The following is a 113,074-nucleotide window of genomic DNA, read 5'->3' as shown; positions in this document are numbered from 1 at the left end:
TCGAGCGTGAAAAGGTGATCCGTGACGTACAGCTGCCCGAGGCCATTGTGGTGTCGGAGCTGGCCAACCGTATGGCCGAACGTGTGGCTGACGTCGTGAAATCGCTGATGAACATGGGCATGATGGTTACGCAGAACCAGACCATCGACGCCGATACAGCCGAACTGATCATCGAAGAATTTGGCCACAAGGTCACCCGCGTTTCGGACTCGGACGTCGAGGACGTCATCAAAGAGGTCGAAGACAAGGACGAAGATCTGGAATCGCGCCCCCCGGTCATCACGATCATGGGTCACGTCGACCACGGCAAAACCTCGATCCTGGACGCCATCCGCAACGCCCGCGTTGTGGCGGGCGAAGCCGGCGGTATCACCCAGCACATTGGTGCCTATCAGGTGAAAACCGAAAGCGGCGCGGTGCTGAGCTTCCTGGATACTCCGGGCCACGCGGCCTTTACCTCGATGCGCTCGCGTGGTGCTCAGGTGACGGACATCGTGGTTCTGGTTGTGGCGGCTGACGACTCGGTCATGCCGCAGACCATCGAAGCGATCAACCACGCTAAAGCGGCCGAAGTCCCGATGATCGTAGCGATCAACAAGTGCGACAAACCCGCTGCCGACCCCAACAAGGTCCGCGCCGAGTTGCTGCAACACGAAGTGATCGTGGAAGCCATGTCGGGTGAAGTGCAGGACGTCGAAGTGTCCGCGCACACCGGTCAGGGTCTGGATGAACTGCTTGAGGCCATTGCGCTGCAGGCTGAAATCCTGGAGCTCAAGGCCAACCCGGGACGCGCCGCTCAGGGCGCCGTTATCGAAGCACAGCTGGACGTGGGCCGCGGCCCCGTTGCCACTGTTCTCGTTCAGAACGGCACACTGCGCCAGGGCGACATCTTTGTTGTGGGTGAGCAGTACGGTAAGGTCCGCGCCCTGATCAACGACAAGGGCGAGCGCGTCAAAGAGGCCGGCCCCTCGGTTCCAGTCGAGGTTCTGGGCCTGAATGGCACACCCGAAGCAGGCGACGTTCTGAATGTGACCGAGACCGAAGCGCAGGCGCGCGAGATCGCCGAATATCGCGAACAAGCCGCCAAGGACAAACGCGCTGCTGCCGGTGCTGCGACCACGCTGGAACAGCTGATGCAGAAGGCCAAGGAAGACGAAAGCGTCTCTGAGCTTCCGATCCTGGTCAAAGCGGACGTACAAGGTTCTGCCGAAGCCATCGTTCAGGCGATGGAAAAGATCGGCAACAACGAGGTGCGCGTGCGCGTGCTGCACTCGGGCGTGGGTGCGATCACCGAGACCGACATCGGCCTGGCGGAAGCCTCTGGCGCACCGGTTATGGGCTTTAACGTTCGTGCCAACGCCTCGGCCCGGAACACCGCCAACCAGAAGGGCGTCGAGATCCGTTACTACTCGGTCATCTATGACCTTGTGGACGACGTTAAAGCCGCCGCATCGGGCCTGCTGAGCGCCGAGATCCGCGAGAACTTCATCGGTTACGCCGAAATTCGCGAAGTCTTCAAGGTCACCGGCGTGGGCAAAGTCGCCGGCTGTCTGGTCACCGAAGGTGTTGCCCGCCGCTCCGCAGGTGTTCGCCTGCTGCGCGACAACGTCGTGATCCACGAAGGCACGCTGAAGACGCTCAAGCGCTTCAAGGACGAAGTGCCCGAGGTTCAGTCGGGTCAGGAATGCGGTATGGCATTCGAAAACTACGACGATATCCGTGCAGGCGATGTGATCGAGATTTTCGAACGCGAAGAAGTTACTCGAACCCTCGACTGATCGCATATCAATCGAAATCGAAAACGGCGGCCCTCAATGGCCGCCGTTTTTCATTCTGACGTCAAAAACAAAAAGGGGACAGCAAACGCCATCCCTTTTTTGCAGTCAGTGTGAGTGGTGGTGCAAATTACATTCAAGCGACCGCGGTAATAGGCTTACCGACGTACACCTTGTCATCTACACGGACGGCAATGCGCCCGTTTGGCAAACTGCGGACAAATGTGCCCTGAATCGAGACACAGCTGCCGATTGTGATCGTACGAAGCAAGTCAAATCCTCCCCAAAGGAACAGACAAGTTCTTTATACCATAAAGGAGAGTAAAAATATACTTAAACTCTGCCTTTTATTTCTTGGGCTTAAGGGTAGGCCACCAAATATCGTCTATATCAAGGCTATTCAGCCTAGATATGCCCGAACGATCAAAAGCGGAAACACACCTTAAGCGCGAATCACGGAACCGCTACAACCAATCCCTTAGGATCGGAATCAACGGTACATCGGCGGCTGGCATAGGGTAGTCTCGCAACTCGTTTGCCTTGACCCACTTCAATGCCTGGCCTTCTTTCGATTGCGGGATTCCGTCCCATTTCCGGCAGGCAAAGAGCGGCATCAGCAGATGGAAATCGTCATAGCTGTGACTGGCAAAGGTCAGTGGTGCCAGGCAGGAAGCCCAAGTGTTGATCCCCAACTCCTCTTCCAGCTCTCGGATCAGGGCGACCTCGGGTGTTTCTCCGGCCTCGACCTTGCCGCCCGGAAACTCCCATAGACCAGCCATGGATTTGCCTTCGGGGCGCTGTGCCAACAGCACCCGTCCATCTACATCAATCAGCGCAACCGCCGACACCAAAACCGTTTTCATGAGCGATAGTCCGCGTTGATCTCGATATAGCCGTGTGTCAGGTCACAGGTCCAGACGGTCGACCGCCCGTCGCCCAGCCCCAGATCAACACCGATCACCAGCTCTTGGCCCTTCATATAAGCCGCGGCCTCATCTTCGCTGTAGGTCGGGCTGACCCATCCGTTTTCGGCAACCAGGATGTCACCGAACGAAATGCTCAGCTTGTCGCGGTCTGCAGCTGCGCCCGATTTGCCAATGGCCATGACCACCCGGCCCCAGTTGGGGTCCTCCCCCGCCACAGCGGTCTTGATCAACGGCGAGTTCGCAATCGCCAACCCGTGCACTTTGGCGTCCGCATCCGATGTCGCGCCGGTCACGCGGATTTCCACGAATTTGGTCGCCCCTTCGCCGTCGCGCACCACCTGATGCGCCAGATCAAGCATCACGCCGTTCAGCGCATCGGCAAAGGTGGTATTGCCGGTGGCATCCACGCCCGACGCGCCTGTCGCACAGAGCAGCAAACTGTCCGAGGTCGAGGTGTCGCTGTCGACAGTGATGCAGTTGAACGAAGTATCCGTCTGGCTGCTCAACATTGCCTGCAGCGCGCTCTGTTCAACCTTGGCGTCTGTGAAAATGTAGACCAGCATCGTCGCCATGTCCGGCGCAATCATGCCCGAGCCCTTGGCGATGCCAGCAATCGACACTGTCTGGCCATCGATCTCGACCTGCGCGCTTGCCCCTTTGGGGAACGTATCCGTGGTCATGATAGCACGCGCAGCGTCTTCGATCGCGTCCCCTGACAGCGCGCCATTCAGCGCGTCGAGCTGCGCCAGAATGCGGTCATGCGCCAAAGGCTCGCCGATCACCCCTGTGGACGAGGTGAACACCCGCTCGACCGCAACACCCGTCACATCCGCAACCGCCTGCGTCACCGCCGCGACCGAGGCCTGGCCATAGTGCCCGGTGAACGCGTTGGCATTGCCCGAGTTCACAAGGATCGCAGCGGGACCATCGCTGGCCCCGCCAATTTTCTCCTGACAATCCAAAACCGGAGCTGCCCGAGTGGCTGAGCGTGTGAATACGCCCGCCACCGATGTGCCCGGCTGCAAAACCGCCAGCATGACGTCGGTTCGGCCCTGATACCGCACACCCGCTTCGACGGTGGCGAATCGCACACCGTCAATGACCGGCAGCTTCGGAAACGCAGCAGGTGCCAAAGGCGAGACTTTGGTGATCGTGGCCATGGGTCTTACTCCTGAACCAGTTCGACGTCGCGCAGTACAGACGGCTCCAGACCTTCGACCTCGGGGCGCTCGATCTCGCCTGCTTTGGTCAGCTCGGCCACTTTGGCGTCCACCGCGTCCTGTTGGATCTTGGTCGCCAACTCACCGCGCACTTCGTCCAGTGTCGGCGCTTCGGCCTTGCGCTTGTCACTGAGCAGCACGACGTGCCAGCCAAACTGCGTTTTGACCGGGGCCGAAACCTCTCCGGGGCTCAGGTCGACAACGGCCGCTTCGAACTCGGGCACCATGGCACCCATGCCGAACCATCCAAGCGAGCCGCCGTTGGGACCGGAAGGGCCGGTCGACTTTTCCTTGGCCATCGCGGCGAAATCGGCGCCGTTGTCCAGATCGGCCTTGATTGCCTTGGCCTCTTCCTCAGTCTCGACCAAGATGTGCGAGGCTTGGAATTCGTCGCCACCGGTCCAATCCGAATACTGCGCGTCATAAGCCGCCTGCACCGCATCATCCGACATCGCACCGCTTGCGATGTCTTCCAGCACGTCTGCCGCCAGCAGCGAGCGCTGCTCGTTCTCCAGCGCCAACTCAACATGTTTGGGCACATCCGTGCCACGCGACTGTTTCAGCAGGTTCTGTTGGATCAGTTGATCCAGGATCGCCTGATACAGAACTTCATCCGGCAACTGCTGATACTGCTGCGGCAGGGCCGCACGTGCCAGGATCATGTGACCCAAAGTGATGTCTTCGCCGTTGACGCTGGCAACAACCGTATCGGCGGTCGGTTTGGTCTCGGCTGCCAACGGCAGGGCCATAACGACAGCCAACGCCAGCGATGGCAAAAAAGTGAGGCCTTTGGGCATTCAAATCATCCTATTCTCAGGCCGCGACGGGGCGCGGCGTTGACACTCTATGACCTGCCGCTTACATCGCTTGAAGCCTAGGACAGGACCGCCTTTCACCCCCCGTATCTATGGGTTGAGCGCAAGGCGGGCAAGCCTGTCGAAATGCACGATGCTGATAGATCCGTTGGAGTGAACATGCTGGGATTCGGAACGCTTGCCAAAAAGGTCTTCGGAACGCCGAACGACCGCAAGATCAAGGCGACCCGCCCGCTGATCGCCAAGATCAACGCACTGGAAGAAGAGTTCGAAAAACTGTCCGACGAGGGCCTGATCGAAAAGACCGCCGAGTTGCGCAAACGCGCGCTGGATGGCGAGAAGCTGGACGACTTGCTACCCGAAGCTTTTGCCAACTGCCGTGAAGGCGCCAAGCGCGCCCTGGGTTTGCGTGCCTTCGATACACAGCTGATGGGGGGCGTGTTTCTGCATCAGGGCAACATCTCGGAAATGAAGACGGGTGAGGGCAAGACCCTTGTCGCAACCTTCCCGGCCTATTTGAATGCTTTGACCGGCAAGGGCGTGCATGTGGTCACGGTCAACGAATACCTGGCCAAACGTGACTCGGAATGGATGGGCAAGGTGTTTGGCGCGCTCGGCATGACCACCGGCGTGGTCTATTCCAACCAGCCCGACCCCGAAAAGATGGCCGCGTATTCCAGCGATGTCACCTATTCGACCAACAACGAGTTGGGTTTTGACTATCTGCGCGACAACATGAAGTCCGAATTGGACCAGGTGTTCCAGAAGTATCACAACTTTGCCATCGTGGATGAGGTCGACTCGATCCTGATCGACGAGGCGCGGACACCGCTAATCATCTCCGGTCCCGCTCAGGACCGCTCGGATCTGTATGTAGCCATCGACGCGGTGATCCCCTCGCTGAGCGACGATCACTATGAGCTTGACGAAAAATCCCGCAACGTGACCTTTACCGACGAGGGCAACGAGTTCCTCGAAGAACAGCTCAAGGCCCGCGGCCTGCTGGATGCAGAGCAGTCACTCTATGACCCGGAAAGCACCACCGTAGTGCACCACGTCAACCAGGGCCTGCGCGCGCATAAGCTGTTTACCCGTGACAAGGACTACATCGTCCGCGATGGCGAGGTCGTTTTGATCGACGAATTCACCGGTCGAATGATGCCGGGCCGCCGCCTGTCGGACGGTCTGCACCAGGCGATCGAAGCCAAGGAAAACGCACAGATCCAGCCCGAGAACGTGACGCTCGCCAGCGTAACCTTCCAGAACTACTTCCGCCTTTATGACAAGCTTTCAGGCATGACCGGCACCGCCGCGACCGAGGCCGAAGAATTTGGCGAGATCTACAATCTGGGTGTGGTCGAGGTTCCGACCAACCGCCCCATCGCCCGGGTCGACGAAGACGACCAAGTCTATCGCACAGCGACAGAGAAATATGAGGCCATGATCCGCGAGATCAAGCAGGCCAACGAGAAGGGACAGCCGGTTCTGGCCGGCACGACCTCGATCGAGAAATCGGAAATGCTCAGCCAGATGCTGACGGCCGAGGGGATCAAACACAACGTCCTGAACGCCCGCCAACACGAGCAAGAAGCTCAGATCGTTGCCGACGCGGGCCATTTGGCCGCTGTGACCATCGCTACAAACATGGCTGGCCGCGGCACAGACATTCAGCTGGGCGGCAACGTCGAAATGAACGTGCTTGCCGCGATCGCGGCTGACCCCGAGGCCGACCCGGCCGAGCTGCGCGCCAAGGAAGAGGCGCGCCACGCGGAAGAAAAGCAAAAGGTGCTCGAAGCGGGTGGCCTGTTTGTTCTGGCGTCCGAACGTCACGAAAGTCGCCGCATCGACAACCAGCTGCGCGGCCGCTCCGGTCGTCAGGGTGACCCCGGTCGCACCGTGTTCTTCCTGAGCCTCGAAGACGACCTGATGCGCATCTTTGGCTCGGAGCGCCTGGACAAGGTACTGACGACCCTAGGCATGAAAGAAGGCGAAGCGATCATCCACCCTTGGGTGAACAAATCGCTGGAGCGCGCTCAAGCCAAGGTCGAAGGCCGCAACTTTGACATTCGTAAAAACGTTCTGAAGTTCGACGACGTGATGAACGACCAGCGTAAGGTGATCTTTAGCCAGCGCCGCGAAATCATGTCCGCCGATGACCTGAACGAAATCGTTTCGGACATGCGCGAGCAGGTGATCGACGATCTGATTGACCAGCACATGCCGCCCAAAACCTATGCCGACCAATGGGACACCGAAGGTCTGCATGCCTCGGTCATGGAAAAGCTGGGCATTGATGTACCCGTTGTCGAATGGGCCGCCGAAGAAGGCGTCGATGACGAAGAGATCCGCGAGCGTCTGGTCAAGGCCACGGACGAGCAGATGGCCAAAAAGGCCGTCGATTTCGGCCCCGAGAACATGCGCAACATCGAAAAGCAGGTGCTGCTGCAGACCATCGACAGCAAGTGGCGTGAACATTTGCTGACACTTGAACATCTGCGCTCGGTTGTGGGTTTCCGCGGCTATGCGCAGCGTGACCCGCTCAACGAATACAAGAACGAGAGCTTCCAGTTGTTCGAAGGCATGCTTGACGGTCTACGCGAAACCGTGACCCAGCAACTGGCCATGGTTCGTCCGCTGACCGAAGAAGAGCAGCGCGAGATGATGGCGCAGATGGCCGCTCAGCAAGCCCAGATGCAGCAGGCCGCCGCAGATGCCACCAACCAGGCCGAAGCAATTGCCGAGGCCGAAGCCTCGGGCGATGCTCTGCCTGGCTTTGACGAAAACGATCCCAGCACCTGGGGTAATCCGTCACGCAACGACAAATGCCCCTGCGGTTCGGGCAAGAAATTCAAACACTGTCACGGTCGGCTGGCGTAAGCCCTGCCTTATCTCTGACAAAATGAATCCCAAAGGCGGCCACACCATGGCCGTCTTTTTTAACGACACTGCCTCTGAGCCAATGTGTGATGAGGTGTGGAATGTTGCCTGCTCGACGTAGAATCCTGATGGCCACCGGTACGGTGGCTTGCGCGCTTGCGACCGGCTATTTGATGAAGCAAGACAGCCCGTATCGGAACCCCAACATTGCGACCAAACCGGCAATCGTGTCGGTGCAGCCCGCGTCAGTCGAGCAAATCGTAACCACAGAGGCGATGACCGACGACAAAGTTCTGGATAGCGTTCAGGACATCACGCTGACGTCTGCCTTGCCTGATTTGCCCGCGCCCCGACGCCTGCCCGACGCCCCGCTCGAAGGAGTGAATTCGGGACACGGCCTGCTGGACGGCGCCGTCCTGCCGGAAACACCCCAGGACCCCGAAGTGCCGCAATTGGGATGCGCCGTCACGGCAACTACAGCCCCGGCGCCGATGGCCAGTGTCACTCTGTCGGTTGAGGCACCTTGTTACGGCAACCAGCGGATCAGCGTGCATCACAGCGGGCTGATCTTCACAGAAATCACTGATGAACACGGCCAGCTGAGCGTTACCATTCCGGCCTTGTCCAAAAACGCGGTCTTTGTCGTGGACTTTGGCCATGGCAAGGGCGCAGTTGCAATGACGCAAGTGGCCGGTTTGGACCTGATCGACCGCGTCGCCGTACAATGGGCCGACCGCGCAGGCTTGCAAATCCATGCGCGCGAGTTTGGCGCCGGATATGGCGATACAGGCCATGTCTGGGCCGATGCCACTGATGCCGGTCAAGGAACCTTTGTCAGTTTGGGTCGTGATGACACGTTCCAACCGCAATTGGCCGAAGTATACAGCTTTCCCCGTGGAACCGCAGGCACCGCAGGTACCGTCGCCCTGAGCATTGAGGCCGAAGTGACCCAGGCCAATTGCGGACGCGAGATTTCGGCGCAATCACTGGAACGTCGCGACGGTAATGCTCTGCGAACACGTGACCTGACATTGTCAATCCCCGGATGTGACGCCGCAGGTGATTTTCTGGTGTTGAATAATCTTGTCGAAGACCTGAAAATCGCGGCCAAATGATCCGCAGGTAATTTCAGGTTTCTCATGGCTTGGTCTCGTGCGGCGGTTTTCGCCGCACTTTTTCTTTTGGTCGCCCCTTTGGCCGTGTTCGCGCAGGACATAACGCTGACGTCGCGCGACGGTAAAGTCGAAATCAACGGAACCCTGCTGGGTTTCGATGGCGAGTTCTATCGCGTCGACACTCAATTCGGCGAGCTGACAGTGGACGGATCAGGTGTAACCTGTGACGGCCCCGCCTGCCCCAGCCTTGTGGACTTTGTTGCAAAGATCACCCTTTCGGGATCTTCGACCATGGCCGAGGTTTTGCTGCCCGCCCTGATCGAAGGGTTCGCCCTGCGTAACGGGTATCAAGCACAGCGCAAGAACCTGAGCGGCGCACAGTTTTTGTACATCCTCGGCCAGGGACCAGGTACCTCGCCGATCGCCGAGTTTACATTTCGCGTGACTTCCACCGACGAGGGGTTTGCCGATCTCCTTGCAAATGAAGCCGACATCGTTATGGCGCTGCGCGAGATCAGACCCGACGAGCGCAAGCTCGCGCGCGAGGCCGGGATGGGTGACATGACGGGGGCCAACCGCTCACGTGTTCTGGCCCTGGATGCCATGGTGCCGGTCGTGGCGCCCGGCAATCCGGTGCACCGCATCTCGCTTCCACAATTGGCCGACGTCTATGCAGGTAACATAACCAACTGGCAGGATTTGGGCGGCCCGGATGCACCGATTTCGGTTCATCTGCCATCTGCGGGCTCTGGCTTGGCGCAAGCCGCCGAGGATCGTCTGTTGCGCCCTTTGAACGCATCGCTGGTTGCAGATGTCATCCGCCACAGACGCAGCAGCGATTTGGCGCGCGCGGTCACGACCGATCCTTTCGCCATTGGGATTGCCAGCTTTGCCGAAACCGGAACCGCACGGGCATTGACCCTCACCGGGTCCTGCGGCTTCTCCCTTTCTGCCAGCCGCCGCACCATCAAGACCGAGGATTACCCTCTTAACTCGCCGATGTTTCTCTACCTGCCTGCCCGGCGCCTGCCGGACCTGGCACGGCAATTCCTGTCCTACACCCGCGGGCCGGCGGCCCAGCTTGTGATCCGACGCGCGGGATTTGTCGATCAGACGCCCGAGCTGATTTCGATGAACGCCCAAGGCGACCGCCTGGCCAATGCCATTGCCGCTGCGGGGGAAGAGGTGCAACTGGACGTGCTGCAGCGCATGATCACGCGCCTGTCGCCCATGACGCGCCTGTCGACCTCGTTCCGATTTGAAACCGGGTCGACCCGCCCTGATGCGCAGTCACGCGCCAACATCGCTCAATTGGCTCGCGCCCTTGAAGCTGGTCAATACGATGCCCGCCAACTGGCCTTTGTTGGATTCAGCGACGGAGAAGGTCCCGCAGCAGGTAACGCCAGAATTGCTATGAAACGCGCCGAAGCTGTGCGTGATGCTGTCTTGAGCGCAGCTGAGACTGCAAACCCAGAACGGGTCGATATCACAGTCGACGCCTTTGGAGAGGCCATGCCCATGGCCTGCGACGACAGCGACTGGGGCCGTCAGGTCAACCGCAGGGTCGAGGTCTGGGTGCGCTAAGCCCCTTCGTTCTTTTGAAAATATTCCGGGGGAGTCGTAGCGACGGGGGCAGCGCCCCCTAGAGATACCCCTCAGCTCTAAAACTCAGCTCGGTCGATTTTCCGATGATCAGGTGATCATGCAACGTCAAACCAAGTGCAACGCAGGCGCTTTGGATCTGGTTGGTCATATCGACGTCCGACTGCGACGGTGTCGGGTCGCCCGATGGATGATTGTGCACCAAGATGAGCGCCGAGGCGTTCAGTTCCAGCGCCCGCTTTGCCACCTCGCGTGGATAGACCGGCACGTGATCTACTGTGCCGCGCGCCTGTTCCTCATCCGCAATGAGCACGTTCTTGCGGTCCAGAAAGAACACCCGGAATTGTTCCGTTTCGCGATGCGCCATGGTGGTGTGGCAGTAATCCAGCAACGCATCCCAACTGGAAATCACTTGCCGTTGCATCACCCGCGCCCGCGCCATGCGATGCGCAGACGCCTCGAGCACCTTGAGGTCCGTGATCACCGCGTCGCCCACGCCCTTGACCTCTTGCAGCCGCTCAACCGGGGCCGTCAGCACCCGGTTGAAATCGCCAAAGGTATCCAGCAGCAGCCGTGCCAAGGGTTTTACATCTTGCCTGGGGATCGAACGAAAAAGCACCAGCTCCAACAACTCATAATCCGGCATGGCTGCTGCCCCGCCCTCCATGAACCTTTCGCGCAGGCGCTTCCGGTGATCCTTGATGTAGGACGGCAACCGACCCGATGGCAGTGGGGCCTCGGGCGCCTCGTCCAGGTCAAACAACATTGGGGCTTCGGCAAAGGCATTTTGGGTCATATCCACAGCCTCTGCCCGAATCGGTTTCTGAAAGGTTAACCGCCCTCACCCGCCATCCGTGCGGTGGCCTTGCGCACGGCCAAATGCAGCAGGACCGAGAAGACACCAAGAGTGAGCATCGCGGCAAACATCAAATCGGTTTTGGCGCGCCCGTTGGCCAGAAGCATCAAGTAGCCCAACCCTTTGGACGCGCCCACCCACTCACCAATCACTGCCCCAATCGGCGCATAGACCGCCGCCAGTCGCAAACCAGACGCAAGGTTCGGCAGTGCCGCCGGAATACGGATGTACCAGAGCACTGCGCGCGGGTTGGCCTGCATTGTACGCGCCAGATCCAAGTAACCGGGCGGCGTTCGCATAAGCCCGTCAAAGAAGGATGCCGTTACCGGGAAATAGATGATCAGCACAGCCATCGCCACCTTGGACCACAGCCCATAGCCCAGCCACAACGTCAGGATCGGCGCCAAGGCAAAGACCGGCAGGGCTTGGGTGAACACCAGCATCGGTTGCACCAAAACCCGCGCCACGCGCGAGGTCGCTAGCTGGATCGCAGTCACGACCCCAAGCGCCGCGCCTAGCCCCAACCCAATCAGCACCTCGATCCCGGTGATCAGAGTGTGTTCAGCAATGATGGCCCGGTTCTTCCACCAAGTTTCCGCAACCAAAAGCGGTCCAGGCAGGATGAACTTCGGCAGATCAGTCAAAGAGACGATCACCTGCCAAACCGCCACGGCAAAGATGGTCGCTGCTAAGGCGGGAAGATAGCGCGTCATGCCGCCTCTCCCCGTAGCATTCGCAGCAGAGCCGCCTGTGCCGCCAGCGTGTCGAGGCCATCGACCTTGCGCGGTACATCTGCTGTTGGCGGTGGACAATGGGTCAGCCCCGATTGCTCCATGACCACGATAGAATGCCCAAGACGCGCGGCCTCTCCGGGATCATGAGTCACCAAGAGCACCGTGCGCCCGGCGAGCAGTTCGACCGCCAGGTCCTGCATGTCCGCCCTCGTCTGCGCATCCAGCGCCGAAAACGGCTCGTCCAGCAGGATGACCGGTTTATCCTCCATCAACGTACGTGCAAGCGCCACCCGCTGCCGTTGCCCACCCGACAGCTCGGCTGGTTTCTTGCTGGCGTGTTCAGTCAACCGCACTCGTCCCAACAACCGCTGCAGCCGCTCCTGATCGGGCCTTTCGCCGCGCAACCGCGCGCCAAGCGTAATATTCTGCGTCACCGTCGCCCAAGGCAGCAGCAGGTCGTCCTGTGCCATATAGGCTACGCGCGGCACCACCTCACCGCCATCTGATGCGGTGATGGAGCCGTCAAACACGGCCCCCGTCTGCAACCCGGCAATCAGCCTGAGCACAGTGGATTTCCCGACGCCCGAGCCGCCCAGAAGGCAGGTCCATTTTCCCGCTGCCAATGACAGCGACAACGGCGCAAATAGCTGCGCCGCGCCAATGGTGGCCTGCCCTTGAACGATGATCTCGGGCGCGGTCATTACGGGGTCATTCCCATCTGCCAGAACCCGACCTCAAGTTGGGTTGCCATGTTGAAAGTGCGGCACAGGCCATCCCAAGTCGGCAGTTGGTCATAGTTCTCGCTCAAGCGACGGGTCAGCGCACCATCCAGTAGCTCACCCACTGCGCGGACCGACCCTTGATATTCATCGCCCGCATAAGTGTTGATCCAGTCGCGATAGGTCTCGCTGGTCGCCTCGTCCGACAGACGCGCGCCAATTTCACCATAGCCCATGACGCAGGGTGCAAGCGCCGCCAGCAGGCTGAGCAGATCGCCGGAATACCCCGCCTCCAGTACAAAGCGAGTATAAGCCAAGTTTTCGGGCCGCTCAGGTGTTGCGAACAACTCATCTTGTGAGATCCCCGCCTCGGCACAGATGCCGATGTGCAGCTTCATCTCTTCGCTAATCAGGCCGTTCACTGTGGCTGAGGCCAGCAGCATTTCCTCGTGCGTTTCCGATTTCACCACTGCCAGCGCCCAAGCGCGGCTGAAGTGGATCAGGAACACATAGTCCTGCCGCAGGTAGTGCAAGAACGCCTCACGCGGGAGGGTGCCGTCCTTAAGCCCCTCGACAAACGCGTGGCGGGTATAATCCCGCCACACATCGCCCGAAGCCGCGCGCATCAGGCCAAAGGCGCGGCCATAATCCGGTGCCGTGCTCATTTTGCGGTCACGTCGATGGTGATGGCATCAACCGGGTTGATGCTGTCGATCATGCCGCTGTCCTTCAGGAATGCCTCGAACCGGGCATAGCGGCCATGGTCGAACCCGGCAGGGCGCAGGGCAAAGCGCGGCAGCGTGTCGACCCAGGCGCGCTTGTTCAGCTCATCCTGCAGCTCGGTCGAGGTGCCCGAGAAGATTTCCCAACTTTTGACCGGGTTGTTGACAATGTACTGCGTTGCCAGCTCGGTCGCGCGCAGAAAGCGAGCCACTTTTTCGGCATCCATCGTCTCGGGGTTGGCGACATAGATGAGCTCGTCATAAGACGGCACGCCCTCTTCCTCGATGTAGAAGCAGGTGCCAGGCTCTCCTTCGATGTCCATCTGGTTCAGCTCAAAGTTCCGGTAGGCACCGATCACCGCATCTACCTGACCCGACATCAGCGAGGGCGAGAGTGAGAAGTTGACATTGATCATCTCAACATCGCTGAGCGCCACGTCGTATTTGCCCAGAACTGCGCCCAGAACCGCCTCTTCCACGCCGGCGACCGAAAAGCCGATCTTCTTGCCCTTCAGATCGGCGGGCGATTTGATCGGGCCTTCTTCCAGAACCAGCAGGCAGTTCAGCGGGGTCGCAACCAATGTACCAACGCGCTTGAGCGGCAGGCCTTCGTGGATTTGCAGGTGCAGCTGCGGCTGATAGGACACGGCCAGATCAGCCTGACCGGCAGCAACCAGACGCGGCGGGGCAGACGGGTCTGCGGGCGCGACAATCTCGACCTCAAGGCCCTGATCGGCGAAATAGCCCTTTTCCTGCGCCACGATGATCGGGCCGTGATCGGGGTTGATGAACCAATCCAAGAGGACGGTCATCTTGTCGGCAGCCATCGCCGGGGTCGCGGCCAGCATGGCCAATGCGGTCAGCATTTTCTTCATGTTCGCGTTTCCTTATGCTTCATGAGGTTGAGGCCGCGACAAGGACAATCTCGCCGGGCCAAATTTGTTGAATGCGCTCAGCAGTGCGCCAGGCCCTGAGGCCGGTGGCACAACACAGCGCAATACGCCTGTCAGGGTCGGGCAGATGGTTCTGCACCTCCTCCGGTGCGATACGGGTCGCGGTGGAAAGGATCGGCACGGGGGCCTCCTCTGCGCCGCGCAATTCAATGATCATGTCCTGATCGGTGAGTTCGGTGGGGACAGCAAAGCGCAATGCTGCCTCGGGCTCGGGCGCGCCATCAAAGCGAAATGAGGTGCTGCGATAGTTTTGCGCATCGAACTGCACCATTTGCCCCAAGGGCGACGGTTCCAGCCCCATCAGCACGGCCAGCGCCATCTGCGCCTGAAGCGCGCCGATCATCCCCACGACCGGGCCCAGAACACCCGCCGTCGCGCAGCTCGCAGCGCTGTCCGGAGCCTCGGGGAAAATGGCGCGCAGCGACGGCACGCCACCGCAGAAGCCGCCGACATAGCCGCCCAATCCAAGGACCGACGCGCTGATCAATGGACTGCCTTGTTTCAGGCATTCATCACTCAACGTATAGCTCGCCGCATAGCTGTCGGCACAATCAAGGATCAGATCAAAATCTGCGACTAAATCAGCTACATTTGCCGGTGTTAGAGCCTGTTTTTGAGCTTCAACGATGATGTCGGAATTCAACGCTTGGCACCGTGCGGCAACCACGCCGGCCTTTGACGCACCACAATCCGCTTCCGTGAAAAGCGTCTGTCGGTGCAGGTTGGACAGATCCACGACATCCGGATCCAGCAAAGTCAGATGCCCGACACCCGCACCAGCCAACATAGGCAACACCGGGGCCGCCAACCCGCCACAGCCGACCACCAGCACGCGGGCGCGGGACAGGCGATCCTGTCCCTGCGCCCCGACCTGCGGTAGGATCATCTGGCGAGCGTAGCGGCTCATCGCGTTGCCTCAATCCACTGGCACACGCGGCTTTCGGGGTCAGCGTTCAGAGTGATGTCGGTCACAGCCGAAACGATGTCTGCGCCAGCCTCCAAAACGCCGGGCGCACGCTCGACACTCATCCCACCGATACCGACCAAAGGGATGTTGCCCACACGCTCTTTCCATTCGGTGACGCGGGGCAAGCCCTGCTGGTGCCACTTCATCTTTTTCAGGATTGTGGGATAGACGGGCCCAAGCGCGACATAGTCCGGGTTCATCTCCAAAACCCGCTCCAACTCGTCATCGTCATGGGTTGAAACGCCAAGTTTTAGACCCGCTTTTCGGATCCCGACCAGGTCTGCATCATCCAAATCTTCCTGGCCGAGGTGGATCCACTCGACTCCCAGATCAATCGCCGCCTCCCAATAATCGTTGATCACCAGAACACAGCCATATTCGGCACACAGGTCTCGCCCCTTGGCAATCTGTTCGCGCACCACGTCGTCAGGTTGATCCTTGATCCGCAGCTGCACGAGCTTGATGCCCAAGGGCAGCATCCGTTCCAGCCAGTCGGTGTGGTCGAAGATGGGGTAGAAACGATCCAGGCTCATGACAGAAACGCCTTTCCGATGACGGGGGTTGAAGCTTCGGCCATATCGCGCGCCTCGATCGGATCGGCCTCGTGCGCCAATCGCCCGGCCTCGACCGCCAGCGCCATGGCCTTGGCCATCAGCTGCGGTTCACCCGCGCGGGCGACAGCGGTGTTCAGCAAAACGGCGTCATAGCCCAGCTCCATCGCATGCGAGGCGTGCGACGGCAGGCCAATTCCTGCATCCACCACCAGCGGCACATCGGGAAACTCTGCTCGCATCGCACGCAGGGCGTATTCGTTGTTCAGCCCGCGGCCCGATCCAATCGGAGCGCCCCATGGCATCAATACCTCACACCCTGCTTCGAGCAACCGCTCGCCAACGATCAGGTCATCGGTGGTGTAGGGGAACACCTGAAACCCGTCCTCAGTCAGAATGCGCGCGGCCTCGACCAGTTGGAACACATCCGGTTGCAGGCTGTCGGTGTGGCCGATCAGTTCCAGCTTGATCCATTTGGTGTCAAACACCTCGCGCGCCATATGGGCGGTTGTGACGGCCTCTTTCACCGTGTGACAGCCGGCGGTATTGGGCAGGATCAGCACGCCAAGGTCCTGGATCATCTGCCAGAACGTCTGCCCTGCGCCACCCTCACGCCGCAGCGACACCGTGGCTACGCCTGCGCCGCTGTCGCGGAATGCCTGTTCCAAGATCGCCGGGCTGGGATATTGCGCCGTGCCCAGCATCAGAGGGTTGGACAGTTCAGTGCCATAAAACGTCCGCATCGCCTTAGCCCCCCTGCATCGGAGCGAGAACCTCGACCCGGTCGCCATCGTTCAATCGGTGACCCGCGCGCAGGGACGAGGGCACAAAATCCTCATTCACTGCCGTGGCAACCCGGCCTGAGAAACCGCATTCGTCGAGCAAAGCGGTCAAGGTTTCAGCGGCCACCTCACGGGGTTCGCCGTTAAGCACGATCTTCATCGACCATCTCCGAATGTTTGTTGTCCAGCACCAAGTCAGCAACACCGCGTGCCACCGCAGGCGCGAGCAGATACCCGTGCCGATAAAGGCCATTGGCATAGACCCGCCCGCCGATCCGGCGAATACGCGGCAAGTTGTCGGGAAATGCAGGTCGCAGATCGACGCCGATTTCCAGCACCTCGGCCTCGCCAAAGGCCGGGTTCAGGGCATAGGCAGAGCTCAGCAGTTCCAGCATCGAGCGTGCGGTGATCCGACCCGAATCCTCACTTTCGATCATCGTGGCGCCCAGCATGTAAACGCCATCTCCGCGCGGCACAATGTAAAGCGGCAGACGCGGGTGCAGCAGACGAACAGGTCGGGTTAGAGCCACATCTGGCGCGCGGATAACCAACATCTCACCCTTTACGCCGCGCAGATCAGTCAGAAAATCGCGCGCGGACAAGCCCCGGCAATCGATTGCCTTTCCCAATCCTTCTGGCGCCTCGGTTTGATGAAAGGTCACTCGCTTTTCGACCAACCCGGCATGCAGATCAGCCAGTGCCTTGCGTGGATCTAGATGGGCCTCTTTTTCGAAATAGAGCCCTTTGCCGAATGCAGCCAGATCAGGCTCTAATTGGGCGATCTCACCACGACCGACATCCGTGAACCCCTCGGTACGTCGTGAAAACCGGCGCAGATCTGGCAGATCGCGGGCATTGGCGACCACCAGCGTTCCGGCAAAGGTCACGTCCGTCTTGTCTGCCCACCAGCCGATGGCCTCTTGCCCCAGACGAAGCACAGGCTCTTCGGCATTCTCATATTCACACCAAGGCGCCAGCATGCCACCCGCCCACCAAGAACATCCATGCGGGCCCGGAGGGCCAGCGGGGTCATAAACATCCACCGTAGCACCACGCGCGACCAGTTCCGTCGCGACGGCCAGACCGGCAACGCCAGCCCCTATGACGGAAAAATCGCTCATGCCCAAACCTTGTGGAAATGGTGAACGGGCCCGTGGCCGTGACCGACACCCAACGTGTCCGCCCTGGCAATTGCGCCCTGCAGATAGCTATGCGCCTGCGCAACCGCCTCGGGCAGGTCCACCCCCTTGGCGAGGCCAGCCGCTATCGACGACGATAGAGTGCAGCCTGTGCCATGCGTGTTTTTGGTGTCCCGACGCGGAGCTGTGTAGTCACCCGCAACGCGTTCGTCAGACAGCAAGAGGTCATGGCAAACATCACCCTCGGCATGGCCACCCTTCATCAGCACCGCTTTGGCACCCAACGCACACAATGCCACCCCCTGCTCCACCATTTCTTTAGGTGTTTCGGCAACCATCCTGTCCAAAAGACACGCAGCCTCAGGCAAGTTTGGTGTTAGAACCGTGGCGCTCGGCAAGAGCACATCGCGCAGGGTTTGCACCGCTTCGCGCGCCAGCAGGGCGTCGCCGGATTTTGCGATCATCACAGGATCAAGCACAACGGGACCGTCGAAACCAGCAATCCCATCAGCAACGGTTTGAATGATCTCGGGCGTGGCCAACATGCCGATCTTGATCGCATCCACGTTCAAATCAGACAGCACGGCATCGATTTGCGCCGCAATCACATCCAGCGGAATGCCATGAACCGCTGTCACCGCTTTCGTATTCTGCGCCGTTACAGCCGTTATCACGCTCGCGCCGTAGACCCCCAGGGCTGACATCGCCTTGATGTCTGCCTGAATACCCGCGCCACCACCACTATCGGATCCGGCGATTGTAAGCGCAATTGGTGCCATCGGTTGCTCCATCATCTTGGTGGGCAATCGGGGCATGGAAGGTGAGCCTGTGACTAAGACCGTTTCCTACGCCGGAATTGCCCGGATCAGGTTCGATGGGTTGGTGTCAGACACCTCTCAGCCAATTCAGGCACCCCAACGGTTGACGCGAACATCTCAGGGGTTGGGCGGATTATCAATAGCCAAAAGCCTTGTTTTATGGGGCCAGACTGGACTTATTGACCTTTCCAGATACAAAAAAGGCCGCCCTTTTGACAGGGCGGCCTCTCGATTGGTTCAGATTCGGGATCAGCCCTTCATGCCATCCCAAAATGACTTGACGGAGGAGAAGAAGGTCTTGCCTTCTGGGTTGTTGTCCTCACTCAAGTCCACAAACTCGCGCAGCAGTTCCTTTTGGCGGCTGGTCAGGTTGACCGGCGTCTCAACCGCCAGTTCGATGAACATGTCACCGACACCGCCACCACGAAGGGCAGGCATGCCCTTGCCGCGCAGACGCATCTGACGGCCCGACTGGCTGCCCGCTGGGATCTGTACGCGACCACGTCCACCGTCGATTGTCGGCACTTCGATCGAACCACCTAGTGCAGCGTTCGCCATAGAAACCGGCACGCGGCAATAGAGGTTCACGCCGTCGCGCTCGAACAGTTCATGCTGGGCCACCTCAACAAAGATGTACAGATCACCCGGAGGGCCACCGCGCATCCCGGCTTCCCCCTCGCCAGCAAGGCGAATGCGGGTGCCTGTTTCAACACCGGCAGGGATGTTCACGGACAGAGCACGGTCCTTTTCAACACGGCCTGCACCCTGGCACACTTTACAGGGGTTCTTGATGATCTGACCCAGGCCCGAACACGTCGGACAGGTCCGTTCAACGGTAAAGAAACCTTGCTGCGCGCGGACCTTGCCCATGCCCGAACACGTCGGACAGGTGACGGGCTCAACCCCGCCCTCGGCACCGGTGCCGTCACAAGCTGAACAGCTGACCGCGGTGGGAACGTTGATCGTCTTTTGCATGCCGGCAAAAGCATCATCCAGCGACACCCGCAGGTTATACCGCAAATCCGAACCACGCGCGGCACGACGTCCACCGCCACCGCGTTGACCACCCATGAAGTCGCCAAAAAGGTCGTCGAACACATCCGAGAACGCCGACGAGAAATCGCCCGAGCCGAAGCCGGCACCGGGACGGCCGCCGCCACCCATGCCGTTTTCAAACGCAGCATGGCCAAAACGGTCATAGGCTGCCTTTTTCTCGGCGTCTTTCAGAACCTCATAGGCTTCGTTAGCCTCTTTGAACTGAGATTCTGCGTCTGGATTGTCCTTGTTGCGGTCAGGATGCAGTTCTTTGGCCTTCTTGCGAAAGCCCTTCTTGATCTCGTCCGCCGAAGCGCCCTTGGCCACGCCGAGCACGTCATAATAGTCACGTTTTGACATCCGTTATTCCTTCTGCCTCAACGAAAGAGGGCCGGTCCGTCGACCGGACCGGCCCCTTTAAGCCCGGTTAAGCGTTACTTGCGCTTGTCGTCATCCAGATCTTCGAACTCTGCGTCGACGATGTCATCGTCGACGGGGCCAGCGTCAGCCGCTGCCGGTTCCTCGTCCGCTTCGTCCTGGCTCGCCTTGTAGATCGCCTCGCCCAGTTTCATGGCCGCTTCGGTCACGTTCTGGATGCCCGATTTGATCTTCTCGGCGTTGTCGGTCTCGATCTCGTCCTTCAGAGCAGCAATTGCCAGCTCGATGGCTTCTACAGTGGTCGGGTCAACCTTGTCCGAATGCTCTTCCACCGACTTTTCGGTCGAATGGATAAGGCTCTCGGCCTGGTTTTTCGCCTCGATCAGCTCGCGGCGCTCCTTGTCCGCCTCGGCATTCTCTTCGGCGTCCTTGACCATTTTTTCGATGTCATCATCCGACAGGCCGCCCGAAGCTTGGATCGTGATCTTCTGCTCTTTGCCGGTGCCTTTGTCCGAGGCGCCAACCGACACGATGCCGTTGGCGTCGATATCAAAGGTCACTTCGATCTGCGGCATGCCGCGCGGTGCGGGCGGGATGTCTTCGAGGTTGAACTGGCCAAGGATCTTGTTGTCGGCCGCCATTTCACGCTCACCCTGGAACACGCGGATGGTCACGGCGTTCTGGTTGTCTTCGGCGGTCGAGAAGATCTGGCTCTTCTTCGTCGGAATGGTCGTGTTGCGATCGATCAGACGGGTGAACACGCCACCCAAGGTTTCGATGCCCAGAGACAAAGGCGTCACGTCCAACAGAACAACGTCTTTGACGTCACCCTGCAGAACACCGGCCTGAATGGCGGCGCCCATGGCAACAACTTCGTCCGGGTTCACACCCTTGTGCGGTTCTTTGCCAAAGAACTTGGTAACCTCTTCGATCACTTTCGGCATCCGGGTCATACCACCGACCAGAACAACCTCGTCCACGTCACCGGCCGACAGGCCTGCGTCTTTCAGAGCGGCCTGGCACGGCTTGATCGACGCCTTGATCAGATCACCCACCAGCTGCTCCAGCTTGGCGCGGGTCAGCTTGATGACCATGTGCAGCGGCGTGCCCGAGTTGGGATCCATTGAGATGAACGGCTGGTTGATGTCGGTCTGGTTGGCCGAGGACAGTTCGATCTTGGCTTTTTCAGCGGCTTCTTTCAGACGCTGCAGGGCCATCTTGTCCTTGGTCAGGTCGACATTGTGCTCTTTCTTGAACTGGTCGGCCAGGTAGTTGACGATGCGCATGTCAAAGTCTTCACCACCCAGAAAGGTGTCACCGTTGGTCGATTTCACTTCGAACAAACCATCGTCGATTTCCAGGATGGTCACGTCGAAGGTACCGCCACCAAGGTCATAGACCGCGATGGTTTGGGTTTCTTCCTTGTCCAGACCATAGGCCAGAGCAGCCGCCGTCGGCTCGTTGATGATACGCAGCACTTCGAGACCGGCAATCTTGCCTGCGTCCTTGGTGGCCTGACGCTGAGCGTCGTTGAAGTACGCCGGAACGGTGATAACCGCCTGGGTCACTTCTTCGCCAAGATAGCTCTCGGCGGTTTCTTTCATCTTGCCCAGGGTGAAGGCCGAGATTTGCGATGGCGAATACTTCTCGCCTTTTGCTTCAACCCATGCGTCACCGTTGCCACCGTTCACCACGTTGAACGGCAGGTTCTTCTTGTCCTTTGCCAGATGCTCGTCGTCGAACCGACGGCCGATCAGGCGCTTGACACCAAAGACGGTGTTGTCAGGGTTGGTGACCGCCTGGCGTTTTGCCGGCTGACCGACCAGACGCTCTTCATCGGTGAAGGCGACGATCGAGGGCGTGGTCCGCGCCCCTTCTGCGTTTTCGATAACCCGGGGTTGCGAACCATCCATGATGGCCACGCAGCTGTTTGTCGTACCCAGGTCGATCCCAATAACTTTGCTCATGTTCGATCCCTTTTCTCTTCAAGGCGATTACCCGAGGCCTGAACCCGTTGTGGCATCCCGACCTCGATCCGTTTGCGCGAATGGCTCTACACCATCGCGCGTCCCGGCGTATATAAGGTCGCGTGAACGGGCCTGCAAGCACTGTGAATCGCGGGTTTTCTGGATTCTTGGACCTTTTTTGACAAGGTTTTGCTAACGAATGGGGAATGGCGGGTGGCGCGGCTTTTGATACGGGGGTTTGAGGTTTGGAAATCCCATCTGGATTCCAAGGCCCAAGCCGCGCTAATCGACGCTCTGCGTCCGATCCTGAAGGCGGCACCACTGTTCAACCCGTCCACGGCGTCCGGCAAGAAAATGTCGGTACGCATGACCTCTGCGGGGTCTTGTGGCTGGATTTCCGACACATCTGGCTATCGTTATGAACCCGATCATCCGGCCGGACGCCCCTGGCCCGCGATCCCGGAATCAATTCTGTCGATCTGGCGCGACACCTCCGGTCTCGATCGTCTACCCGACAGCTGCTTGATCAACTACTACGGCGAAGACACCAAGATGGGCCTGCACCAAGACAAGGACGAGGCCGATTTCTCTTGGCCGGTGGTGTCTGTGTCCCTTGGGGATGACGCTTTGTTTCGGATGGGCAACCCGACACGGGGCGGCAAAACCGAATCCCTGTGGCTCAGCTCTGGCGATGTGGTGGTGATGGGTGGTGAAGCGCGACTGAGCTATCACGGGATCGACCGTATCCGGTTCAAATCATCCCGGCTATTGCCCAAAGGCGGACGGATCAACCTGACGCTGCGGGTCGTGACCTAATGAGCGACCAAGTTGCAACAGCCTGAATAAAGCACACCGTCCTGATGCAAATAGTCGACGTCCAGCCCATAGGCGCGATCCGACATCCCATCCGAACACTGTTGCGCCCGTACCATTGCAACGCCCGACAACCCGACCGTCAGAGAGAACCGGTCGGTACGCCCCCGCGCCTGCTGCAGTATATCGGCCGTCATGCTCACCGCTTGCAGACCCAGCCCGTCGAACCGAGCCTGATGCCCCTGCTCGATCTCAAGTGACCAGAATGGCTCGGTCCCGGAACACGACAGCGTGCGGCCAATGGGGACATCCGGGTTTTCGGCATGCGGCGCAAGATATCGCAACGAGACCCACCCCGATACCTCACCCGAATTCACAAGGCCCCATTTCCCGTCGGGCGAACGATCTACAACTTCGACATTGGTCGCATCATGGGCCAGTTCGGCAACCTTGTCCGAAGACGCGCCCGCCTCTTGGCGCACATTCAGAACATCATCTGACGCAACTCCGGTCACGTCGTGCAACTGCGGCAGGGTAACAGCCCAAATAGCGCCCGGCCAAAGGGCCAACAGAATGACCCAAAACCGCATCATCGGCGGGCGTACCAGCTGTTTGATACTTGGCGACGTGTGTAGAATTCTAGCATCAAACCAACCATGATCAGCGTAACACCAACCCAAAAAGCATACTCCCAATTGGAATTGCGTGGATAGTAGTTGCGGAACACAAAGCCACGACACTGATCAATGCAGTGAAACAGAGGGTTCCAGTCAAACATCTGCAGCATGAAGGGCGGCAGTGAGTTTGCCACAAACATCTTACCCGAGGCGATCATGTTCGCGCGCTGATAGACCGTGCTCAGGATACCGACGATCGTGGGCAACCAGGGCTTCATCGAAAAAAAGACGAGCCCAACGGCACAACCCGTGAACCACGAGAGCATAAGCATAGCAAAAGCGCCCCCGGGATTGTCGATGTAGACCGGTTTAAAGGCAACATGATACCCGAAGAGTATGATGAACAGGGTCAGCAACTGCGTGTAAAGCGCGCCAATTGCCGACGCCAGCAGCGAAATGATCGTATTCATCGGCGCATGTTTCATCATGGGACTGTTGGGACCTTCCGCCCCCATGATCGCCCCAACCGACTTGATATGCACCATGAACAGAAACACGCCAGACATGATGTACAGCAGGAAATCACCCCGGATCGCCGTACCGCGCAGGCCCAGCAACGAAAACATCATGTAAAAGATCAGAACAAACACAACGACCTGCATCATGTTCTTGCCGAGCGCGATGAAGGCATTGTTGTGACCCGATCGAATGGATCGAACCACCGCGTGAAAGATGATCTCTGCCATGGTGAACGCGCCACTTAGCAGGGATTTGTGCTGTCGGTATCCAAACACTAGAACTGTTTCCTATGTCGCTGCTCAACAATTTGGCACGGAATTCTTGCTGTTCCGTTGCCTGCAAAGCATAAGAACAGCAGGCCCAATAAGCAACAAAACACAAAATCGGAGCATTTTTGTGACCTACGACAACCTTATTCCCGTGATCCGCAGGCTGGCGCTCGAGGCGGGCGACAAGATCATGGAGATTTATAACTCGGATGATTTCGACGTGAAGGTCAAATCCGATGACAGCCCGGTGACCGAAGCGGACGAAGCGGCAGACGCCCTGATCTCGGCCGGGCTGCGCGCTGCTTTCCCGGATGTGTTGCTGGTAACCGAAGAGCAGGCCGCATCGCATTCGACCAAAGGCGACACCTTTCTGATCGTCGACCCACTGGATGGCACCAAGGAGTTCATCCACCGCCGCGGCGATTTCACAGTCAACATCGCGCTTGTCGAAAACGGCACGCCAACACGCGGTGTCGTCTATGCCCCGGCAAAAGGACGCATGTTCTTCACTCTGGCCGACGGTCAATCAGTCGAGGAAACCGGATCGTTGGACAAAGACGCCATGGGTGCGGTGCAGCCAATTTCTGTATCCAAAGCAAACAATGATGCGCTTCTGGTCGTCGCCTCAAAATCACACCGCGATCAGGCGACAGACGATTACATCAACAAATACAGTGTCAAAGACAGCAAGAGTGCGGGTTCGTCGCTGAAGTTCTGCCTGGTCGCCACCGGCGAGGCCGACATCTACCCCCGCGTGGGTCGCACGATGGAATGGGACACCGCAGCAGGCCACGCGGTTCTGGCCGGAGCTGGCGGCAAAGTCGTCCGCTTTGATGACCACACCCCGCTGCAATACGGCAAGGATGGCTATGCCAATCCGTTCTTCATTGCCTATGCGCCAGATGTTGAGCTGAAGGAGGCCTGATGTCCGTCCTGATCGCCATCCCCGCCCGCTATGCGTCCACCCGTTATCCCGGCAAGCCGTTGGTGCCCCTGACTGGCGCCTCGGGCAACAGCCAATCCCTGATCGAACGGTCCTGGCGCGCCGCGATGGCGGTTCAGGGCGTCGACCGGGTTGTTGTCGCCACTGACGACGACCGCATTCGTGACGCTTCCGAAGCCTTTGGAGCCGAGGTGGTGATGACTTCGGAAACCTGCGCCAACGGGACCGAACGCTGCGCCGAAGCGCATGAGGTTCTCGGCGGGGGGTTCGACATCGTGGTAAACCTGCAAGGCGACGCCCCCCTGACCCCACATTGGTTCATCGAAGATCTGGTCGCGGGTCTGCGAAACGCGCCGGATGCAGGGATCGCCACCCCGGTACTGCGGTGCGATGGCGATGCACTCAACAGCTTGCTCAACGACCGCAAACATGGCCGCGTGGGCGGCACAACGGCCGTCTTTGCCCGCGACAACAGCGCCATGTATTTCTCGAAAGAGGTGGTGCCGTTTACCGCCGAAACCTTTGGCGCATCCGATCCGACACCTGTATTCCACCATGTCGGCGTCTATGCCTATCGCAAGGATGCCCTTGCGGCCTATCCCACCTGGAACACTGGCCCGCTTGAGACCCTTGAGGGGCTGGAACAACTGCGGTTCATGGAAAACAACCACAAGGTTCTGTGCGTCGAGGTCGAAGCGCGTGGGCGCCAGTTCTGGGAACTCAACAACCCTTCAGACGTACCAAAGCTCGAAGAGATGATGGCCGCCATGGGTTTGGACTAAAGGCGCAGATGACAATCACTTCCACCGCAGATACGCGCAAACTGACATGGGCTGAGGCCTATCGTCTGCGTTGGAAACGGCGGCACCTGTTGTGGAAGTCATTTCGCAGTCGCCATCGGCTGAGGTCCGTTGCGGATCGCACAAGTGAGATCAAACCGGGTGACATTCTGATCGTGATGACGGTCAGAAATGAAATGAACCGCCTACCCTACTTTTTGCACTACTACCGGGATCTGGGTATCGGGCATTTCCTGGTGATCGACAACGACAGCACCGATGGCACCGACACCATGCTCGCCAAACAGTCGGACGTGTCGCTGTGGCAGACCAGCGACAGTTACCGCGCTTCACGATTTGGCCTGAACTGGATGACATGGCTGCAGCGCAGATATGCCCATGGCCATTGGACCTTGATGGTCGATGCGGACGAATTGCTGGTTTACGCCCACCATGACACGCGTCCCCTGCCCGACCTGACGGCCTGGTTGGATTCCCAAGGCTCTACGGCGTTCGGCGCCTTGATGCTGGACCTCTATCCCAAGGGCCCCTTGAACGCAGTCAGCTATACTCCCGGCACAGATCCAACCCAAGCGATCGACTGGTTCGACGCAGGTCCCTATCGCTCGCAACGGCAATTGCCCCTTGGCAATCTGTGGACCCAAGGCGGCATGCGCGAGCGGGTATTCTTTGCCGACGAGCCGCGACGGTCCCCCACCCTGAACAAGATCCCCCTGGTCAAGTGGCACCGTAGCTATGCTTATGTGAATTCCTGCCATTCGATCCTGCCGCCGACGCTGAACCGGGCCTATGATGGTCCAGGAGACAACCGTGCTTCGGGCGTGTTGTTGCACACCAAGTTCCTGCCCGAGATTGTTTCCAAATCGGCAATCGAAAAAGAGCGCGCGCAGCACTTTCACACGCCGCAAGACTTTGACAACTATTACGACAGCATCACCGCCGCGCCACAGATCTGGACCGAAACATCAACCCATTACCGCAACTGGCGACACCTTGAGGAACTTGGGTTGATGAACTCTGGTGGGTGGTAAAATCCACGAGCCAAAGCCACACCGTCGCATCTGAGCGACAAGGATTGCTTTTCCCCGTGTAACTGTTTCTAAATTCATTGATTCATAGAAGGAATTGATGACATATGACTATAGTTGGCTCGGTATTCTAGATGCGTAGGTTTCGCTCTATCCGGGTCATGCTCGCGTCATTGAATGGATTGGTTGACACGTGAGCCTGTGGGATTCTTATCGAATGAGAGTGCGGCGCCGGCGCCGCCTTTTGCGCTGCCTGCGGAAATCGAGCGAGCTCAAGGCCGTTCAGGATAACACTGGCGCAATCCGTCCAAACGACGTTTTGCTGATCAGCACCTTCCGAAATGAAAAGATTCGACTTCCCTATTTCCTGCAGTATTACCGCGAATTGGGCGTCAACCATTTCCTGTTCGTGGACAATGACAGCACTGACGGCGCGCTGGAATACCTGAAGGGTCAGCATGACATTTCGGTCTGGCACACCCAATCCAGCTACAGGCGTGCAACCTTTGGTGTCGACTGGATGAACTGGCTGGCGCGAACCTATGCGCACAATCACTGGACACTGACCGTCGACCCGGATGAATTCTTTGTCTACCCTTTCTGTGACACACGTCCCATTCAGGCGCTGACCGATTGGCTCGACAACTCGCTGATCCGCAGCTTCAGCGCCATGCTCGTGGACGTCTACCCAAAGGGCAAGCTGACAGACATCCCGTATCAAGAGGGGCAAAACCCGCTTGAAATCGCCAATTGGTTCGACAGCGGCAACTACACGATCAAAAAGAACCCCCTTTATGGCAACCTTTGGATTCAAGGTGGCCCTCGAGCCCGAGCGTTCTTTGCCGACACGCCCAAGAAGTCGCCGGCACTTAACAAGATCCCGCTGGTCAAATGGAACCGCCGCTACGCCTATGTCAGCTCGACCCATACCTTGCTGCCGCGCGGATTGAACCAGGTCTATGATGAATGGGGGGGCGAAAAGGCCAGCGGCGCCCTGATGCACACAAAATTCCTCGACACCCTTACCGCCAAGGCAGAAGAGGAGTTGACCCGCAAGCAGCACTATGCCGGTTCCGCCGAATACAGGGCCTACGCCGACAAGCTGAGCGCGCAGCCTGAACTCTGGTGCAAGTGGTCAGAGAAATACATCAACTGGCGCCAGCTTGAGATTTTGGGTTTGATGTCCAAGGGGAACTGGGCATGACGGTTGGGGTTGTCATGCTGGTCCACACCGCACTGGACCGGGCCGAGCAGGTGGCACGGCATTGGACCGCCTCGGGTTGTCCGGTCGTGCTGCATGTGGACAAGAATGTATCGCGCAAGACCTATAAGGATTTCGTCGCCGCCTGTTCCGACAATCCGCTGATCCTGTTTTCGCAGCGCCACCGCTGCGAATGGGGCACCTGGGGAATTGTTGCAGCGTCTCAGGCCGCGTCCGAGTTGATGCTAAGCGAATTTCCCGACGTACGTCATGTCTATCTGGCTTCGGGCTCTTGTCTGCCGTTGCGCCCGGTGCAGGAGCTGATCGACTATCTTGCCGCGCGCCCCAGAACCGATTTCATCGAAAGTGCGACCACGTCAGATGTCCCCTGGACGGTTGGCGGATTGGACCACGAACGTTTTACTCTGCGGTTCCCGTTCTCGTGGAAAAAACACCGCATCCTGTTCGACCGCTACGTGGCGCTGCAACGCCTGCTGCGTTTCAAACGCAAGATTCCATCCGGGCTGGTGCCGCACATGGGCAGCCAATGGTGGTGCCTGACGCGCCAGACCCTGTCCGCCATTCTCGAAGATCCCGAGCGTGACGCTTATGACCGCTATTTCCGGCGCGTCTGGATTCCGGACGAAAGCTATTACCAGACGCTCTCGCGGCTTTATTCCAGCAACATCGAAAGCCGGTCGCTGACGCTGTCAAAGTTCGACTTTCAGGGCAAGCCCCACATCTTCTATGACGATCATCTACAACTGCTGCGGCGATCCGATTGCTTTGTCGCGCGCAAGATCTGGCCACGGGCCGACAGGCTGTATCAGGCATTCCTGACCGATCAAGCGGGCGCGATGAAAAAGACAGAACCAAACCCCGGCAAGATCGACCGCATATTCGCCAAGGCGGTTGAGCGTCGGACACGCGGCCGGGATGGTCTGTACATGCAAAGCCGCTTTCCCCGCCACGGCAACGAAAACGGTCTGACCTCGAGCCCATATTCGATGTTCCAGGGCTTTACCGAGCTGTTTGAGAATTTCGAACCCTGGCTGACAAAAGCCACCGGAGCCCGCGTGCATGGCCACCTGTTTGGGCCTGATCGGGCCGAGCTTGCCGGCGGACAGAGCCTCATTAATGGTGCCCTCTGCGACAATGCAGAACTACGCGACTACGACGCCAACCGCTTTTTGACCAGCCTGATCTGGAACACTCGAGGCGAACGACAGTGTTTCCAGTTCGGTCCCGCCGACAATCAGGACATCAACTGGATGGTGGCCCGGGATCCAAACGCCCAGATTTCGGTCATCACCGGGTCTTGGGCTGTTCCATTGTTCAAGTCGAACCGCAACTTTGCCGATCTGCGCAAAGAGGCGGCGCTGTTGCAAAAAGTCGAAAGCGAGCATCTGAATATTTTGCGCTCGGTCTGGACCAAGGCGCGCGTGCGAATCTGGACCATGGCCGAGTTTGTCGAAGCTCCGATGGAACCGATTCAGACCATCATTGACGAGATCGGACCATCAAACCCCCGGCGCCTGAGCGAGGCGCCCAAAATGGTGGACTTGACCGGCTTTGGTCAGTTCCTCCAAAACCTGAAAAACCAGGGGATGCACCCGTACCTAATGGGCGACTTCCCCGTCGAGCAAGGACCAGCCAACATGAGCAAACCCAACCGCAAACCCTATTTGGTGCGATAACGCGGTATGACATCCAAGTTCGACTATTTCATCATCTTTGCCGAAATGCGGACAGGCTCCAACTTTCTGGAAACCAACTTGAACGCATTGTCGGATGTCACTTGCTTCGGCGAAGCGTTCAACCCGCATTTTATCGGTTACCCGAACAAAGTCGAAATCCTCGATATCTCGCAAGCGATGCGCGACGGCGACCCCGAGTGTTTGATCAATGCAATTCGTAGCACACCGGATGTGATGGGCGGTTTCCGCTTCTTTCACGACCACGATCAGCGGGTGCTTGACGCCGCTTTGCCCGATCCACGTTGCGCCAAGGTCATCCTGACGCGCAATCCACTAGACAGCTATGTGTCGTGGAAAATCGCACAGGAAACCGGTCAGTGGAAGCTGACCAACGTCAAGAAACGACGTGACGCTCAGGTTCGGTTCGACCCCGAGGAATTCTCGCGACATGTCGAGGCGCTACAGGATTTTCAGGTTTTTCTGCTCAACAGCCTGCAAGCCAGAGGCCAGACACCGTTCTACATCGACTACGAAGATCTGCAGAGTGTCGATGTGATGAACGGCCTGGCCGCCTGGTTGGGCGTCGAAGGGCGGCTGGATGGCCTGGACAAAAGCCTGAAACGGCAAAACCCCAGCCCGGTGACCTCGAAGGTGGTCAACGTTGACGAGATGACCGAGGCCCTGGGTGGACTTGATCGGTTCAACCTGACCCGCACGCCAAACTTTGAACCCCGCCGTGGGCCCGCTGTGCCCAGCTATGTCGCCGGCGTTGTCACGCCGCTGTTGTACCTGCCGATCCGGGGCGGGCCCGAAGATGAAGTGATGTCGTGGATGGCAGGATTGGACAGCGTGCCTCTCAGCTCACTCAATACCGGCATGAACCAGAAACAGATGCGACAATGGATGCGCAACAACCTCGGCCATCGCCGGTTCACGGTTTTGCGTCACCCGCTGGCACGACTGCATCAAGTTTTCTGCCGCAAGATTCTCAGCACAGGCCCAGGCAGCTACAAGAAGATACGTGAAACCCTTCGCCGCCAGTACAAGCTGCCGATCCCAAAGGATGAACCTGACGCGCGTTACTCACGGTCGGATCACCGCGCGGCCTTTGAGGCGTTCTTGGGCTTTATCCGCATGAACCTGGCGGGACAGACTGCGATCCGGGTTGATGGCGGTTGGTGCTCACAAGCACAGGCGTTGTCATCAATGTCGGATTTTGCTGTCCCCGATCATGTGTTTCGCGAGGATGAAATGACCGAGCTGCTGCCAAACCTGGCCGCGCGCTATGGCCATCAAGAGGCCGAAGCCCCGGATATCGCACAGCCCGACAGCCCGTTTTCGCTGGATGACATCTATGATGCCGACTTGGAAAAGGAAGCCGCCAATATCTATCAGCGCGACTATGTGATGTTTGGCTTTGGACCGTGGCGAAACAGCTGACCGTTAGGTCCGCAGCGCGATGACGGTACCATCGCGCACCATGGCGTAAATCTCTTCCATCTCATCGTTCTTCACGGCAATGCAACCCGCGGTCCAATCCTTGGTCCGCCGGGCCCTTTTGAGCTCTTTCAGCAGATTCGGCTGCCCATGGATAAAGATTTCGCCACCCGGCTTACGACCAAGCGCCTTGGCCTCGGCGATATCGCGCGAATTGGGATACGAAATCCCGATCGACAGGTGATAGCTGCTGTTGGGGTTGCGCCGGTCGATCAAATAGGTGCCTTCGGGGGTCTTGCCGTCCCCTTCGACCTTTTTGTCCCCGACAGGAGCAAAGCCCAGATCAACTTTGTATTCCTTCAGGATGTCCTGATTGTGCAGCAGGTACATACGACGCTCGCCTTTGTTGACCACGATCGACGTGACCTTGGGTCCATAGTATGAGCGGAATTTAGGATCTCTGCCGGTACCGCATGCCGTCAAACCGACCGCCGCCATTGCACCCAGTCCGAAAACTCGACGTTTCATTTGCTACACTGCCTCACGTTTTACATGGATCAAATACGATAGATTCGCGGCCAAGCAAAATCACATTTTTGTCTCGGAACGTTCCGCCAGCCGCTGTTCAATTGCCTCGAGCCGCGAAATCACCTCGTCCCGATAGGCATCCGTGCGCTCGTGGTCCTCTTCCTGATGGGCATCCTGCATCGAGTTGACGATAAGACCAACCAGCAGGTTTACCACTGCAAAGGTGGTGATCATGATGAAGGGCACAAAAAAGGCCCAAGCATACGGATACACCTTCATTACGGGGCGAACGATGCCCATCGACCAGCTTTCCAACGTCATGATCTGGAACAGCGTGTAAGCCGACAAACCCAGGTCGCCGAACCATGCCGGGAAAGATTGCGAGAACAGTTTCGTCGCAATCACGGCCCCAATGTAGAAGATGATCGTCATCAGCAAGAACACGCTTGCCATGCCAGGCAGCGCGGTGATGAACCCCTCGACCACACGGCGCAGGCGGGGCGCAACCGAGATGACGCGCAGCACCCGCAGGATACGCAATGCGCGCAGGACCGATAGACCCTGACCGCCCGGAACCAGCGCAATACCAACAATGATGAAATCAAACAGGTTCCAGCCGTTGGTAAAGAAACGCCGTCCTTGCGCCACCAGCTTGAGCGCGATCTCGACAATGAAGATCCCCAAACAGAGGGTATCCAGCGTTTTGATCACTCCACCAAAGTCCGCCATGATCCCGGGCGAGGTTTCAAGACCCAAGAGCACCGCATTGATGACGATGACACCGGTGATGAACTGCCCAAAGGACGGGTGGTCGATAAAGCTGCTCAAACGCTGCCGGAAATTCATTGCTGGCGGTCTCCTTGGGACATTAGCCGCTGATATGGGACAAGGTGAACGAGGCTGCAAGTTCCGTGTGTGCAGACCAGCGGAACTGATCCACAACCTGCACCCAGTTCAGGGTGTAACCTGCCGTCACAATCGCCTTGGCATCGCGGGCAAAGGTCACTGGGTTACATGAAACATAGGCGATCACGGGTACCTGAGCCTGCGCCAGTTCCGCCACCTGCGCTTCGGCACCTGCACGAGGCGGGTCCAGCACCACGGCATCCACCTTGCGCAATTCATCAGGCATCAAGGGTCGTCGGAACAAATCACGGGCTTCGGTCGTTATACGTTTCAAGCCTTGGGCCATACGCCATCCCTGATCCAGGGCTTGGGTCATTGTCGGCTCACCTTCGACAGCGTGCACTTCGGCATCTGCGGCCAACGGCAAGCTGAAGGTGCCGCAGCCCGCAAACAAGTCGACGATCTTTTTTGACCCGGCGACAATCTCTTGCACGGTGCTCAGCAAGGCAGCCTCGCCATCCTTGGTCGCCTGCAAGAAGGCCCCCGGTGGAGGGGCAACCTTGGCCGCACCGAACTGCTGATACGGCGGGTTACGCATCGCCAAAACCTCGCCATCCCAGGCCAGCCGTGCCAACCCTTGCTGTTCTGCGGCCTGCGCCAGCGACGCCTCAAGCGGGCCATCCAACGGTTTGCCACCCTGAACCGACACATCCAGACCAGCCGAGGACAGCGTCAACGTCACAGCCAAGATGCCCTTGCGACTGCCACCCAGAACGGCAAGCGCCTCGGCCACTGGGATCGCGGCCAGCAACTCTGGTGCCAGCAAATGGCAGTCAGGGATTTCGGTGATCACGTCTGATGCGCGCCCGTGGAACCCCGCGAGCGTCCCCTTCTTGGTGCGGCGCACCGCAATCGTTGCCCGGCGGCGTGAATGTGGAAGGGACGTATGGATCGGGCGCATCTCAGCCTCGATCCCTTGAGCGGCCAGTGCCGCGCGCACGATATCCACCTTCCAAGCGGCTACGAACGGGTCCGAAGCATGCTGCAACTGACATCCACCACAGGCCTTGTAATGGCGGCATGGCGGTTTCACGCGATCATCCGACGGCGTTTCGATCCGGATGTCAGTCAGCTGCTGTCCTTCGACGCCGCCGGTGACAACTTCACCTGGCAGGGTGCGGGGTGCAAAAATTGGGCCATCGGCGATCCCGTCGCCCTGATGGCCGAGCCTGGCTATGGTGTATTGCTGGGTCATGCCGCCTGATAGCGGTGGAATGCTCTCAGAGAAAGGGATTATTCCGCAGCTTCGGTTTGAATGAACCCGCCCGACTGCCGCTGCCAGAATTGCGCGTAAAGGCCACCCTGGGCCAGCAGCACCTCATGCGTGCCGCTTTCAACGATCCGTCCCTCGTCCATGACAACGATCCGATCCATCTCGCTCAGGGTTGAAAGGCGATGCGCGATGGCCAGAACGGTCTTGCCGTCCATCACCCGATGGAGCGCCGCCTGGATGGACGCCTCAACCTCGGAATCGAGCGCTGATGTCGCCTCGTCCAGCACCAGGATAGGCGCATCTTTTAGGATGGCCCGCGCCAGTGCGATCCGCTGCCGTTGCCCGCCCGACAGTTTGACGCCCCGCTCGCCCAGATGGGCGTCGTATCCCTTGCGCCCGCTACCGTCCTGTAGCCCTAGAATGAACTCATGTGCTTCGGCCTTTTGCGCAGCCGCGATCAGCTCTTCCTCGGAGGCATCGGGCCGCCCATAAAGGATGTTCTCGCGTGCCGAGCGATTGAACATCGCGGTTTCCTGCGTAACCATTCCAATGCTGCGCCGCAGGCTGGTCTGAGTGACCTTTGCCACATCCTGCCCGTCAATCGTGATCTGCCCCGCCTCACCGTCATAAAGCCGCAGCAGCAGAGACACGAGCGTTGACTTCCCTGCACCCGATGCGCCAACGATGCCTAGCTTTTCACCCGCTGCGATCCGCAGGTCGATCCCTTGAACACCGCCAACATCGCGACCATAAGCAAACGCCACACTTGAAAATTCGATCTCACCGCCCGGGACGGTCAGATCCGCAGCACCCGGCGCATCCTCGACCCGCACGCGTTGGGTCAAGGTTTTCATCCCGTTTTCGATCTCACCGATGCTGGCATACATCGACATCAGTGTGAAACTGACCCAGCCGGTCATCTGCGCGATGCGGATGGCCATGGCCCCAGCCGCTGCCACGTCGCCTGTGGTTGCGTTCCCACCTTGCCACAGCAGCAGGGTCGAGCCCATCAAAAGGACCGGCAACACCCCGGCCAAGGCAACCAGAAAGAACCGGAATGTGGCCGACAGCCGCCCGAAATCCAGCGCGCGTTCGCGCAGCTCGACCATCGCCTCGCGCGCGGCCTGATCCTCTTGCGTGGCATGGGCAAACAGCTTGACGGTTTTGATGTTGGTGATGGCATCCACAACCTGCCCCGACACCATCGCCCGCGCCCCGGCCCGCGCAGCCGAGCGTTTGCGGATGCGCGGCAGATACCAGCGGATCAGCGCAAAATAAGCAATCATCCAGACAAAAAATGGCAGCACGACCAGCGGATGGATTGCGCCGAGCAGCGCCATCGTGCCCAAAAGCGTGGAAAGTGCAAAGACCACCGCGTTGACCACATCCGTAACGACAGAGGCCAACGAGTTCGACGTCTGCATCTGTTTCTGCGCGATGCGACCCGCAAAATCATCGTCGAAATAGGTAACGGATTGTCCAAGCGTCCAGCGGTTCAACTTGGCCAGAACTAGGGGCGGGATGTTGGGTAGAACCACATAGTTGTTGGCAAAGGACGCAAGCCCTGCCACTAGCGGGCGCAGCACCATGAAGAACACCACGGCCCCAAGTATCAGACCCAAGTTGCGGACGTCAAAAAACCCTTCGGGACCGCTGGCGGTAGCCTGATCAATGACCTCACCCAGAAACCATGCCGTCGCCACCTCCAGAGCGCCGCCAATGGCCGAGAAACTGGCAGCGAGAAACAGCATCGGCCAGGCCCCGGACAAAGCCCAGCGCACAAACGCCCCCAAAGTCTGAGGGGGCGGTGTGTCCGTGTCACGGAACGGCTTGATCAGATCGGCAATTCTCATTCAGCGGCCTCCGGGTTCATGAAGCCGCCAGATTGCCGGGTCCAGAACTGGGCATAAAGCCCGTTCTGAGCAAGCAGTTCCGAATGGCTGCCCTGTTCGACAATCCGGCCCTGATCCATCACCAGGATGCGGTCCATCTGCGCGATGGTGGACAGGCGGTGCGCAATCGCGATCACCGTCTTGCCCTGCATCATGCCATAGAGCGTGTCCTGGATCGCCGCCTCGACCTCGGAATCGAGTGCCGATGTCGCCTCGTCCAACAGCAGGATCGGCGCGTCTTTCAGGTTCACCCGCGCCAGCGTGACTCGCTGACGTTGACCGCCGGACAGTTTCACGCCCCGCTCGCCGACATGCGCGTCATAGCCGGTGCGCCCCTGAGGGTCTTCGAGGTCAAGAATGAACTCATGCGCTTCGGCCTGTTTGGCGGCGGAAATGACCTGTTCTTCGGTCGCGGCGGGACGGCCATAAAGGATATTGTCGCGCACCGAACGATGCAGCAACGCGCTGTCCTGCTGGACCATGCCAATGTTGCTGCGCAGACTATCCTGGGTCACGGTGGCAATGTCCTGACCGTCGATCAGAATACGGCCCTTTTCAGCGTCATAGAACCGCAAAAGCAGCTTGACCAACGTCGATTTGCCCGCGCCCGAACGACCGATCAAACCGACCTTTTCACCGGCCCCGATGGTCAGATCCAAAGCATCCAACCCGCCAGTTTCGCGACCATAGTGGTGCGACAGCCCATCCAACTGAATGGCACCTCGGGTCAGAGCCAGCGGCTTGGCGTCTTGGTGATCCACAAGATCGATGGGTTGCGCGATGGTTTCCATACCTTCGGCCACAACTCCCAGTTGGCGGAAGAACGTGGTCAGCGCCCACATGATCCAGCCAGTCATCGCATTCAGGCGCAGCGTCAGCGCAGTCGCCGCAGCAACCACCCCGACAGAGGCTTCGCCCTGCATCCAAAGCGCCACGGCCCAGCCGACAACACCCACAATCAGCAGACCGTTCAGTGTCACCAAAACGGCATCCATGATGGTGAAAATCCGCATCTCGACCTGGAACGTCTTGCGGGTATGTTCGATCGCCTCCTTGGCATAGGCCAGTTCGTGATCGTTGTGCGCGAACATCTTGACCGAATGGATGTTGGTGTAGCTGTCGACCACCCGACCCGTGACCGTCGAACGCGCATCCGAGGCTGCCTGCGACGCAGGGCCGACCCGCTTGATGGTCCAGCGAACAAGAACGGCATAAAGCGCGAACCAGATCAGCAACGGGATCAGCAAGCGCACATCCGCCGCCATTAAAAGAATCGCTGCGCCGATCAGATAGGCCAGCGAGAACGAAATCGCGTCAAAGACCTGAAAGATCACCTCGCCAGCAGCGGGTGGGGTTTGCATGATCCGGTTGGCAATGCGCCCGGCAAAATCATTTTCGAACCAACCAACGGATTGACGCAGTACATGTTTGTGCGACCGCCAGCGGATCAATGTGCCAAAGTTCGGCAAGATCGTGTTGTTCAAGAGTACAACGTCCAACACATGCAGTGCGGGCCGCAGAAACAGAACAAACAGGGCCATCAGCACCAGCTCGGTGCCATAAGTTTCCCACACACGCTCGGGCGCGCCACTCAACAGGTCAACCACGCGACCCATGTAATAGATCAACCCGATCTCGACCCCGGCGACGATGATCGACAAGAGCGCGGTCCAGAAAAAGACCTTCATGAAGGGTTGGGAGTATTCCAACAGGAACGGCCATAAACGCGTGGGCGGCGTGTCCACTTCGTCATAGGCCGTATAGGGGTCAACAAGGTTTTCAAAAAAACGAAACATAACGGATGCTCCACATGAGCGAAATTTAGAACGTGCGAAATTAGGCGAGCCAAGGCATCACCCAAACGGGGCGTGACCTCAGCCGATGCTGAACCAGATCCCGTAATACATTCGCATTCCTCCGTTAGTTGATGCGGCAAACCTAAACGGAAAGGTTTACGCTTGTCACCCCGGAAAATGAAGTATCATATTGACGCTACATCGCAAGCAATTCTTCAAGAGTCAGTTCAAAGTCGGACGCAATCCAGGTGCGTTCGAGTTGGGACAATTTCTCACCCAGCTCTCGTCCTTTGAAATTGGGCAGCAGGTCTTTGGCGGACACAGGAAAAACAGCCCCGGATCCCTTTTCCGCATCACTGCGTACATCGGCAACAATTGGCGTCTCCAGCAGGGCAGATCGCAATATCATCGCCTTGATGGCCAGGCCCTTACCCAGGCGATACCCAAGCTCTGCCGCTCCCGCGGTTCCAGTTGCGGCCACACGCAGCGCCTCGACTGCCTTCAACTGAGCGTTGCTCAACCGCAAAGTCCCGGCCACAGCAGCATCACCCATTGAGGCCAGCCGCAAAACGGCATCTGGCACTTCGCCCAATTCACTTTCGACATGAACAACCGGGCCCAGCGCCCGATCGTCAGCGCCCGGCAAAACAGCGCCCAGAACGCCAGCGGTGCGCATGGCAGCAACCGAGGGCGCAGGATCGCTTGCCCCCAACAACTTCAACATCTCGGCCCCAACCCTTTCGCGCGACAGGCGTTCAAGACCCTCAAGGTTCGCAGCAATTGCGGCCAGTGCATCGGCGTCAAACCCTGCATCGGCGTCGCCATACCATGCGTGAAACCGGAAGAACCGCAGAGAGCGCAAGTAATCCTCGCGAATGCGGTGTTCTGCGGTCCCGATGAACCGAACCCGGCGCGCGATAAGATCCGGCATCCCGTTCAATGGGTCAATCACCGTGCCATCCGGCCGCGCGTAGATCGCATTCATGGTGAAATCGCGGCGCGCGGCATCCTCTTCGATGGTGTCAGCAAAAGCCACTACGGCGCGGCGACCATCGGTTTCGACGTCGCGGCGAAATGTAGTGATCTCAAACGGCTCGCCACCCTGCACCAAAGTGACGGTGCCATGTTCGATTCCGGTGGGCACAGCTTTGATACCGGCCGCCTTGGCCAGTTCCATCACCCGTTCGGGATGCACATTGGTCGAAATATCGATGTCCGACACTGGCGCACCCAGCAGTGCATTGCGCACACAACCGCCAACAAAAAGCGCCTGCGCCCCGCCGTCTGTAAGCGCCGCGCAGACCTTTTGCGTGGCGGGTGACGTCAGCCAATCCTCGGCGATCCGGGTCATGCCTGCATCCGCGCGGCCAACCCGCGCAGCATCCGCGCAGTCGCGCCCCAGATGTAATAGGGACCAAAGGGCACGGTGTAGTAATACCGCTGCTGACCCTGCCAGCGCCGTGATTCCACCACGTAGTTTTCCAACCGCATCAGGTGACGCAACGGGACCGAGAATACCTCGTCTACTTCGCCCGGTTCTGCAATCACCTCGAACAGGTCATCCAGGACCGCAATAACCGGAGTGACAGTGAACGACGTGACGGTTTCGTGAGATGGCAAATGGCCCACAATACGCGGCAGTGCGGGCGGCAAGCCGATCTCTTCCTGGGCTTCACGCAGGGCGGTTGCCGTCACATCGGCGTCGCCCTCGTCTTGCTTGCCGCCGGGAAAGGCGATCTGACCGGGGTGATGTTTCAACGCTGAAGAACGTTTTGTCAGGATGACTCGTGGTTCCGGATGCGCCAGGGACACCGGCACCAGAACCCCGGCGGGGCGCAATTTACGCCCCGGTGGCAGCACTGTGTCGGGGTTGAGGTCAAAATCGCTTGACCCGTCCCCCGCCCGGGCCATGGCAGCCCTCAGTTTTGCCTCGGCCTCATGCACCGCTTTGCTGTTCCGCCTCGAACCCTACGCTCTTTGGGTCCAAATCATAATGCGATCCGCAGAACTGGCAATCGGCGGTCACACGACCGTCTTCGGTCGTCATCTTTTCGATGTCCCGCGCCGAATAGATCGACAGGCTTTGACGCACACGCTCCTCGGAACAGGTGCAACCAAACCGCACTGATTGCGCATCATACACACGCGGCTGTTCTTCGTGAAACAGACGCACCAACAGGTCAGTCGGCGGCACGCTGGGGCCGATCAATTCCAGATCCTCGACCGTGTCGAGCAGGATGTTGACACGGTTCCAGTTGTCGCCGTCTTCGCCATCCACCAGATCAGCGGCGGTCAGGATATCACCCTCACCATCCTGCTTAGCGGCAAAGGGCGACGCCTTGGGCATACTTTGCAGCATGATGCCGCCCGCGCGCCAATGTTCGCCCACACCCGGCTCGGTCGATTTCCCAAAGCTGAGCGAGAAGCGTGTCGGCAACTGCTCGGACTGCGCAAAATAAGCCTCGGCACAGGCACTTAGCGATCCACCTGCAAGCGGTGTGATCCCCTGGTACGGCTGAGTGCCGTTGCCTTGGTCGATCATGATGGCGAAATACCCCTCGCCCACCTGATCAAACGGGGACCCGTCGGTCAGACGCTCGGCATCAAAGCTGGAATAAGCGCGGATCTGCGCCGCGCGTCCGCCCTCTTGCGGGGCATAGTAATCGGTTGCAATCATGCGCACCGCGCCTTTCGACTGCACTTGCAGCGAAAGCTTCCACCGCAGATCAATGGTCTGACCGATCAACGCCGTCAGCAGCGCCATTTCCGCCACCAGAGCCTCGACCTGGGTGGGGTAGTCATGTTGTTTCAGGATGCCGTCCAACACACCATCCAGACGGGCCACGCGACCGCGCATGTCCGATGCATCAAGTTGAAAGGGCAGGACTGTGTCGTCCCACGCGATTTTGGATCCGAGAGTCATGGGGTTTCCTTACACGCCACGGGTTGGCATACCGCGTCCATATAGGTGGAACAAGTCACGATGGAAGGGGTGCATACATGATCCGACGCGTTGGGGAAACCCCGGAACCCGGGCGACGCTATACCCGCCGTCCAGGGGCGTATGTTCTGTTGCCGCGTGAGCATCAGGTTCTGGTGACCTGGTATGACGACGGGCAAAACCCCGAGTTGCAACTGCCCGGCGGCGGTATCGATCCGGGCGAATCGCCCATCACCGCCCTGCACCGCGAGGTATTCGAGGAAACCGGTTGGTCCATCGCCAACCCTCGTCGGCTGGGGGCCTTTCGCCGGTTCACTTATATGCCGGAATACGATCTGTGGGCTGAAAAGGTCTGTACTGTCTTTTGCGCCCGCCCCGTGCAAAGCAAAGGCCCACCGACAGAAGAGTTTCACGAAGCCGTTTGGATGGACATCGATGTAGCAATCCAGGCTTTGGGAAATCCGGGTGACCGGTATTTTGCGGCGCGGCTTGCGCAGAAACTAATAAAATCTGAATTCGGGGCCTAAAGGCAGCCACGCAGCACCCTGTTTGCGGGCCTCACGACTTCAAAGCTACGGACCATTGAACTCAAAGAAGGTAGCAGAAACGTCGTCTTCCATACCGTATTCATCTGACATGACCTGCGTCAGACGCCAGAACAGATCGTCCAGGAATTCTTGACCACCTTGCTGCGGGTCACAGTCACGAACCAATTGCAACAGCCCCTCGGGCTCCAGCATCTCGCCGTTGGACAGTCGACACTCGGTAAACCCGTCAGAATACAAAAGCAGCCGATCCCCTGGGTTCAGCTGCGTTTCGAACTGCGTATAGGGAATATCCGGCAAAAGCCCGATTGGCACCCCGCCTTCGCCCACAAACTCGGCGCGTCCGTCCCGGCGCAAGACCAGAGGATGCGGGTGCCCGGCCTGCACCATTCTCAGCAACCCACTGCGCAGGTCGACGATGGCATAGACCATCGTAAAATACTCCTCGATCCCAGTGTCAGCAATCAGGCGAGAGTTGAGAGAGGCTGCAACCTCTTCGGGTTTGCGCAGGGCATAAAAGCGGTTGAACCGCTTTTCCATCGCCACGTTCTGCTCAAAGTAAGTGCTGGATAGGTAGCTACCCAAACGCGCGGTCATCATGGCTGATGTGATGCCGTGGCCAGAGACATCGATGCTGTAAAATCCAAGGCGATTGACACCCGGCGAGAACATCCCCACCAGGTCGCCCCCGATATGGCCACAGGGCTTCAACAACAAACTGACCCGTGAAGAGCCAAACTCTCGGGTCAATTCCGGAACCAGCGATTCCTGGATCTTGCGCGCCTGCATCAGGTCCTTGTCGATGGCGTCATGGGCCACCTTCAATTCGTCCAGCGCTTCTTCGATCATGCGGTTCTTTTTCGACAGCTCGCGCTGCATGCCCAGAATACGATCGCCCGCGGAAATCCGGGCACGCAGCTCGTCCGAGCTGACTGGTTTGATCAAGAAGTCGTCGGCGCCTGCATCCAGACCCTGAGCGATCTCGTTCTTTTCACTCTTCGACGTCAGCAGGATGAAATAGGAATAGGCATCATTGGGCAGCTCGCGCACGGCCTTACAGAATTCCAGCCCGCTCATCCCGGGCATGACCCAATCGCTTAGGATAAGGTCAGGCGGCGAGGTTTGGCAGATCTCCAAAGCTGCCTCGCCACAATCGGCTTCGATCACTTCAAAGCCCCATTTTTTAAGTGAGCTCACAAGGATACGGCGTTGCAGACGACTGTCGTCGACCACCAATACCTGCTGGATCGCACCGGATTCCTTTTCGGTTTCCGCCTGCACTTCTTTACCCTGCAACACCGAACTTCCTCACCTTCAGTCCCGAAACTGATGGACAGAGCCTAAGGCCGCGCGTCTTAACATCGCGTGAAGTCTGGAACTGAAAAAACCCCACCATTTCTTAACGCCATGTTTACGACCAAAGAGCTACCAAAGGGTAAAGTGCGGGGCGAAAACGTCAGAGGGTGAAAGATGATACATTGGTCACGCGTGAACGAGTTGCGAGATGAGGTTGGTGCCGAAGATTTTCGCGAGGTTGTAGAGCTGTTTTTGGAAGAAGTCGAAGAGGTGATCGACAGGTTGCGCAAGGATGGTCCGCGCGATGCGTTGGAGCAGGACCTGCATTTTCTAAAGGGCAGCGCTCTGAGTCTGGGGTTCGAAAGCTTTTCAACCCTTTGTCAGGATGGCGAGCGGCAGTCCGCTTCTGGCGATGCGGACACGGTCGACATCGACGCGATCATCAACAACTACGAGCAGTCAAAAACCGTTTTCCTGCACGAGCTGCCGCAGCACGGCTGATCAGATCACGAACTGCGCCAACGTCTCGTCATTGGTGATATCGGTGTAAGTAAATCCCGCCTCTTCAAGATGGGCAAACAAACGTACGAAATTCTCGGGCTTGCTGGTTTCGATCCCGATCAGGACCGAACCAAAATTGCGCGCGGACTTCTTCATGTATTCGAACCGGGCAATATCATCGTCCGGACCCAGAATGCCCAAGAACTCTTTCAACGCGCCGGGGCGCTGCGGCAAGCGCAGGATGAAGTATTTCTTGACGCCTGAATAGCGCTGCGCGCGCTCCTTGACCTCAGGCAGGCGTTCGAAATCGAAATTGCCACCAGATGTCACACACACCACGGTCCTGCCGCGCACAAAGCTCTGGATGTCTTCGACCGCTTCAACCGCCAAAGCGCCAGCTGGTTCCAAAACGATGCCTTCGATGTTGAGCATCTCGACCATTGTGGTGCAGATGCGATCCTCGGACAGCACATGCACGTCAGACAGGTGCACATTGCGCAACAAATCAAAGGTCTTTTCCCCGATCCGCCCCACTGCGGCCCCATCGACAAAGGTATCCACGTGATCCAGTGTCACCGGATGCCCCGCCGCCAACGCCGCCCGCAAACAGGCGCCACCCGCCGGTTCCACAAACAGACAATGGGTACGATCACCAAACCAGGTCACCACGCCCGAAGACATGCCGCCGCCGCCCACAGGCAATACCACATGATCCGGAACCCGGCCCAGTTGCTCCTCGATCTCGACCGCGAGAGAGGCCTGGCCTTCGATCACATCCTCATCATCAAAGGGCGACAGGAAATGGCCGCCTTTTTCAGCGCACCAGGCCTTGGCCGCCGCCAGACAGTCGTCGAAATAGTCCCCAATCAGGTGAATTTCGACCTGATCACCACCGAATGTCCGCGTCTTGTGGATTTTCTGTTGTGGCGTGGTCACCGGCATGAAAATCACGCCCTTGACCCCTAAATGTTTACACATGAACGCCACGCCCTGCGCGTGGTTGCCCGCGCTCGCGCATACGAACAAGTCCTGTTCCGGTTGCTTGCGCATGGCGTTGAACGCGCCGCGGATCTTGTAGGACCGCACCGGGCTCAGATCTTCGCGTTTGAGCCAGATGTCAGCGCCGAACCGCTCGGACAGATGTATGTTCCGCTGCAGCGGTGTGGCGGGAAAAACTTGGCGCATCGCCTCTTCGGCGGCGCGAGCACGGGTCATGAAATCAGTCATGATGGTTCACTGCCGCAAGGTTCAATCCAACGCAAGGAATACATCGGTATTCAGTCGATGGGACGCTCTTCGACAAAGTGCCCGTAAAGCGTTGTCAGGATACTGACATTGAGCATCGCCAGAAAGGCAGAGAAGAGCAACGGGACGGCAAAACCCAACACAGGCACAAACACCAGCTGAGTGCTGATCCAATCCGCCGCATATTGCAAACCGCCAACCAAAACGACAAGCAACAGAACTTGCCAGAAATCATCTATCGACGCTTCCCAAGCTTCGCCAAACGATATGGGTTTTTCCAATGCCGCTGCAGGTAAGGTCACCGCCATCTGAGTGAAAGCAGTCGCCAAAACCACGCCTGCCACGACGAAGAGCGCGATCCCGATCCACCCCAAGGCTGAGACTACGCCAAGCAACAAGAAACCAAGAGGGACACCCAAGGCCAGAAACGCCAGAACCAACAAGATCAGCCGCCAAATATACGTTCCGACCGCCGGGCGTTGGAACTTTGGAATCCACCCTTCAGGAGCCTCTTCGAGCAGGACATATCGGTGCCAAGCGACAACGCCCCAAATCGCCAAAAGGGCTGAGAACAGCCAAAACAGACCGAATTTCAGAAAAAGCCCTGCACTCAGCTCGCTGCCTGTTAACCGGACGCTCGGCCCCCAAAGTGTGCTAAAGGGAAGGCCAATCGAATAAAAAAACGCCCAGATAACTCCCCCAAAACAGAGCAGGGGGAACCAAGAAATCCTTATGATGACGAGAAGATTTCGAAAAATCATTGAAATGGAATACTTAAACAAACGCCAGCCCAACACGGCACGGTCCTCAATCTTAGTTAGAAAATTGGCTTTCCAACACAGGTAATAGTGGTACGTCGATCAAGACGCAATCCACCGAACCTGGTGCTGGATCTGCTGCAATCAGTCGATGGATCGCCCTTCGACGTAAACACCATACATTGTGGTCAAAATGCTCACGTTGATCAGCGGCAAGATCAAAATCGACGGAATCAAAACCAGCGCAAAGCCAATGACCGGAATGGCCATGAGCAAACCAAACACCACCTGCACAAGGAGTTGAAAAATAAAGCTAACTATGAGCAGCACGATCAACGTCCCAAAGGTACCTTCGGTTTTGGCCCAAGCCGTGCCAAGCGGAATGGGTTGCCCGATCGCCGAAGCCGGAAGCATAACGCTCAACCGATAAATACAAAGAACCACTGCGAGGAAATAGAAAACTCCAATAGTCAGGGCAAGGTTGACCGCAGAGTCACCTAGAACGGCAATGATGATGAAAAGCGGGACCAATGCAAAAAATGCGATCACGCCCAACATCAAAAGCAGACCGAAATAGGCCAGGATACGATCCGCTCGAAATGGCGGGAGCCATCCCTGTGGCATTTCCTCAAGCAGAACATACCGATGCCAAGACACAACAATCCAAAACGCAATCACCCATATGATGAGTAAGGAAGAGAGTCCAAAGGCCCCAAAATTGTCCAGTTCAGATACAGTGGGATCTGCATTTAAGTCAGACGCAAGACCCTGAAATCCATCCCAAGCACCGGTCACCATCGCCAAGCCGACAAGCAAGGCCATCCCGATCAGACCCGGGACCAACGCAATCTGCAAGGCTTGCTGAAAATTCCGCAGAACCATCTGCACCGAGTGTTTGAAAATGCGCCAGCCCATCATGGTGTGCCCTGCTCCTCAATCAATACTTGTATCACTTGCCTGTTGCTCATCTTTCTACACGCCTGCGACACAGCACACAACTTGCCCCCGCGCGGAAAAACCGTTAGGGGCGATCCGTCATACGTTTAAGGGGAAATGCCGATGTCCGCGCCCAAGAAAGTTGTCCTGGCCTATTCCGGTGGCCTTGATACCTCGATCATCCTGAAATGGCTGCAGACCGAGTACGGGTGTGAGGTCGTCACCTTCACCGCCGATCTGGGTCAGGGTGAGGAACTGGAACCTGCCCGCCAAAAGGCCGAACTGCTGGGCATCAAGCCCGAGAACATCTTTATCGAAGATGTCCGCGAGGAATTCGTGCGCGATTTCGTTTTCCCGATGTTCCGCGCCAACGCCGTGTACGAAGGGCTGTATCTGCTGGGTACCTCAATCGCACGTCCGCTGATTTCCAAGCGTCTGGTTGAGATTGCCGAGCAAACCGGTGCTGACGCCGTCGCACACGGCGCAACCGGCAAGGGCAACGACCAAGTTCGCTTTGAGCTGGCAGCCTATGCCCTGAACCCCGAAATCAAGGTGATCGCGCCCTGGCGTGAATGGGATCTGACCTCGCGTACCAAACTCCTGGAGTTTGCCGAACAGAACCAAATCCCCGTCGCCAAGGACAAACGCGGCGAAGCTCCGTTTTCGGTCGACGCCAACCTGCTGCACACCTCGTCCGAGGGTAAGGTTCTGGAAGACCCGGCCGTTGCTGCACCCGATTATGTCTATCAGCGCACCGTCCACCCTGAGGACGCGCCAAACGAACCCGAATTCATCGAGATTGGTTTCGAAAAAGGTGACGCGGTCAGCATCAATGGCGAGGCGATGAGCCCCGCGACCATCCTGACCAAGCTGAACGAATACGGCGGCAAGCACGGCATTGGCCGTCTTGACCTGGTCGAGGGCCGCTTTGTCGGCATGAAATCGCGCGGCATCTACGAAACCCCCGGCGGCACCGTCCTGCTTGAGGCACACCGCGGCATCGAATCCATCACGATGGACCGCGGCGCCATGCATCTGAAAGACGAGCTGATGCCGAAGTATGCCGAGCTGATCTACAACGGCTTCTGGTACAGCCCTGAGCGTGAAATGCTGCAGGCCGCCATCGACGCGTCGCAGACCCACGTGACCGGCACCGTGCGCATCAAGCTGTACAAGGGTTCGGCCACTTGCGTGGGCCGCTGGTCCGAGCATTCTCTGTATTCCGAAGCGCATGTGACCTTTGAGGAAGACGCAGGCGCCTATGATCAGACCGACGCAGCAGGTTTCATCCAGCTGAACGCGCTGCGTTTAAAGCTGCTGGCGGCACGGGACAAGCGGGTAAAGTAACCTCCTGCAACGTCACCGTTGCTGATTTTGAAATGCCCGCCTAGCCATAGGCGGGCATTTTCATTGGAGGGCACAGGATGCTGAAAGAGATCGCGGAGAAAATCCAACAGGGGTTGGGCGACAAGAGCTTTGACGGCTCGCTGAAATTCGACTGCGGCGACGATGGCGTGATCGTTCTGGCCGACAACACCGCCAGCACCCAAGACCGCGACACCGACTGCACCATCCGCATCAGTCAGGACAACTTGGTAAAATTGCTCACCGGCAAGCTGAACCCGATGACGGGCGTGGCCATGGGCAAGCTCAAGATTTCGGGTAACATGGGCGTTGCGATGAAGCTGGGGTCTCTGCTCGGCTAATCCGGTTTTCCCAGGAGCGGGAGGGCTCCCGCCCTCGCATCATGCCCTGACGGGCCCTTGCTCCGTTAGGCCGGGCGCCTCGCTTGTCGCTCGACGCTGAACCGCAGAACGTCAGGTCTGCGTCTTGGGACAAAGATGGTCAGTGATGTCATCTGGCCTCAAAAACGGATTTCAGATCTTCACCGCCTTCATCTGTTCATAGAATGGCAACGCCGCCTCTAGCACGGGCTGCAACTGCTCCGGCACCTCGGGCAAATCGCCTTCGGGGCCTGCGAACCCGGTGCTGCGCCATACGGCGCCATACCAGTGTGACGCCCATACCCCGTCCTGCGGGTGCCCACCCTGCGCCCAGCTGAGCATATTCGGGGAGAACGGCATTTCGATCGCGTCGCATAACGTCTCCAGCATTCCAGCTGGATCGTCGCGAATGTCGCGACTGTCGATCACAACCGGATCCCCGCCCCAGCCCCGAACCTCATCAAACAGCTCGGCCTGTTGCCGGAACCCGATGTCATCCAGCGTTGGGTTCTCGCGTTTGGCGCCATAGCTTGCAATCACACGCGCCGGATGGCGGATAAGGAACACATTGCGCACATCGCGCATCCAATCGCGCGGCACGCCCGGGATCATGTGCTGCGTCATATGTTTCTGGTACCAGAACGGGCGCGCCCCAGGCGTCGGGCCATTCAAACCATCGGCCACTTCGACGGGGTTTTGCGATTGCGACGCCAGGATCTCTTCGCGCATGGGGTGGTCAAGCCCGGTCATCCGCAGGTAAGCGGCATAAAACGGCTCGTCCACAACGGCGCAATCGGCGCGTGCACCAAAGCTGTACATCATGGCCGTCGAAAGGTTCCGCGGTCCCGACCACATCGCAATTCGCATTCTACCCTCAATTGATCAGTATTTGCCTGTTGCCGCACCAAACGCCGAATTCCCGCGCAATGCAATCGGAATGCTTGAGCGCCTTGACGGCCAACCTACTTGCATCCCAACTGCAAGGCGCAATCAAAGGGGAACGCCGACATGCATAGGGATTTCTGGATCGACCGATGGGAAGAAAACCGCCTGGGTTGGCATCAGGAAGATGCGCACCCTTTGCTCGTTAAGTTCATCGGCGCGCACCCTTTGCCAAAAGGCAGCCGGATCTTTGTTCCGCTGTGCGGCAAGACACGCGACATCGGCTGGTTGCTTTCGCAGGGCTATCGCGTGGTCGCCGCGGAATTGAGCGAGATCGCCATCCGCCAGTTGTTCGACGAATTGCAAACAGAGCCGGCTGTTCAGAAACAGGGTGCGTTGACGCATTTCTCGGCAACTGGCTTGGATGTCTACGTCGGCGACGTCTTTGACCTGACCAAAATACAGATCGGACCTGTCGACCTGATCCATGACCGAGCGGCCATGGTTGCCCTACCCGACGACATGCGCGCCAGATATGTATCGCACCTGGCAGAGATCACTGACGTGGCGCGCCAATTCGTGATTTCATTCAACTATGATCAGGAGCTGATTTCTGGTCCCCCGTTTTCAGTTCCGCAACCGCAGATAAAAGCCCTTTATGATGCCTTTTACCGATCCACCCTGCTTTTTGAGCGGGACATTGCAGGTGGACTGAAGGGTGTTGCACCAGCCAGCGAACAGGCATGGTTGGTGGAGTCCCGGTAACAATCCATCGAAAAAACTCACCCGCTCTCACCTCGTCGTGACATGACATGACAGTGACTTGCTGCGTGACAGATCGCCTGTCAGCCTATGCTCAAAGGAGATTTGCCATGACACTGACCCAAGATCTCAAATCCGACTTCAAGATGATCGCGCTGGTGGTTTTGATTGCCACCGCTTCATTACTGCGCGTTGGATCGGCCACTGCGGCGGGTACTGAAACGCTGACGGTTGCAGGTGGCTGTTTCTGGTGTGTGGAATCCGATTTTGAAAGTGTTCCGGGCGTGATCGAGGCCGTATCGGGCTATACCGGCGGCAGCGCCAAGGATCCCACGTACAAGCAAGTCACGGCGGGCGGCACCGGCCATTATGAGGCGGTTCAGATCACTTTTGATCCTGCCAAAGTCTCTCGTGAGCAGCTGCTGACCATGTTCTTCCGCTCAGTCGATCCGACGGATGCGGGCGGTCAGTTCTGCGACCGCGGTGACAGTTACCGAACCGCAATTTTCGTCTCTAACTCGGGCGAAAAAGACCTGGCAGACAGGATCAAAGCCGACGCGCAGAGCGCATTGGGCCAGCAGATCGTGACGCCCATCCTGTCGGAAAGCACATTCTATCCAGCCGAGGCGTATCATCAGGATTACTACAAGGGTTCGAAGCTGGTCTTCACCCGATTTGGCCCGAAACGCCAGGCCTCTGCATACAAGGCATATCGCAACGCCTGTGGCCGCGATCAGCGAGTGAAACAGCTTTGGGGCGATGATGCGCCCTTTGGTGGCAGCTAAAGAATGGCGTCCTGGACGTCTTTAAGGTCCGGGATCACATCTGCCGTGCCGTGCCGCGTGACCATGATGGCCGCGGCACGCATTGCTTGACCGATGGCCTGCGGCATGGGCAAGCCCCGATCCATCCCCGCAAGCACGTAACCGGTAAAAGTATCGCCTGCCCCGGTGGTATCCACAGCCTTGACCTTGAATGCCGGGAAATCCTGCCGTTCGCCTGTGTTAGTGTCGAAATATCGCGCACCTTTGGACCCCAGAGTGACAATAACTTGCGCCACGGGCAGGGCTTCGGGCGCCATTCCGGTGGCCTCTTGCAACTGCGCGGCTTCGACTTCGTTCAGGATCAGGAAGTCCAAGTACGGTAGTACCGCCTGAACCGCGTCCGCATCAAAGGGTGCTGCCGCATAACAGACCTTTAGCCCAAGTTCGCGACCCATCTTGACTGCTTCGACCTGAGCATTTGTTTCGTTTTGCAGAACCAGAATGTCCCCTGCCCCGGCCTGTGACAGCGCTTGCCCCAGCTGATCCCGCGTGATCGCGTGATTGGCCCCGGCAAACAGCAGGATCTGATTCTCGCCCGAAGCCTCCACCGCGATGATTGCATGGCCGATTGGAGCGGACACTTCGGCAATCTGTCGGGTATCCACGCCGTATTCGGTCAGCCGATCCACCGCCCAACGTCCATCCGTACCCACGGCACCGATATGGCACACATGAGCCCCAGCACGCGCCCCGGCGACCGACATGTTGGCCCCCTTACCGCCCAGAAACTGCGAAAACTCTGTCGCGGCCAAGGTTTCCCCCGGGCCAGGCAGATGCGGCACGGCATAGACCATGTCCGCATTGATCGAGCCCAGGTTCCAGATCGCCATGTCTTACCCGATGTCACAAGCAGCCAGGATGGCCATGTTCAGGATGTCGTTTGCCGTCGACCCGGTCGAGCAGATCTGAATCGGCTTGTCGACACCCGACAGGATCGGACCAATCACGGTTGCCCCACCCATTTCCTGCATCAGCTTCGTCGAAATGCTGGCCGAGTGGCGCGCGGGAACAATGAGAATGTTGGCCGGACCGGTCAGGCGCGAGAAAGGATAAGCCTCTTGCTGATTTTCATTCAGCGCCACGTCGACGGTCATCTCGCCTTCGTATTCGAAATCGACACCGCGTCTATCCAGAACTTCGGGGGCGATATGCATCTTTTCGGCGCGCTCTGACACCGGATACCCAAAGGTCGAGAAGCTGACAAAGGCCACGCGCGGTTCAAGTCCCATGTGACGGGCGACATTCGCAGCACGTTCCGCAATATCAGCCAGATTGTTCTCATCCGGCCATTCATGGACAAGCGTATCGCCAATAAGCACGATCCGGCCTTTGTGCAGCAACGCCGTGACACCCGCCGCCCCATGCGCGGCATCGGCATCAAACACATGGTTGATCCGGTCCAGAACATGCGCCGATTTGCGCGTCGCCCCCGTCACAACACCGTCGCCATGCCCGTGGGCCAACATCAATGCCGAGAAGACGTGCCGATCACGGGCCGCCAAACGGTGAATGTCCTTACCGTCAAAACCCTTACGTTGAAGGCGCTTGTAGAGAAAATTCTTGTAGGTATCGAGGTGCATGGTGTTGGCAGCATTCACAACCTCCAGCTCGCGCACGGCGTCGCCCAGGCCAGCAGCCTCAAGCTTTACTTTGACGTCATCCTGTCGACCAACAACCAGAGCCTTACCAAAACCCGAACGCTGATACATCACGGCCGCACGCAACACGCGAGGGTCGTCTCCCTCGGCAAAGATCATCCGGCTTTGGGCCTGACGCGCGCGGGCGTTCAGTCCGCGCAAGATGCTGGCCGTCGGATCCATCCGCGATTTCAGGCTCAGTTCATAGGCATCCATATCAATGATCGGTCTACGCGCAGCGCCTGTGTCCATACCTGCACGCGCAACCGCTGGCGGAATCCGATGGATGAGGCGCGGATCAAACGGAGTCGGGATGATATAGTCACGGCCAAAGGTCAACGATTTGCCATAGGCCATCGCCACCTCATCCGGCACATCCTCACGCGCGAGTTGGGCCAGAGCATGAGCACAGGCGATCTTCATCTCGTCGTTGATGGCGCGGGCGTGAATGTCCAGCGCTCCACGGAAGAGATAGGGAAAGCCCAGCACGTTGTTGACCTGGTTCGGATAGTCCGATCGCCCCGTCGCCACAATGGCGTCAACGCGAACGTCATGCGCCTCTTCTGGTGTAATCTCGGGATCAGGGTTCGCCATGGCAAAGATCACCGGGTTATCGGCCATGCTGGCAACCATGTCAGGCGTCACCGCTCCCTTGACCGACACACCAAGGAACACGTCGGCTCCATTCATCGCCTCTTCCAGGCTGCGCAGCTCAGTGGTGATGGCATGGGCCGATTTCCACTGGTTCATGCCCTCGGTTCGGCCCTGATAAATTACGCCCTTGGTGTCGCAGACGATGCAGTTTTCGTGTCGCGCGCCCATCGCTTTGAGCAGTTCGATACAAGCGATACCAGCAGCGCCCGCGCCGTTCAGAACGATTTTGACGTCTTCGATTTTCTTACCCGAAATGTGCAGAGCATTGATCAGGCCCGCCGCACAAATCACCGCCGTGCCATGCTGGTCATCGTGAAAGACGGGGATGTCCATCTCTTCTTTCAGACGCTGTTCGATGATGAAGCATTCGGGCGCTTTGATGTCTTCCAGGTTGATGCCACCGAATGTCGGCCCCATCAGCCTGACCGCGTTGATGAACGCATCAGTGTCCTCGGTGTCCAGCTCGATATCGATCGAGTTCACGTCAGCGAACCGTTTGAACAGGACCGATTTGCCCTCCATCACCGGTTTCGAGCCCAGCGCGCCGAGGTTTCCCAAACCCAGAACCGCCGTACCATTCGAAATCACCGCCACAAGGTTGCCCTTGTTGGTGTAATCATACGCTGTTTCCGGGTTCGCCGCGATTGCCTCGCAAGGAACGGCGACGCCAGGGGAATAGGCCAGCGACAGATCGCGCTGTGTTGTCATCGGAACCGTAGCCTGCACCTCCCACTTGCCGGGGGTGGGGTCCAGGTGAAAGGCCAGCGCCTCTTGGTCGGTAATTTTCGCTTTAGGCATCAGATCGGTCGTTCTTTTCACAGTTCGGGCTTTTCGCCTCATAGCGCAGGCAGCAGCCAGTCTCAACGACAATGCGTTTTCGGCTTTCACCAGACTGGACGGATTTGTAAGGTCCCGCTCGGTCCAGTCGGAGAAAGAACACGTGTCCACTGTCACACCCATGATGGCGCAATACCTCGAAATCAAAGAGGCCCACGCCGATGCCCTGCTGTTTTATCGCATGGGTGATTTCTATGAGATGTTCTTTGACGACGCCGTTGACGCTGCACAGGCGCTTGACATCGCTCTGACCAAACGTGGCAAACACAACGGCAATGACATCCCGATGTGTGGCGTGCCGGTACACGCGGCCGAAGGTTATTTGCTGACGCTGATCCGCAAAGGCTTCCGTGTTGCCGTCTGTGAACAGATGGAAAGCCCGGCTGAGGCCAAGAAAAGAGGCTCTAAGTCAGTGGTTCGGCGCGATGTTGTACGTCTTGTGACCCCAGGAACCCTGACCGAGGACGCCCTGCTTGAGGCGCGGCGTCACAACTTTCTGGTGGCCTACGCCGAGGTGCGCGACAGCGCGGCACTCGCCTGGGCCGACATCTCGACCGGCGCGTTTCACGTCATGACCGTTTCAAAGCAACGGCTTGGGCCAGAGCTTGCCCGCCTTGCTCCGTCTGAACTGTTGGTAGTGGACGAGCCTGTGTTTCAGACCATGCGTCCCTTGGCGGATGATTTCAAAATTCCGCTGACGCCGATGGGCAAAGCCAGTTTCGATAGCACGGGAGCGGAAAAACGCCTGCAAGAGCTCTTCAAGGTTGGCTCACTGGACGGGTTCGGCAAATTCTCGCGGCCTGAACTCTCGGCCATGGGCGCGTTGATCGACTATCTAGAGATCACTCAAAAGGGCAAACTGCCGCTGCTTCTGCCGCCCGAACAGGACAGCGAAGACCGGGTGATGCAGATAGACGCGGCCACACGCCGCAATCTGGAACTGACCCGTTCGCTGAGTGGTGACAAGTTCGGCTCGCTGCTATCCGTCATCGACCGCACGGTGACACCTGGCGGCGGGCGTCTGCTGGAACAGCGCATTTCCAGCCCGTCCCGCAAGCTCGACACTATTCACGCCCGCCTGGCCGCGCTGGACTTCTGCGTCGAACAATCCTCACTAGCGGAACACTTGCGCGACGCCCTGCGCAAAACCCCCGATCTGGACCGCGCCCTGTCCCGGCTGGCCCTGGACCGGGGCGGTCCAAGAGATCTGACCGCGATCCGCAACGGATTGATTCAGGCGGAACAGATTGCGGGGTCGACCGATGACATCGAACTACCGGATCTGATGGATCAAGCGACCGCCAACTTGCGTGGCTTTGATGATCTTCTTGGGTTGCTGGACGCCTCACTTGTGGCCGAACCCCCGCTGCTGGCTCGTGACGGCGGGTTCATCGCGCCTGGCTTTGACGCCGAGCTAGACGAGGCCCGCACCCTTCGGGACGAAGGTCGCTCGGTCATCGCCGGCTTTCAACAGAAGTACGCCGAACACACAGGCATCACCTCGCTGAAGATCAAGCATAACAACGTGCTGGGATACTTCATCGAAACCACGGCAACACATGCTGACAAAATGCTCAGCGCGCCGTTTTCCGAGACCTACATCCACCGCCAGACCACCGCCAATCAGGTCCGGTTCACCACGGTCGAGCTGAGTGAGATTGAAACGCGTATCCTGAACGCCGGGAATCTGGCGCTAGAGATCGAAAAGCGGCTCTATCAAAGGCTATCTGAGGGAATTCTAGCCCAAGCCGCCCTGCTCAACCAAGCCGCACGCGGGCTGGCGGAACTGGATTTGGCCACTTCTCTGGCTGATTTCGCGCGGGGCGAAAACTGGTGCCGCCCGACCGTCGATAATACCCGGTCATTTAACATAACCGGCGGCCGCCATCCGGTGGTTGAACGCGCCCTGCAACAGCAATCAGGCGACGCCTTCATCGCAAATGACTGTGACCTGACAGCAAATGGTGGGGCGGCTGTCTGGCTTTTGACTGGTCCAAACATGGCCGGTAAGTCGACTTTCCTGCGACAGAATGCCCTGATCGCCCTGCTCGCCCAGATGGGCAGTTATGTCCCCGCAGAACGCGCCGAGATTGGCTTGGTGAGTCAACTTTTCAGCCGCGTCGGGGCCTCGGATGATCTGGCACGCGGACGGTCGACCTTTATGGTCGAGATGGTGGAAACCGCCGCGATCCTGAACCAGGCGGACGAACGGGCGCTGGTGATTCTGGATGAGATCGGGCGTGGCACTGCGACCTATGATGGTCTGTCCATTGCCTGGGCAACATTGGAGCATCTGCACGCCACCAACAGTTGCCGCGCCCTATTTGCCACGCATTATCATGAACTTACGGCTCTCGCTGGCAGCCTGGAGGGCGTCGATAACGCCACCGTCGCAGTCAAGGAATGGGAAGGCGAGGTAATCTTCCTGCATGAGGTCCGCAAAGGTGCTGCGGACAGGTCATACGGTGTTCAGGTGGCCCAGCTCGCCGGCCTCCCCCCCTCTGTCGTGGAACGCGCCCGGGTGGTGTTGGAGCAATTGGAGCAAAACGAACGCGAAGGTGGCAAGCAGAAGGCGCTGATCGACGATTTGCCACTCTTCTCTGCCGCGCCGCCACCGCCCCCTGCCCCCAAGACATCGGCCTTGGATGGGATGCTGGTCGACGTCCATCCCGATGAACTCAGCCCGCGCGAAGCGCTCGATCTGATCTACAAACTGAAAGAAGCGGCCAAGTCCTGACCGCTTCTTCATCTTTTCTAGAATATTCTCGCCGAAGGCGAAACCTTAGCCAGCCGGCGTCGAGCTTACGCCAACTTGCGCCGGGCGCAGCAGGCGGTCGTGCAACATGAACCCCTCGGCGGAAACCTGAATGATGTCGCCGGCTCTGGTGCCCGGCACCGGTGCCTCAAACATCGCCTCGTGCATCTGCGGATCAAAGCGATCACCAACTTCGGGCGACACGATCCGAATGCCGTGCTTGCCGAATACATCCAGCAGCGCGCGCATGGTCAGCTCAACACCCTCGATCAAGGCAGCGGACACTTCGTGCTGCTCGTCGGTTGCTGCCTCAAGACCGCGCTTGAGGTTGTCGTAAACCGGCAGCATGTCCCGCGCCAGTTTCGAGCCACCATAATTCTCGGCATCGCGGCGGGCTTTATCGCCACGTTTGCGGGCGTTTTCCGCATCCGCCAGCGCGCGCATGAACTTGTCCTTCAGCGCGTCCCGCTCGGCACGCAGCTCGTCCAGTTCGGCTGCTTCGCCGCTGATTTCTGCCAATTCTTCGGCCAGCTCTTCGGCTTCGGCCGTTGCGATGTCATCCAGAAAATCTTCGTTCTTTGGCTCTGCCATCTTTCTACCTCTAACTCCGGTCCGATACGAGCTTGCCGACCAACTGCGCGGTATAGTCGACGATAGGCACGATCCGTCCGTAATTCAGGCGCGTCGGGCCAATCACCCCAACCGCACCAATGATCTTACGATCAGCGTTCATATATGGAGACACCACCAAAGAGGAACCCGAAAGTGAAAAAAGTTTGTTCTCAGAGCCGATAAAAATGCGCACACCGTCGCCGTCCTCGGTCAGTTCCAGAAATTCGGCAATGTCCCGCTTGCGTTCCAGGTCATCAAACAGGGTTCTGATCCGCTCCAGCTCTTCCTCTTGCCCCGTATCCGCCAAAAGATTCGCCCGCCCCCGAACGATCAAGCGCGCCGAATCCTGCCCTTCGCCGTCCCAAACCGCCAAGCCGCCCTCGACCATCTCACGGGCCAGCACGTCGATCTCTTGTTGGCGCGTAGTGATCTGAGATTGGATAACCGTGCTCACTTCGCTGAGCGTTCTCCCCTCGATCAGGGAATTCAGGAAATTCGCCGCTTCGCGCATCGAGCTGGGCGTCTGTCCTGGCGGTGGAGTGAACAGGCGGTTTTCCACGTGCCCATCCGAAAACACCAAAACCACCAACGCGCGATCATGGGCCAGCGACACAAACTCGATATGCTTGATCTCAGCCTCGTGCTTGGGGGTCAGCACCAAGGAAGCGCCCTGTGTCACCCCTGACAACACCGAGCCAACGCGATCCAGCAACCCGCTGACATCGGCCGAGTTACTGTCCACCGTTGCGTCAATTTTTTTTCGATCTGCCGCGTTCAGGTCACCGACCTCGAGCAACCCATCAACAAACATCCGCAACCCCATCTGCGTCGGCACGCGGCCGGCGCTGACATGGGGACTGTCGAGCAGGCCAAGAAACTCCAGATCCTGCATCACATTGCGGATCGTCGCGGCGCTGACCTTTTCGCTGAGCGTACGGGTCAACGTCCGGCTACCCACCGGTTCGCCACTGTCCAAGTACCCTTCGACAATCAACCGGAACACCTCGCGCGAGCGGTCGTTCATCTCATCCAGAATTTTGCTCGCGTCACTCATTGGGCTTCTCCGGCTTTGACGTCATTAAATCCCACTTGCGGCAAAGGTCAATCGGGGTTGCCCCCTGCGCTGACCAGAGTTATCCCCAAGCCAGCAAACAAAGGATTTCCAATGCGACCCTCTGGACGTGATCTGAACCAAATGCGCGCCGTTTCCATCGAGACCGGCTTTACCAAACATGCCGAAGGCTCTTGCCTGATCAAGATGGGTGACACGCATGTGCTGTGCACCGCCACAATCGAAGACCGCGTTCCGCCCTTTATCAAAGGGTCCGGCCTGGGTTGGGTTACTGCAGAATATGGGATGCTTCCGCGCGCAACCAACACCCGGATGCGTCGAGAGGCGGCCAGCGGCAAGCAAGGTGGCCGTACTGTTGAGATTCAGCGCTTGATCGGCCGAGCCCTGCGCGCAGGCGTTGACCGCGTTGCTTTGGGCGAGCGTCAGATCACCGTCGACTGTGACGTGATTCAGGCCGACGGCGGAACCCGCTGTGCCTCGATCACCGGCGGTTGGGTTGCGCTGCGTCTGGCGGTTAACAAGCTGATGAAAGCTGGCGATGTGATTTCCGATCCGCTGGTCGATCCGGTCGCGGCCGTGTCCTGTGGCATCTACGCCGGCCAGCCGGTGCTGGATCTGGACTACCCCGAGGACTCTGAGGCCGGCGTTGACGGCAACTTTATCATGACCGGATCCGGTAAACTGATCGAAGTGCAGATGAGCGCCGAGGGTTCGGTATTCAGCCGCGCTCAGATGGATCAGCTGATGGATCTGGCTGAAAAGGGTGTCGGTGAACTGGCCGCCGCACAAAAGGCCGCCACCGCATGACCCGCACATTCGATGGGGATACGCTGGTCTTTGCCACCCACAACAAGGGCAAATTGGAGGAGATGGAACATCTCCTCACGCCTTTTGGGGTCAAGGTTGTAGGCGCCGCAGATATGGATTTGCCCGAACCGGAAGAGACCGAGGATACCTTCGTCGGCAATGCCCGGATCAAGGCGCACGCCGCGGCCACGGCCACCGGTCTGCCTTGTCTTTCGGATGACAGCGGAATCACCATCGATGCTTTGAATGGCGCCCCCGGTGTCTATACCGCCGATTGGGCCGAAACCGGCAATGGCCGCGACTTTGTCATGGCCATGACCCGAGCGCATAATGAGCTGGAGGCGATCAATGCGCCCCACCCACGTCTGGCACAATTCCGCAGCACCTTGGTGGTGGCTTGGCCCGACGGACATGACGAGGTGTTCGAAGGTGTCGCGCCCGGTCATCTGACGTGGCCGATGCGCGGCGATCAGGGTTTTGGCTATGATCCGATGTTTGTCCCCGAAGGACATGACATCACCTTTGCCGAGATGGATCGTTGGGAAAAGAACAAGATCAGCCACCGCGCGCTTGCAGTGCAAAAGTTCGTAAAGGGCTGTTTTGGCGGATGATTGGCAAAACGGGGGCTTTGGCCTGTACGTCCACTGGCCATTTTGCGAGGCCAAATGCCCCTATTGCGACTTCAACAGCCACGTCAGTCGGCAAATAGACCAATCCGCCTGGGTTGATGCCTATCTGCTAGAGCTAGAACGTTACGCTGTCCAAACCCCCGGACGTGTTTTAAACACGATCTTCTTTGGCGGCGGCACCCCATCTTTGATGGCCCCTGAAACAGTCGACGCAGTCATACAGGCCGCGCGCGGACATTGGCACGCTGCGAATGATATGGAGATCACGCTTGAGGCCAATCCAGGATCGGTCGAGGCCGGACGCTTTGCCGGCTATCGTGACGCCGGCGTCAATCGGATCTCGATGGGCATTCAGGCGCTGAATGACGAGGACCTGCGCCGTTTGGGTCGTATCCATACGGTAGCCGAGGCGCAAAAAGCCTTTGACGTCGCCAGGAATTGCTTTGATCGCGTCAGTTTTGACCTGATCTATGCCCGCCAACATCAATCCTTGTCAGAGTGGCGGGCTGAGCTGAAGCAGGCCCTGTCCATGGCGATTGATCACCTGTCGCTCTATCAATTGACGATCGAGCAAGGCACAGCCTTTGGAGATCGCTATGCCGTTGGAAAATTGCGCGGCCTGCCCGAAGATGACACCTCGGCCGACATGTATATGGCGACGCAAGAGATCTGCGAAGCAGCTGGACTACCAGCTTACGAGATTTCAAATCATGCCAAACCGGGTTCGGAATCACAGCACAATCAGGTCTATTGGCGGTATGGTGATTACGTCGGCATCGGTCCCGGAGCGCATGGGCGTTTGACGATAAAGGGCTCAAAATTCGCAACGGAATCCTATCTGAATCCAAACATGTGGCTCGCCCAGGTTGGCAAGACCACAGGTGAATCGGTCAGAACTTCATTAAGTATACAAGATCATGCCAACGAATACCTGATGATGGGGCTCAGGCTAGTTCAGGGAATAGATATGGATCGCTTTCAAGCTCTGTCCTCGACATCAATTCCCCAGGATCGTTTGGACTACCTGAAAGAGATTGGCATGGTGGAACAAACAGGCTCTATCTTGAGGGCCACAAAAGACGGTCGTGCAGTCTTGAACGCGGTCATTCGGGAAATGTTGGTGGATTGAGAGTATGCGTGTGTTTTGGCTTGTTCTGGGGGTGTTATGCGTGGCGCTTGCCATGATTGGCGTCATTCTCCCCCTTCTCCCAACTGTTCCCTTCCTTTTGCTCGCCGCCTTTTGTTTCGCCCGGTCCTCAGAACGCCTGCATGACTGGCTGCTGTCTCATCAGGTTTTTGGCCCAATGATCATAGATTGGAATACCAGCGGCGCCATACGTCCTGCCGCAAAAAAAGCCGCGACCTTATCGGTCGCAGCTGTCTTTGGGTTGTCATTGATGCTTGGGTTGGCAAACCATATCCTGATCATTCAGGCCGTTACACTCGGCGCCGTCATGATTTTCATTTGGACTCGCCCTAACGGCTAAGCTTGGCGCACAGATCGTCGAGCTGATCCAGGTTCTCATATGTCAAAACCACCTGCCCCGTTTCCGTGCCAGCCTTGTGATTGATCGCAACCCTCATCGCCAAGATAGCAGACAAATCCTTTTCTAACGCGCGTGTATCAGCATCTTTCTCTGATCCCGTGCTGCGCGTCTTCGGAGCAGAAGTTGGTTCATCCTTTTGCTGCCGGCGCTTCACCAAAGCTTCAGTCGCGCGGACAGACAGACCATCACGCACCACTATCTTAGCCAGCTCTGACGGGTTTTCTGATGTAATCAGCGCACGCGCGTGTCCAGCTGAAAGCAAGCCATCAATAACCATCTGCTGAACATCTTCGGGCAACGCCAACAGACGCAAAAGGTTGGCGATGTAGCTGCGGCTTTTACCCAATGCCTCTGCCAGTTTTTCTTGGGTATGACCAAAGCGATCCATCAACTGACGAAAGCCTGCAGCCTCTTCAACAGCGTTCAGGTCAGCGCGTTGTATGTTCTCAATGATCGCAATTTCAAGGACTTCTGTGTCGTCCAGCTCTCGGATCAAGACGGGAACATCATGCAACTGCGCCAACTGCGCCGCTCGCCACCGACGTTCACCTGCGACGATTTCGTAGTCACCTTCTTCAACAGGTCGAACGATCAAAGGCTGAAGGATTCCCTTCTCCTTGACCGATGCCGCCAGATCATCCAAGTCTTCTTGCCTAAACTTACGGCGCGGCTGATCTGGATTTGCCCTTAGTTTCTCGATCGGAACGACAACCTCACCCCGACGTGTTGCACCGGCGGGTGTAGCTTCTTCTGGTGTGACATCTGCCATAAGTGCCGACAATCCACGTCCCAGCCCCCTGGGCTTTCCTTTCCTAGTCGCCAATTCAGCCTCTCCCTTCACGTGGATGTTCTGTTATTTTTTGATATGAGCTCATTAGCCAAGTCGCGATATGCCTGAGCTCCCTGTGAGTTCGAATCATAGCTTAGCACTGGAAGCGCAAAAGACGGTGCCTCACTAACCCGAACATTTCGGGGAATTTTGGTCTCAAACACCAAATCGCCGAGGTTGTCCCTGGCATCTGCCTCAACCTGTTGTGACAAATTGTTCCGACGATCGAACATTGTCAGAACTATTCCCTCGATTCGAAGCTTGGGGTTTGCGGTTTGGCGAACTTCTCGAACTGTGAGCATGAGTTGCGATAACCCTTCGAGCGCAAAAAATTCACTTTGCAATGGCACTAATATGGAATGCGCTGCAACCATCGCGTTTACAGTCAACAGGTTCAAGGATGGCGGGCAATCAACCAGGATGTAATCCCACCCAAAGGCATCCATTGCTGTTTGACGCAACGCATCATGGAGCAGAAAGCTTCTTTTTTCATTTGAAACCAGTTCAATGTCAGCTGAACTCAAATCAACTGTCGCTGGAATGATCGACAGTCCTTCGAAGCCTGTACTGTGGATCACATCTTCAGGTGCCGCATCGTCTACCAAAAGTTCATAGCTGGTTTGTGAGCGATCCGACCGCTCAATACCCAACCCAGTTGACGCATTACCCTGGGGATCAAGATCCACGACAAGAACACGTAATCCGTGTTCTACCAACGCTGCGGCCAAATTTATGGTGGTAGTGGTCTTGCCAACCCCGCCCTTTTGGTTGGCCACTGCGACTATTTTTGGTCCGTCAGGACGAGACAGATCATGCACGCTCGATTCCCTTGATTTTAAGGATTACGGCCTGTGGTTCAGTAACACTAGTAATTGGATCAAGCTCAAACTTCCATTCCCTTTGAGCGGCCTCTACCTCTTTTTTCCATGTAACGCCTTTTGGAAACACAGCGCTCCCGGATGACTTCAGATGGCGCTCACAGAACTCCAGAAGTGTGCTCAGATCAGCCAGTGCTCGAGCGGAAATTACATCTGCGTATTGAGGCTCAACGTCTTCAATTCTTTTGGCAATCACCCTGAACCCCGACGATGTTTCACGTGAAACATTCCTTAGGAAAGCAGATTTTCTCTGGTCACTTTCTATCAAAGTCACCTGGCAGTTCGGCGACAGCTCTCTAGCTAGAATTCCAACAACAGCACCAGGAAACCCACCACCGCTCCCAATATCCACCCAAGAACCCGTACACTTCAAACACGTGAATGCCTGAACAGAATCAACAATGTGCCTATTCCAAATATCGTCCAGGCTCTTACGAGACACGATGTTGATTGTCGGGTTCCATTTTCTCACCAGATCAACGTATCTCTCCAGGTTCGAAAATGTTTCACGTGAAACACTGATTCCCGAAACGGGTTCAAAGTCCGCCCTATTCATGCGGACCTCGCACGTTTCACCTTGCGCAGCCGAGCAAAAAGCAAAGCCATGGCAGCCGGTGTCATCCCTTCGATCCGTCCTGCCTGCGCAAGGTTTTCTGGGCGATTACGATCTAGCTTTTGCCTAAGTTCGTTCGACAGGCCTTCGAATTCTTCGTAAGAAAAATCATCAGGGATCCGAAGGTCTTCCTCCTTTTTCAAGGTCTCAACGTCACTCTTTTGACGCGCAATGTAGTTTGCGTAGAGCGCGTCGCGCTCAATTTGTCTTTGGATAGGCTCATCTACCTGCGCAAGCTCTGGAATTAGCTTTTGGACATCAGGAAACCCGACATCAGGAAACGCCAGAACATCCATTCCTGTCCGTTTGGTGCCATCTTGATTGACATGGATGCCAGAGTTTTTCAGCTGCCTTGGTGTAAAAAGACGTGCGTTCAAAGCGTCAGTCGCTGCGTTGAGTGCTTCCAACTTTCTAACAAATTTGTGCTTCCTGGCACTCGACACACACCCCATTTCTATCCCAATCCCGGTAAGCCGCTGATCTGCGTTATCAGCCCTCAAGGAAAGACGAAATTCGGCTCGGGACGTGAACATACGATAGGGCTCTGCGACCCCCCGTGTCGTCAGATCATCGATCATAACGCCTATATAGCTGTTTGATCGACTAAAGTATATCGGCTCCTCCTCGCGGGATGCCAACGCAGCATTCAAGCCGGCAACCAGACCTTGGGCTGCGGCTTCTTCGTATCCTGTTGTCCCATTAATCTGCCCTGCCAAGTACAAATTTTGCATCGACTTCAACATCAACTGTGAGTTCAGAGATCTTGGATCCACATAGTCATACTCAATCGCATATCCAAGTTGTAGAATCTTGGCGTTCTCCAACCCTCGAATCGACCTCACATAATCCGCCTGTACATCCCTTGGCAAGGACGTGGATATTCCATTCGGATAGACTGTAGGTACGTTAACACCCTCTGGCTCCAGGAAAATCTGGTGAGAGGTTTTGTCGGCAAATCGGACAATCTTGTCCTCGATGGACGGACAATAGCGGGGCCCCACCCCATCGATGTGCCCACCATACATGGCCGATCGTTCTAGATTGTTCCGGATGATATCATGAGTACTTTCGTTCGTGTGAGTGATTGCACACGATATTTGTGGCGCCGTTGCTGACCTGGTCAGGAAGGAAAAAAAGGTCGGATCTTCGTCTCCGTCCTGCCGTTCAAGGCCGTCCCACTTGATGGTTCGACCGTCCAGACGGGGCGGAGTACCCGTTTTCAACCGTCCAAGTTCAAGTCCCATATCTTGGACCCGCTCTGCGAGCTTGATCGATGGGCGATCTCCCATTCTGCCGCCTGGCTGAGAAACATCACCGATATGAATAACTCCACGCAGAAATGTACCGGATGTTAAAATTACAGAATGAGCAGAAATCGTGCTTCCGTCCGCGAGCACAACGCCCGTAGCCTTATCCTTGTCAGTTTGGATGTCGACGACTTCACCAAACACCAGTTGCAGATTCTCCTGCGCAAGCGTGGCTGCTAGCATTTCGCGCCGATAAATTTCACGATCAGCCTGAGCTCTCGGTCCTTGAACTGCGGGGCCCTTTCGGCGATTCAATAGCCGGAACTGTATCCCTGCAAGATCGGCCACCCGGCCCATTACGCCGTCTAGGGCATCGATCTCTCGCACGAGATGCCCCTTACCCAAACCTCCAATGGCCGGGTTGCAAGACATTACACCTATGTCGCTTTCAGAAAGTGTTACCAAGGCAGTTCGTGCACCCATTCGAGCAGATGCGTGTGCCGCCTCGGCACCCGCGTGACCTGCCCCAATAACCAACACGTCAAAGTCAAAATGTTTCACGTGAAACACTCCTTATTTACCGAGGCAAAAACTGGAGAATATCTCATCCAGTAGATTCTCAACATCTATACGTCCAACCAGAGATTCAAGCGCGCGGATTGCAGTTCGAATCTCTTCCGCCCCGATATCATATAGATCTTCACCGCGTTCCAGAATCTTCTTGGCTTCAACTAAAGCTCTATACGCCAAGAGCATTGCTTCTTTATGGCGTTCGCGCGTTGCGATCCCCGCTCCTGCGCTCCTTTTCAAAAGGCTGCTTGAGATTTGATCAACCAACTGATCAATCCCCTTACCGCTCTTACCAGAGATAGAGGGTACATCATCCGCGCGCAGGTCACCTTTTGCCAAGATAATCACATCTTGTGCTTCGGGTTCAAATTCAGGCTCATCGCTTGTTTCTTCCAACAAGAACACTCGCAGATCAGCGGCCAAGGCGCGCTTGCGCGCCAAGGCTATCCCCATGTTTTCAATGGCATCTTCGGTTTCACGAATACCGGCCGTGTCCAATAAGGTGACTGGCAACCCAGCCAGGTCCATACGAACTTCGATCACATCTCGTGTTGTTCCTGCATACTCTGACGTTATTGCGGCATCACGGCCAGCCAATGCATTCAGCAACGTCGATTTTCCGACGTTGGGCCGCCCAACAATCGCAACTTCAAAACCAGTTCGAATGCGTTCGGCGATCTTCACACCAGATATCTGGCCAGAAAGATCAGTGATTACAGCATCCAGCAACTCATTCACTTCAGGCGTGACATCTGTCGGAACGTCTTCGTCAGCGAAATCTATGACAGCTTCCAATAACGAAGCGGCACGGATCAAGTCTCGGCGCCATCGTTCCGCCAACTGTCCCAATTCACCTTTCAGAATTGTTTGAGCTTGACGTCTTTGCGCTTCAGTCTCGGCATCAATTAGATCGGCAAGCCCTTCGACTTGAGCCAGATCCATCTTGCCGTTTTCCAGAGCTCGGCGGGTAAATTCACCTGGTTCGGCCAATCGAGCTTTGTCCAGCTCGGCCAACGTAGACATGACAGAATTGACAACGGCCACGCTACCGTGAACTTGCAGCTCGACGACATTTTCCCCTGTGAAGCTATCTGGCCCATTGAACGTAAGAACCAAAGCCTCATCTAGGCGTTCGCCGGACGAGTCCCGCAATGTTCGCAAAGACATACCGCGTCGTGGGAGTTCTTTTTCCGTCAGCGATTGCGCAACTTCATAGGCACCGTGACCCGAGATTCGGATCACGGAAACGCCTGCTTTGCCGGGGGCGCTGGCCAAGGCAAAGATCGTATCCATTCCAGTGGCCTCGCTGTTCAGACCGGTGTCAGGTGTTCATCGAGTCGAAGAATTCGCCGTTTGTCTTGGTCTGCTTCAGCTTCGACAACAGGAACTCGATCGCGTCTGTCGTGCCCATCGGATTCAAGATGCGGCGCAGGACAAAGGTTTTCTGAAGGTCCAGCTTGTCGACCAACAAATCTTCTTTCCGGGTGCCAGACTTGAGGATGTCGATCGCAGGGAAGACGCGTTTATCGGCGATCTTGCGATCCAGAACGATTTCCGAGTTACCCGTACCTTTAAATTCTTCAAAGATAACTTCGTCCATGCGCGAGCCGGTATCGATCAGCGCAGTGGCGATGATGGTCAGCGAACCACCCTCTTCGATATTCCGTGCGGCACCAAAGAAACGTTTTGGGCGCTGCAATGCGTTTGCATCGACACCACCTGTAAGCACTTTACCCGAAGAAGGCACAACAGTGTTGAAAGCTCTACCAAGTCTTGTGATAGAGTCCAAAAGGATAACAACATCTCGTTTATGTTCGACCAGGCGTTTAGCCTTTTCGATCACCATCTCGGAGACAGCCACGTGACGAGTTGCAGGTTCATCAAAGGTAGAGGACACAACCTCGCCTTTCACTGACCGCTGCATGTCGGTCACTTCTTCGGGGCGTTCGTCGATCAGCAACACGATCAGATAGCACTCGGGATGGTTCTTTTCGATCGAGTTGGCGATGTTCTGCAGGATCACGGTTTTACCGGTCCGCGGCGGCGCCACGATGAGCGAACGCTGACCTTTACCAATCGGCGCCACCAGGTCGATGACACGCGCCGAGCGGTCCTTGATGGTCGGATCTTCGACTTCCATCTTCAGACGCTCATCAGGGTACAGAGGCGTCAGGTTGTCGAAGGCAATTTTGTGTTTGGCTTTTTCCGGATCTTCAAAGTTGATCTTGGTGACATTGGTCAGTGCAAAATAGCGCTCATTGTCGAGCGGCGCCTTCATCACACCATCAATCGTATCACCGGTGCGCAGACTGTGCTGGCGGATCATCTCGGGCGAGACATAGATGTCGTCGGGACCCGGCAAATAGTTCGCCTCGGGCGAGCGCAGGAAACCAAAGCCGTCTTGCAGCACCTCAAGCACGCCATCGCCCGAAATCTCCCATCCCTCGTCCGCGCGTTCACGCAGGATCTGGAACATCATTTCGCCTTTGCGCATCGTTGATGCGTTTTCGATCTCAAGCTCTTCGGCCATCGACAGCAGGTCTTTGGGGCTCTTGGCCTTGAGATAGGCAAGCGACAGGGATTCAGCAGACATGATCAAACACCCTTTGACCGCAAGCGCGGCATGGATTGAATATGGATTCGGAAGACACATAACCCGGACGGGTCAGTTGCACCCTACATAGGGGCGCCGGGCAATGGAGTCAAACAACCCTCAGAACTTCAAAATGACCGACAACACGATGACCACCATCAAAACGGTCGGAACCTCATTCATGAGGCGGTACGTGCGCCCTGAGAGGGTATTGGTCCCCTCCTCTAAGCTGCGGTGCTGCTTAAGCAGCCAGTGATGGAACCAAGTCATCGCCAGAACCGATGCGCCCTTGGTCCAGGGCCAGATCCACGACCAGTCGACGATACCAGGCGTGAACACCATGATCAGACCACAGGCCCAGGTCACGATCATCGCCGGTCGCATTATGATCTTCAGAAGCTTCTCTTGCATCATCAGAAAGATTTCAGGCGCTCCCTGAACTTTCTCAGCCTGCTCGACATGATGCACAAACAAACGAGGAAGATAGAAGAGACCGGCCATCCACGAGATGACTGCCATGATGTGCAGGGATTTGACCCATGGGTAAATCGTGAACAGGAAATCGGTCATGTGCGTCTCGCGGATCGGGTTCGGGCTTACCTAATAAAAAAGAAAGAAAGAAAAAAGGATGATGATTTTTGTAGGGAGCCGGATTTTCGTGGATAACTCATCTGTCCTGCCAGTTTTCCCCATGTGGGAAACATCGTCAGGTCATATAGGTGATTTTCCCACATGGAACAAATATCTTTTTAAAACAGATACTTGATGATGATTTAACTTAAAGAACCTGGGGATAATACTGCGGGTAACTTGGGGTGATCGGGTTATCCACGGAAATCGAGTTATCCTTGTCCTGAAAGGATACAACTTGAACGACTCAGAGATGTTTTTTGCGAAACCCCGGGGGTTGCGTGGCAAGCGGAAAGTCATACAAACCATCCGAAATCGCTCAAAGACCTGTCCAAGGGGTTATCCACATGACTGTCCCCATCGTTCTAGCCTCTGGCTCAACCATTCGGGCGCAACTGCTGCGCAACGCAGGTGTCCCGTTTGAGGTTAATGTGCCCCGTGTTGATGAAGAAACTGTTAAAAATGCACTGATTGCGGAAGAGGCCACACCCCGCGACATTGCCGACGCCTTGGCCGAACTCAAGGCGCGCAAGATCAGCCTGAAAACGCCCGGTGCGATGGTTCTGGGCTGTGACCAGGTTCTGGATTTTCAGGGGCAGCTTTTGTCCAAGCCGGCCACACCAGAGCAGGCCTTTGATCAGCTCAAGGCGATGCGTGGACAGCGGCACATGCTGCTGTCGGCTGCGGTTATCTATGAAAACGGCGAACCAATCTGGCGCCAAGTTGGCCAGGTCCGCCTACGGATGCGGGTGAGCTCGGACACCTATCTGCGCTCTTATGTCGATCGGAACTGGGACAGTATTCGCCATGCGGTTGGGGCCTACAAACTCGAAGAAGAGGGTGTACGCTTGTTCACAACCATTGACGGGGACTATTTTAACGTTTTGGGTATGCCCCTGTTAGAGCTGCTCAATTTCCTGACGTTGCGGGGGGTGATCGAACAATGACGAACACACGTATTCCTTTGGCTGGGGTGATCGGACACCCGGTTGCGCATTCCAAATCCCCTCGATTGCACGGGCATTGGCTCAAAACCTACGGCATCGCCGGGCACTACGTCCCGATGGACGTGGCCCCCCAGGATCTGGAAACGGTTCTGCGTACCTTGCCCAAGGCCGGCTTTGTGGGCGTCAACGTGACGGTCCCACATAAAGAGGCGGTGATGGCGATCGCCGATCAGATTACGGATCGCGCGACACTGATCGGCGCGGCGAACACGCTGATCTTCCGCGAAGACGGCAAGATTCACGCCGACAACACTGATGGCTACGGATTCATGGAGAACTTGCACAGCGGCGCCCCCGATTGGGACGCAAAGGCCGGCCCGGCCCTGATACTTGGGGCTGGTGGTGCAGCGCGCGCCGTGATTTCGGCCCTGCTCGAGGCCGGCGTGCCCGAAGTTTTTCTGTCCAACCGCACACGTGTCCGTGCCGAAAAGCTGCGCGATGATTTCGGCAAGCGGGTGCAGGTCATCGATTGGGTCCAGGCCGGCAATGTAGTTGAGAATGCAGATCTGGTGGTGAACACAACATCGCTTGGCATGGTTGGCCATTCTGAACTGCGCGTGCCCATGGATGGGCTGAAACCTTCGACTGTTGTGACCGATTTGGTCTACGCCCCGCTAAAAACCAAACTGCTGCTCACTGCAGAAGAAGCGGGATGCACCACGGTCGACGGTCTCGGAATGTTGCTCCATCAGGCCGTACCTGGCTTTGAGCGTTGGTTTGGCGAAAGGCCCACGGTCGACAGCGCCACCCGCGCGGCAGCCCTAAGATGAGCTTTCTCTTGGGGCTCACCGGCTCTATCGGTATGGGAAAAAGCACAACGGCCAAGCTGTTTGCTGAAATGGGCTGCGCCGTTTGGGATGCGGATGCTGCGGTTCATCGACTTTATGCGCCCGGCGGTTCTGCGGTCGCCCCGATGCAAGCTGCCTTTCCGGATGCTATAGTTGATGGTGCCGTCAGTCGCGATGCGTTGCGCGGGGTCATTCAGGCCGATCCAACGGCGTTGAAACAGATCGAACAGATCGTGCATCCGCTGGTTGGCGAGGACCGAGAACAGTTCAAAGCTGAAGCAGATGCCGACATCCTGGTGTTCGATGTGCCTTTGATGTTTGAAACCGGCGGCAACGCGGCGATGGATGCGGTGGCATGCGTCTCGGTCTCGGCCGAGGTACAGCAAGAACGTGTCCTGGCGCGCGGTACCATGAGCTTGGAACAATTCCAGCAGATCCGCGCCAAACAAATGCCGAATGACGAGAAATGTGAGCGATCCGATTTTGTGATCGTGACCGACACGCTGGACCACGCACGCCAACAGGTGCAGGCTGTGGTAGAGCAAATCAGAGCAGGGTTAGACGATGCGTGAAATCGTTCTGGATACGGAAACCACCGGGTTTGATCCCGAAAGCGGCGACCGGATTGTTGAAATCGGCGCGGTCGAACTGTGGAACCACGTGGCCACGGGCGAGACGTATCATCAATACATCAATCCCGAACGCTCCATGCCGCTTGAGGCCTTTGGTGTGCATGGGATTGGTCCTGACCTTCTGGAATCCCCACAGCAGCCCGGCCCCGGCGCGGTGACGTTGCGGGATAAGCCGGTGTTTGCCAAGGTCGGTCAGGCGTTTCGCGATTTCATTGGCGATTCCAAACTGGTGATCCACAATGCAGCCTTTGACATCAAATTCCTGAATGCCGAGCTGCGCTGGATGGGTCTGCCGGAAATCCCGTGGGAGCAAGCGCTCGACACGCTGGCCATTGCACGCAAGAAATTCCCTGGCTCGCCGGCCTCGCTGGACGCGCTTTGCCGCCGCTTTGGCATCGACAATACAAACCGGACGCTGCACGGCGCTTTGCTCGATAGTGAAATCCTGGCAGAGGTCTATCTGGAACTGATCGGCGGCAAACAGCCTGACTTTGGTCTGTCGCAAGTCCAAGGCGGTTCGGGTGGAGCTGTCGCTGACGATTGGCGCCCAACTGCACGGCCTAATCCCCTACCCTCGCGCGTGACGACCGAGGAACAAGAGGCCCATCAGGCCTTTGTCGATAAACTGGGGGATGATGCGATGTGGAAACGCGCCTGAGGGCCGGCCCCAAGCGCGTTAAACGATTGCTTACGCGTCAGCTTGCTGCTGCTGTGCGGCCTGCAGGCGCGCCAGTTCGTTGCGATAGAGCGCAACAAAGTCGATGTTGTCCAGGTTTAGCGGCGGATAGCCACCATCGCGGGTCACATCGCTGACGATGCGGCGCAGGAACGGGAACAGCATACGGGGGCATTCGATCAGCAGGAAGGGATGCAGCTGATCCTCGGCCACGCCTTCGACGTGGAAGATGCCGCAGTAATCGATCTCGAATACGAACAGGGTCTCGCCCAGTTCTTTTGCCTTGGATTCAATGTTCAGTTTGATCGCCACTTCGTACTGGTGATCGGTCGAACGCTTCTTGGCATCCAGGTTCACCTGAACGTTCACATCAGGCTGCACGTCGCCTGATGCACCCTTTTGGGCCATCACGTTTTCAAACGACAGATCGCGGATGAACTGTCCCAGGACGCGCATCTGGACTTGCGGCGGTTGCTGCTGCTGTGCGCCTTCGGCGGCTTCGTTTTCAGCCATGGTTAAACTCCGTAAAAATCAAATTTGCCATTGCTTAACAGCTTGCCCCGATCACCTCAATGGCGGTCCGGTCCTTCGACCCAACCCGATGGCGGTGCGTTGGGGTCGCGTGGTTTGCCGACCTCTTCGTATTCGCCGTCGATGACGTCGCCGGGGCCTCCGGAGTTTTGCGCGCCGCGTCTGGGATCAAAGCCGGAATGCATATTCTGGAACCGTGGATCACCGCCCATCTGAAAACTTGATACTGTCACTTTTGACCGCAGGTACCGGAACACCGCCACCCGAACGCCAGGAACCAGCAAGGCAAAGCCGACTGCATCGGTGAAAAAGCCAGGGGTCAGAAGCAATGCGCCAGAAAACAGGATCATCGCGCCATGGGCCAGCGGTTCGGTTGGGTCGTCCAAGGTAGAAAAAGCCTGCTGCAGCTGTCCCATCGCCATGCGACCTTGTGTCCGCACCAACCAGGTTCCCAACACGGCCGTCAGCACGACAATTGCAAGCGTTGACCATAGCCCAATTAGGCCGCCAACCTGGATGAACAAGGCGATTTCGATGATCGGAACCAGCAAAAAGGCCAGAAACAGGTACATTTAGGTTATCCTTTCGTAAGGGCAGAACGGTGGACTTGCACCGTCCTGTCCCCTACATAGTGGCCTGAGGCCTTGCTTACAAAGCCTCTTGCCTGAAACGAGGACGAAATGGATTCTTCATCACCCATGATCCAGCTATTGGTATTGGCCGGCATCGCCATATTTCTCATTTTGCGTTTGCGCAGCGTTCTGGGTACGCGTGAAGGTTTCGAAAAACCACCCGTGCCACAACAGCCCAATGATCGCACGGCGCGCGACTTCGAAGTGATCGAAGGCGGCCCGGATCGGGACATCACAGATCACGTGGCCGAAGATGGCCCGCAAGCGCAGCAATTGACCGCAATGAAGCGGATCGAACCCGGATTTTCGGTCAGCGATTTCGTCCAAGGCTCGCGTGGTGCCTACGAGATGATCGTGATGGGGTTCGAACGGGGTGATCTGAACGACATCCAGCCGTTCCTAGCCGAAGATGTGTTTGAAACCTTTGTCAGCGTCGTTGCTGATCGCGAAGATCAGGGCCTGAAGATTGAGGCCGAGTTCATCGGGGTTCGTGAAACGACACTGGTGGACGCCAAGTTCGACAAGGACACCCAACTGGCCGAGATTACGATGCGTTTCGTTGGCGAGCTGACCTCGGTCGTGCGCGATCGTGGCGGCGACATCATCGAAGGCAACGCAAACACCGTCAAACGCCAAAAGGATACGTGGACCTTTGCGCGCACGATGGGCACCGATGATCCGAACTGGCTGCTTGTCGCAACGGACGCATGATTGGGGCGCTGCGGTCGGTATTTCTGGCATGTGCCTTTATGACCGCAGCAGGCTTTGCTTCGGGCAACGGGTCGAATATTTCGTATTCGGTTACCTCTTTTGACGATTTGGATGGTTGGGCCGCAGATGATCACACTGCGGCCTTTGACACGTTCCTTAACACCTGCATTGATTTCGACGATCCCGATTGGACGTCGCTTTGTGCTGTGGCGCAGACCCATTCACGGGAAACGGCTCGGTCGTTCTTTGAACTCTTCTTTCGCCCGGTTTTGATCCAGGACGGCAAGGACGGTTTGTTCACCGGGTACTTCGAGCCCGAGCTTGAAGGGTCCCGCGTTCCGACCAGTCGATTTCGCTATCCCGTCTACAAAATGCCACCCGAGGCAAAAGCGTCGAATCCTTGGTTGAGCCGTCGCGAGATCCTGACCAGCGGCGTGATGGACAACCGCGGCTTGGAGATCGCCTGGGTCGATGACCCGGTTGAGCTGTTCTTTTTGCAGATCCAGGGATCGGGACGTATCCGTATGACAAACGGATCAACACTGCGGGTGGGTTATGGTGGGGCCAACGGGCACAACTACCGCTCGATCGGGGTCGAGTTGGTGCGGCGCGGTGTGTATAGCGCCCATCAAGTCAGTGCGCAGGTGATCAAGAACTGGGTGCGGCGCAATCCTGCCGCCGGCGTCGAACTGCTGTTTCACAATCCAAGCTACGTTTTTTTCCGTGAGGTTCGGCGGGTATCCTCGGCCGATGGCCCCTTGGGCGCGATGAATCGCTCGGTCACGGCCATGCGCTCGATCGCAGTTGATCCTGCTTATACACCGCTTGGGGCTCCGGTCTGGGTGGAAAAGGACGGCGCGGGTAAGTTGCGCCGCTTGATGATTGCCCAGGACACCGGATCGGCCATCAAGGGCGCGCAGCGAGCCGACATCTTTTTTGGTACCGGTGACGCCGCGGGACAGGCAGCAGGACGACTGCGCGATCCGGGCCGGATGCTGGTGTTGCTGCCCATTCAGCGGGCCTATGCCTTGTTGCCGGATGGGTTCTGATGGCCCGACGTAGATTGTCCCGAGAAGAGGTCGACCTGTGGAACAAGGTCGTTGAAAAGGCGGACCGCCTGAATCCTGCCCATGTCGAGGAAAGCCACGCGACCTCGTTGCCGAAACCGAAACCCGCCAAAACGCTGTTTGACCCGCTGCCCGAGTTTTTTGTAGGTCAAAAGGCCGACACGAAACCCGGTCGCAAAAGCCTGAAACCGTCTATCACACAACAACTGTCCAGGATGCCGGTGCAGATGGACACCAAGGCCTATGGTCGGATGAAACGCGGCAAGCTCAAGCCCGAGGGCCGGATAGACCTGCATGGCATGCGCGTAGACACCGCCCACCCTGCCCTGACCCGGTTCATCCTGTCGTCGCAGGCATCCGGCAAGCGCTTGGTTTTGGTGATCACGGGCAAGGGCAAGGACCGCGATGAACCCGGCCCCATTCCAACGCCGCGCGGTGTGCTGCGTAATCAGGTGCCGCAATGGCTGTCGCTGCCGCCGTTGTCCAAGGCCGTGATGCAGGTCACGCCTGCGCATCTCTCTCACGGTGGCGAAGGCGCCTATTACGTCTATCTGCGCAGGATACGCTAAAGGGTCTGGGCTGCGCGTCTTACACCCCAAGCGGTCAGTGCGCTGATCACGATGAAATAGATCGCAACGCCGATAAGCTGCGCCTCGAACCCGATGCCAAAGTCGATCAGCGCGCCGGTTATGGCTGGTCCAATGGCCGATCCCAGAACCATAACCGCCGTAGCCAACGCCTTGATCGCACCGATATGGGCGGTGCCATAGAAATCCGCCCAAAAGGCCGGGATCAGGGTGGCGATTGCGCCGCTGGAGAGGCCGAGGAAGACAAATCCGATCAAGGCCAAAGGCAGCGAATTGCCCAATGCGAAAGACAAAAACGCGATCACAAACGGCAGCATGAAGAACGGCATCAATCGGGTTGTGCCGAACCTGTCCAAAGCCCAACCGGTGGTCAGCATCGCCACGATTCCGGCCACCGTATAAACTGGAAATAACGACACCAGCTGGATATGCGACCAGCCTTTGACCTCAGCCAGGTGCACTTGATGAAAGAACAGTGCGGTTACAAAGGCGGACGGTCCCAGGATCGCGGGTATCAGTGTCCAAAACAGCGGGTGCCGCAGCGCCTCTGCCCGCGTCCAATGACGCCCTTCCATCCCGGTGCTCGCATTGCTTTTTGCCAGGCTTTGCGGTGTCCGCTCGTGCCGCAGCAACAGGATCAGGATGGGAATGCCTATGGCGCAAATGCCGGCGCTGAGAATCCACAAGGTCTGCCAATGTACGTGGAGCATCGCGGTGACAAAGGCCAGTGGCAACAGAGCCTCGCCTACTGCAAACCCCAACGTGGCAATCGACAGCGCCTTGCCACGTGTGGCGGTGAACCAACGCGCCATTGCAACCATGGCCAAATGGCTGCTCATCCCCTGCCCAAAGAAGCGCAGCAGAAAGACGCTGATTGGCAGGGCCCAGACCCACGTGTTCAGCCCCATGACAAGACAGGCAACCACCAATCCAGCCAGAATGAGCGGCCCTAGCAAGCGCACGCGAAAGAAATCGGTTGCGGCTCCGGCCCAGACCATGACGCCCGCCGACACCATGGTTCCCAGAGAATAGAGGCCACCCCATTCCCCATGGCTCAGCTCGAACGCCTCTCGAATTTCGCCGGCAAAGACCGAGATGAAAAAGGTCTGTCCAAAACTGGACAAGAACGTCAGAACGCCACCGGCTGCCAGCCACCGGGCGTTCAGTGTCAGAAACTCCAGCACAGATTGCAGCTTCACCGCCCGTAATCCCCGGTGAATCCACCTTTGTTCAAAACGATTTCGCGTGCGTGATCAGGTGCTTGATCTGAGCCCTTCGGCAGGAAGAAATCCAAATTGCCCGGGTCGGATTCAAAAGAATTGTCCATGGCGCGAATGGATTGAAGCATCGCGATCAGTGTCGGCGATGTCCCCGCCACAAGATGCGAGGATTGCGCATCACTGGCAAAGGCCGTTGTATCCACGATATTGATCGGCAGGTCTGCGACCGCCTCGACAGATGAGATGTTGCCCAACCGCTGTGCGTCCGAGTTGCCGCGTAGACGGCCGGAGACGTTCAGCGCCTTGTCCTTTTCTGACACCACCACGACAAAGGGTTGCGGCACTTTTTGAAGGGTACTCATCTGTGATTTGAACAGATCCACGTCGATGTCCGGGGACAGCAAAACCACTCCGCTCAGGTTTCGGTCGGCCCAGCCGGGTTCACGAATGTCGGCTTGTCGCAACATCTCCATGGTCAGGACGGATCCGATGGAATGCGCCACGATAAAGATATCATCGACGCCGGTCGACTTGACCTTGCGGATCACGCGTTCCAGCCCGTCGCGCGCAAACAGGACGCTGTCATAATCATAGGCATACCCAAACGGTTTACCTCGGCTGGGCCAGGAATAGATCAGCATGGCGCCGGGCAGCTGAATGTCGTGGGATAGCTGCGCCGCGCGGAAAGCGGTTTCGGTCTGGGTTGAGTTATAGCCATGAACAAAGATAGTGACATCGCGGGATGGTACACCTTCTTTCCGGATCTCCTGGTTCAGGCGTTGGGAAAAGGCGTCGAGGCTGTTGAACTCTCTCAGTGCGGCAAGTGTGAACTGTTTGTTGGGATTGGGATTTGCATAGGCAAAATCCAGTGATCCAGGCGTGTGTGACGGAGGAATAGAAACCGTCAGTTCCAGCAGGCTCAAGTTTTCGGATCGGCGATGGGCAAAGCTGCCATCTGCCTCTTTCCCGCGCGAGGTTGCGGCAAACACGGTTTTGGGCGTGCCCACGTCCAACGCGCTGGGCACAACCGGGGAATAGCTGCGATCGGTGCAGGTTGCGAGAAACAGCCCAACAAACAAAAACCAGAAAATCCGCACGCTGGATGCTCCTTTCGCGAACAGACCCAAGCTAGCGAATTTTCTGTCGGCGTCTAGAGAACGTAGCGGCTGACGTCGGTGGATTGCGCCAGGGCGCCCACGTTTTCCTGAACAAAACCGGCATCTACAACCACGGCATCCCCCGACCGATCTGGTGCGGTGAACGACAGCTCTTCGAACACGCGTTCCATGATGGTGTAAAGACGGCGCGCACCGATGTTTTCAACCGATTGATTCACGTCAGCGGCGATTTTGGCCAACGCGGCGATGCCGTCATCGGTGAAGGAAACGGTGACTTCTTCGGTGCCCATCAGGGCGGTATATTGGCGGGTAAGCGCGTTGTCGGTTTCGGTCAGGATGCGCACAAAATCCTCTTCGGTCAGCGCACGCAGTTCCACGCGGATCGGCAAGCGACCCTGAAGTTCCGGCAGCAAATCCGATGGCTTGGCGATATGAAACGCCCCAGATGCGATGAACAGGATGTGGTCGGTTTTGACTGGTCCATGCTTGGTCGACACTGTGGTGCCCTCGATCAGCGGCAGCAGGTCGCGCTGTACACCCTCACGGCTGACGTCACCGCCGCGCGCGTCGGTGCGGGCGCAGACCTTGTCGATCTCGTCCAGGAAGACGATGCCATTCTGCTCAACTGCCTCCAACGCGATACGGGTCACGGTTTCATCATCGAGCAGTTTGTCGGCCTCTTCCCCGATCAGCACTTCATAGCTTTCGGAAACAGTCAACTTCTTGCGAGTCGTGCGCCCGCCAAAGGCTTTGCCAAACATATCGCCCAGGTTCATCATGCCCATGTTGCCGCCAGGCTGGCCCGGAATTTCAAACATCGACATGGGGTTCGAGGTGTCGGCGAGCTCCAACTCAATCTCGGTGTCGTCCAATTCGCCCGATTTGAGCTTCTTGCGGAACATGTCGCGTGTGGCCTCGCGGGCGTCGGTGCCGGCGATGGCCTCGATCACGCGATCTTCGGCAGCCTTGTGGGCGCGGGCCTTGACGTCTTCACGCATGTACTCACGCGTCTGTGCGATGGCGGCATCCACCAGATCGCGCACGATCTGTTCGACATCGCGGCCGACATAGCCCACTTCGGTGAACTTTGTCGCCTCGACTTTGATGAACGGCGCGCGGGCCAGTTTCGCCAACCGGCGGCTGATTTCGGTCTTGCCGACACCGGTGGGGCCGATCATCAAAATGTTCTTGGGATAAACCTCGTCCCGCAGATCATCGGACAGCTGCTTGCGCCGCCAGCGATTGCGCAACGCCACGGCGACCGCCCGTTTGGCATCCTTCTGGCCGATGATGAACCGGTCCAGTTCAGAAACAATCTCGCGTGGGGTCAGGTCGGTCATGGTCACTCTATCCATTTGGGTCAACGGGAACCTAAGCATGGGTGCGGAAAACACAAGCCGATCACGTGCTCCTCACGCCGAAACACGCGCAAAACACGCATGATCAGGGGCGCGTGAGGCCCCCTTACAATAATCGCCCGACTGGTCAAATGTCAGCGCAAGGCAATCAAGCCTGTGAATTTTAAGGGAGGTCCCCACTCATGATGAACCGTCGTTCTTTGTTCCTGGCCGCAGCCGCATCCGGCATGGCATTGACCGTTGCAAGCACCGGGGCCGCATTGGCCGGTGGCGCCAAGGGCACGTTTACTGGTCTCAGCAATCACGTGACATCGGGCGGGGTCAAGGTCGTCAAGGATGGTGACCGTTACATCGTCGAGTTGGGCAAAGACTTTTCGTTGGATGGTGGCCCTGATCCGCGCGTGGCGTTTGGTAAGGACGGCAAATACGACCCCGACACCAAACTGGGTGCACTGCTGCACCTGACCGGCAAACAGCAATACGCCGTGCCGCCGACTTTGGACGCGTCGAAATACAACGAAGTTTACATCTGGTGTGAAGTTGCAGGTGTGCCGTTAGGGGTTGCCAAGATCAACTAATCTGAACCGCTGAACCGCGATTTCCCGAACAGGAAAAGCCGCTGAAAATCAGCGGCTTTTCACAATTTGTGAAATTACGATGCCTTAGAACCCAAAGACGTCGACTTCGGTTTCGATGGTGATATCGGCCACTCCATCATTATCATCGTCCAAACCGATTGCAATTCGAACAAGACTTTGTTCACCAAGATCGTCCGCCAACCCGGTCACATTGTTGATGTCGTATTCAAACCCTAGAAGAGTTTCGTTGAAGTCCGCTGGGTCCAAAGCCACAGAGTTCTGAAGAACACCCATATCGTCAAACACAAACAGGTCGGCATCCACGATACTTCCTTCTGGGATTGGGGATCCCAGCAATGCGGCGGAAAGATCCGAGGGATCTGAAACTTGGGTTGTTCCACCAGTGTTGTCGATCACATCAAGGAAATTGACGGCATCAACATCGCCGATTTCGAAGGCCGAAATCTGAGCCATTGCCTGAAGCGGTACGGCTGCAACTCCAATTTCAGCTTCTGTTTGCAATCTATTGAAGCCAGTGCTCGGGTCACTAATGAGTGGCTGTCCGTCTGACAAGAAGTAAACAACATTGGTTCCTGGGCCATTTGCGGTTTCCAGGTCAGTAAGTGTTTGCGTGGTCTCGTTCAAAGCCGCGACATAGTTGGTCCAGCCACGACCAGTCAGGTCGTTCAGAGCATTGTTTATCGCGTCTACATCTGTACTGCCCACGTCATCTTGGGTGTCCAGCGTGAAAGTTGACGTAGCATCGCCAGATGCATCCGGATCAGCCCTTGTCGAAAATGGTACAACCGAAACCGTGACGCTACCATCTGCAAACCCGGCTGCGGCGATCTCGGCTGTTAAGCCCTCCAAAGCATCGATTTCCTGTGCCAACACGCTGGCGCGCGTGCTGCCAGAGGTGTCGACGACATAGACAACGTTGATGTTTGGCTGAATGACGGCTGACAGACCAATGTTCAGTGTGAAGTCACCGCTTCCGTCTTCGGAACCACCCGGACCACTGAGGGTCACCGATACTTCCTGTCCATTTTCAAGTGAGTCTGTTTCGACGCTTTCGGTTTCGGCTGACCCTTCACCTTCAATGGTGAAGGTTACTGTGGCGCTGTCCTCACCACCGTTTCCGTCGCTGATGGTATAGCCAAAGGACTGTTCGACAAACTGACCGTCCGCCAAGAAGTCGAAATAGCCAAGGTCATCGTAAACGATCTGATTTGTTGTTGCGTCCACCGAAAGCGATCCGATCACGCCGCTGTCGTCGATAGATGTAATCGTTAAATCGTCATCTTCTGGGTCAGAGTCGTTGAAAAGGACATCCAGCGAAACCGGTATAGTGCTTTCCGCTGTGACAAAGTCGTCGTCAACTGCTTCTGGCGGGGTGTTTGTTCCCTCAACCGTAATTGTAGCAGTGGCTGTGTCGCTATCGCCATTGGCGTCCGTTACCTCGTAGATAAATTCGACATCCCGAGATTCACCAAACGACAAGTCGTCAAAATCACTGCCGGGATCGAATTGGAACGTGCCATCAGGATTGAATGTCAGCGTTCCTTCGCCCGGACCGGAAATCACTTCGACCGAAGCAACCAGGTCGGGCACAGAGTCATTATCAAGTACATTGCCATCAAGAACGGTCCGGTTGTCAGTCGTATCGCTGTCATCCTGAGCATCAACCGGATCATCTCCAGGGGAAGTGACTTCAACCCCGTCGATCACGAGCCGGAAGTGTTCAAATTGTTTAACCTTCAGCCCTAAACTGTCGAACGAAAACTGGTTGCCATTGGCTTGGCCACTTGGGTTGGTGACGGCAGTAAGATGCGCCAAAAAGGAATCGATTTCGTCTTGTAAAGTGGGGGCAAGTAAAAGCCATTCTTCAGACGTCAGGTTGAGTTCGAGTGTATCGATCCCGGACCCACCCTTGTAGACACCGCCCGCGGAACCTTGGCTGGGGCTGAAAATGACAGTATCGTCTCCGGCCTTTGCGTCGACAAACAGATCAGTTGTTGGGGTAATTATGTCGTCTGAGCGACCAGGCGCACCCTTTGTCTTATTTTTCATCTTAACCTCCTGAAGAAATTTACATTTCACTGGCTACAAAGACCTTTCAAAGCATCAGTGTCCAACGGTCCGGCTTAGAAAAGTACATGAAAACAAAACACTACGCCGATTGTGTTGTGGGGCTGAATCAAAAAACCCAAGCACATCGGCAGGAACAAATCGCGCCCAGTCTACGGAATAGGCGCAATTTTTCAAGATTCGTAAGTGTTCCTACCAACCCGGGATCACCGATCAGCGCAATTGATGCCACGCTGAAATTTTCGGAGGAGAGTGACCGATACGGGTTCACAAAGGCCGAATTCGCATCCAATTCTGCGTCAAATCGCTGAAACCAAGCCCTTCAGAATGTCAGGAAGAGATTGTTTCTACAGTCAGGTTTCCGTTTGTGTAAACGCAGATGTCCGCGGCAATTGCCATGGCGTCGCGGGCCACAGCTTCAGCATTCTTGTCGCTGTCCATCATGCCGCGAGCAGCAGCCAGCGCAAAGTTGCCACCTGATCCGATGGCGGCGACATTGTGTTCAGGTTCCAGCACGTCCCCTGCCCCGGTGATCACGAACATGTCCTTGCCGTCGGTCACGATCAGCATAGCCTCGAGCTTTTGCAGGTACTTGTCGGTGCGCCAATCCTTGGCCAGCTCGACACTCGCACGCGCCAGTTGGCCTGGGGTGGCTTCCAATTTGGTTTCAAGACGCTCCAGCAAGGTGAAGGCATCCGCCGTTGATCCGGCAAAGCCACAGACCACATCGAACCCACCCGGGGACAGGCGGCGCACCTTGCGCGCGGTGCCCTTGATGACGGTCTGTCCCAGGCTCACCTGTCCATCGCCCGCGATCACGACCTCACCGCCCTTTTTAACGCCGATGATGGTTGTGCCGTGCCAACCGGGGAATTGATCGTCTGCCATGGGTGCCTCCAGCTTGTGAGTTGCGATCTATATGGGCCGCGCAGGCAGCAGAGGCAACGGGGCATTGCATTGGCCGCATTTCCTTTTTCGCTCAAAAATGCAGTTTTCAACCCGATTTCGTGCCGTTTTGCTATGCATTGGGCGCAAATCGGGGCTGTTGACTCAACAATTGTAGGACTCAGTCGGCGGTACTACATGAGGCTCACAACCGACGCAGGGTCGGCTGGTTTCAAATGAAGGAAGCGCATCATGGCAAACGTAGCCACCAACACCGTGCCTTTCGGAGCAGTCGCAACTCTCCGTGTGGTCAACGCATTCGTCTCTGTCAAAGAATCCATCACCGAATGGAACGAGGCCCGCAAAACACGCAAAGCTCTGTCCAATCTGTCGGACGAAATGCTGAGCGACATCGGCCTGACACGCGCCGAGATCGCCAAATTCTGATCTTGAGCCGTCTTTGACGAAAAGAGCCGCCCCATCCCTCGGGGGCGGCCTTTTTGTTTTCAAGGTTGGCTTTGTACCCATTTCCCGGCCATGTCGGGCACCCAGGCTTCAACCGCAGCAGTGGCCACGACGTGTCGCGTGCCCGCTTCGGTGTCTGCAACATCCAATCCGCCTTTGACCGCGCGCACTTCGGCGCGGCCGCGCGGCAGGTCAGCCGCCACAAGATTGCAATCGACCGCATCCGGGTTCTGCACGCCAATCGTCACCTGCACGCGCATTTCGGTGTGATCGACACCCAGCTTGGAAAACAGCGTGATCGACGAATGATGCAGCGCGTCTTGGACAGCGCGGCGCGCGGCTTTGGTATAGTCCTGACCATACAGGTCGTTGCCCATGCCCATTTCTAGGATGATACGTTTCTCGGTCATTGTGCGGGCTCCATATCAAAGGACACGACAATCGCCGCATTGGCGACGACCGTGCGGCCGTCTGTGTGCGGCTTTTCGATGTCCAATCCGCCCTCGACCAAGGTGATGCTGGGCTGGCCGTAAGGAAAGACGTTCAGCAGCGCATCGACATCCACCTGATCGGGCTTTTGCACCCCAATCTCGGCATCAATGATCATTGCCTCTTTGGGAAAATCGAACAGCTCGGCCATATTGACCGAATTGTGCCATAGCGCGTCTTTCAGCGCCCTGAGTGCTGCCTCGGTGTAATCCTCACGCCTGAGCGATGTGCCCATGCCAAACTCCACCAGAACCCGTGTCTTGGCCATGTTGCCTCCTGTCTACTAACTGGCACCACTTTGCCCGATATTTTGCGGGGCGAAAGGTCCAAATGGTGCCTCGTGGTGACACCAGAACGCCACCCAAGAACCCGCCAAAGAAAAAGGCGCCCCATGAGTGGGAGCGCCTTGATCCGGTAAGCCTGTCGAGAGGAGCTTAGATCGAGTCGTTGATCCAGCTTTCCAGCGCCGCCTTCGGGGCAGCGCCGGCGCGGTTCGATACAACCTGACCGTCTTTGAAGATGAACAGCGCAGGGATGCCACGCACGCCCATTGCAGCGGCCGAGTTCGGATTGTTGTCGACGTCGACCTTGGCGATCTTGATCTTGCCGTCGTACTGGGTGGCCAGTTCTTCCAGAGCGGGGCCGATCTGTTTGCACGGACCGCACCATTCGGCCCAGAAATCAACCACTACGGGGATGTCCGAGTTTTTGACTTCGGCGTCGAAGGTTGCGTCGGTGACGGCTACGGTGGACATATTCTGTCTCCTGAATGGAATGCGCTTGGGCTCAGAACGTAAGTGCGCCCATAGGGGGCGTCAAGATATCTGGGTGTTTCGTAATGCATCTGTCACAATATCGTGTGGCAGCGGCATCAGCATCCCGGTGCGAGTCCACAGGATCGCAGTGCGGATTTCATGGGCGGGATAGATCTGCGCCAGCGCCTGAGCATAGGCTCCCATCTGCCGCAGCAATCCGCTGGGGCAGCCCTCGGCGATCTCGGGCACAGTGGCATTTGTTTTGAAATCAATGGCCTGAATGTAGGTGTCGGTGATGATCAATCGATCTATGATCCCATGCATCCGCGCCTCGCCCAGCCGGGCGGTGATCGGAACCTCTGCCAGGGTGTCAGGTGCAAAGACATGCGCCAGATGATCCGCGCCTAGAACGCGCTGGGCTTCGGTGAACACGTCTTCGAACTCTGCGCTCGTCAGATCGGGCAGCATTTGCGCGCCAACCTGACGCCAGGCGCTGGAATCGATTCCCGGTAGGTGCTCGAGCAGCGTATGGATTCTGCTGCCGCGCTCCTTGGCGGCCTCCTCATCCAGACCCATGTCGCCAGCCAAGGCCTTGGCCCCGCCAAGATCGGATGGGCTGAGTGTGGCGCGTGCCGGAGTGGGTGTGGGCGCGCGTGTTCGGAACAAATCGGGCAGGGTAACAGGCTCGCGTTTGGCTGCCGGTTCTTCCTGCAAAGGCAGACCGGACCAATCACCGTGCTGCAGCCGCTGGATCGCAGTGCCAGGGATCGCCTCGGCACCTGAGGTTCGCATAGCGCCCTCGACCATCTGGTACCAGCTGTCGCCACTTTTGCCCAAGTCACCAGCCGCGGCCACGATCAGCCACTTCTCGGCCCGCGTAAGCGCCACGTATAGCAGTCGCAGGCGTTCGTTCATCTGCCGGGCCTGTGCCTCGGCACGGGCCTGTGCGATTGCACCAGGCGAGACATCGCGCGAAACTTTCCACAACGGCATGTCGCCCGCCAACATGATCTCGTCATCGGTCGGGGCCCTCCGCGCACCGGTGTCGGGCAGGATCACGATAGGCGATTCTAAACCCTTGGAACCGTGCACCGTCATCACCCGGATCATGTCGCCGACGCCGCCCATCTGACGCTTGATCTCCAGGTCGTCGGTTTGCATCCAGACCAAAAAACCAGTGAGGCTGGGAATATCCGCCCGTTCATAGGCCAGCGCCTGACTGAGCAGGGCATTGATCCCATCCTCGGCCTCAGCCCCCAGACGACCCAGCAGTTTCTGACGCCCGCCATGCCGGGTCAGGATGCGTTCGATCAGGTCATAGGGGCGCAGGAAATCGGTCATGCTGCGCAGGTCATTCAGCACTGCCATGGTGCCGGGGAAGTCTTCGGCGCGGGTGCGGAGAGCAGGCCACAGGAATTTGTCTGTCCGCCGATGCGCCAAGTCAAAGAGTTGTTGCTCACTCCACCCAAAGAGTGGGGATTTCAGCACGGTGGCTAGTGACAGGTCATCCTCGGGCGTGGCGAGAAAGCTGAGCAGGGCCGCTAGGTCCTTGACCGCCAGCTCGGCACCCACCTTAAGCCGGTCGGCCCCGGCAATCGGCAATCCGGCCGCTTTGCACGCGCGAATGATTTCGGCAAAGAGGTCGGATCGACGCTGAACCAGGATCATGAAATCTCCTGGCCGGACCCGACGACGTACGAATTCGCCTGATTCAAAACCGTCTTCAGGGATCGTCTCGCCCTCATCAATCATCCGTTTGATGGCGCGGGCGATCTGTTCCGCCAGGATTACGGTATGGTGCTGCGCGCTGGGCCGGTCGACAGGATCGGTCCAGGGGCGGTCATCCTCGTCATCGACCTTTTCGACCACAGGCCACAGATCGACACGGCCGGGCAGGGCGGCTTTGAATGCCTTGTGCTTGGCCTCGGCATGAAACCCGGCCTCGGTTTTGCCATCGAACACCTGATCGACCAGACCCAACACCGCAGCCGACGACCGGAACGAGTATTCCAGCGTCAAAGGCACCAAATTTGAGCCGCTTTCCGACAGTCTGTGTCCAAATTCCCGTTGCATCCGGTCGAACGCCTCGGGGTCGGCGCCCTGAAACGAATAGATCGACTGTTTCTTGTCGCCGACCACGAAAATCGTGCGCTCAACATCTGACCGCGCGCCCTCACCACTGGTGAATTCCTGCGCGAGCTTTTCTATCACGTCCCATTGTGCGGGGCTGGTGTCCTGCGCCTCGTCCACCAGAATGTGATCGATGCCGCCATCCAGTCGATAAAGCACCCAGGCCGCGACCGATGGATCATTCATCAATTGCCGCGCTTTCAGGATCAGATCGTCAAAGTCGAGCCAACCGCGCAACTGTTTGCGACGCTCGTATTCTGGCAGGAACACATTGGCAAAACGATGCAGGGCCAGCGATTTGCGGGCTGCGACCAAGGCCAGCCGTTGTTCACGCGCATCTTCGACCCGGCGCATCAGTGCTTCGAGTTGCGGCATGTAAGGTGACATTGGCCCTTCGCGCAGCGCCTTGGTTGGGAATCCGTTGATTTTTGCGCTGAACGGTTCTTTGGCACCGCTGCCTGTCAGCAGGACGCTTTCCAGAATGGGCAGGGTTGAGAGTGTTCGTTCGGTGAACCCGGCCAGTTTGTCGGCGGCTTTGGCGTTGTTGCCCCCGCTGTCGGCCAGCATGGGGCGGATCGCAGCGATCAACTCCAGCTCACCACCCAGATAAACCCGGTCCAGCAGTGCCTGTTCGTCAAAGTTGGCGGGCAGTTCGAAACAGGCCATCAGTTCGGGCCAATCAACCGTCCCGGTAAAGGCGTCCCGTTTCCCTGTGATCGCTTGTGTCAGGCTGTCAAATCCGGTGTCGGTGACAAAACGTGCGATCCCATCGACCAGATGTGCCTGATCCCCTTCGGCCAAAGCCTCGACAATCTCTTCACGCAACACGGCGGCGGCGCGATCCTCCATCTCAGAAAACTGAGGGCTGACCCCGGCCTCAAGCGGGAAACGTCGCAAAAGCGAGGCACAGAACGAGTGGATCGTTTGGATCTTGAGGCCACCGGGGGTTTCGATCGCCCGAGCAAAGAGCGTTCGGGCATGCGACAGGCGGGCAGGATCGATCGTACCGTCAACACCCAGATCGTTCAGTTGTTTAAACAGCTGATCATCTGGCAGCATTGCCCATTCGCCCAACCGCTTGAATAGACGGTTTTGCATCTCGGACGCCGCGGCCTTGGTATAGGTCAGGCACAGGATGTGCTGCGGTTGTACGTCGCTGAGCAACAGCCGCGCTACCCGGTCGGTCAAAACGCGGGTCTTGCCGGACCCTGCGTTGGCCGACAGCCAGGTGGATGCATCAGGGCGCGCCGCCGTGACCTGCTTTTCGGTGGCTTCATTGCGCGCGCTCATGTCAGATCCTCGGGCGTGGGGTCGGTGGTGCGGTCCCATTCGCCAAAGCGGGCCAGATGGTCATAGTCGCCAACATCCGCATCGCTGTGCAGCATCCTGCGGGCTGTGTATCCCTGTTCGGTATCGAAATACGCCTCGATCAATTCGCGCAATTCAGCCCAGACCTTGGCGGGGGGTTCCTTGTCCAATGGCGCGGGCACCTCTTTGAACGAACCGCCAATTCCGATGAACACGGCGCCTGCGACTTGCATCGGGTCCATACCCTCAAGCCCGCCTTCCTCAGCCATCGCGGCCTCGATCAGCAGCTGTTTGTCGAATTTTGATTGCTGCGGGGCCGAAGGTGGCGCACCGGTTTTGTAATCATAGATGTAAAGATCGCCGCGTGTGTCCTGATCAATTCGGTCGGCGCGGCCCACCAGTTCAAAGTCCAGCGGATCAAGGCGTTGTTTCAGTTTCGCCTCAAAGGCAATCGGGCTGGCAAGCGCGCGCCTTTGCTGTTCGCTGAGCAGAAAGGCATCGGCGATGCGTTCGATCCGCGCCAGCCAGAGTTTGCGCGCGGTTGGCCAGGCCACCAGTTCATCCAGAAGGGCCCCAGCCTTGGCCAGAAATGCTTTGCGTGTCAAAGTCTCGGGGTGTTCGGTCGTCTCGGCGATAAACTTCTCCAACACCTCATGCACCACGATCCCCCGCAGCAGGGCATCGGGGGCCTGTACCAGGGGGTCGAGCCGTTTCAGGCGCAGCACGTGTTTGGCGTAGATCGCGTAAGGGTCGCGGATCAGGCGTTTGATTTCTGTCACCGACATGCGGCGAGGGCGGGCAGCGACCGGGGGGCGCGGCGACGGGCGCGTGGCCGCAGCGATTGCAGATGTTTCTTCCAGCGCGTCGCTCAGATCCAGCCAGTGCTGTCCGCGCGCCTGCATCTCTTTCACAACCTCAGGCCCTCCCTGATCCGGCAATCCGCTGAGCAGGTTGGTCAGGCGGTTCACCCAACGTGATGCGACGGTTTCGGCATCATCGGAACGTGTGGCGCGGGTCAGCCAAACCTCTTCGGCGCAGACTGCCTGTTGGAAATCATGGGCCGACAGGCCGATCCGCCGTTCCGGCAGAAGCAGTCCGGCCGCATCGCGCATTTGACGGTTGAGCCAGGGATCGGGTTTGGCGGCTTCGGGCCAGCTGCCTTCGTTCAGGCCGCCAAGGATCAGCAGGTCGGCGCCATGAACGCGCGCCTCGAGCGTGCCCCAGATCATGATGTGATCATGCGGCGTATCACGATCGCGGATTTCTTCATCCGCAAGGATGGCCCCGATCAGGTCAGCGAAGTCGCGGGCGGTCATGCGGCCGCCGTGTTCTGCTTCTTCCTCGAGCTTGCGGAACACTTCGTGCGCTTTTTGGCCGTTGTTCTTGTCCCACAGGTTGCTGTCATTGTTTTGTGCGCTCCCTACCGAGATCGCCTCGGCCAGGGTGCGTAGCCGTTCAACCCATTGAGCAAGCGATAATTCTTTGCTGACTTGCTGGTCGACGAAACAGTTATTTAGCCATGTCAGCCACGAGGGTGGGATTTCAACCTGACCGGCCAAACGGCGCGCAGCAAAGGCTTGAAACCCTTCGATATCGGGGAATGGTGGGCCATAGCGGCGCAGGTCCAGTTCCAGATCGCGGGTTTGGCGCAGGTGATCGCCGCGTGCACCGCCCATGTGGCAGAGGGGATGTTTGAGCAGGGTCAGCAGCGCCTCACCATCCAGCCGATGTACGAACAATCCCGCGACATGGCGCAGGAATCGGCCCGGAGGCGACAATTGCAGCGGCAGGCCGGCACTGTCGTCCGGGATGATCGACCAGCGATCAAGCGCGGCGCTGACTTGGCGGGTCAACATCCGGTCGGGGGTAATCAGGGCGGCCGTTTGTCCGTCTTCGGCAGCTTGACGCAGGCGCAGGGCAATTGCCAAAGCCTCGGCCCGGGGCGAGGGGGCCTCGACCAAGGTGATGCCCTTTGTGGCTTCGGGCAGGTCGGTCAATTGCGCGCCTTCGGACATCCACGCGTCCGTGACGGGGGCCGGGCGCAGCGCGAGCGAGACGAGCCTGTTGCGCGCGGGTGAGGGGGCCTGGGAGTCGGTCCAGGGTCGGATGTCCTTGGGCTCCAGCTTCAACCCTCGCATCAGCTTTCGGAAGCGGTACTGTGGGTGATCTTCCGACAGCAACGCGTCGTCCAGGCCGGACCAGACCGAAGCGGGCTGTACAAAGTCAAATCCGGGCAGGATCAGCGCGCCTTGGGGCAGGCGGGCAATCGCCTCCATCAGCATCAGGGTTGTTCCGCGCGACCCAGTGGAACCGGCCAGAATGATCGGGTGTTGGGGCGGCGCGATTTCCCACCGTTGGATCAGGTTTTCCACAACCTTGCGCTGGCGGGCTTGTACGTCCAGTTCATCTGCTCCGATAAATTGATCGGCGATGGCGATGAATTGTTGTGTACGGTGCCAGTGGCCCGATTGGTCACTGACGTCCAGGTCGCGGATGGCCTGCGGGGGCACACCTTCGCCCTGCATTTCATCTATCAGATCAGCCAGGCTGTCGGAGAGATCATAAAGCGAAGATCGCGCGGCCAGATCCGGTTGCTGATCCAACAAGCGCGACACCAATTGCGTCAGTTGCAGACGTCGCCGCAGTGGCGGGATGGCCGGGGGCAACCGCGACAGATCCTGTGTTTCACCCAGGTCCGTGATCAGAGAGATCTGCGGCAACAGGCAGGGTGGACCGGCGTCAAACAGCTCACGAACACGACGTGCCATGCGGCGAGTGTTGACCACCAGTTGCACCCGCGCCAGGGCCTCGGGCCGGTGGGCCGCGGCGCGCGTGTGAAGCCCTTGCACCAAAGCCTCTGGAAAATCTACACCCGGAGCCTCGGCAAAGACCCGTGGCTGTGCGCTGGACTCAAACATCGTTGATCAGGCTTTCGGCCAGGGCGATACCCTCCGGATGCCCCACATCGCACCATTGGCCCGGATAGCTTATCCCGAACAACCGGCCCTGCTCATGTATCTGGTCCCACACCATATTCAGTGAAAAGACGCTTTGTTCGATAGACCCCAGAAGCTCTGTTTTCAGGATCTGGATGCCTCCATAAGTCTGCGTACCACCGCGAGATAGCTTGCCTTGCGCATTGAGTGCGAAATCTCCGCCTCCGGAATGACCCAAGGTTTGGGGCGCGGGCACGCACATGAGCAGCGCATCCATGGTGTCCGGGTCCCAGGCCTGCAGTAGTTGGCTGAGTGGGTTTGGACCGGACCAGATGGCGTCGGTGTTCATCGTGATCACCGGGTCATCACCCAACAAGGGCAATGCAGCTTTCAACCCACCCCCGGTTTCGAGGATATCAGGCAGCTCCCACGATAGTTTCACACCTTGCGGCGTTAGGTGGTCGGCGAGAACCTCAGGCAGGTAATGCAGATTTGCCACGAGGGTTTCGATACCGGCAGTGCGCGCCAGATCAATCGCGTGATCGACCAAAGGACGGCCCGCCACGGGTATCATCGGCTTGGGGCGATCTTTGGTCAGGTGCTTCATCCGCGTGCCGAATCCCGCGGCAAACAACATTGCGGCGTGGGGCGCTTGGGTCATCGGTCCTTCAACTTTTGCATGTTTGCCGCTGTGGGGGCCGGCAGGGACTTCAGGATCAGGTCCGAGACCGGGGCCAGAGCCGGGTGGTTCAACCCACGTACCAAATGGTCCCAGGTGGGGGGCATAAGGTCGACGTAGCCCGGCTTGCCGCGTTCCACCGCAAGGCGCGCAAAGACGCCCAGGATGCGCAGGTTTCGCTGCACGCTCAGGACGGCATAGGCCTGCCGGAAATTGTGTTCGTCCAGGCCCGTGGCTTGCAGATAGCGGTTGATCATCGTCATCTCAATCCCGGCGGGGACCTTGCGGCGGATGTCTTGCAGCATGGACATCAGATCATAGGCCGGGTGTCCAAGCATTGCATCCTGAAAATCCAGCAAACCGACACGTGCCAGATGGGAACGGCCCGGCAGCCACAGCAGGTTCTCGGCGTGATAATCACGCAGGACCACCACCTTCGACCCTCCGGTCGTGTCGATCAGGATGTCTTGGAACAGTTTGCTGAACTTGTGTTCGACGTCTGTCTGATCCTCGCCCGTGATCCCGGCCGCGTAGTGAGAGAACGCCATGGCCGCCCGTTGCGTCATCATACGCGGGCCATAGCTTTCCAAGTCCATTACCGGCGACTTGTGCAGACGTACCAGTACATCGGTTGCAGCCTCGTAGAGGGGGCGTTCCAAATCGGGTTGGTCCGCAATAACCCGAGCAAACAGGCCATCCCCCAGATCTTCGAGCAGGAGGAACCCGAAATCCTCATCTTCGGCCAGGATTTCAGGTGCGCTTAGACCCAGTTCACGCAGGTAGTTTGCCACCCGGACAAAGGGGCGGACATCTTCGCCCTTTTCCGGGTCTGCGTCCATCAAAACGGCAGTCTCTTGTGTCGCCGGGTCTGTCAGGCGGTGATAGATCCGATTCGACGCATCCCCGGCCAAAGGGGCGGGAGTAACGCCTGCCCATTTGGTTCTGGCGATGATTGCTTCGCTAACGACAGCTCGATTTGTCATTTCAGGGGGTCCAGGCGTGTGTCCCATTTGGGATCGTTCCAGTTGAGGGTGAGTTTACGCCGCGTGTCGTGCAAGGGATCGGCGGCGAAGTGCATTGACAGTGCATCATGTGGCGCCAGCTCTCCCAGCTTGTCGGGCCATTCCACCAGGCAGATGGAGGTCTCAAAAGCTTCGATCAGACCCAATTCCTCGACCTCGTCGATCGAGGTCAGGCGATACAGGTCCGAGTGCCAGATTTCCCCTGCAGCCGTGTCATAGATCTGCACCAGTGTGAAGGTCGGCGAGGGGACGTCTTCGGGGTGATCAAGCACGGATTGGATCAGGTTGCGGGCAAAGAAAGTTTTACCGCTGCCGATCTCTCCAGACAGCAAAAGGCAATCGCCCGCGCGCAATTGCGGGGCGAACCAAAGGGCCAGTTCGGCGGTTTTTTCCGGGGCGATCAGATCGATCGACAGAGGCGGGCGGGTCATGTTCACACAATGGCCGCGACCGCCAGTGGCTGCAAGGTGGATCAGCCCTGCGCATCGCTCAATTGCGGGTTCTGGGAGACACGCGAGTGGGCGGTAAAGCGGATCATTGTCCCGCCGTTCTGAATCGGGCTGGCGGTGCAGATCAATGTTTCACCGGACCGCAGGTGCACCAACTCGCGCCATTGAGAGCGGTTTTCACGGCTGTCCACGAAATCACGAATTTCGCCCCAGACCGGCGTGGCGGTGCATTTGTCCTGCCAAATGCGCGTTGCGTCCAAAACCGAGACGGTGGCAAAGCTTGCATCCGGGTCGACCTGCCACATTTGGTGATAGGCAACGTTGGAAAAGGCCAGTGCCCCGTCCGACGCAAAGACAGCGATTGCGTCTTCAAGCTGATCCAGGATGGACTGCCCCAGTTCCAGCTCTGACCTAAAGCGGCGGGTTAGGGTGATCTCGGCAGTGATGTCTTCGAACAGGAAGGCTACGGCGCCATCAGGATGCGGGCGTCCGCTGACGGAATAAACCGAACCGGACGGCAGCGACCATGTCTCTTGGTACCGCCCGTCTGCCGCGGCCTCGACCAGATCGTTCATCTGTTGACGCCATCCGCCATAATTTTTGGGCTCGGGCATCATGTTCTGGTTTCTGAGTCTGTCGAAAAAGCTCATGACACTGGGTCGACTGCTCAGGAAGTCAGCTGGTAATGCAGTCAAATCGATCAGCGCCGGGTTGAACAAAGCCAATTGGCGGTTCCGATCAAAGATGGCCAAACCAATGGACAATTGCGCAAATGTCTTTGCCAAAGTCTGGACAAAGTTTCGTTGCGCGACTTCGGCATCAACAACGGCATTTATGTCAGTTGCATAGCAAAGCTGATTATCACCTTGGTCTACCACGGACAGATCAAACCAGAGTTTTTGATCGCTGTCCTTTGGCGATACCGAGATTCGTCGGCGATTGCTGTTGGGTCCCGTGGGATCCGTCAGGTCAAAGAGCGGTTTCAAATCGCTTGTGTTCTGCCCTCGTACCTTTCGTGCCAAACGCGCATAGGCCGCATTGTGCCAGCAGACTGTGCCGTAGTGGTCCACGCACCAAACTGGGTAAGGTGCGCTTTCAGTCGCAGCGCGCACCGGGTCGAGTTGCATCTGCTTCGTTTCCGGCGCGTCCGTCTTGCGCACTTGCACACGGGTAATGCCATCAATCCATTCGCAAAAAACATCCTGCCGAGCGCTCGCGTCAACTGGAGTGACCACAATCTCGCCTGCCTGTTCGATTTCTTCGGGCGTTTCCGGGAAATTGGGAAAGCGCTCTGCTAAGTAGGTTCTCAGGTCGGTCCAATCGGCGATCTTGGCGTCTTCACGTTCACCTGCGTCGGACAATCCAATCAGTTCGTTGCCCTCGAAAAGATAAACATGATCATTGCAGAGTTCTGGAGACACACCGGTACTTGTTGCAATTGCCCTTGCCTTGAAGGGGGCCAGCCAAAAGAGCACCATTGCCGCCGATGTTACGCAAACAATGCCCAAAACAAACAATTCCGAGATCATGGCGACGCCCCTCATTTCAATCCGGTGGGTGGCGCATAGAATGCTTCACAAAGGTTAATGCGGATTTAACCTGTTTCTGGCATCAAACCTTGAATTGTTCGTTGAACCCGATGGGCACGGCGTTCTTGCCGCGCTGGGCGTCTATTTGTGCGCGCGGCCAGCTAACCTGAACGATGGCGCCCCGGTGTTCAGGACGGTTGGTCAGGGTTTGGTAGGGATCCGAGCCGTTGGCAAAGCTGAGCGATGCACCGCTGCGTTCCAGAAGGGTCTTGGCGATAAACAGGCCCAGACCCATCCCTTCGTATTCGGGACGCGACTTTTTCTCGGCGTCCGACCGGCGGCGGCGCATGAACGGGTCACCGATGCGACCAATCATATGAGGGGAATAGCCGCGGCCGTCATCCGCAATGCGCACAACGATTTCGTCCTCGGTCCATTCGGATTCGACCCAGACGTTCGCGCGAGAGAAATCCACCGCATTCTGGATCAGGTTACGCATGCCATGGATCACCTCGGGTTTGCGCAGGATGGCAGGTTGCTGGAAATCACCGCCTTCGCCGGGACCTTCTTCGAAATGAACCTCTTTGCCACGGTCCATGTGGGGTTCGGCCGCCTCATGGATCACGGTGCTGAGCGGAGCCTGGCGCAGATGCAGGTCATCTTTTCCTGCACGCCCCATGTCCCGCAAGATGTCACGGCAACGATCCGCTTGTTCACGGATCAGGGCGGCGTCCTCGCGCAGGTCGGGGCGGTCATCCAGCTCTTCGATCAGCTCGGCACTGGTAAGTTTGATGGTGGCCAGCGGCGTACCCAGCTCATGCGCGGCGGCGGCCACAACACCACCCAGATCGGTTAGCTTCTGTTCTCGGGCCAAGGCCATATGGGTGGCGGACAGGGCCTCGGACATCGATACGACTTCGGCGCTGATCCTGTAGGAATAGGCGCCCAAAAACACGATCGCGATGATGATGGCGATCCAGTTGCCGAACACGAAAATGTCAGGCACCCGCATGACAAAGCCCATGTCAGTCCTGAGCGGCAGATGAAACTGCGCCAGCAGTGTCACCAGCACAATCGCGGTGCCACCAATGATCAACGTGGACCTCAACCCCATCACATTGGCCGAGATCGTGACCGGCCCAAGCAACAGCAGAGCAAATGGGTTGTGCAGCCCGCCTGTGAGATAAAGAAGGAACGCCAATTGCAGCAGGTCAAACAGCACCATCAGGAAATTTTCGAACTCTGACAGGCGCTTGTTCTCGGGGAACACAAAGATCGCGGCCAGATTGCCAACAACAGAAACGCCGATGGCCAGATAGCACAGACCCAGCTCGAGCTGCAGATCGTACATCCGCTGCGCCACTGTAATTGCGGCGATCTGCCCGACGATGGCCACCCATCGCAAAACGATCAGTGTCCGCAAGCGGATCCAGCTGCTGCGCTGTTGCCCGCGCCATAGGCCCATGTTGGATTCCGTCATCGGTCGATTATGTCCTGTTGCAACGGCTGGATATCTTGATAGGTGTCCGCGCCGAAACGATCAACATCCCCTGTGTCACAAGGTTTGCCGCCATGACCCGAATGTATGCCATTCTTGCCGCCGTTGTACTTGCCATCATCCTTGGGGGTGTTTGGCTGCTGACCTTGGGCGGGCGGTCGGATGATCAGTTTGCACAATGCCGCTCGACCCAGATTGCGGGTGGCGCCGGGGCCATTGGTGGGCCATTTGAGCTGTTGAATTCCAAGGGCGAGACCGTCACCGATAAGGACGTGATCACCGAACCGACGCTGGTGTATTTTGGTTATACCTTCTGCCCGGACGTCTGCCCGCTGGATGTGTCGCGCAATGCCGAGGCTGTGGATGTGCTGGCCAAGCGCGGCCAAAGCGTGACGCCTGTCTTCATCTCGATCGACCCTGACCGAGATACGCCCGAGGTTGTGGGCGACTATGCCTTTAACCTGCATGAAAAGATGATCGGTCTCACAGGATCGCCCGAACAGGTGAAGGCGGCAAGCCTAGCTTACAAGACCTATTACAAGGCTCAGGACAAGAGCGACGAATACTATTTGGTGGATCATTCGACCTTTACCTATCTGGTGCTGCCCGAAGTTGGATTTGTCGAATTTTTCAAGCGGGACGAAACCCCAGAAAACATGGCCGATAAAGTTGGCTGTTTCCTGGATGCCCTTTAATCAAGCATGTGTGTTTGACCTTTCCACAGGTCAGGGTCATATTCAGCCTAGGCAAGACATAACAAGACCAACGGAAAGTGCAGAGCATGGCAGATACGCAGCAGCTTGAAATCGGACCGGACAAATCCCTGTTGTTGGTGGACGATGACGAACCGTTTCTGCGTCGCCTTGCCAAAGCCATGGAAAAACGCGGGTTCGAGATTGAAACTGCCTCCTCCGTTGCTGCAGGCAGCGCCATCGCCACTGCAAGGCCACCGGCCTACGCCGTGGTGGATTTGCGGCTTGAAGACGGCAATGGGTTGGACGTGGTCGAAGTTCTGCGAGAAAAGCGCCCGGACAGTCGTGTCGTGGTTCTGACCGGATACGGCGCGATCGCCACCGCCGTGGCCGCCGTCAAGATCGGCGCGACCGATTACCTGTCGAAACCCGCCGATGCCACCGACATTACCAACGCCTTGTTGGCACAACCCGATGAATTGCCTCCGCCGCCGGAAAACCCGATGAGCGCTGACCGCGTTCGGTGGGAGCATATCCAGCGGGTTTATGAGCTGTGCGATCGTAACGTTAGTGAAACGGCCCGTCGGCTAAACATGCATCGACGCACATTGCAGCGTATACTGGCCAAACGCAGCCCACGCTAAAAGGTTCTCCATGTCGGAAGAAGAGCTGGATCCAAACGACAACACAGTCCAGCCGATGCCCGAGGGCGGTTGGTCCGAACGTATTGTGAACCTGTCGGATGCTATCGTTGTTCCACCCGATGAAAGTGCCTTTGTTCAACCCGCGGGGGTTCTGGACAGTGATGGCCGCTATTGTCCTGAAGGTGCGCTTTGGCGCAAGTTCCGGCCGCTTACGACTGAACCCGAAAAGCCTGTAACTGTTCCAACCAAACTGTCGGGTCGGTGGTTGTGGGGTGGTGTTCTGTGGGCGCATTTCGGTCATTTCCTTGTCGAAAGCTCGGCTCGCCTGTGGGCACTGGATCACATTGACGGACCAATTGACGGTGTGCTGTTCATGCCCAAGCGACCCAAGGTTGGGGACGCAGTGCGCGGTTTTCAGCAGGAATTTGTGGGGTTGATGGCGCCTGAATTGCCCATTCGCGTGGCAACAGAAGCGACCCAGGTCGAAGAGTTGATCGTTCCGGGGCAGGGGTTTGGGCTGGGCAAGATCACCGAAGGCACGCAGAAGTTTCGCAATGCAATTCACAATCGATTTGCGCGCGATGTGGAACCCGATGGCGCAAGCAAGATCTATATCTCGCGTTCGGCCCTGGGTGTCGGCAAAGGGGGGCTGTTGGGAGAGGAGCGGTTGGAAGACCTGTTGACCAAGCAGGGTTACGACATTTTCCATCCCGAAAAATACGACCTCAAAACCCAACTCGCCCGATACAAGGCGGCAAAACATGTGGTGGCGGCAGATGGTTCTGCCTTGCACTTGTTTGCCATGGTCGGACGTGCCGATCAAAAGCTGGCAATGATCTTGCGCCGGAAAGCCGGAGCCAACAACTTGCTCGCCCGCAATGTGGCCCATTTCACCGGTACAGACCCGATCGTCGTCGATGCGTTGCACACGGAATGGGTACGCTCGAGCAAAGGCAAATCAGATCGACAGTCTTTTGGAGAGCTGAACCACAAAATCATTGGGCGCGCTTTGGCGGCGGGCGGGTTTATTGATCCGGATGCTGAATGGGAACCTTTGACGGACAAGCAGCGTAAGCAGCTGTTCCTGGACAAAGGGTTGGGGGACACCGGTGAATTTGTGGAATCACCTGAATACGCCCAACGCCGCATTCGCAGGATACGACAGGAGCGTCGCGCCCGCCGTGCTGCGCGTGAGGCGGCTCAATCCAGCTGAGACATCAGGTCGGCGTGCCGGTTGGTGAAATCCCTTCGCACGTCAACCGGGGGGCGCAGGGCGATACTTAGCCCTTCGATCAAGGTGCGATCCGGGCGACCAAAGAACTTGCTGGCCTCGCTTTCAGAAAATCCGGCGATCTGGGTGGCTTCCATCCATGCGCTGATACGATCAGCCTTTTTGATCTGGCGTTTGATCGATGCGGGAATTTTGGCAGGCAAGCCAAAGCGAATGTGAATGGCTGCCGTAAGGCGGTCATCAAGCTCGCCATAGCCCGAACCCACGGCGGCCTTAACCGGGGAAATCATGTCGCCGATCACGTATTCGGGGGCATCGTGCAGCAGGGCCGCCAGTCGCCATTTGATAGGTGCTTTGGGGGCGATCCGGCCAAAGAGTTCTTCGACCAGCAAGGAATGTTCAGCCACGGAATATGCAAAGTCTCCAATGGTTTGGCCGTTCCAGCGCGCCACAAAGGCCAATCCATGCGCAATGTCTTCGATTTCGATGTCGACCGGTGTCGGGTCCAACAAATCGAGCCTGCGCCCCGATAGCATTCGCTGCCATGCTCTTGGTTGTGTTGCCATGCTGCCACGCCTCTGTTTTCGCGCCATTTTTTCGCCACAATTCGGGCGCAGCCTGAATGCATCTGATCACATGCTGCCAACGCCAAGTTGAGGTCCCGTACGTTGTAATGGGACGGCATGATCACGATATCAAGTGCTGAGGGGGGCGTGTTTTCTCCTCCCGGCGCGCCCCTCTCAGACTGTAACCTTTACTGAAAGGAGCTTGTTATGTTCAAGCGTCTGTTGGGATTTGCCCTTGCCTTTGGCATGGCCGCTACGGCCCCGCCTGCTTTTGCCGCCTCCTGCGGGATGCGCGACGCTCTGGTTGAGCAGCTGACCAAGAAGTATTCGGAAACACTTACGGTTGGTGGCTTGCAAAAGGTGAATGGCGCACAATCCGTCATGGAGATCTGGTCATCCAGCGAAACCGGGACCTATACCGTGCTGCTGACCCATGCCAACGGAACCAGCTGCATCATCGCGGCGGGAACCGATTTCTTCCAAGCCGTGCCCAAAGTCACGGTCGAGGGGACGAGCAGTTGAGCTGAAAACAGCCAATTTGCAGGGATTTTTGCCAGAAATAGTCCATTTGGCTTCACCCATTCCGGTGTGAAGGGTCATGAGCGTTGCCACTTTCATTGATGAATGTTAGTGGCAGCGAAATGATTTAACCGGAATGGAGCATCTGATGGCCGGGGACTATATCGTCAAGGACATTGCGCTGGCCGAGTTTGGCCGTAAAGAATTGAACATTGCTGAAACCGAAATGCCGGGCCTGATGTCCCTGCGTGCAGAATATGGTGAAAGCAAACCGCTGAGCGGCGCGCGTATTGTTGGCTCGTTGCACATGACCATTCAGACAGGGGTTTTGATTGAAACCCTGGTTGCTCTGGGTGCGGACGTGCGTTGGGCTTCATGCAACATCTTCTCGACACAAGACCACGCGGCTGCTGCGATCGCGGCTGCAGATGTTCCGGTCTTTGCGATCAAGGGCCAGACCCTGGAAGAGCACTGGGATTACCTGGATAAATCCTTCCTGTTCGAAGATGGCCCTAACATGATCCTGGATGATGGCGGCGACGCGACGCTGTACATCCTGCTGGGCGCACGTGCCGAAGCGGGCGAAGACATCATCGCCGTGCCGACCTCGGAAGAGGAAGAAGTGATCAAGGCGCAGATCGCCAAGCGTATGGCAGCAAGCCCTGGCTGGTTCACCAAGATGCGTGATCAGATCAAAGGCGTGTCCGAGGAAACCACCACAGGCGTGAACCGTCTGTATCAGCTGGTGAAAGATGGCCAACTGCCCTTCCCGGCGATCAACGTGAACGACAGCGTCACCAAGTCGAAATTCGACAACAAATACGGCTGTAAGGAATCGCTGGTCGACGGTATCCGCCGCGCCACCGACACCATGCTGGCCGGTAAAGTTGCTGTTGTTTGTGGTTACGGCGACGTTGGCAAAGGCTCGGCCGCTTCGCTGGCCGGCGCCGGTGCGCGTGTGAAGGTCACCGAAGTTGACCCCATCTGCGCCCTGCAGGCTGCAATGGACGGCTTCGAAGTCACCCTGCTGGAAGACGAAGTTGCCACCGCGGACGTATTCATCACCACCACTGGCAACAAGGACGTGATCCGCATCGAGCATATGCGCGAGATGAAGGACATGGCCATCGTCGGCAACATCGGCCACTTCGACAACGAAATCCAGGTCGCTGCCCTGAAGAACCACAAGTGGACCAACATCAAGGAACAGGTGGACATGATCGAGATGCCTTCGGGCAGCCGTCTGATCCTGTTGTCTGAGGGCCGTCTGCTGAACTTGGGCAACGCCACCGGCCACCCATCGTTTGTGATGTCGGCCTCGTTCACCAACCAGGTGCTGGCTCAGATCGAGCTGTTCACCAAGGGTGACGAGTACAACAACGATGTCTACATTCTGCCCAAGCACCTGGACGAAAAGGTTGCACGTCTGCACCTGGACCGTATCGGTGTGAAGCTGACCAGGATGGACAACGAGCAGGCCGCTTACATCGGCGTGAAGCCCGAAGGCCCCTACAAGCCCGAGCACTATCGCTACTGATCCGCCTACCGATCTAAAACGTCAAAGCCGCGGAGTTTTCCGCGGCTTTTTCTGTTTTTGCGCCCTAAATCGCCCTGAGGCACTTAACTTAGGTGGTAGTTTCACGAATTCGCTACAATTGGACAGGTCCCCCAAAGCCACGCAACGCTGATCCCACTATTCTGGGAAGCGAACAGGTGAGCCATGTCTGAAAAGAAGAAAATGCTCGACCCCGAGGGCGTCAAGGCGACAGTGATCGACAGCTACAAACCCGAAGGCGCGCTGTTCGGGTTCCTGAAAGAGTTGCCGCTCCATTCGATCGTGGCCCCGATCTCTCTGGTTCTGATCGTGATCTTTTTTGTGACCTCGTCGGATTCCGGTTCGCTGGTGATTGATACGATCACGGCGGGCGGCAAGATGGATGCCCCGGTGGTTCAGCGCGTATTCTGGTGCACGCTCGAGGGTCTTGTGGCGATTGCGCTGCTTCTTGGGGGCGGTTTATCGGCCTTGAAAGGGGCGGCGGTGTCGACCGGCATTCCTTTCACCTTTGTGGTGCTGATCATGTGCTACTGCCTCTGGCTGGCGCTGAAGGCTGAGCACAAGAAGCTCTGACCAACACTGGTGTGCGCGGGTTTACGTGCCGCGCGCACCATTTCGCTTAGGGCATCCAATCTCCACGACCTTGAGGCGTCAGGTCCAACAGGTTCCAAAGTGGCCAGATGGAATCGACGTGGCGCGGGTGCCAATCGCTGGGGGCATAAAACATCTCGGATCCCCAGAAATGACGAACACCGTCACCGTCCCTGATAAAAACATTCATCATCGGCAGCTGATCGCCATCCGGGCTCTGGGCAAGGTAGTCGGTTTGGTAACCTGTGCCGTCCGCCGACAACAGCGGAAGGTCCTGCCACGCCATCTGCCCCTGCAAGGCGGACAGGCGTTCGGGATTGCTTTCAGCCACCACCGCAAAGGCCATCCGCTTGCTGATATGGCTGACCTGACCGGTCATCCCATCCAAAAAAGCGGAACACATGGGGCACGGCCCCGTCGCCTTGGGTCCGTACATCAGCGAGTAGATCGCCAGCGTATCGTGCTCACCAAACAGCGACGAGAGGGGACGGGCCGTGCCATCAAGGCCTTTGAATGCATAATCGGTGGGGATGAGTCCGCCCATTGGCAGGGCCCGGCGTTTCGCGGCGACAGCTTCGATTTGGCTGCGTAGATCGACCTCAGCCCGCAACAGCGCTGTTCGCGCGGCGCGGTAGTCGGGGCTTTCATTGGGGAATTGAACGGTCATGGAATCTCTCCCTTTGCTTAACATAATTGTTAAATAAAGAAATGTGAATTGCAAGCACCTGACGGTTTGTGTGAATTGGGGGGAAGAAACCGGTCAAAATTTCCCTTTGTGACGCAAATTACTGCGTCTAGGCTTGTCTGCGGTGATCACATCACCGTTTGGCACTCACACTCTTGGGAGAACACACATGGGCAAACGCGACGATCTGATCGCTCAATACGCCGACGATCTGAAAAACAAATGCGGCATGGATGCCGACATGGACCTGTTGACCAAAGTCACCATCGGATGCGGTCCGGCGATCTATGATGCGGATGCGTCGACGGTTGCGGCCACTCAGGAAAGCGAACTGGAAACGGTCAAAAACAACTTTCTGATCAAGAAGCTCGGCCTGGCAGATGGGCCTGAGCTGATGGAAGCGATCAACAAAGTGATCGAGACCTATGGCAAATCCGAGCGCAACAAATATCGTGCGGTTGTCTACTACATGCTGACCAAGCATTTCGGCAAAGAAGCTGTCTACGGCTAAGCCTGCCAGATTTTCGGTTTTCTGAGCGCCCGCAGATTGCGGGCGTTTCGTATTTTAGACGTATCTTCAGTGCTTTGGGTTTGTGCGATGCGGTGGCTTGGGCCATAAAGGATACATCCAGACCAGGACGGTCAGGACCTCGAATTTCATACGCGTGTGGTGACTTGGGAGCACGCGGGGTGGGGGAGGGTTCTGTATCGTCGGAACTCTCCCCGTTTTTTCATAGCAAAGTCAGAATGACACCCATAAGCGTGCAGGCGAGCGTGGCATAGCCGCCGTCGATCAGCGTCAAAATGGGTGAGCGGATGGCATAGAGATTGTTGATCCCGATCCAAGGCGTGATGAACAACAAACCGACTCCGGCCCCTGTGGCGGCCCCTTGGACAATCGACGTCACGCCAGTACGCAGGAATAGAACCTGAAGAGCTGTTGCCACGATCAGCAATAGAACAAAGCTGGAGGCAAACACTTTGAGAGACATGCCGCTTTGGGGATCCCCTTCGGCGTTCAGGGGCAGGCGGGCTGCAACTTTCCAGTGATCAGCAAACGCCATGTACCACAGCGACCCTAGGACAAAGGTGGCGAGGGCTGCGGCAAAAATACTGAGAGGATCCATAAGGCAAACTCCTGCGTGATGCAGGATCACATTGTCGGATCAATCCGGCTTTGTCTGCCCCAGGCCGCAAATCACCTGCCATTCGTTTTCGGTGACGGGCTGTACCGACAGGCGCGAGTTCTTGACCAGCACCATGTCATCCAGTCGTCCATCGGCCTTGATTTGATCCAGAGAAACATGAGCTTCAAAGGCACGCACTGCCTTGATGTCCACACATTCCCACCGGTCGTCGTCAGTGGTGCTGTCCGGATGCGCTTCGGCACATACTTCGACTATACCAACGACCGACTTTTCCTTTTGCGAGTGGTAGAAGAATCCCCGATCACCCAGCTTCATCTCGCGCATGAAATTGCGCGCTTGGTAGTTACGGACGCCATCCCATTCCTCGCCCGCCGCACCCTTGGCGACCTGATCATCCCAGCTCCAGGTCGAGGGTTCGGATTTGAACAACCAGAACGCCATCAGATCACCTTTTTCCATGGGATCAGTTCGACGGATTCGAACAGCCCGGCTTTGGCGTAAGGGTCATTGTCGGCCCAGTCCTGCGCGGCGGCCATATCTTCGACGTCCAAGATCACCAGAGAGCCGATCATGCCCTCGCCATCCAGCAGCGGCCCGGCCTGGGACACAACTCCGGTGGACTTGAGGTAGTCTACATGCGCCGGGCGGTTGTCGAGCCGGGTTTGCAGGGCGCCTGCTTTGTCTTTGGCGATCAGGGCAATCAGCATGTCATTCCTCTTTCAATGGTCTGGCGAGCAGTTGAGCGGTGGCTTGGGCAATCGTCAAGCTGTGATCGAGCAAGCCGACGACGGTATGGGTGATGGGCATGTCCAGATGCATGTCGCGCGCCTTGGCATCGACGGCTCGGGCAGTAGCGGCTCCTTCGACTGTGACCGAAGGATCGAACCCATCGCCCCGACCGATGGAAAGGCCCAGACGATAGTTGCGTGACAGTTCGGACGAACAGGTGAGCGTCAGATCGCCAAATCCGGACAACCCAGCGAGTGTTTCCGGCTTGGCACCACAGGCCAACGCCATCCGCTGCATCTCGGCATAGCCGCGCGTCATCAGGGCGGCGCGCGCGCTGTCGCCCATACCGGCGCCAATGACGGCACCGCAGGCGATAGCCATGACGTTCTTCAACGCACCACCCAACTCAGCGCCTGCGGTGTCAGTTGTGCGATAGAGGCGCAGATTGGCGGTAGTCAGTTGCTCTTGCAGATCAACGCACAAGTCTGCGTCGCCGCAGGCCAGCGTCAGCGCCGTGGGCAATCCGGCGGCAATGTCCTGAGCAAAGCTGGGACCCGTCAGCAGAGCGGCCTTGGCAGATGGCACCGTTTCGTTGATCACCTGCACAGGGCCAAGACCGGTTGTCAGTTCAATCCCCTTGCAGCAAGCGACTAGAACATGCCCGTCAAACAGCTTGCTGTGTTCCACCAGGACTGAGCGCAGTTTTTGCATCGGAACAGCCAAAAGCAGGGTGTCGGCTTGGGTGGCTTGCTCCAGGTCCGAGGTGACCTGAATCGCCTCGGGCAAAGGATATCCGGGCAGGCGGGCCGTGTTTTCTTGCGCCTCAATCATGGCCTGCGCGTGATGGGGGTTGCGCGACCACAAGGTGACGGGCTGCGTTTCCGCCAGTGAGATGGCCAGTGCCGTCCCAAAGGCGCCGGATCCAAGAACGGCAACGCTCATGCCTTGGCCCCCTTTTTGCCGCTTCCAAGCATAGCGGGAGCTGATTGGTCCAACGGCCAGCGGGGTCGGGCCGTCAAATCCATGCCATCAGTTTTGCCCAGCTTGAACCGCTCCATTCCAGCATAGGCGATCATCGCGGCGTTGTCGGTGCACAGCGCAAGTGGTGGAGCAAGAAATTCCGCGCCCGCTTCGGCGCAGACCTCTTGCAGTGCGGTACGGATTGCGGTGTTGGCAGCAACGCCTCCAGCGACGGCCACGGTTGGCTGCGTGGGGTCGTGTTCCAGATAGAGCTTGAGAGCGCGGCGGGTCTTTTCGGCCAAGGTGTCGACGACCGCCTGCTGGAACCCGGCGCACAGGTCAGCACGGTCTTGACGGGTCAGACCTCCCTTTTCCCCGGCAACCTGATCCCGCATCCGCATCAGCGCGGTTTTGAGACCCGAGAAGGAAAGATCGCAATCGGGCCGATCCAACAGCGGGCGCGGAAAGCGGAACCGTTTGGGATCGCCGTTCTTTGCTTCTGCCTCGACCGAGGGTCCACCGGGTTGCGGCAGACCCAACAGGCGGGCAGTCTTGTCAAAGGCTTCGCCCGGCGCGTCGTCGATTGTGCCGCCCAAGCGAGTGAACTCTTCTGGGCCATGGGAAACCAGATATTGGCAATGACCCCCTGATACGAGGAGCATCAGATAGGGAAAGGCCACCCCATCCGTCAGGCGCGGCGTCAGGGCGTGGCCCGCCAGATGGTTTACTCCGACCAGCGGTTTGCCTGTGGCTGCGCTCAACCCTTTGGCACACATGACACCCGACATCACACCGCCGATCAGCCCCGGCCCGGCGGTCACCGCGATGGCATCCACGTCCGAAAGAGACAGCCCAGATTTCTCCAGCGCCTGCATCACGCAAACGTCCAGTTTCTCGGCATGGGCGCGGGCTGCGATTTCGGGTACGACGCCGCCGAATGCGCTGTGAAGCTCGGTCTGGCCATGCACGACCGAAGCCAGGATTTCCGCCGCCTCATCGTCCGTTTGTCGGACCACAGCAGCGGCCGTGTCGTCACAGCTGCTTTCCAATCCCAGGATGGTAAATGTTTGCCCCATCGGCCCCAACCGTTGCATCATAACCTGATCGCGAGGTATCACCCCGCAGCCGCGCAAACAATCCCGAGGCAGGAGGCGACACAGCCAGTGTATCTTTTGATGACACGCCCTCGGGCCGCGTCCGCGCGATTTGTTGCGCAATTGCCCCAAGAAACCCAGCGGATGTTGACGCCGATCTATTCGCCTCTGCTGGACATCCGACCGGTGGTCGAGGCTGTGGATGTGGGTGATGCGAAGGGTTTGATTTTTACTTCGTCAAACGGGGTTGCCACTGCGGCGCGATGTTTGGGTGCGCGCGATTTGCCTTGCTTCTGCGTTGGTCAAGCCACGACAGCAGCAGCGGCGCGTCAAGGGTGGACAGCCACCATGGTGGGCGAGAGTGCCGAAGCGCTGATTGCCGGTCTTTTGAAGCTCCGCCCACAAGGGCCGCTGTTGCACTTGAGGGGCGAAAGCGGTGTGGGAAACGTGGCTCAAACGCTCACCCGATTGGGGCTGACGACGCGAGAACAGGTTGTTTATCGTCAGGATCTTCTGCCGTTCACGGACCAGGCTTTAGCCGCGCTTGGAGGCCCTGACACGGTCATAGCGCCGCTTTTCTCACCGCGAACCGCGCGACAATTTGCCGACCTTGCCCCAAACGCGGGCGTCTTGTGGCTGGCCGCGATGAGCGAAGCGGTGAGGAACCCCCTTATTTCTTTGGGCGCAAATGCGATCACGGTCGCGAAACGTCCCGATTTCGACGCCATGGTGAAAGCGGTTGAAATGCTGGTAAAGCAAGCGTTGCGGGTTGAGGGCGGATCAGACGCGCATTAGTGTTCACTCGCGTCTCGCGGTTAAACAATTTGAGAATCAAAGGGGAATGACGGTGGCCGACAAGAAAGTTTCAGATCTGGAAACAGGCGCCAACCCCAAGACGGATGAGCCCGAAACCGAAGGCCAAGATACGTCTGATCAGGATGTCACGACGGAAACTGATCAAACGCCAGAGAACGCTGCGGATAAAACCGAAAGCGGGGCTGATGAGGTTGACGGTGAAGCGATAGAAGACTCCCCGCCTTCCGAGACCGAGACCGAGACCGAGACCGAGACCGAGACCGAGACCGAGACCGAGACCGAGACCGAGACCGAGACCGAGACCGAGACCGAGACCGAGACCGAGACCGAGACCGCCGAACCAGAAACACCTGCCGAGCCGGAACGCGTCGTCGAACGCACCGTTGAAAAACGCGGCGGCTTTGGTGCCGCTCTGATCGGCGGTGTTCTGGCGGCTATGCTGGGATTTGTTGCGGCCAAGACCCAAGTCATTGACCCGTTACTGCCCCCCGGATTGCGCGCAGCAGACAACAGCGAAGTGATCGAGGCGCTGACAGCGAAAATCGAAACCCAGGCCAAATCACTTAGCGACCTCAAAGCCACCGTTGCTGCCATCGAAGTGCCGGATGTGTCGGCGATCAGCCAACAAGTTGAACAGCTTTCGGGTGCAGTTACTCCGCTCGGGGGCGAGATCGCAGCGCTCAAAGGACAGATGGACAGCGTTAGTCAGTTGGATGATCGTCTTACAGCTGTTGAAAAGCGTCCGATTTCCGAAGGTGCGTCGTCCGAAGCGATCGCAGCTTACGAACGCGAGCTGGCCAAGTTGCAGGAAACCATCATTACTCAGCGCACCGAAGTCGAAGGTCTGATCAATCAGGCCCGCGCGATGGAGGCAGAAGCGCGAGACTTGGAAGAAAAAGCCGCAGCGAATGCACAACTGTCCGCCAACCGTGCTGCCGCGGCCCGCCTGCGCAGCCAGTTGGATACCGGCGCGTCCTTTGACGGTTTGATCGCAGAGCTTACTGCAGGTGGTGTTGCCGTTCCGGACACGTTGAGTGCTCCCGCAGCCGAAGGGGTCGTGACCGTTGCCACCCTGCGCGAGGGGTTCCCGCCTGCAGCGCGCGAGGCTCTGGCCGCAGCTCGCACGGCGGATGCCGGTGGAACCGAAGGCATTGGAGCATTCTTTCAGCGCCAGTTGGGCGCCCGTTCGGTCGAGCCTCGTGAAGGGGCTGACGCGGATGCCGTGTTGTCTCGGGTCGAAGCGGCCTTGATCGCTGGGGATCTGACCAAGGCGCTTGATGAAATCGCCGCCCTGCCTGAAACGGCCCAAGCCGCATTGGCCGATTGGGTCAGTGTTGCTCGCACCCGTCAGGCCGCCATTGCAGCCGCAGATGCGCTTGCGCAAAGCCTAAACTCGAACTGAAGGATCTGCCATGCTTTGGTCCCTGCTCAAGATACTTGTTTTTGTTGCGATCATTGCCCTGTTGGCATTGGGCGCGGGCTTCCTGATGGAAACCACCGGTGGCGTGCAGATCACGGTTGCCGGAACGGAATACACCCTTGGCCCGCTTCAGTCGGTGATTGGCTTTCTGCTTCTGGTTGGCGCGGTTTGGTTGTTCTTCAAACTGTTGACCCTGCTGATTGCCACGCTCAAGTTTCTGAATGGCGACGAAACCGCCCTGTCGCGGTACTTCGACCGGGGCCGCGAAAAACGCGGTTATCAGGCGCTGGCCGATGGCCTGATGGCTCTGGCCTCGGGCGAAGGGCGGGTGGCCATGTCCAAGGCGGCAAAGGCCGAAAAACTACTGCAAAACCCCGAGTTGACCAACCTGCTGGTGGCCCAGGCGGCCGAGATGACGGGTGACACCAAAAAAGCGTCTGAGACGTACAAGAAGCTGATTGGTGACAACGCGACACGCTTTGTGGGTGTGCGCGGCGTTCTGAAACAAAAGCTGTCCGAAGGCGACGACGACACCGCGCTGAAACTGGCGGAAAAGGCGCTGGCGATCAAACCCCGGCATGCAGAAACCCAGGACATCCTGTTGGGGCTGCAAACCAAGTCGCAGGATTGGACCGGCGCGCGCTCTACCCTGACGGCCAAGTTGAAATCCGGCAGCCTGCCGCGTGACGTTTACAAGCGGCGCGATGCGGTGCTGGCCTTGTCCGAGGCCAAGGACATCCTGTCTGACACCAACTCTATCGAGGCGCAGGAACGCGCGATCGAGGCCAACAAGCTTTCGCCTGATCTGGTTCCTGCCGCTGCGATGGCGGCGCGGGCATATATTGCCAAGGGCAAACCAAAGAACGCCGCCCGACTGCTGAAAAAGGCCTGGGATGCGCAGCCGCACCCGGATCTGGCACATGCCTTTGCCGAGGTGGCCCCTGATGAGAGCGCCGCTGAACGCGTCAAACGGTTTGCTGTTCTGGCGAAATCGCACCCGCAGCACATGGAAACCCGCCTGGTCATTGCTGAGCTGCATGTGGTGGCAGAAGACTTTCCCGAAGCGCGCCGCGCCCTGGGCGATCTGGTTGAACGCGACGACGTCGATGCTCGGACCTATACACTGATGGCCGCGATCGAGCGAGGTGAGGGCGCATCGGACGCCGTGGTTCAGGGGTGGTTGGCCAAGGCTTTGGCCGCACCAAGAGGGCCACAGTGGGTTTGCGACAACTGCAACGAGATCCTGCCTGAATGGGTTCCGGTTTGCCCCAACTGCGGCAGCTTTGACACGCTGACCTGGAAATCCAGCTCGACCGCCGAAGTGACCACCGCAACGGGCGCGCATATGCTGCCACTGATCGTCGGCTCGCTTGAGGACAAGTCGGAGTCGGTCGAGGAAGAGGCAGTTGAAGCCACCCAGGACGAGGTGATCGAGGTGGCAGCCGAGGAAGCGACGGCCGAGGAACAACCGCGCCCTTCCTGAGTTTGCGACATCACTGATGACCAAAATGCCCATCTGCCGCCAAGCAGTTGGGCATTTCAGTTGAGGGTCTGAACGACCAGCTGATGCATTTGAACATCAAGCTGCAAACGCGCATTCCTGTTTTCTTATTGAGCTCCGATTCAACGAAGGTCTGTGTCTTCAGCGCTGAGATTTTCAATAGAAGTTGACTCAACTGTTAACGACTTTCAGACTGTTTTGAATATTTTCAAAATTTTGGCCCCAACGACTATTTGATCAAGTTTGTCTTGGCGTGGGGTTCAAATTTACGACGTCCAGGAGATTTGTATGGCGATTTCACTAGGCACCACTTTTCCATCGGCTGATGTGGGTATTGGCGGCGTTAGAACCGAAATTGGCAGTGGAGGCATTTATCGCATAGGTGACATCGGCGTAGCGGTGTCAGGAAACCTTGTGTCCGGCTTCGACGATACGGGTGTGTTGTTCGCTGGAGTGGAGTATGCGGATGCTTCTGGATTGGGGCTTGGAAACCTGTTGCCCTACCACGTGCGAGATAACGGAAACGACACGTTCACCATATACTACCAAGTGCGCGACGCTGATCCTTTTCCAGTGACGGTTAGCAACTTCAAAGTGACGCTGGACATCAATGGTCAGCCTACCGGACCAGCCGAGTCTTTGGCCGGGCTTCTGGCAATCACGCAAAGGACAATGCTGGACTTTGCGGCTGACATGCCTGATGGGAACATCCTTTTGATCCCGCAAGAGGAATCCAGATTATATTTCGTCGATCCAGACGGCAACATCCAGACAACCGCAGCGACATTTCCAGGAATGAATCGACATGGGGACGCTGCAGTGCAGCAGCATCCCTATGACGTAGCCTTTTCTGACGACAAGATCTTCTTTGCCTGGACAGAAACCACCGCAGGCGCAGCGATCAAGACGCGTGGGCAGATTTACAACATGGATGGGACCGTTGCAGTGCCCGCCTTTGACATCAGCGCCGCAGACTCGACAAGTCATGCCCTGGGTTCGGTTCAGGTCGAGACCCTTTCCAATGGAAAGATCGTAGCCGTTTGGACCGATGCCTCAGGACAGGAAAGCAATGCCAGCCAGAGCTCGGTCTGGTTCAGAATTTACAATGCGGACGGCACCGAAGCGGTTGGCCCGACACAGGTCAATGACGTCACACGCGACAGGCAAGATACGCCCATCCTCTTCGCAACAGAGAGTGGGTTTGTCGTCGGGTATTCGGTGCTGACGTTTTCCGTGCCCGCCTTCAACGAGGGTCGCCTGAAAGAATACGACAACGCGGGCAACCTTTTGGACACAGAGACCGGGGTGCCCTTTGCCTTGACGGGCAGTGGCGTGCGCACGGACAACAACACGGCATTCCTGCTTGCCGGGAACCTGATCGAAGTCGAACTTCCTGGCGCTGACAGCGGTGGCGGCGGAGGAGGTGGTGGTGGAACCCCACCGGTCAATGGAACCGAAGCAGGCGAGACTGTTCCGGGGACAGCGGCGTCCGAGCAGATCAATGCGTTAGGAGGGGCTGATTGGATCACACCAGGTGGCGGGAATGACACCATCGATGGCGGGGCCGGCAACGACATGCTGTCCTTCATCGACCTGCCTGACTCGCCTGGGCGCACCAATACGCAATTCCGATTGAACATCGATCTGGGCGCGGGAACCGCACACAATCACGATAATTCCGAAGTCATGCAGATCAGCAATGTCGAGCGGGTTACAGGCACCATCTATGCCGACAACATTCGCGGTGACGCTGGTGCCAACCATCTGCGTGGCGCAGGTGACTATGACTGGTTCACCGCAACGACCGGCAATGACACGCTGGATGGTGGCAACGGGCTGGATATGGTGACGTTTGTCGAATGGCAGAACGCTGGAGCAAATGCCTTGTCGGATGCGTTTTCACCTGATGGCGCACCACCGACAGGCGGTCAGGCGACCGGTGTGGTGGTCGATTTGGCCAATCCGGCCAACAACACCAACCTGGCCAGTGGCCTGACTCTGGTGAGTATAGAGCGGGTAACGGGCTCGTCACGGCAGGACGTGTTCTATGGTGATGGCAACTCGAACGACTTTCGGGGACTGGGAGATTACGATTGGTTTGTGGGGTCGGCCGGAGGGCGCGAGCGATACTTCGGCGGTGATGGCATCGATACCGTGACATATTTCCAGTCGTCCGCGGGCGTGACCGCAAGCTTGCGCAACGGTGCGCTGGTGAACGGACAAGAGACGGGATACGGCAGTCAGGGTGACGCAGCACGGGATCTATATTTCGAGATAGAAAACCTGGTGGGCACCCGCTTTGATGACCATCTGACCGGCAATGCGGGGCGCAACCAGTTGTCAGGTCTGGACGGAGACGATTTTCTTTTTGGATACGCCGGTGTGGACTACCTTATGGGCGGAGGCGGCAACGATACAATCGACGGTGGCGCGGGCTCGGACTATGCGCTGTTTGACGGCAATCGGTCAGACTATTCCCTGTCTCGGACAGCGTCGAATGCTGTGACGGTAACGGGTGCTGATGGAAGCGACCTCGTGACCAACGTTGAATACTTCCGGTTCGATGATGGTGACATACGTATCTGGGATCTGGAATTGTAGGTCCGTTTGCCGCGTAGTTGGAGAACGGCTGAGTGGTAGCGCGTTTTCGGCTGGGTCAGGCCGAAAACGCTGTGATCTTCGTAACTCGGCGACGATCAGAGAGATCACGCGACCGCTGAGCAAGGCGCCGAGGAACCAAACCAAATCTTAAGTTTTCACGAAGTCATTAATTTGCGTGCCCCAAGCTAATTTGCTTCATGATCAGCAATAGTCCTGTGCCAGCCTTGGCAAGCGACAACGGCGGGCCATACAATCCTATGGACTGATTTAGCTAAGCGTTCGAGCACCCTTCTTTTCTATCCGATTGGGAACGAAAATGGCTCAAGAATTCTTCTGGCATAGGACTTTGCCGATTTTCACCCTGATCAGAAGCTGGGTTTTACTCGGATTATCATTTGTTATCCCCCACGGGGGCCTTGCCGAGGAAACCGACCCTAAGCAGGGTGTCGACGTCTAGGGGCAGATCAATCGCGGCATTCTGTTTTATGACGACGGCGCTGACAGCGACGTCTACCCCTTTGTCGATAACTCCAAATTGGCGTCGCGGCTGGGCTTGACCTATGACACGCCGCTACGCAACGGTTGGCAGTTTCAGGCGCGCGGAGAAGTCGGGCTGGTTTGGGGGGAAACCAACGCGATCAATCAGGTGGACAGGTTTACAGACAGCTTTGGCAATGCGTCAGAACCCCTGCGCAAGCTCGAGATTTCGTTCTCGCACCCTGAGCGCGGCACCTTCTTTCTGGGGCAGGGCGCGATGGCCAGTGATGGCGTGACGGGCGCGGCGGTCAAGGATGTTGCGGGAGGATTCTATTTTCGTCGCACCGACGGCACGCTCACGAATTTCCGCATCAAGGATCGGTTTCGCGCCCTTGGCAGCAACTGCTGAGCCTCACCCCTGCTGTTACCAGGGCAATTTTGTAAAAAGACTGGAAACTTGAAACTTGGTGGTGCCTCAAGAGGGACTCGAACCCCCGACCTTGTCCTTACGAAGGACCTGCTCTACCGGCTGAGCTATTGAGGCATCTCCAATGCTCAGTGGCATCGAAGATATGCCCGCGTTTTCCAACATCTCACATGAAACGTCAATTGATACTCACGGGTGGCATCCAAACTCCATGAGCGAGTCGCTTCGAGCATTCTCACGGCTTTGAGGGAGGCACGATTCCCCTTCCAAGCCCGACTCGATGGTTTGATTCATGCTTTGTGTTGTGTTTGTTGTTTGGTCTTTCACAAGATGTAGGATTTGTTTG

At 57.7% G+C, this 113,074-nt stretch carries 108 protein-coding genes, 1 tRNA gene, 1 pseudogene and 1 riboswitch (1 of these 111 only partly in view); of the genes and pseudogenes, 43 read left to right on the top strand and 67 right to left on the bottom strand.

What is annotated here, in order from left to right; all coding sequences use genetic code 11:
- A protein-coding gene (gene infB / locus TRM7615_RS02770; RefSeq protein WP_108785356.1) for a translation initiation factor IF-2 crosses the window boundary here: on the top strand, nt 1-1,778 show its 3' portion. 694 nt of this gene lie to the left of the window's left edge; only the last 1,778 of its 2,472 coding nucleotides appear in the window; its start codon lies off the left edge, out of view; its stop codon occupies nt 1,776-1,778.
- Nucleotides 1,779-2,239: 461 nt separating this feature from the next.
- Here infB and mutT read toward each other — a convergent pair whose 3' ends face one another.
- From mutT to TRM7615_RS02755, 3 genes are read right to left on the bottom strand one after another with little or no spacing between them, the layout of a single operon-like run.
- Nucleotides 2,240-2,638: an 8-oxo-dGTP diphosphatase MutT gene (gene mutT / locus TRM7615_RS02765; RefSeq protein ID WP_108785355.1), complete on the bottom strand. Its 399-nt coding sequence runs from the start codon at nt 2,636-2,638 to the stop codon at nt 2,240-2,242.
- Complete coding sequence (gene argJ, locus TRM7615_RS02760) at nt 2,635-3,861, bottom strand: bifunctional glutamate N-acetyltransferase/amino-acid acetyltransferase ArgJ (protein ID WP_108785354.1); 1,227 nt, start codon at nt 3,859-3,861, stop codon at nt 2,635-2,637. The genes mutT and argJ overlap by 4 nt, the downstream gene beginning before the upstream one ends.
- A gap of 5 nt (nt 3,862-3,866) precedes the next feature.
- Nucleotides 3,867-4,718 carry a peptidylprolyl isomerase gene (locus TRM7615_RS02755; protein ID WP_108785353.1) on the bottom strand — a complete coding sequence of 284 codons (852 nt, stop codon included), beginning with the start codon at nt 4,716-4,718 and terminating at the stop codon, nt 3,867-3,869.
- A gap of 177 nt (nt 4,719-4,895) precedes the next feature.
- Between TRM7615_RS02755 and secA the strand changes: the two genes are divergently transcribed.
- The 3 genes from secA to TRM7615_RS02740 all read left to right on the top strand — a co-directional run bounded on the left by secA (nt 4,896) and on the right by TRM7615_RS02740 (nt 10,312).
- Nucleotides 4,896-7,613 (top strand): preprotein translocase subunit SecA, encoded by a 2,718-nt coding sequence (secA, locus tag TRM7615_RS02750; protein ID WP_108785352.1) that lies wholly within the window; start codon nt 4,896-4,898, stop codon nt 7,611-7,613.
- 101 nt (nt 7,614-7,714) lie between these two features.
- Nucleotides 7,715-8,728: a hypothetical protein gene (locus tag TRM7615_RS02745; protein WP_165821345.1), complete on the top strand. Its 1,014-nt coding sequence runs from the start codon at nt 7,715-7,717 to the stop codon at nt 8,726-8,728.
- Nucleotides 8,729-8,752: 24 nt separating this feature from the next.
- A complete protein-coding gene (locus TRM7615_RS02740; RefSeq protein WP_108785350.1) occupies nt 8,753-10,312 on the top strand; it encodes a substrate-binding domain-containing protein in 1,560 nt (519 codons plus the stop codon).
- A 58-nt stretch (nt 10,313-10,370) separates the two neighbouring features.
- Here the strand turns inward: TRM7615_RS02740 and radC are convergent, their stop codons facing one another.
- The 13 genes from radC to dnaK all read right to left on the bottom strand — a co-directional run bounded on the left by radC (nt 10,371) and on the right by dnaK (nt 21,951).
- Nucleotides 10,371-11,126, bottom strand: coding sequence for a RadC family protein (radC, locus tag TRM7615_RS02735; protein WP_108785349.1), 756 nt, complete (start codon nt 11,124-11,126; stop codon nt 10,371-10,373).
- Between the two features lie 35 nt (nt 11,127-11,161).
- Nucleotides 11,162-11,899 (bottom strand): ABC transporter permease, encoded by a 738-nt coding sequence (locus TRM7615_RS02730; RefSeq protein ID WP_108785348.1) that lies wholly within the window; start codon nt 11,897-11,899, stop codon nt 11,162-11,164.
- Nucleotides 11,896-12,621, bottom strand: a complete 726-nt coding sequence (locus tag TRM7615_RS02725) for an ABC transporter ATP-binding protein (RefSeq protein ID WP_108785347.1) — start codon at nt 12,619-12,621, stop codon at nt 11,896-11,898. Before TRM7615_RS02725 ends, TRM7615_RS02730 begins: the two co-directional genes overlap by 4 nt.
- Nucleotides 12,621-13,304 (bottom strand): thiaminase II, encoded by a 684-nt coding sequence (tenA, locus tag TRM7615_RS02720; protein ID WP_108785346.1) that lies wholly within the window; start codon nt 13,302-13,304, stop codon nt 12,621-12,623. Before tenA ends, TRM7615_RS02725 begins: the two co-directional genes overlap by 1 nt.
- Complete coding sequence (locus TRM7615_RS02715; protein ID WP_108785345.1) at nt 13,301-14,236, bottom strand: ABC transporter substrate-binding protein; 936 nt, start codon at nt 14,234-14,236, stop codon at nt 13,301-13,303. Before TRM7615_RS02715 ends, tenA begins: the two co-directional genes overlap by 4 nt.
- A 19-nt stretch (nt 14,237-14,255) precedes the next feature.
- Complete coding sequence (locus TRM7615_RS02710; protein ID WP_108785344.1) at nt 14,256-15,221, bottom strand: HesA/MoeB/ThiF family protein; 966 nt, start codon at nt 15,219-15,221, stop codon at nt 14,256-14,258.
- Nucleotides 15,218-15,814, bottom strand: a complete 597-nt coding sequence (locus TRM7615_RS02705; RefSeq protein WP_108785343.1) for a thiamine phosphate synthase — start codon at nt 15,812-15,814, stop codon at nt 15,218-15,220. The genes TRM7615_RS02710 and TRM7615_RS02705 overlap by 4 nt, the downstream gene beginning before the upstream one ends.
- Nucleotides 15,811-16,575 (bottom strand): thiazole synthase, encoded by a 765-nt coding sequence (locus tag TRM7615_RS02700; protein ID WP_108785342.1) that lies wholly within the window; start codon nt 16,573-16,575, stop codon nt 15,811-15,813. Before TRM7615_RS02700 ends, TRM7615_RS02705 begins: the two co-directional genes overlap by 4 nt.
- A gap of 4 nt (nt 16,576-16,579) precedes the next feature.
- Nucleotides 16,580-16,774, bottom strand: coding sequence for a sulfur carrier protein ThiS (gene thiS / locus TRM7615_RS02695; RefSeq protein WP_108785341.1), 195 nt, complete (start codon nt 16,772-16,774; stop codon nt 16,580-16,582).
- Nucleotides 16,758-17,735, bottom strand: a complete 978-nt coding sequence (locus tag TRM7615_RS02690; protein ID WP_108785340.1) for an FAD-dependent oxidoreductase — start codon at nt 17,733-17,735, stop codon at nt 16,758-16,760. Before TRM7615_RS02690 ends, thiS begins: the two co-directional genes overlap by 17 nt.
- On the bottom strand, nt 17,732-18,532 hold the full coding sequence (thiD, locus tag TRM7615_RS02685; RefSeq protein ID WP_108785489.1) for a bifunctional hydroxymethylpyrimidine kinase/phosphomethylpyrimidine kinase: 801 nt from the start codon (nt 18,530-18,532) through the stop codon (nt 17,732-17,734). Before thiD ends, TRM7615_RS02690 begins: the two co-directional genes overlap by 4 nt.
- Nucleotides 18,533-18,578: 46 nt before the next feature.
- Nucleotides 18,579-18,680, bottom strand: a riboswitch (TPP riboswitch).
- Nucleotides 18,681-18,820: 140 nt separating this feature from the next.
- Nucleotides 18,821-19,966 (bottom strand): molecular chaperone DnaJ, encoded by a 1,146-nt coding sequence (gene dnaJ, locus TRM7615_RS02680; protein WP_108785339.1) that lies wholly within the window; start codon nt 19,964-19,966, stop codon nt 18,821-18,823.
- Nucleotides 19,967-20,040: 74 nt separating this feature from the next.
- On the bottom strand, nt 20,041-21,951 hold the full coding sequence (gene dnaK, locus TRM7615_RS02675; protein WP_108785338.1) for a molecular chaperone DnaK: 1,911 nt from the start codon (nt 21,949-21,951) through the stop codon (nt 20,041-20,043).
- A 213-nt stretch (nt 21,952-22,164) separates the two neighbouring features.
- Here dnaK and TRM7615_RS02670 point away from each other — a divergent pair, with 213 nt between their 5' ends.
- Nucleotides 22,165-22,767 carry an alpha-ketoglutarate-dependent dioxygenase AlkB family protein gene (locus tag TRM7615_RS02670; protein ID WP_108785337.1) on the top strand — a complete coding sequence of 201 codons (603 nt, stop codon included), beginning with the start codon at nt 22,165-22,167 and terminating at the stop codon, nt 22,765-22,767.
- On the opposite strand, the gene TRM7615_RS02665 is transcribed toward TRM7615_RS02670, so the two are convergent.
- Together TRM7615_RS02665 and TRM7615_RS02660 are read right to left on the bottom strand one after the other, a co-directional pair.
- Nucleotides 22,764-23,357, bottom strand: coding sequence for a COG3650 family protein (locus TRM7615_RS02665; protein WP_108785336.1), 594 nt, complete (start codon nt 23,355-23,357; stop codon nt 22,764-22,766). The two genes, TRM7615_RS02670 and TRM7615_RS02665, sit on opposite strands and share 4 nt — an antisense overlap.
- Nucleotides 23,354-24,175, bottom strand: a complete 822-nt coding sequence (locus TRM7615_RS02660) for an ABC transporter permease (protein ID WP_235824003.1) — start codon at nt 24,173-24,175, stop codon at nt 23,354-23,356. The genes TRM7615_RS02665 and TRM7615_RS02660 overlap by 4 nt, the downstream gene beginning before the upstream one ends.
- Nucleotides 24,176-24,296: 121 nt before the next feature.
- Here TRM7615_RS02660 and cysQ point away from each other — a divergent pair, with 121 nt between their 5' ends.
- The 6 genes from cysQ (at nt 24,297) to TRM7615_RS02630 (ending at nt 31,278) form a co-directional block, all read left to right on the top strand.
- Nucleotides 24,297-25,094 (top strand): 3'(2'),5'-bisphosphate nucleotidase CysQ, encoded by a 798-nt coding sequence (gene cysQ, locus TRM7615_RS02655; RefSeq protein WP_108785335.1) that lies wholly within the window; start codon nt 24,297-24,299, stop codon nt 25,092-25,094.
- Nucleotides 25,094-25,894, top strand: a complete 801-nt coding sequence (locus TRM7615_RS02650; protein WP_108785334.1) for a 3-deoxy-manno-octulosonate cytidylyltransferase — start codon at nt 25,094-25,096, stop codon at nt 25,892-25,894. The genes cysQ and TRM7615_RS02650 overlap by 1 nt, the downstream gene beginning before the upstream one ends.
- Before the next feature lie 8 nt (nt 25,895-25,902).
- A complete protein-coding gene (locus tag TRM7615_RS02645; protein ID WP_108785333.1) occupies nt 25,903-26,943 on the top strand; it encodes a glycosyltransferase family 2 protein in 1,041 nt (346 codons plus the stop codon).
- A gap of 214 nt (nt 26,944-27,157) precedes the next feature.
- Nucleotides 27,158-28,144 (top strand): glycosyltransferase family 2 protein, encoded by a 987-nt coding sequence (locus tag TRM7615_RS02640; protein WP_108785332.1) that lies wholly within the window; start codon nt 27,158-27,160, stop codon nt 28,142-28,144.
- Nucleotides 28,141-29,838 (top strand): DUF5927 domain-containing protein, encoded by a 1,698-nt coding sequence (locus tag TRM7615_RS02635; protein WP_108785331.1) that lies wholly within the window; start codon nt 28,141-28,143, stop codon nt 29,836-29,838. Before TRM7615_RS02640 ends, TRM7615_RS02635 begins: the two co-directional genes overlap by 4 nt.
- 6 nt (nt 29,839-29,844) lie before the next feature.
- Nucleotides 29,845-31,278, top strand: coding sequence for a nodulation protein NodH (locus TRM7615_RS02630; RefSeq protein ID WP_108785330.1), 1,434 nt, complete (start codon nt 29,845-29,847; stop codon nt 31,276-31,278).
- A 3-nt stretch (nt 31,279-31,281) separates the two neighbouring features.
- Here the strand turns inward: TRM7615_RS02630 and TRM7615_RS02625 are convergent, their stop codons facing one another.
- The 8 genes from TRM7615_RS02625 to hslO form a co-directional block, all read right to left on the bottom strand.
- Nucleotides 31,282-31,803 carry a L,D-transpeptidase family protein gene (locus TRM7615_RS02625; RefSeq protein WP_108785329.1) on the bottom strand — a complete coding sequence of 174 codons (522 nt, stop codon included), beginning with the start codon at nt 31,801-31,803 and terminating at the stop codon, nt 31,282-31,284.
- 60 nt (nt 31,804-31,863) lie between these two features.
- Entirely contained in the window at nt 31,864-32,649 is a 786-nt protein-coding gene (locus TRM7615_RS02620) for an ion transporter (protein ID WP_108785328.1), read from the bottom strand.
- Between the two features lie 22 nt (nt 32,650-32,671).
- Entirely contained in the window at nt 32,672-33,904 is a 1,233-nt protein-coding gene (locus tag TRM7615_RS02615) for a class I SAM-dependent RNA methyltransferase (RefSeq protein ID WP_108785327.1), read from the bottom strand.
- A 38-nt stretch (nt 33,905-33,942) separates the two neighbouring features.
- A complete protein-coding gene (locus TRM7615_RS02610; protein ID WP_108785326.1) occupies nt 33,943-35,775 on the bottom strand; it encodes an ABC transporter ATP-binding protein in 1,833 nt (610 codons plus the stop codon).
- The gene (locus TRM7615_RS02605; protein WP_108785325.1) at nt 35,772-37,610 is read right to left on the bottom strand and encodes an ABC transporter ATP-binding protein; all 1,839 of its coding nucleotides are present in this window, start codon (nt 37,608-37,610) and stop codon (nt 35,772-35,774) included. Before TRM7615_RS02605 ends, TRM7615_RS02610 begins: the two co-directional genes overlap by 4 nt.
- Before the next feature lie 196 nt (nt 37,611-37,806).
- On the bottom strand, nt 37,807-38,961 hold the full coding sequence (locus TRM7615_RS02600; protein ID WP_108785324.1) for a CCA tRNA nucleotidyltransferase: 1,155 nt from the start codon (nt 38,959-38,961) through the stop codon (nt 37,807-37,809).
- A complete protein-coding gene (locus TRM7615_RS02595) occupies nt 38,958-39,521 on the bottom strand; it encodes a CoA pyrophosphatase (RefSeq protein WP_108785323.1) in 564 nt (187 codons plus the stop codon). The genes TRM7615_RS02600 and TRM7615_RS02595 overlap by 4 nt, the downstream gene beginning before the upstream one ends.
- A gap of 25 nt (nt 39,522-39,546) precedes the next feature.
- The gene (gene hslO / locus TRM7615_RS02590; RefSeq protein WP_108785322.1) at nt 39,547-40,533 is read right to left on the bottom strand and encodes an Hsp33 family molecular chaperone HslO; all 987 of its coding nucleotides are present in this window, start codon (nt 40,531-40,533) and stop codon (nt 39,547-39,549) included.
- 77 nt (nt 40,534-40,610) lie between these two features.
- Between hslO and TRM7615_RS02585 the strand changes: the two genes are divergently transcribed.
- The gene (locus TRM7615_RS02585; RefSeq protein ID WP_108785321.1) at nt 40,611-41,078 is read left to right on the top strand and encodes an NUDIX hydrolase; all 468 of its coding nucleotides are present in this window, start codon (nt 40,611-40,613) and stop codon (nt 41,076-41,078) included.
- A gap of 45 nt (nt 41,079-41,123) precedes the next feature.
- Here TRM7615_RS02585 and TRM7615_RS02580 read toward each other — a convergent pair whose 3' ends face one another.
- A complete protein-coding gene (locus tag TRM7615_RS02580; protein ID WP_235824002.1) occupies nt 41,124-42,392 on the bottom strand; it encodes a PP2C family protein-serine/threonine phosphatase in 1,269 nt (422 codons plus the stop codon).
- Between the two features lie 174 nt (nt 42,393-42,566).
- On the opposite strand from TRM7615_RS02580, the gene TRM7615_RS02575 reads away from it, so the two are divergent.
- Nucleotides 42,567-42,893 carry an Hpt domain-containing protein gene (locus TRM7615_RS02575; RefSeq protein WP_108785319.1) on the top strand — a complete coding sequence of 109 codons (327 nt, stop codon included), beginning with the start codon at nt 42,567-42,569 and terminating at the stop codon, nt 42,891-42,893.
- Here TRM7615_RS02575 and ilvA read toward each other — a convergent pair whose 3' ends face one another.
- The 3 genes from ilvA to TRM7615_RS02560 form a co-directional block, all read right to left on the bottom strand.
- Entirely contained in the window at nt 42,894-44,120 is a 1,227-nt protein-coding gene (gene ilvA / locus TRM7615_RS02570) for a threonine ammonia-lyase IlvA (protein ID WP_108785318.1), read from the bottom strand.
- A 50-nt stretch (nt 44,121-44,170) separates the two neighbouring features.
- Entirely contained in the window at nt 44,171-44,581 is a 411-nt protein-coding gene (locus TRM7615_RS25420; RefSeq protein WP_165821344.1) for a hypothetical protein, read from the bottom strand.
- 459 nt (nt 44,582-45,040) lie between these two features.
- The gene (locus TRM7615_RS02560; protein WP_108785316.1) at nt 45,041-45,814 is read right to left on the bottom strand and encodes a hypothetical protein; all 774 of its coding nucleotides are present in this window, start codon (nt 45,812-45,814) and stop codon (nt 45,041-45,043) included.
- Nucleotides 45,815-45,955: 141 nt separating this feature from the next.
- Between TRM7615_RS02560 and TRM7615_RS02555 the strand changes: the two genes are divergently transcribed.
- Nucleotides 45,956-47,179 carry an argininosuccinate synthase gene (locus TRM7615_RS02555; RefSeq protein WP_108785315.1) on the top strand — a complete coding sequence of 408 codons (1,224 nt, stop codon included), beginning with the start codon at nt 45,956-45,958 and terminating at the stop codon, nt 47,177-47,179.
- A 77-nt stretch (nt 47,180-47,256) separates the two neighbouring features.
- Nucleotides 47,257-47,538: an SCP2 sterol-binding domain-containing protein gene (locus tag TRM7615_RS02550; RefSeq protein WP_108785314.1), complete on the top strand. Its 282-nt coding sequence runs from the start codon at nt 47,257-47,259 to the stop codon at nt 47,536-47,538.
- A gap of 171 nt (nt 47,539-47,709) precedes the next feature.
- On the opposite strand, the gene TRM7615_RS02545 is transcribed toward TRM7615_RS02550, so the two are convergent.
- On the bottom strand, nt 47,710-48,423 hold the full coding sequence (locus TRM7615_RS02545) for a sulfotransferase-like domain-containing protein (RefSeq protein ID WP_108785313.1): 714 nt from the start codon (nt 48,421-48,423) through the stop codon (nt 47,710-47,712).
- Between the two features lie 141 nt (nt 48,424-48,564).
- Between TRM7615_RS02545 and tmpT the strand changes: the two genes are divergently transcribed.
- Both tmpT and msrA read left to right on the top strand, forming a co-directional pair.
- Nucleotides 48,565-49,203: a thiopurine S-methyltransferase gene (gene tmpT / locus TRM7615_RS02540; RefSeq protein WP_108785312.1), complete on the top strand. Its 639-nt coding sequence runs from the start codon at nt 48,565-48,567 to the stop codon at nt 49,201-49,203.
- 143 nt (nt 49,204-49,346) lie between these two features.
- The gene (msrA, locus tag TRM7615_RS02535) at nt 49,347-49,985 is read left to right on the top strand and encodes a peptide-methionine (S)-S-oxide reductase MsrA (protein WP_108785487.1); all 639 of its coding nucleotides are present in this window, start codon (nt 49,347-49,349) and stop codon (nt 49,983-49,985) included.
- Here msrA and TRM7615_RS02530 read toward each other — a convergent pair.
- Nucleotides 49,982-50,854, bottom strand: coding sequence for a ribokinase (locus tag TRM7615_RS02530; RefSeq protein ID WP_108785311.1), 873 nt, complete (start codon nt 50,852-50,854; stop codon nt 49,982-49,984). The genes msrA and TRM7615_RS02530 overlap by 4 nt on opposite strands.
- Nucleotides 50,855-50,857: 3 nt before the next feature.
- A complete protein-coding gene (locus tag TRM7615_RS02525) occupies nt 50,858-53,113 on the bottom strand; it encodes an NADP-dependent malic enzyme (protein WP_108785310.1) in 2,256 nt (751 codons plus the stop codon).
- A gap of 160 nt (nt 53,114-53,273) precedes the next feature.
- Here TRM7615_RS02525 and mutS point away from each other — a divergent pair, with 160 nt between their 5' ends.
- Nucleotides 53,274-55,889 (top strand): DNA mismatch repair protein MutS, encoded by a 2,616-nt coding sequence (mutS, locus tag TRM7615_RS02520; RefSeq protein WP_181893332.1) that lies wholly within the window; start codon nt 53,274-53,276, stop codon nt 55,887-55,889.
- A gap of 45 nt (nt 55,890-55,934) precedes the next feature.
- Here mutS and TRM7615_RS02515 read toward each other — a convergent pair whose 3' ends face one another.
- The gene (locus TRM7615_RS02515) at nt 55,935-56,498 is read right to left on the bottom strand and encodes a nucleotide exchange factor GrpE (protein WP_108785308.1); all 564 of its coding nucleotides are present in this window, start codon (nt 56,496-56,498) and stop codon (nt 55,935-55,937) included.
- A gap of 10 nt (nt 56,499-56,508) precedes the next feature.
- The gene (gene hrcA / locus TRM7615_RS02510) at nt 56,509-57,573 is read right to left on the bottom strand and encodes a heat-inducible transcriptional repressor HrcA (RefSeq protein ID WP_108785307.1); all 1,065 of its coding nucleotides are present in this window, start codon (nt 57,571-57,573) and stop codon (nt 56,509-56,511) included.
- A 111-nt stretch (nt 57,574-57,684) separates the two neighbouring features.
- Here hrcA and rph point away from each other — a divergent pair, with 111 nt between their 5' ends.
- Genes rph through TRM7615_RS02490 form a run of 4 tightly spaced genes read left to right on the top strand, consistent with a single transcriptional unit; the run spans nt 57,685 to nt 60,514 of the window.
- Nucleotides 57,685-58,398, top strand: a complete 714-nt coding sequence (rph, locus tag TRM7615_RS02505; RefSeq protein WP_108785306.1) for a ribonuclease PH — start codon at nt 57,685-57,687, stop codon at nt 58,396-58,398.
- The gene (gene rdgB / locus TRM7615_RS02500; protein WP_108785305.1) at nt 58,395-59,009 is read left to right on the top strand and encodes an RdgB/HAM1 family non-canonical purine NTP pyrophosphatase; all 615 of its coding nucleotides are present in this window, start codon (nt 58,395-58,397) and stop codon (nt 59,007-59,009) included. Before rph ends, rdgB begins: the two co-directional genes overlap by 4 nt.
- Nucleotides 58,999-60,156, top strand: a complete 1,158-nt coding sequence (gene hemW, locus TRM7615_RS02495) for a radical SAM family heme chaperone HemW (RefSeq protein ID WP_108785304.1) — start codon at nt 58,999-59,001, stop codon at nt 60,154-60,156. Before rdgB ends, hemW begins: the two co-directional genes overlap by 11 nt.
- A 4-nt stretch (nt 60,157-60,160) precedes the next feature.
- A complete protein-coding gene (locus TRM7615_RS02490; protein WP_108785303.1) occupies nt 60,161-60,514 on the top strand; it encodes a YbaN family protein in 354 nt (117 codons plus the stop codon).
- On the opposite strand, the gene TRM7615_RS02485 is transcribed toward TRM7615_RS02490, so the two are convergent.
- From TRM7615_RS02485 to TRM7615_RS02455, 7 genes are all read right to left on the bottom strand, one after another.
- Nucleotides 60,504-61,397 (bottom strand): ParB/RepB/Spo0J family partition protein, encoded by an 894-nt coding sequence (locus TRM7615_RS02485; RefSeq protein WP_108785486.1) that lies wholly within the window; start codon nt 61,395-61,397, stop codon nt 60,504-60,506. The genes TRM7615_RS02490 and TRM7615_RS02485 overlap by 11 nt on opposite strands.
- Before the next feature lie 14 nt (nt 61,398-61,411).
- On the bottom strand, nt 61,412-62,221 hold the full coding sequence (locus TRM7615_RS02480; protein WP_108785302.1) for a ParA family protein: 810 nt from the start codon (nt 62,219-62,221) through the stop codon (nt 61,412-61,414).
- Nucleotides 62,214-62,837 carry a 16S rRNA (guanine(527)-N(7))-methyltransferase RsmG gene (gene rsmG, locus TRM7615_RS02475; protein WP_108785301.1) on the bottom strand — a complete coding sequence of 208 codons (624 nt, stop codon included), beginning with the start codon at nt 62,835-62,837 and terminating at the stop codon, nt 62,214-62,216. The genes TRM7615_RS02480 and rsmG overlap by 8 nt, the downstream gene beginning before the upstream one ends.
- Complete coding sequence (gene mnmG, locus TRM7615_RS02470; protein WP_108785485.1) at nt 62,834-64,702, bottom strand: tRNA uridine-5-carboxymethylaminomethyl(34) synthesis enzyme MnmG; 1,869 nt, start codon at nt 64,700-64,702, stop codon at nt 62,834-62,836. Before mnmG ends, rsmG begins: the two co-directional genes overlap by 4 nt.
- A 12-nt stretch (nt 64,703-64,714) precedes the next feature.
- A complete protein-coding gene (gene mnmE / locus TRM7615_RS02465; RefSeq protein WP_108785300.1) occupies nt 64,715-66,004 on the bottom strand; it encodes a tRNA uridine-5-carboxymethylaminomethyl(34) synthesis GTPase MnmE in 1,290 nt (429 codons plus the stop codon).
- Between the two features lie 28 nt (nt 66,005-66,032).
- Nucleotides 66,033-67,304: a transcription termination factor Rho gene (gene rho / locus TRM7615_RS02460; protein ID WP_108785299.1), complete on the bottom strand. Its 1,272-nt coding sequence runs from the start codon at nt 67,302-67,304 to the stop codon at nt 66,033-66,035.
- Nucleotides 67,305-67,424: 120 nt separating this feature from the next.
- A complete protein-coding gene (locus tag TRM7615_RS02455; protein WP_108785298.1) occupies nt 67,425-67,874 on the bottom strand; it encodes a CopD family protein in 450 nt (149 codons plus the stop codon).
- 407 nt (nt 67,875-68,281) lie between these two features.
- Between TRM7615_RS02455 and TRM7615_RS02450 the strand changes: the two genes are divergently transcribed.
- The 4 genes from TRM7615_RS02450 to dnaQ are packed head-to-tail and all read left to right on the top strand — an operon-like array spanning nt 68,282 to nt 71,019.
- Entirely contained in the window at nt 68,282-68,881 is a 600-nt protein-coding gene (locus tag TRM7615_RS02450; protein ID WP_108785297.1) for a Maf family protein, read from the top strand.
- Nucleotides 68,878-69,711, top strand: a complete 834-nt coding sequence (locus TRM7615_RS02445; RefSeq protein WP_108785296.1) for a shikimate dehydrogenase — start codon at nt 68,878-68,880, stop codon at nt 69,709-69,711. Before TRM7615_RS02450 ends, TRM7615_RS02445 begins: the two co-directional genes overlap by 4 nt.
- The gene (coaE, locus tag TRM7615_RS02440) at nt 69,708-70,301 is read left to right on the top strand and encodes a dephospho-CoA kinase (RefSeq protein ID WP_108785295.1); all 594 of its coding nucleotides are present in this window, start codon (nt 69,708-69,710) and stop codon (nt 70,299-70,301) included. Before TRM7615_RS02445 ends, coaE begins: the two co-directional genes overlap by 4 nt.
- On the top strand, nt 70,294-71,019 hold the full coding sequence (gene dnaQ / locus TRM7615_RS02435) for a DNA polymerase III subunit epsilon (protein WP_108785294.1): 726 nt from the start codon (nt 70,294-70,296) through the stop codon (nt 71,017-71,019). Before coaE ends, dnaQ begins: the two co-directional genes overlap by 8 nt.
- A gap of 30 nt (nt 71,020-71,049) precedes the next feature.
- Here dnaQ and secB read toward each other — a convergent pair whose 3' ends face one another.
- The gene (gene secB, locus TRM7615_RS02430; protein WP_108785293.1) at nt 71,050-71,550 is read right to left on the bottom strand and encodes a protein-export chaperone SecB; all 501 of its coding nucleotides are present in this window, start codon (nt 71,548-71,550) and stop codon (nt 71,050-71,052) included.
- A 56-nt stretch (nt 71,551-71,606) separates the two neighbouring features.
- A complete protein-coding gene (locus TRM7615_RS02425; protein WP_108785292.1) occupies nt 71,607-72,140 on the bottom strand; it encodes an FxsA family protein in 534 nt (177 codons plus the stop codon).
- Between the two features lie 108 nt (nt 72,141-72,248).
- Between TRM7615_RS02425 and TRM7615_RS02420 the strand changes: the two genes are divergently transcribed.
- The 3 genes from TRM7615_RS02420 to TRM7615_RS02410 are packed head-to-tail and all read left to right on the top strand — an operon-like array spanning nt 72,249 to nt 74,547.
- The gene (locus TRM7615_RS02420) at nt 72,249-72,911 is read left to right on the top strand and encodes a Tim44/TimA family putative adaptor protein (protein WP_108785291.1); all 663 of its coding nucleotides are present in this window, start codon (nt 72,249-72,251) and stop codon (nt 72,909-72,911) included.
- A complete protein-coding gene (gene mltA / locus TRM7615_RS02415; RefSeq protein ID WP_108785290.1) occupies nt 72,908-73,960 on the top strand; it encodes a murein transglycosylase A in 1,053 nt (350 codons plus the stop codon). The genes TRM7615_RS02420 and mltA overlap by 4 nt, the downstream gene beginning before the upstream one ends.
- Nucleotides 73,960-74,547, top strand: coding sequence for a Smr/MutS family protein (locus tag TRM7615_RS02410; protein ID WP_108785289.1), 588 nt, complete (start codon nt 73,960-73,962; stop codon nt 74,545-74,547). The genes mltA and TRM7615_RS02410 overlap by 1 nt, the downstream gene beginning before the upstream one ends.
- Here the strand turns inward: TRM7615_RS02410 and TRM7615_RS02405 are convergent.
- The 3 genes from TRM7615_RS02405 to hslU are packed head-to-tail and all read right to left on the bottom strand — an operon-like array spanning nt 74,544 to nt 78,243.
- Entirely contained in the window at nt 74,544-75,758 is a 1,215-nt protein-coding gene (locus tag TRM7615_RS02405) for an MFS transporter (protein WP_370739762.1), read from the bottom strand. The two genes, TRM7615_RS02410 and TRM7615_RS02405, sit on opposite strands and share 4 nt — an antisense overlap.
- A gap of 2 nt (nt 75,759-75,760) precedes the next feature.
- Entirely contained in the window at nt 75,761-76,882 is a 1,122-nt protein-coding gene (locus TRM7615_RS02400) for an alpha/beta hydrolase (protein WP_108785287.1), read from the bottom strand.
- A gap of 53 nt (nt 76,883-76,935) precedes the next feature.
- Complete coding sequence (gene hslU, locus TRM7615_RS02395) at nt 76,936-78,243, bottom strand: ATP-dependent protease ATPase subunit HslU (RefSeq protein WP_108785286.1); 1,308 nt, start codon at nt 78,241-78,243, stop codon at nt 76,936-76,938.
- A gap of 200 nt (nt 78,244-78,443) precedes the next feature.
- On the opposite strand from hslU, the gene TRM7615_RS02390 reads away from it, so the two are divergent.
- Nucleotides 78,444-78,839 (top strand): DM13 domain-containing protein, encoded by a 396-nt coding sequence (locus tag TRM7615_RS02390; protein ID WP_085797658.1) that lies wholly within the window; start codon nt 78,444-78,446, stop codon nt 78,837-78,839.
- 84 nt (nt 78,840-78,923) lie between these two features.
- On the opposite strand, the gene TRM7615_RS02385 is transcribed toward TRM7615_RS02390, so the two are convergent.
- Nucleotides 78,924-80,909 carry a cadherin-like domain-containing protein gene (locus TRM7615_RS02385; RefSeq protein WP_108785285.1) on the bottom strand — a complete coding sequence of 662 codons (1,986 nt, stop codon included), beginning with the start codon at nt 80,907-80,909 and terminating at the stop codon, nt 78,924-78,926.
- Nucleotides 80,910-81,257: 348 nt separating this feature from the next.
- Nucleotides 81,258-81,815 carry an ATP-dependent protease subunit HslV gene (gene hslV, locus TRM7615_RS02380; protein WP_108785284.1) on the bottom strand — a complete coding sequence of 186 codons (558 nt, stop codon included), beginning with the start codon at nt 81,813-81,815 and terminating at the stop codon, nt 81,258-81,260.
- A gap of 249 nt (nt 81,816-82,064) precedes the next feature.
- On the opposite strand from hslV, the gene TRM7615_RS02375 reads away from it, so the two are divergent.
- Entirely contained in the window at nt 82,065-82,259 is a 195-nt protein-coding gene (locus TRM7615_RS02375) for a DUF1127 domain-containing protein (protein ID WP_108785283.1), read from the top strand.
- A 59-nt stretch (nt 82,260-82,318) separates the two neighbouring features.
- On the opposite strand, the gene TRM7615_RS02370 is transcribed toward TRM7615_RS02375, so the two are convergent.
- The 10 genes from TRM7615_RS02370 to regB all read right to left on the bottom strand — a co-directional run bounded on the left by TRM7615_RS02370 (nt 82,319) and on the right by regB (nt 95,054).
- The gene (locus TRM7615_RS02370; protein WP_108785282.1) at nt 82,319-82,687 is read right to left on the bottom strand and encodes a Lin0512 family protein; all 369 of its coding nucleotides are present in this window, start codon (nt 82,685-82,687) and stop codon (nt 82,319-82,321) included.
- The gene (locus TRM7615_RS02365; RefSeq protein ID WP_108785281.1) at nt 82,684-83,034 is read right to left on the bottom strand and encodes a Lin0512 family protein; all 351 of its coding nucleotides are present in this window, start codon (nt 83,032-83,034) and stop codon (nt 82,684-82,686) included. The genes TRM7615_RS02370 and TRM7615_RS02365 overlap by 4 nt, the downstream gene beginning before the upstream one ends.
- Before the next feature lie 166 nt (nt 83,035-83,200).
- Nucleotides 83,201-83,521 (bottom strand): thioredoxin, encoded by a 321-nt coding sequence (gene trxA / locus TRM7615_RS02360; protein WP_108785280.1) that lies wholly within the window; start codon nt 83,519-83,521, stop codon nt 83,201-83,203.
- A gap of 60 nt (nt 83,522-83,581) precedes the next feature.
- A complete protein-coding gene (addA, locus tag TRM7615_RS02355) occupies nt 83,582-86,941 on the bottom strand; it encodes a double-strand break repair helicase AddA (RefSeq protein WP_108785279.1) in 3,360 nt (1,119 codons plus the stop codon).
- The gene (gene addB, locus TRM7615_RS02350) at nt 86,938-89,877 is read right to left on the bottom strand and encodes a double-strand break repair protein AddB (protein ID WP_108785278.1); all 2,940 of its coding nucleotides are present in this window, start codon (nt 89,875-89,877) and stop codon (nt 86,938-86,940) included. The genes addA and addB overlap by 4 nt, the downstream gene beginning before the upstream one ends.
- A complete protein-coding gene (locus TRM7615_RS02345; protein ID WP_108785277.1) occupies nt 89,870-90,556 on the bottom strand; it encodes a nucleotidyltransferase family protein in 687 nt (228 codons plus the stop codon). The genes addB and TRM7615_RS02345 overlap by 8 nt, the downstream gene beginning before the upstream one ends.
- A complete protein-coding gene (locus TRM7615_RS02340) occupies nt 90,553-91,557 on the bottom strand; it encodes an aminoglycoside phosphotransferase family protein (RefSeq protein WP_108785276.1) in 1,005 nt (334 codons plus the stop codon). Before TRM7615_RS02340 ends, TRM7615_RS02345 begins: the two co-directional genes overlap by 4 nt.
- Complete coding sequence (gene tsaE / locus TRM7615_RS02335; RefSeq protein ID WP_108785275.1) at nt 91,554-92,027, bottom strand: tRNA (adenosine(37)-N6)-threonylcarbamoyltransferase complex ATPase subunit type 1 TsaE; 474 nt, start codon at nt 92,025-92,027, stop codon at nt 91,554-91,556. The genes TRM7615_RS02340 and tsaE overlap by 4 nt, the downstream gene beginning before the upstream one ends.
- Nucleotides 92,028-92,068: 41 nt before the next feature.
- Nucleotides 92,069-93,574 carry a PAS-domain containing protein gene (locus tag TRM7615_RS02330; RefSeq protein WP_235823999.1) on the bottom strand — a complete coding sequence of 502 codons (1,506 nt, stop codon included), beginning with the start codon at nt 93,572-93,574 and terminating at the stop codon, nt 92,069-92,071.
- An 82-nt stretch (nt 93,575-93,656) separates the two neighbouring features.
- Nucleotides 93,657-95,054 (bottom strand): sensor histidine kinase RegB, encoded by a 1,398-nt coding sequence (gene regB / locus TRM7615_RS02325; protein ID WP_108785273.1) that lies wholly within the window; start codon nt 95,052-95,054, stop codon nt 93,657-93,659.
- Nucleotides 95,055-95,146: 92 nt separating this feature from the next.
- Between regB and TRM7615_RS02320 the strand changes: the two genes are divergently transcribed.
- The 3 genes from TRM7615_RS02320 to TRM7615_RS02310 all read left to right on the top strand — a co-directional run bounded on the left by TRM7615_RS02320 (nt 95,147) and on the right by TRM7615_RS02310 (nt 97,621).
- A complete protein-coding gene (locus TRM7615_RS02320; RefSeq protein WP_108785484.1) occupies nt 95,147-95,767 on the top strand; it encodes an SCO family protein in 621 nt (206 codons plus the stop codon).
- Nucleotides 95,768-95,853: 86 nt separating this feature from the next.
- Nucleotides 95,854-96,408, top strand: a complete 555-nt coding sequence (locus TRM7615_RS02315; RefSeq protein ID WP_085797646.1) for an ActR/PrrA/RegA family redox response regulator transcription factor — start codon at nt 95,854-95,856, stop codon at nt 96,406-96,408.
- Nucleotides 96,409-96,418: 10 nt separating this feature from the next.
- Nucleotides 96,419-97,621 (top strand): glycosyltransferase family 61 protein, encoded by a 1,203-nt coding sequence (locus TRM7615_RS02310; protein WP_108785272.1) that lies wholly within the window; start codon nt 96,419-96,421, stop codon nt 97,619-97,621.
- On the opposite strand, the gene TRM7615_RS02305 is transcribed toward TRM7615_RS02310, so the two are convergent.
- A complete protein-coding gene (locus TRM7615_RS02305) occupies nt 97,609-98,205 on the bottom strand; it encodes an HD domain-containing protein (RefSeq protein ID WP_108785271.1) in 597 nt (198 codons plus the stop codon). The genes TRM7615_RS02310 and TRM7615_RS02305 overlap by 13 nt on opposite strands.
- Before the next feature lie 207 nt (nt 98,206-98,412).
- Between TRM7615_RS02305 and TRM7615_RS02300 the strand changes: the two genes are divergently transcribed.
- The 3 genes and pseudogenes from TRM7615_RS02300 to TRM7615_RS02290 form a co-directional block, all read left to right on the top strand.
- On the top strand, nt 98,413-98,727 hold the full coding sequence (locus tag TRM7615_RS02300; RefSeq protein ID WP_108785270.1) for a hypothetical protein: 315 nt from the start codon (nt 98,413-98,415) through the stop codon (nt 98,725-98,727).
- A 145-nt stretch (nt 98,728-98,872) separates the two neighbouring features.
- Complete coding sequence (ahcY, locus tag TRM7615_RS02295) at nt 98,873-100,261, top strand: adenosylhomocysteinase (protein WP_108785483.1); 1,389 nt, start codon at nt 98,873-98,875, stop codon at nt 100,259-100,261.
- A gap of 213 nt (nt 100,262-100,474) precedes the next feature.
- Nucleotides 100,475-100,852 (top strand): annotated as a pseudogene (locus TRM7615_RS02290) (BCCT family transporter); the annotation flags it as partial.
- 46 nt (nt 100,853-100,898) lie between these two features.
- Here the strand turns inward: TRM7615_RS02290 and TRM7615_RS02285 are convergent.
- Nucleotides 100,899-101,537 (bottom strand): DUF899 family protein, encoded by a 639-nt coding sequence (locus TRM7615_RS02285; RefSeq protein WP_207775207.1) that lies wholly within the window; start codon nt 101,535-101,537, stop codon nt 100,899-100,901.
- A gap of 187 nt (nt 101,538-101,724) precedes the next feature.
- On the opposite strand from TRM7615_RS02285, the gene TRM7615_RS02280 reads away from it, so the two are divergent.
- Nucleotides 101,725-102,066, top strand: coding sequence for a DUF2853 family protein (locus TRM7615_RS02280; RefSeq protein ID WP_108785268.1), 342 nt, complete (start codon nt 101,725-101,727; stop codon nt 102,064-102,066).
- Between the two features lie 220 nt (nt 102,067-102,286).
- Here the strand turns inward: TRM7615_RS02280 and TRM7615_RS02275 are convergent, their stop codons facing one another.
- Genes TRM7615_RS02275 through tsaD form a run of 5 tightly spaced genes read right to left on the bottom strand, consistent with a single transcriptional unit; the run spans nt 102,287 to nt 105,468 of the window.
- Nucleotides 102,287-102,682: a DUF1761 domain-containing protein gene (locus TRM7615_RS02275; RefSeq protein ID WP_108785267.1), complete on the bottom strand. Its 396-nt coding sequence runs from the start codon at nt 102,680-102,682 to the stop codon at nt 102,287-102,289.
- Nucleotides 102,683-102,721: 39 nt separating this feature from the next.
- Nucleotides 102,722-103,144, bottom strand: coding sequence for an EVE domain-containing protein (locus TRM7615_RS02270; protein WP_108785266.1), 423 nt, complete (start codon nt 103,142-103,144; stop codon nt 102,722-102,724).
- Entirely contained in the window at nt 103,144-103,410 is a 267-nt protein-coding gene (locus TRM7615_RS02265) for a YciI family protein (protein ID WP_108785265.1), read from the bottom strand. Before TRM7615_RS02265 ends, TRM7615_RS02270 begins: the two co-directional genes overlap by 1 nt.
- Before the next feature lies 1 nt (nt 103,411).
- Entirely contained in the window at nt 103,412-104,374 is a 963-nt protein-coding gene (locus TRM7615_RS02260) for an NAD(P)H-dependent glycerol-3-phosphate dehydrogenase (RefSeq protein ID WP_108785264.1), read from the bottom strand.
- The gene (gene tsaD / locus TRM7615_RS02255; protein ID WP_108785482.1) at nt 104,371-105,468 is read right to left on the bottom strand and encodes a tRNA (adenosine(37)-N6)-threonylcarbamoyltransferase complex transferase subunit TsaD; all 1,098 of its coding nucleotides are present in this window, start codon (nt 105,466-105,468) and stop codon (nt 104,371-104,373) included. The genes TRM7615_RS02260 and tsaD overlap by 4 nt, the downstream gene beginning before the upstream one ends.
- Nucleotides 105,469-105,630: 162 nt before the next feature.
- On the opposite strand from tsaD, the gene TRM7615_RS02250 reads away from it, so the two are divergent.
- The 5 genes from TRM7615_RS02250 to TRM7615_RS02225 all read left to right on the top strand — a co-directional run bounded on the left by TRM7615_RS02250 (nt 105,631) and on the right by TRM7615_RS02225 (nt 112,710).
- Nucleotides 105,631-106,281 (top strand): uroporphyrinogen-III synthase, encoded by a 651-nt coding sequence (locus tag TRM7615_RS02250; RefSeq protein ID WP_235823998.1) that lies wholly within the window; start codon nt 105,631-105,633, stop codon nt 106,279-106,281.
- Between the two features lie 52 nt (nt 106,282-106,333).
- Nucleotides 106,334-107,704, top strand: a complete 1,371-nt coding sequence (locus TRM7615_RS02240; protein ID WP_235823997.1) for a COG4223 family protein — start codon at nt 106,334-106,336, stop codon at nt 107,702-107,704.
- 10 nt (nt 107,705-107,714) lie between these two features.
- Nucleotides 107,715-109,205 (top strand): heme biosynthesis protein HemY, encoded by a 1,491-nt coding sequence (locus TRM7615_RS02235; protein WP_108785261.1) that lies wholly within the window; start codon nt 107,715-107,717, stop codon nt 109,203-109,205.
- A gap of 306 nt (nt 109,206-109,511) precedes the next feature.
- Nucleotides 109,512-111,824, top strand: a complete 2,313-nt coding sequence (locus tag TRM7615_RS25415) for a calcium-binding protein (RefSeq protein ID WP_165821343.1) — start codon at nt 109,512-109,514, stop codon at nt 111,822-111,824.
- 535 nt (nt 111,825-112,359) lie between these two features.
- Entirely contained in the window at nt 112,360-112,710 is a 351-nt protein-coding gene (locus TRM7615_RS02225; protein ID WP_108785260.1) for a hypothetical protein, read from the top strand.
- A gap of 59 nt (nt 112,711-112,769) precedes the next feature.
- Here the strand turns inward: TRM7615_RS02225 and TRM7615_RS02220 are convergent.
- Nucleotides 112,770-112,845: transfer RNA gene (locus tag TRM7615_RS02220), tRNA-Thr, on the bottom strand.
- Between the last annotated feature and the right edge of the window lie 229 nt (nt 112,846-113,074).

Origin of the sequence: Falsiruegeria mediterranea M17 (assembly GCF_900302455.1) — a bacterium.
GTDB lineage: Bacteria > Pseudomonadota > Alphaproteobacteria > Rhodobacterales > Rhodobacteraceae > Falsiruegeria > Falsiruegeria mediterranea.
This window is presented reverse-complemented; position numbering and strand designations above follow the sequence as displayed.

What these genes read in the sequence shown, in the direction of transcription:
- TRM7615_RS02390 (WP_085797658.1), top strand. Translation starts at nt 78,444, where the DNA reads ATGATGAACCGTCGTTCTTTGTTCCTGGCCGCAGCCGCATCCGGCATG.
- coaE (WP_108785295.1), top strand. Translation starts at nt 69,708, where the DNA reads ATGAGCTTTCTCTTGGGGCTCACCGGCTCTATCGGTATGGGAAAAAGC.
- hslV (WP_108785284.1), bottom strand. Translation starts at nt 81,815, where the DNA reads ATGGCAGACGATCAATTCCCCGGTTGGCACGGCACAACCATCATCGGC.
- TRM7615_RS02585 (WP_108785321.1), top strand. Translation starts at nt 40,611, where the DNA reads ATGATCCGACGCGTTGGGGAAACCCCGGAACCCGGGCGACGCTATACC.
- thiD (WP_108785489.1), bottom strand. Translation starts at nt 18,532, where the DNA reads ATGGCACCAATTGCGCTTACAATCGCCGGATCCGATAGTGGTGGTGGC.
- dnaJ (WP_108785339.1), bottom strand. Translation starts at nt 19,966, where the DNA reads ATGTCAAAACGTGACTATTATGACGTGCTCGGCGTGGCCAAGGGCGCT.
- TRM7615_RS02370 (WP_108785282.1), bottom strand. Translation starts at nt 82,687, where the DNA reads ATGACCGAGAAACGTATCATCCTAGAAATGGGCATGGGCAACGACCTG.
- TRM7615_RS02445 (WP_108785296.1), top strand. Translation starts at nt 68,878, where the DNA reads ATGACGAACACACGTATTCCTTTGGCTGGGGTGATCGGACACCCGGTT.
- TRM7615_RS02305 (WP_108785271.1), bottom strand. Translation starts at nt 98,205, where the DNA reads ATGGCAACACAACCAAGAGCATGGCAGCGAATGCTATCGGGGCGCAGG.
- argJ (WP_108785354.1), bottom strand. Translation starts at nt 3,861, where the DNA reads ATGGCCACGATCACCAAAGTCTCGCCTTTGGCACCTGCTGCGTTTCCG.
- TRM7615_RS02630 (WP_108785330.1), top strand. Translation starts at nt 29,845, where the DNA reads ATGACATCCAAGTTCGACTATTTCATCATCTTTGCCGAAATGCGGACA.
- TRM7615_RS02270 (WP_108785266.1), bottom strand. Translation starts at nt 103,144, where the DNA reads ATGGCGTTCTGGTTGTTCAAATCCGAACCCTCGACCTGGAGCTGGGAT.
- TRM7615_RS02385 (WP_108785285.1), bottom strand. Translation starts at nt 80,909, where the DNA reads ATGAAAAATAAGACAAAGGGTGCGCCTGGTCGCTCAGACGACATAATT.
- mltA (WP_108785290.1), top strand. Translation starts at nt 72,908, where the DNA reads ATGATTGGGGCGCTGCGGTCGGTATTTCTGGCATGTGCCTTTATGACC.
- TRM7615_RS02450 (WP_108785297.1), top strand. Translation starts at nt 68,282, where the DNA reads ATGACTGTCCCCATCGTTCTAGCCTCTGGCTCAACCATTCGGGCGCAA.
- regB (WP_108785273.1), bottom strand. Translation starts at nt 95,054, where the DNA reads ATGACGGAATCCAACATGGGCCTATGGCGCGGGCAACAGCGCAGCAGC.
- dnaK (WP_108785338.1), bottom strand. Translation starts at nt 21,951, where the DNA reads ATGAGCAAAGTTATTGGGATCGACCTGGGTACGACAAACAGCTGCGTG.
- mutT (WP_108785355.1), bottom strand. Translation starts at nt 2,638, where the DNA reads ATGAAAACGGTTTTGGTGTCGGCGGTTGCGCTGATTGATGTAGATGGA.
- hslO (WP_108785322.1), bottom strand. Translation starts at nt 40,533, where the DNA reads ATGACTCTCGGATCCAAAATCGCGTGGGACGACACAGTCCTGCCCTTT.
- TRM7615_RS02635 (WP_108785331.1), top strand. Translation starts at nt 28,141, where the DNA reads ATGACGGTTGGGGTTGTCATGCTGGTCCACACCGCACTGGACCGGGCC.
- TRM7615_RS02725 (WP_108785347.1), bottom strand. Translation starts at nt 12,621, where the DNA reads ATGACCGCGCCCGAGATCATCGTTCAAGGGCAGGCCACCATTGGCGCG.
- TRM7615_RS02455 (WP_108785298.1), bottom strand. Translation starts at nt 67,874, where the DNA reads ATGACCGATTTCCTGTTCACGATTTACCCATGGGTCAAATCCCTGCAC.
- hrcA (WP_108785307.1), bottom strand. Translation starts at nt 57,573, where the DNA reads ATGAGTGACGCGAGCAAAATTCTGGATGAGATGAACGACCGCTCGCGC.
- TRM7615_RS02375 (WP_108785283.1), top strand. Translation starts at nt 82,065, where the DNA reads ATGGCAAACGTAGCCACCAACACCGTGCCTTTCGGAGCAGTCGCAACT.
- TRM7615_RS02530 (WP_108785311.1), bottom strand. Translation starts at nt 50,854, where the DNA reads ATGGCGATCTGGAACCTGGGCTCGATCAATGCGGACATGGTCTATGCC.
- TRM7615_RS02555 (WP_108785315.1), top strand. Translation starts at nt 45,956, where the DNA reads ATGTCCGCGCCCAAGAAAGTTGTCCTGGCCTATTCCGGTGGCCTTGAT.
- tenA (WP_108785346.1), bottom strand. Translation starts at nt 13,304, where the DNA reads ATGAGCACGGCACCGGATTATGGCCGCGCCTTTGGCCTGATGCGCGCG.
- TRM7615_RS02740 (WP_108785350.1), top strand. Translation starts at nt 8,753, where the DNA reads ATGGCTTGGTCTCGTGCGGCGGTTTTCGCCGCACTTTTTCTTTTGGTC.
- hslU (WP_108785286.1), bottom strand. Translation starts at nt 78,243, where the DNA reads ATGACCGACCTGACCCCACGCGAGATTGTTTCTGAACTGGACCGGTTC.
- trxA (WP_108785280.1), bottom strand. Translation starts at nt 83,521, where the DNA reads ATGTCCACCGTAGCCGTCACCGACGCAACCTTCGACGCCGAAGTCAAA.
- TRM7615_RS02615 (WP_108785327.1), bottom strand. Translation starts at nt 33,904, where the DNA reads ATGACCCAGCAATACACCATAGCCAGGCTCGGCCATCAGGGCGACGGG.
- radC (WP_108785349.1), bottom strand. Translation starts at nt 11,126, where the DNA reads ATGACCCAAAATGCCTTTGCCGAAGCCCCAATGTTGTTTGACCTGGAC.
- TRM7615_RS02755 (WP_108785353.1), bottom strand. Translation starts at nt 4,718, where the DNA reads ATGCCCAAAGGCCTCACTTTTTTGCCATCGCTGGCGTTGGCTGTCGTT.
- TRM7615_RS02265 (WP_108785265.1), bottom strand. Translation starts at nt 103,410, where the DNA reads ATGCTGATTGCCCTGATCGCCAAAGACAAAGCAGGCGCCCTGCAAACC.
- TRM7615_RS02515 (WP_108785308.1), bottom strand. Translation starts at nt 56,498, where the DNA reads ATGGCAGAGCCAAAGAACGAAGATTTTCTGGATGACATCGCAACGGCC.
- ahcY (WP_108785483.1), top strand. Translation starts at nt 98,873, where the DNA reads ATGGCCGGGGACTATATCGTCAAGGACATTGCGCTGGCCGAGTTTGGC.
- TRM7615_RS02610 (WP_108785326.1), bottom strand. Translation starts at nt 35,775, where the DNA reads ATGAGAATTGCCGATCTGATCAAGCCGTTCCGTGACACGGACACACCG.
- TRM7615_RS02745 (WP_165821345.1), top strand. Translation starts at nt 7,715, where the DNA reads ATGTTGCCTGCTCGACGTAGAATCCTGATGGCCACCGGTACGGTGGCT.
- TRM7615_RS02275 (WP_108785267.1), bottom strand. Translation starts at nt 102,682, where the DNA reads ATGGATCCTCTCAGTATTTTTGCCGCAGCCCTCGCCACCTTTGTCCTA.
- tsaE (WP_108785275.1), bottom strand. Translation starts at nt 92,027, where the DNA reads ATGACCCGCCCGCCTCTGTCGATCGATCTGATCGCCCCGGAAAAAACC.
- TRM7615_RS02250 (WP_235823998.1), top strand. Translation starts at nt 105,631, where the DNA reads ATGTTGACGCCGATCTATTCGCCTCTGCTGGACATCCGACCGGTGGTC.
- secB (WP_108785293.1), bottom strand. Translation starts at nt 71,550, where the DNA reads ATGGCTGAAAACGAAGCCGCCGAAGGCGCACAGCAGCAGCAACCGCCG.
- TRM7615_RS02705 (WP_108785343.1), bottom strand. Translation starts at nt 15,814, where the DNA reads ATGAGCCTGGATCGTTTCTACCCCATCTTCGACCACACCGACTGGCTG.
- TRM7615_RS02490 (WP_108785303.1), top strand. Translation starts at nt 60,161, where the DNA reads ATGCGTGTGTTTTGGCTTGTTCTGGGGGTGTTATGCGTGGCGCTTGCC.
- TRM7615_RS02260 (WP_108785264.1), bottom strand. Translation starts at nt 104,374, where the DNA reads ATGAGCGTTGCCGTTCTTGGATCCGGCGCCTTTGGGACGGCACTGGCC.
- TRM7615_RS02710 (WP_108785344.1), bottom strand. Translation starts at nt 15,221, where the DNA reads ATGAGCCGCTACGCTCGCCAGATGATCCTACCGCAGGTCGGGGCGCAG.
- TRM7615_RS02300 (WP_108785270.1), top strand. Translation starts at nt 98,413, where the DNA reads ATGTTCAAGCGTCTGTTGGGATTTGCCCTTGCCTTTGGCATGGCCGCT.
- ilvA (WP_108785318.1), bottom strand. Translation starts at nt 44,120, where the DNA reads ATGACTGATTTCATGACCCGTGCTCGCGCCGCCGAAGAGGCGATGCGC.
- TRM7615_RS02625 (WP_108785329.1), bottom strand. Translation starts at nt 31,803, where the DNA reads ATGAAACGTCGAGTTTTCGGACTGGGTGCAATGGCGGCGGTCGGTTTG.
- thiS (WP_108785341.1), bottom strand. Translation starts at nt 16,774, where the DNA reads ATGAAGATCGTGCTTAACGGCGAACCCCGTGAGGTGGCCGCTGAAACC.
- TRM7615_RS02575 (WP_108785319.1), top strand. Translation starts at nt 42,567, where the DNA reads ATGATACATTGGTCACGCGTGAACGAGTTGCGAGATGAGGTTGGTGCC.
- TRM7615_RS25415 (WP_165821343.1), top strand. Translation starts at nt 109,512, where the DNA reads ATGGCGATTTCACTAGGCACCACTTTTCCATCGGCTGATGTGGGTATT.
- TRM7615_RS02730 (WP_108785348.1), bottom strand. Translation starts at nt 11,899, where the DNA reads ATGACGCGCTATCTTCCCGCCTTAGCAGCGACCATCTTTGCCGTGGCG.
- TRM7615_RS02280 (WP_108785268.1), top strand. Translation starts at nt 101,725, where the DNA reads ATGGGCAAACGCGACGATCTGATCGCTCAATACGCCGACGATCTGAAA.
- TRM7615_RS02345 (WP_108785277.1), bottom strand. Translation starts at nt 90,556, where the DNA reads ATGACCCAAGCGCCCCACGCCGCAATGTTGTTTGCCGCGGGATTCGGC.
- TRM7615_RS02410 (WP_108785289.1), top strand. Translation starts at nt 73,960, where the DNA reads ATGGCCCGACGTAGATTGTCCCGAGAAGAGGTCGACCTGTGGAACAAG.
- secA (WP_108785352.1), top strand. Translation starts at nt 4,896, where the DNA reads ATGCTGGGATTCGGAACGCTTGCCAAAAAGGTCTTCGGAACGCCGAAC.
- TRM7615_RS02690 (WP_108785340.1), bottom strand. Translation starts at nt 17,735, where the DNA reads ATGAGCGATTTTTCCGTCATAGGGGCTGGCGTTGCCGGTCTGGCCGTC.
- TRM7615_RS02320 (WP_108785484.1), top strand. Translation starts at nt 95,147, where the DNA reads ATGACCCGAATGTATGCCATTCTTGCCGCCGTTGTACTTGCCATCATC.
- TRM7615_RS02650 (WP_108785334.1), top strand. Translation starts at nt 25,094, where the DNA reads ATGTCCGTCCTGATCGCCATCCCCGCCCGCTATGCGTCCACCCGTTAT.
- TRM7615_RS02365 (WP_108785281.1), bottom strand. Translation starts at nt 83,034, where the DNA reads ATGGCCAAGACACGGGTTCTGGTGGAGTTTGGCATGGGCACATCGCTC.
- dnaQ (WP_108785294.1), top strand. Translation starts at nt 70,294, where the DNA reads ATGCGTGAAATCGTTCTGGATACGGAAACCACCGGGTTTGATCCCGAA.
- TRM7615_RS02620 (WP_108785328.1), bottom strand. Translation starts at nt 32,649, where the DNA reads ATGAATTTCCGGCAGCGTTTGAGCAGCTTTATCGACCACCCGTCCTTT.
- TRM7615_RS02425 (WP_108785292.1), bottom strand. Translation starts at nt 72,140, where the DNA reads ATGTACCTGTTTCTGGCCTTTTTGCTGGTTCCGATCATCGAAATCGCC.
- rho (WP_108785299.1), bottom strand. Translation starts at nt 67,304, where the DNA reads ATGTCTGCTGAATCCCTGTCGCTTGCCTATCTCAAGGCCAAGAGCCCC.
- TRM7615_RS02285 (WP_207775207.1), bottom strand. Translation starts at nt 101,537, where the DNA reads ATGACCGTTCAATTCCCCAATGAAAGCCCCGACTACCGCGCCGCGCGA.
- TRM7615_RS02645 (WP_108785333.1), top strand. Translation starts at nt 25,903, where the DNA reads ATGACAATCACTTCCACCGCAGATACGCGCAAACTGACATGGGCTGAG.
- TRM7615_RS02700 (WP_108785342.1), bottom strand. Translation starts at nt 16,575, where the DNA reads ATGCGGACGTTTTATGGCACTGAACTGTCCAACCCTCTGATGCTGGGC.
- addB (WP_108785278.1), bottom strand. Translation starts at nt 89,877, where the DNA reads ATGTTTGAGTCCAGCGCACAGCCACGGGTCTTTGCCGAGGCTCCGGGT.
- TRM7615_RS02420 (WP_108785291.1), top strand. Translation starts at nt 72,249, where the DNA reads ATGGATTCTTCATCACCCATGATCCAGCTATTGGTATTGGCCGGCATC.
- TRM7615_RS02235 (WP_108785261.1), top strand. Translation starts at nt 107,715, where the DNA reads ATGCTTTGGTCCCTGCTCAAGATACTTGTTTTTGTTGCGATCATTGCC.
- tmpT (WP_108785312.1), top strand. Translation starts at nt 48,565, where the DNA reads ATGCATAGGGATTTCTGGATCGACCGATGGGAAGAAAACCGCCTGGGT.
- TRM7615_RS02640 (WP_108785332.1), top strand. Translation starts at nt 27,158, where the DNA reads ATGAGAGTGCGGCGCCGGCGCCGCCTTTTGCGCTGCCTGCGGAAATCG.
- TRM7615_RS02550 (WP_108785314.1), top strand. Translation starts at nt 47,257, where the DNA reads ATGCTGAAAGAGATCGCGGAGAAAATCCAACAGGGGTTGGGCGACAAG.
- msrA (WP_108785487.1), top strand. Translation starts at nt 49,347, where the DNA reads ATGATCGCGCTGGTGGTTTTGATTGCCACCGCTTCATTACTGCGCGTT.
- TRM7615_RS02715 (WP_108785345.1), bottom strand. Translation starts at nt 14,236, where the DNA reads ATGAAGAAAATGCTGACCGCATTGGCCATGCTGGCCGCGACCCCGGCG.
- TRM7615_RS02315 (WP_085797646.1), top strand. Translation starts at nt 95,854, where the DNA reads ATGGCAGATACGCAGCAGCTTGAAATCGGACCGGACAAATCCCTGTTG.
- rsmG (WP_108785301.1), bottom strand. Translation starts at nt 62,837, where the DNA reads ATGAATAGGGCGGACTTTGAACCCGTTTCGGGAATCAGTGTTTCACGT.
- tsaD (WP_108785482.1), bottom strand. Translation starts at nt 105,468, where the DNA reads ATGGGGCAAACATTTACCATCCTGGGATTGGAAAGCAGCTGTGACGAC.
- mnmE (WP_108785300.1), bottom strand. Translation starts at nt 66,004, where the DNA reads ATGGATACGATCTTTGCCTTGGCCAGCGCCCCCGGCAAAGCAGGCGTT.
- TRM7615_RS02600 (WP_108785324.1), bottom strand. Translation starts at nt 38,961, where the DNA reads ATGACCCGGATCGCCGAGGATTGGCTGACGTCACCCGCCACGCAAAAG.
- TRM7615_RS02665 (WP_108785336.1), bottom strand. Translation starts at nt 23,357, where the DNA reads ATGATGCGGTTTTGGGTCATTCTGTTGGCCCTTTGGCCGGGCGCTATT.
- rph (WP_108785306.1), top strand. Translation starts at nt 57,685, where the DNA reads ATGCGACCCTCTGGACGTGATCTGAACCAAATGCGCGCCGTTTCCATC.
- TRM7615_RS02605 (WP_108785325.1), bottom strand. Translation starts at nt 37,610, where the DNA reads ATGTTTCGTTTTTTTGAAAACCTTGTTGACCCCTATACGGCCTATGAC.
- mutS (WP_181893332.1), top strand. Translation starts at nt 53,274, where the DNA reads ATGATGGCGCAATACCTCGAAATCAAAGAGGCCCACGCCGATGCCCTG.
- addA (WP_108785279.1), bottom strand. Translation starts at nt 86,941, where the DNA reads ATGAGCGCGCGCAATGAAGCCACCGAAAAGCAGGTCACGGCGGCGCGC.
- rdgB (WP_108785305.1), top strand. Translation starts at nt 58,395, where the DNA reads ATGACCCGCACATTCGATGGGGATACGCTGGTCTTTGCCACCCACAAC.
- TRM7615_RS02330 (WP_235823999.1), bottom strand. Translation starts at nt 93,574, where the DNA reads ATGATCTCGGAATTGTTTGTTTTGGGCATTGTTTGCGTAACATCGGCG.
- TRM7615_RS02560 (WP_108785316.1), bottom strand. Translation starts at nt 45,814, where the DNA reads ATGATGGGCTGGCGCATTTTCAAACACTCGGTGCAGATGGTTCTGCGG.
- TRM7615_RS02310 (WP_108785272.1), top strand. Translation starts at nt 96,419, where the DNA reads ATGTCGGAAGAAGAGCTGGATCCAAACGACAACACAGTCCAGCCGATG.
- TRM7615_RS02340 (WP_108785276.1), bottom strand. Translation starts at nt 91,557, where the DNA reads ATGACAAATCGAGCTGTCGTTAGCGAAGCAATCATCGCCAGAACCAAA.
- TRM7615_RS02525 (WP_108785310.1), bottom strand. Translation starts at nt 53,113, where the DNA reads ATGCCTAAAGCGAAAATTACCGACCAAGAGGCGCTGGCCTTTCACCTG.
- TRM7615_RS02545 (WP_108785313.1), bottom strand. Translation starts at nt 48,423, where the DNA reads ATGCGAATTGCGATGTGGTCGGGACCGCGGAACCTTTCGACGGCCATG.
- TRM7615_RS02595 (WP_108785323.1), bottom strand. Translation starts at nt 39,521, where the DNA reads ATGGCCCGGGCGGGGGACGGGTCAAGCGATTTTGACCTCAACCCCGAC.